Source organism: Kluyvera huaxiensis (genome assembly GCF_040149365.1).
Taxonomy (GTDB): Bacteria; Pseudomonadota; Gammaproteobacteria; order Enterobacterales; family Enterobacteriaceae; genus Kluyvera; species Kluyvera intermedia_A.
Window position 1 is genome coordinate 1 of record NZ_JBEFLV010000008.1, and the last position, 115,343, is coordinate 115,343.

101 protein-coding genes, 3 tRNA genes and 1 pseudogene (1 of these 105 running past the window's edge) are annotated in these 115,343 nt (G+C 55.0%); 46 read left to right on the top strand and 59 right to left on the bottom strand.

The features are described from left to right. Window positions 1–17 precede the first annotated feature (17 nt). From ABOC97_RS10030 to pncC, 8 genes are all read right to left on the bottom strand, one after another. A tRNA-Arg gene (locus ABOC97_RS10030) sits at window positions 18–94 on the bottom strand. Between the two features lie 61 nt (window positions 95–155). Beyond that, window positions 156–232: transfer RNA gene (locus ABOC97_RS10035), tRNA-Arg, on the bottom strand. Between the two features lie 3 nt (window positions 233–235). Continuing rightward, window positions 236–328 (bottom strand) — tRNA-Ser (locus ABOC97_RS10040). Window positions 329–667: 339 nt separating this feature from the next. Continuing rightward, window positions 668–853 (bottom strand): carbon storage regulator CsrA, encoded by a 186-nt coding sequence (gene csrA, locus ABOC97_RS10045; protein WP_000906486.1) that lies wholly within the window; start codon window positions 851–853, stop codon window positions 668–670. 241 nt (window positions 854–1,094) lie between these two features. Next, entirely contained in the window at window positions 1,095–3,722 is a 2,628-nt protein-coding gene (gene alaS / locus ABOC97_RS10050) for an alanine--tRNA ligase (protein WP_349596986.1), read from the bottom strand. 129 nt (window positions 3,723–3,851) lie between these two features. Continuing rightward, a complete protein-coding gene (gene recX, locus ABOC97_RS10055; RefSeq protein ID WP_349596989.1) occupies window positions 3,852–4,352 on the bottom strand; it encodes a recombination regulator RecX in 501 nt (166 codons plus the stop codon). 70 nt (window positions 4,353–4,422) lie between these two features. Next, window positions 4,423–5,481 (bottom strand): recombinase RecA, encoded by a 1,059-nt coding sequence (recA, locus tag ABOC97_RS10060; protein ID WP_234503046.1) that lies wholly within the window; start codon window positions 5,479–5,481, stop codon window positions 4,423–4,425. 80 nt (window positions 5,482–5,561) lie between these two features. Further along, complete coding sequence (gene pncC / locus ABOC97_RS10065; protein WP_349596992.1) at window positions 5,562–6,059, bottom strand: nicotinamide-nucleotide amidase; 498 nt, start codon at window positions 6,057–6,059, stop codon at window positions 5,562–5,564. Between the two features lie 200 nt (window positions 6,060–6,259). On the opposite strand from pncC, the gene ABOC97_RS10070 reads away from it, so the two are divergent. Continuing rightward, window positions 6,260–6,490: a hypothetical protein gene (locus ABOC97_RS10070; protein ID WP_349596995.1), complete on the top strand. Its 231-nt coding sequence runs from the start codon at window positions 6,260–6,262 to the stop codon at window positions 6,488–6,490. A gap of 32 nt (window positions 6,491–6,522) precedes the next feature. Here the strand turns inward: ABOC97_RS10070 and ABOC97_RS10075 are convergent. The 4 genes and pseudogenes from ABOC97_RS10075 to mltB form a co-directional block, all read right to left on the bottom strand. Continuing rightward, window positions 6,523–7,402, bottom strand: a pseudogene (locus ABOC97_RS10075) (metal ABC transporter substrate-binding protein). A 10-nt stretch (window positions 7,403–7,412) separates the two neighbouring features. After that, window positions 7,413–8,276: a metal ABC transporter permease gene (locus ABOC97_RS10080; protein ID WP_349596998.1), complete on the bottom strand. Its 864-nt coding sequence runs from the start codon at window positions 8,274–8,276 to the stop codon at window positions 7,413–7,415. Next, window positions 8,273–8,983: a metal ABC transporter ATP-binding protein gene (locus tag ABOC97_RS10085; RefSeq protein ID WP_349597001.1), complete on the bottom strand. Its 711-nt coding sequence runs from the start codon at window positions 8,981–8,983 to the stop codon at window positions 8,273–8,275. The genes ABOC97_RS10080 and ABOC97_RS10085 overlap by 4 nt, the downstream gene beginning before the upstream one ends. Before the next feature lie 194 nt (window positions 8,984–9,177). Then, window positions 9,178–10,248 carry a lytic murein transglycosylase B gene (gene mltB, locus ABOC97_RS10090; RefSeq protein ID WP_349597004.1) on the bottom strand — a complete coding sequence of 357 codons (1,071 nt, stop codon included), beginning with the start codon at window positions 10,246–10,248 and terminating at the stop codon, window positions 9,178–9,180. A gap of 265 nt (window positions 10,249–10,513) precedes the next feature. Between mltB and srlA the strand changes: the two genes are divergently transcribed. From srlA to gutQ, 7 genes are all read left to right on the top strand, one after another. Further along, window positions 10,514–11,077 (top strand): PTS glucitol/sorbitol transporter subunit IIC, encoded by a 564-nt coding sequence (gene srlA, locus ABOC97_RS10095; RefSeq protein WP_349597007.1) that lies wholly within the window; start codon window positions 10,514–10,516, stop codon window positions 11,075–11,077. Beyond that, entirely contained in the window at window positions 11,074–12,045 is a 972-nt protein-coding gene (gene srlE, locus ABOC97_RS10100; RefSeq protein WP_349597010.1) for a PTS glucitol/sorbitol transporter subunit IIB, read from the top strand. Before srlA ends, srlE begins: the two co-directional genes overlap by 4 nt. 11 nt (window positions 12,046–12,056) lie before the next feature. Further along, window positions 12,057–12,419 carry a PTS glucitol/sorbitol transporter subunit IIA gene (gene srlB, locus ABOC97_RS10105; RefSeq protein WP_349597013.1) on the top strand — a complete coding sequence of 121 codons (363 nt, stop codon included), beginning with the start codon at window positions 12,057–12,059 and terminating at the stop codon, window positions 12,417–12,419. Between the two features lie 16 nt (window positions 12,420–12,435). Beyond that, window positions 12,436–13,215 (top strand): sorbitol-6-phosphate dehydrogenase, encoded by a 780-nt coding sequence (gene srlD / locus ABOC97_RS10110; protein WP_349597016.1) that lies wholly within the window; start codon window positions 12,436–12,438, stop codon window positions 13,213–13,215. Between the two features lie 101 nt (window positions 13,216–13,316). After that, entirely contained in the window at window positions 13,317–13,676 is a 360-nt protein-coding gene (gutM, locus tag ABOC97_RS10115) for a transcriptional regulator GutM (protein WP_349597018.1), read from the top strand. A 68-nt stretch (window positions 13,677–13,744) separates the two neighbouring features. Then, the gene (gene srlR / locus ABOC97_RS10120) at window positions 13,745–14,518 is read left to right on the top strand and encodes a glucitol operon DNA-binding transcriptional repressor SrlR (protein WP_349597020.1); all 774 of its coding nucleotides are present in this window, start codon (window positions 13,745–13,747) and stop codon (window positions 14,516–14,518) included. Beyond that, a complete protein-coding gene (gutQ, locus tag ABOC97_RS10125) occupies window positions 14,511–15,476 on the top strand; it encodes an arabinose-5-phosphate isomerase GutQ (protein WP_349597023.1) in 966 nt (321 codons plus the stop codon). The genes srlR and gutQ overlap by 8 nt, the downstream gene beginning before the upstream one ends. Here gutQ and norR read toward each other — a convergent pair. Then, window positions 15,473–16,999, bottom strand: coding sequence for a nitric oxide reductase transcriptional regulator NorR (norR, locus tag ABOC97_RS10130; protein ID WP_349597026.1), 1,527 nt, complete (start codon window positions 16,997–16,999; stop codon window positions 15,473–15,475). The genes gutQ and norR overlap by 4 nt on opposite strands. A gap of 190 nt (window positions 17,000–17,189) precedes the next feature. Here norR and norV point away from each other — a divergent pair, with 190 nt between their 5' ends. Beyond that, complete coding sequence (gene norV / locus ABOC97_RS10135; protein ID WP_349597029.1) at window positions 17,190–18,638, top strand: anaerobic nitric oxide reductase flavorubredoxin; 1,449 nt, start codon at window positions 17,190–17,192, stop codon at window positions 18,636–18,638. Then, window positions 18,635–19,768, top strand: coding sequence for an NADH:flavorubredoxin reductase NorW (gene norW, locus ABOC97_RS10140; protein WP_349597032.1), 1,134 nt, complete (start codon window positions 18,635–18,637; stop codon window positions 19,766–19,768). Before norV ends, norW begins: the two co-directional genes overlap by 4 nt. 204 nt (window positions 19,769–19,972) lie before the next feature. Here the strand turns inward: norW and ABOC97_RS10145 are convergent, their stop codons facing one another. The 5 genes from ABOC97_RS10145 to ABOC97_RS10165 form a co-directional block, all read right to left on the bottom strand. Then, on the bottom strand, window positions 19,973–20,989 hold the full coding sequence (locus ABOC97_RS10145; RefSeq protein ID WP_349597035.1) for a HoxN/HupN/NixA family nickel/cobalt transporter: 1,017 nt from the start codon (window positions 20,987–20,989) through the stop codon (window positions 19,973–19,975). A 9-nt stretch (window positions 20,990–20,998) separates the two neighbouring features. Then, a complete protein-coding gene (gene hypF, locus ABOC97_RS10150; protein WP_349597038.1) occupies window positions 20,999–23,224 on the bottom strand; it encodes a carbamoyltransferase HypF in 2,226 nt (741 codons plus the stop codon). Between the two features lie 5 nt (window positions 23,225–23,229). Then, on the bottom strand, window positions 23,230–25,380 hold the full coding sequence (gene fdhF, locus ABOC97_RS10155) for a formate dehydrogenase subunit alpha (protein WP_349597041.1): 2,151 nt from the start codon (window positions 25,378–25,380) through the stop codon (window positions 23,230–23,232). 36 nt (window positions 25,381–25,416) lie between these two features. Beyond that, window positions 25,417–25,962 (bottom strand): electron transport protein HydN, encoded by a 546-nt coding sequence (gene hydN, locus ABOC97_RS10160; protein WP_349597044.1) that lies wholly within the window; start codon window positions 25,960–25,962, stop codon window positions 25,417–25,419. Between the two features lie 145 nt (window positions 25,963–26,107). Further along, window positions 26,108–27,121, bottom strand: a complete 1,014-nt coding sequence (locus ABOC97_RS10165; RefSeq protein ID WP_349597047.1) for a LacI family DNA-binding transcriptional regulator — start codon at window positions 27,119–27,121, stop codon at window positions 26,108–26,110. A gap of 265 nt (window positions 27,122–27,386) precedes the next feature. Between ABOC97_RS10165 and ascF the strand changes: the two genes are divergently transcribed. Continuing rightward, the gene (ascF, locus tag ABOC97_RS10170; RefSeq protein WP_349597051.1) at window positions 27,387–28,844 is read left to right on the top strand and encodes a PTS cellobiose/arbutin/salicin transporter subunit IIBC; all 1,458 of its coding nucleotides are present in this window, start codon (window positions 27,387–27,389) and stop codon (window positions 28,842–28,844) included. A gap of 19 nt (window positions 28,845–28,863) precedes the next feature. Beyond that, window positions 28,864–30,288, top strand: a complete 1,425-nt coding sequence (locus tag ABOC97_RS10175) for a 6-phospho-beta-glucosidase (protein WP_349597054.1) — start codon at window positions 28,864–28,866, stop codon at window positions 30,286–30,288. A gap of 294 nt (window positions 30,289–30,582) precedes the next feature. On the opposite strand, the gene hycI is transcribed toward ABOC97_RS10175, so the two are convergent. The 9 genes from hycI to hycA all read right to left on the bottom strand — a co-directional run bounded on the left by hycI (window position 30,583) and on the right by hycA (window position 38,602). After that, window positions 30,583–31,062 carry a hydrogenase maturation peptidase HycI gene (gene hycI, locus ABOC97_RS10180; RefSeq protein WP_349597057.1) on the bottom strand — a complete coding sequence of 160 codons (480 nt, stop codon included), beginning with the start codon at window positions 31,060–31,062 and terminating at the stop codon, window positions 30,583–30,585. Between the two features lie 24 nt (window positions 31,063–31,086). Continuing rightward, complete coding sequence (locus ABOC97_RS10185; protein WP_349597060.1) at window positions 31,087–31,497, bottom strand: formate hydrogenlyase maturation HycH family protein; 411 nt, start codon at window positions 31,495–31,497, stop codon at window positions 31,087–31,089. Then, the gene (locus tag ABOC97_RS10190; RefSeq protein WP_349597063.1) at window positions 31,494–32,261 is read right to left on the bottom strand and encodes an NADH-quinone oxidoreductase subunit B family protein; all 768 of its coding nucleotides are present in this window, start codon (window positions 32,259–32,261) and stop codon (window positions 31,494–31,496) included. Before ABOC97_RS10190 ends, ABOC97_RS10185 begins: the two co-directional genes overlap by 4 nt. Continuing rightward, window positions 32,261–32,803, bottom strand: coding sequence for a formate hydrogenlyase complex iron-sulfur subunit (locus tag ABOC97_RS10195; RefSeq protein ID WP_052282189.1), 543 nt, complete (start codon window positions 32,801–32,803; stop codon window positions 32,261–32,263). The genes ABOC97_RS10190 and ABOC97_RS10195 overlap by 1 nt, the downstream gene beginning before the upstream one ends. A 164-nt stretch (window positions 32,804–32,967) precedes the next feature. After that, a complete protein-coding gene (gene hycE, locus ABOC97_RS10200; protein WP_349597066.1) occupies window positions 32,968–34,677 on the bottom strand; it encodes a formate hydrogenlyase subunit HycE in 1,710 nt (569 codons plus the stop codon). A gap of 16 nt (window positions 34,678–34,693) precedes the next feature. Next, complete coding sequence (locus ABOC97_RS10205) at window positions 34,694–35,617, bottom strand: respiratory chain complex I subunit 1 family protein (RefSeq protein ID WP_061284729.1); 924 nt, start codon at window positions 35,615–35,617, stop codon at window positions 34,694–34,696. 2 nt (window positions 35,618–35,619) lie between these two features. Beyond that, complete coding sequence (gene hycC, locus ABOC97_RS10210; RefSeq protein ID WP_349597069.1) at window positions 35,620–37,446, bottom strand: formate hydrogenlyase subunit 3; 1,827 nt, start codon at window positions 37,444–37,446, stop codon at window positions 35,620–35,622. Continuing rightward, a complete protein-coding gene (locus ABOC97_RS10215) occupies window positions 37,443–38,051 on the bottom strand; it encodes a 4Fe-4S dicluster domain-containing protein (RefSeq protein ID WP_061284731.1) in 609 nt (202 codons plus the stop codon). Before ABOC97_RS10215 ends, hycC begins: the two co-directional genes overlap by 4 nt. A gap of 83 nt (window positions 38,052–38,134) precedes the next feature. Further along, a complete protein-coding gene (gene hycA, locus ABOC97_RS10220) occupies window positions 38,135–38,602 on the bottom strand; it encodes a formate hydrogenlyase regulator HycA (RefSeq protein ID WP_234506762.1) in 468 nt (155 codons plus the stop codon). Window positions 38,603–38,816: 214 nt separating this feature from the next. Between hycA and hypA the strand changes: the two genes are divergently transcribed. The 10 genes from hypA (at window position 38,817) to ABOC97_RS10270 (ending at window position 49,675) form a co-directional block, all read left to right on the top strand. Continuing rightward, window positions 38,817–39,167, top strand: coding sequence for a hydrogenase maturation nickel metallochaperone HypA (hypA, locus tag ABOC97_RS10225; RefSeq protein ID WP_349597074.1), 351 nt, complete (start codon window positions 38,817–38,819; stop codon window positions 39,165–39,167). A 3-nt stretch (window positions 39,168–39,170) separates the two neighbouring features. Beyond that, the gene (hypB, locus tag ABOC97_RS10230; protein ID WP_349597077.1) at window positions 39,171–40,043 is read left to right on the top strand and encodes a hydrogenase nickel incorporation protein HypB; all 873 of its coding nucleotides are present in this window, start codon (window positions 39,171–39,173) and stop codon (window positions 40,041–40,043) included. Beyond that, window positions 40,034–40,306: a HypC/HybG/HupF family hydrogenase formation chaperone gene (locus ABOC97_RS10235; protein ID WP_349597082.1), complete on the top strand. Its 273-nt coding sequence runs from the start codon at window positions 40,034–40,036 to the stop codon at window positions 40,304–40,306. The genes hypB and ABOC97_RS10235 overlap by 10 nt, the downstream gene beginning before the upstream one ends. Next, window positions 40,306–41,427 (top strand): hydrogenase formation protein HypD, encoded by a 1,122-nt coding sequence (hypD, locus tag ABOC97_RS10240; RefSeq protein WP_349597084.1) that lies wholly within the window; start codon window positions 40,306–40,308, stop codon window positions 41,425–41,427. The genes ABOC97_RS10235 and hypD overlap by 1 nt, the downstream gene beginning before the upstream one ends. After that, window positions 41,424–42,434: a hydrogenase expression/formation protein HypE gene (gene hypE, locus ABOC97_RS10245; RefSeq protein ID WP_349597088.1), complete on the top strand. Its 1,011-nt coding sequence runs from the start codon at window positions 41,424–41,426 to the stop codon at window positions 42,432–42,434. Before hypD ends, hypE begins: the two co-directional genes overlap by 4 nt. Before the next feature lie 201 nt (window positions 42,435–42,635). Then, window positions 42,636–44,717 carry a formate hydrogenlyase transcriptional activator FlhA gene (gene flhA / locus ABOC97_RS10250; protein ID WP_349597091.1) on the top strand — a complete coding sequence of 694 codons (2,082 nt, stop codon included), beginning with the start codon at window positions 42,636–42,638 and terminating at the stop codon, window positions 44,715–44,717. Window positions 44,718–44,773: 56 nt separating this feature from the next. Beyond that, window positions 44,774–45,202, top strand: a complete 429-nt coding sequence (locus ABOC97_RS10255; protein ID WP_349597094.1) for a TOBE domain-containing protein — start codon at window positions 44,774–44,776, stop codon at window positions 45,200–45,202. A 205-nt stretch (window positions 45,203–45,407) separates the two neighbouring features. Continuing rightward, entirely contained in the window at window positions 45,408–46,343 is a 936-nt protein-coding gene (locus ABOC97_RS10260) for an alpha/beta hydrolase (protein WP_349597097.1), read from the top strand. 193 nt (window positions 46,344–46,536) lie between these two features. Further along, window positions 46,537–48,834 (top strand): formate C-acetyltransferase, encoded by a 2,298-nt coding sequence (locus tag ABOC97_RS10265; RefSeq protein ID WP_349597100.1) that lies wholly within the window; start codon window positions 46,537–46,539, stop codon window positions 48,832–48,834. After that, on the top strand, window positions 48,800–49,675 hold the full coding sequence (locus ABOC97_RS10270; protein ID WP_349597103.1) for a [formate-C-acetyltransferase]-activating enzyme: 876 nt from the start codon (window positions 48,800–48,802) through the stop codon (window positions 49,673–49,675). Before ABOC97_RS10265 ends, ABOC97_RS10270 begins: the two co-directional genes overlap by 35 nt. 160 nt (window positions 49,676–49,835) lie before the next feature. On the opposite strand, the gene ABOC97_RS10275 is transcribed toward ABOC97_RS10270, so the two are convergent. After that, entirely contained in the window at window positions 49,836–50,603 is a 768-nt protein-coding gene (locus tag ABOC97_RS10275; RefSeq protein WP_349597106.1) for a phytanoyl-CoA dioxygenase family protein, read from the bottom strand. A 160-nt stretch (window positions 50,604–50,763) separates the two neighbouring features. On the opposite strand from ABOC97_RS10275, the gene ABOC97_RS10280 reads away from it, so the two are divergent. Continuing rightward, window positions 50,764–51,585, top strand: coding sequence for a helix-turn-helix transcriptional regulator (locus tag ABOC97_RS10280; RefSeq protein ID WP_349597109.1), 822 nt, complete (start codon window positions 50,764–50,766; stop codon window positions 51,583–51,585). 3 nt (window positions 51,586–51,588) lie between these two features. On the opposite strand, the gene ABOC97_RS10285 is transcribed toward ABOC97_RS10280, so the two are convergent. Together ABOC97_RS10285 and ABOC97_RS10290 are read right to left on the bottom strand one after the other, a co-directional pair. Next, entirely contained in the window at window positions 51,589–51,933 is a 345-nt protein-coding gene (locus tag ABOC97_RS10285) for a nitrous oxide-stimulated promoter family protein (protein WP_349597111.1), read from the bottom strand. Between the two features lie 64 nt (window positions 51,934–51,997). After that, entirely contained in the window at window positions 51,998–52,285 is a 288-nt protein-coding gene (locus tag ABOC97_RS10290) for an Rdx family protein (RefSeq protein WP_349597114.1), read from the bottom strand. Between the two features lie 205 nt (window positions 52,286–52,490). Here ABOC97_RS10290 and ABOC97_RS10295 point away from each other — a divergent pair, with 205 nt between their 5' ends. The 8 genes from ABOC97_RS10295 (at window position 52,491) to tnaB (ending at window position 61,844) form a co-directional block, all read left to right on the top strand. Beyond that, on the top strand, window positions 52,491–54,848 hold the full coding sequence (locus ABOC97_RS10295) for a TonB-dependent receptor domain-containing protein (RefSeq protein ID WP_349597117.1): 2,358 nt from the start codon (window positions 52,491–52,493) through the stop codon (window positions 54,846–54,848). 61 nt (window positions 54,849–54,909) lie between these two features. Next, complete coding sequence (locus tag ABOC97_RS10300; protein WP_349597120.1) at window positions 54,910–55,953, top strand: hemin-degrading factor; 1,044 nt, start codon at window positions 54,910–54,912, stop codon at window positions 55,951–55,953. Continuing rightward, entirely contained in the window at window positions 55,950–56,771 is an 822-nt protein-coding gene (locus tag ABOC97_RS10305) for a heme/hemin ABC transporter substrate-binding protein (protein ID WP_349597123.1), read from the top strand. The genes ABOC97_RS10300 and ABOC97_RS10305 overlap by 4 nt, the downstream gene beginning before the upstream one ends. Then, the gene (locus ABOC97_RS10310) at window positions 56,771–57,766 is read left to right on the top strand and encodes a FecCD family ABC transporter permease (protein ID WP_349597125.1); all 996 of its coding nucleotides are present in this window, start codon (window positions 56,771–56,773) and stop codon (window positions 57,764–57,766) included. The genes ABOC97_RS10305 and ABOC97_RS10310 overlap by 1 nt, the downstream gene beginning before the upstream one ends. Continuing rightward, window positions 57,759–58,538: a heme ABC transporter ATP-binding protein gene (locus ABOC97_RS10315; RefSeq protein WP_349597128.1), complete on the top strand. Its 780-nt coding sequence runs from the start codon at window positions 57,759–57,761 to the stop codon at window positions 58,536–58,538. Before ABOC97_RS10310 ends, ABOC97_RS10315 begins: the two co-directional genes overlap by 8 nt. Window positions 58,539–58,735: 197 nt before the next feature. Beyond that, window positions 58,736–58,813 carry a tryptophanase leader peptide gene (gene tnaC / locus ABOC97_RS24040; RefSeq protein WP_072277192.1) on the top strand — a complete coding sequence of 26 codons (78 nt, stop codon included), beginning with the start codon at window positions 58,736–58,738 and terminating at the stop codon, window positions 58,811–58,813. Between the two features lie 253 nt (window positions 58,814–59,066). Next, complete coding sequence (tnaA, locus tag ABOC97_RS10320; protein WP_349597131.1) at window positions 59,067–60,482, top strand: tryptophanase; 1,416 nt, start codon at window positions 59,067–59,069, stop codon at window positions 60,480–60,482. A 114-nt stretch (window positions 60,483–60,596) separates the two neighbouring features. Then, window positions 60,597–61,844, top strand: a complete 1,248-nt coding sequence (gene tnaB / locus ABOC97_RS10325) for a low affinity tryptophan permease TnaB (protein WP_349597133.1) — start codon at window positions 60,597–60,599, stop codon at window positions 61,842–61,844. A gap of 36 nt (window positions 61,845–61,880) precedes the next feature. Here the strand turns inward: tnaB and yedF are convergent, their stop codons facing one another. Together yedF and yedE are read right to left on the bottom strand one after the other, a co-directional pair. Further along, window positions 61,881–62,114: a sulfurtransferase-like selenium metabolism protein YedF gene (yedF, locus tag ABOC97_RS10330; protein WP_234506802.1), complete on the bottom strand. Its 234-nt coding sequence runs from the start codon at window positions 62,112–62,114 to the stop codon at window positions 61,881–61,883. Next, a complete protein-coding gene (yedE, locus tag ABOC97_RS10335) occupies window positions 62,111–63,322 on the bottom strand; it encodes a selenium metabolism membrane protein YedE/FdhT (RefSeq protein ID WP_349597137.1) in 1,212 nt (403 codons plus the stop codon). The genes yedF and yedE overlap by 4 nt, the downstream gene beginning before the upstream one ends. A 309-nt stretch (window positions 63,323–63,631) precedes the next feature. Between yedE and mutS the strand changes: the two genes are divergently transcribed. The 9 genes from mutS (at window position 63,632) to ABOC97_RS10380 (ending at window position 78,567) form a co-directional block, all read left to right on the top strand. Further along, on the top strand, window positions 63,632–66,193 hold the full coding sequence (gene mutS, locus ABOC97_RS10340; protein ID WP_349597138.1) for a DNA mismatch repair protein MutS: 2,562 nt from the start codon (window positions 63,632–63,634) through the stop codon (window positions 66,191–66,193). Window positions 66,194–66,583: 390 nt separating this feature from the next. Further along, entirely contained in the window at window positions 66,584–68,881 is a 2,298-nt protein-coding gene (gene xdhA / locus ABOC97_RS10345; RefSeq protein WP_349597141.1) for a xanthine dehydrogenase molybdenum-binding subunit XdhA, read from the top strand. Between the two features lie 10 nt (window positions 68,882–68,891). Then, window positions 68,892–69,770, top strand: a complete 879-nt coding sequence (xdhB, locus tag ABOC97_RS10350) for a xanthine dehydrogenase FAD-binding subunit XdhB (protein ID WP_349597145.1) — start codon at window positions 68,892–68,894, stop codon at window positions 69,768–69,770. Further along, window positions 69,767–70,246, top strand: a complete 480-nt coding sequence (xdhC, locus tag ABOC97_RS10355) for a xanthine dehydrogenase iron sulfur-binding subunit XdhC (RefSeq protein ID WP_349597148.1) — start codon at window positions 69,767–69,769, stop codon at window positions 70,244–70,246. Before xdhB ends, xdhC begins: the two co-directional genes overlap by 4 nt. 365 nt (window positions 70,247–70,611) lie before the next feature. Further along, entirely contained in the window at window positions 70,612–71,391 is a 780-nt protein-coding gene (ygfM, locus tag ABOC97_RS10360; RefSeq protein WP_349597151.1) for a molybdopterin-dependent oxidoreductase FAD-binding subunit, read from the top strand. Continuing rightward, window positions 71,388–74,258 (top strand): molybdopterin-dependent oxidoreductase Mo/Fe-S-binding subunit, encoded by a 2,871-nt coding sequence (locus tag ABOC97_RS10365; RefSeq protein ID WP_349597154.1) that lies wholly within the window; start codon window positions 71,388–71,390, stop codon window positions 74,256–74,258. Before ygfM ends, ABOC97_RS10365 begins: the two co-directional genes overlap by 4 nt. Window positions 74,259–74,421: 163 nt before the next feature. After that, window positions 74,422–75,822 carry a nucleobase:cation symporter-2 family protein gene (locus tag ABOC97_RS10370; RefSeq protein ID WP_349597157.1) on the top strand — a complete coding sequence of 467 codons (1,401 nt, stop codon included), beginning with the start codon at window positions 74,422–74,424 and terminating at the stop codon, window positions 75,820–75,822. 18 nt (window positions 75,823–75,840) lie between these two features. Continuing rightward, entirely contained in the window at window positions 75,841–77,157 is a 1,317-nt protein-coding gene (gene guaD / locus ABOC97_RS10375; RefSeq protein ID WP_349597160.1) for a guanine deaminase, read from the top strand. A gap of 42 nt (window positions 77,158–77,199) precedes the next feature. Continuing rightward, the gene (locus ABOC97_RS10380) at window positions 77,200–78,567 is read left to right on the top strand and encodes an NCS2 family permease (RefSeq protein ID WP_234506820.1); all 1,368 of its coding nucleotides are present in this window, start codon (window positions 77,200–77,202) and stop codon (window positions 78,565–78,567) included. Window positions 78,568–78,613: 46 nt separating this feature from the next. Here ABOC97_RS10380 and ABOC97_RS10385 read toward each other — a convergent pair whose 3' ends face one another. The 3 genes from ABOC97_RS10385 to ABOC97_RS10395 are packed head-to-tail and all read right to left on the bottom strand — an operon-like array spanning window position 78,614 to window position 80,878. Next, window positions 78,614–78,850 carry a non-oxidative hydroxyarylic acid decarboxylases subunit D gene (locus ABOC97_RS10385; protein WP_349597164.1) on the bottom strand — a complete coding sequence of 79 codons (237 nt, stop codon included), beginning with the start codon at window positions 78,848–78,850 and terminating at the stop codon, window positions 78,614–78,616. Between the two features lie 10 nt (window positions 78,851–78,860). Beyond that, window positions 78,861–80,288, bottom strand: a complete 1,428-nt coding sequence (locus ABOC97_RS10390; protein WP_349597167.1) for a non-oxidative hydroxyarylic acid decarboxylases subunit C — start codon at window positions 80,286–80,288, stop codon at window positions 78,861–78,863. Further along, window positions 80,288–80,878: a non-oxidative hydroxyarylic acid decarboxylases subunit B gene (locus tag ABOC97_RS10395; protein ID WP_349597170.1), complete on the bottom strand. Its 591-nt coding sequence runs from the start codon at window positions 80,876–80,878 to the stop codon at window positions 80,288–80,290. The genes ABOC97_RS10390 and ABOC97_RS10395 overlap by 1 nt, the downstream gene beginning before the upstream one ends. Window positions 80,879–81,052: 174 nt before the next feature. Between ABOC97_RS10395 and ABOC97_RS10400 the strand changes: the two genes are divergently transcribed. Next, window positions 81,053–81,457, top strand: coding sequence for a MarR family winged helix-turn-helix transcriptional regulator (locus tag ABOC97_RS10400; protein WP_349597173.1), 405 nt, complete (start codon window positions 81,053–81,055; stop codon window positions 81,455–81,457). 104 nt (window positions 81,458–81,561) lie between these two features. Here ABOC97_RS10400 and rpoS read toward each other — a convergent pair whose 3' ends face one another. From rpoS to cysD, 12 genes are all read right to left on the bottom strand, one after another. After that, window positions 81,562–82,554 (bottom strand): RNA polymerase sigma factor RpoS, encoded by a 993-nt coding sequence (gene rpoS / locus ABOC97_RS10405; RefSeq protein ID WP_052282148.1) that lies wholly within the window; start codon window positions 82,552–82,554, stop codon window positions 81,562–81,564. Window positions 82,555–82,669: 115 nt separating this feature from the next. Further along, window positions 82,670–83,767 (bottom strand): murein hydrolase activator NlpD, encoded by a 1,098-nt coding sequence (nlpD, locus tag ABOC97_RS10410; protein ID WP_349597432.1) that lies wholly within the window; start codon window positions 83,765–83,767, stop codon window positions 82,670–82,672. Between the two features lie 173 nt (window positions 83,768–83,940). Next, window positions 83,941–84,570, bottom strand: a complete 630-nt coding sequence (locus tag ABOC97_RS10415; RefSeq protein WP_349597177.1) for a protein-L-isoaspartate(D-aspartate) O-methyltransferase — start codon at window positions 84,568–84,570, stop codon at window positions 83,941–83,943. Continuing rightward, window positions 84,564–85,325 (bottom strand): 5'/3'-nucleotidase SurE, encoded by a 762-nt coding sequence (gene surE / locus ABOC97_RS10420; protein WP_349597180.1) that lies wholly within the window; start codon window positions 85,323–85,325, stop codon window positions 84,564–84,566. The genes ABOC97_RS10415 and surE overlap by 7 nt, the downstream gene beginning before the upstream one ends. Continuing rightward, window positions 85,306–86,355, bottom strand: a complete 1,050-nt coding sequence (gene truD, locus ABOC97_RS10425; protein ID WP_349597182.1) for a tRNA pseudouridine(13) synthase TruD — start codon at window positions 86,353–86,355, stop codon at window positions 85,306–85,308. Before truD ends, surE begins: the two co-directional genes overlap by 20 nt. After that, window positions 86,352–86,831, bottom strand: coding sequence for a 2-C-methyl-D-erythritol 2,4-cyclodiphosphate synthase (gene ispF, locus ABOC97_RS10430; protein WP_349597185.1), 480 nt, complete (start codon window positions 86,829–86,831; stop codon window positions 86,352–86,354). Before ispF ends, truD begins: the two co-directional genes overlap by 4 nt. Next, window positions 86,831–87,541: a 2-C-methyl-D-erythritol 4-phosphate cytidylyltransferase gene (gene ispD, locus ABOC97_RS10435; protein ID WP_349597188.1), complete on the bottom strand. Its 711-nt coding sequence runs from the start codon at window positions 87,539–87,541 to the stop codon at window positions 86,831–86,833. Before ispD ends, ispF begins: the two co-directional genes overlap by 1 nt. A gap of 19 nt (window positions 87,542–87,560) precedes the next feature. Continuing rightward, window positions 87,561–87,878: a cell division protein FtsB gene (gene ftsB / locus ABOC97_RS10440; RefSeq protein ID WP_234506837.1), complete on the bottom strand. Its 318-nt coding sequence runs from the start codon at window positions 87,876–87,878 to the stop codon at window positions 87,561–87,563. Between the two features lie 161 nt (window positions 87,879–88,039). Further along, window positions 88,040–88,366 (bottom strand): DUF3561 family protein, encoded by a 327-nt coding sequence (locus ABOC97_RS10445; protein WP_349597192.1) that lies wholly within the window; start codon window positions 88,364–88,366, stop codon window positions 88,040–88,042. Window positions 88,367–88,409: 43 nt separating this feature from the next. Further along, on the bottom strand, window positions 88,410–89,015 hold the full coding sequence (gene cysC, locus ABOC97_RS10450) for an adenylyl-sulfate kinase (RefSeq protein WP_349597195.1): 606 nt from the start codon (window positions 89,013–89,015) through the stop codon (window positions 88,410–88,412). Continuing rightward, entirely contained in the window at window positions 89,015–90,442 is a 1,428-nt protein-coding gene (cysN, locus tag ABOC97_RS10455) for a sulfate adenylyltransferase subunit CysN (protein ID WP_349597198.1), read from the bottom strand. The genes cysC and cysN overlap by 1 nt, the downstream gene beginning before the upstream one ends. Before the next feature lie 9 nt (window positions 90,443–90,451). Next, window positions 90,452–91,360 carry a sulfate adenylyltransferase subunit CysD gene (cysD, locus tag ABOC97_RS10460; protein WP_349597200.1) on the bottom strand — a complete coding sequence of 303 codons (909 nt, stop codon included), beginning with the start codon at window positions 91,358–91,360 and terminating at the stop codon, window positions 90,452–90,454. A 327-nt stretch (window positions 91,361–91,687) separates the two neighbouring features. On the opposite strand from cysD, the gene ABOC97_RS10465 reads away from it, so the two are divergent. Further along, window positions 91,688–92,734, top strand: coding sequence for an aminopeptidase (locus ABOC97_RS10465; RefSeq protein ID WP_349597202.1), 1,047 nt, complete (start codon window positions 91,688–91,690; stop codon window positions 92,732–92,734). Between the two features lie 64 nt (window positions 92,735–92,798). Here ABOC97_RS10465 and ABOC97_RS10470 read toward each other — a convergent pair whose 3' ends face one another. The 4 genes from ABOC97_RS10470 to cysJ all read right to left on the bottom strand — a co-directional run bounded on the left by ABOC97_RS10470 (window position 92,799) and on the right by cysJ (window position 97,572). Further along, window positions 92,799–92,951: a Hok/Gef family protein gene (locus ABOC97_RS10470; protein ID WP_106926090.1), complete on the bottom strand. Its 153-nt coding sequence runs from the start codon at window positions 92,949–92,951 to the stop codon at window positions 92,799–92,801. 270 nt (window positions 92,952–93,221) lie between these two features. Next, complete coding sequence (gene cysH, locus ABOC97_RS10475; RefSeq protein ID WP_349597206.1) at window positions 93,222–93,956, bottom strand: phosphoadenosine phosphosulfate reductase; 735 nt, start codon at window positions 93,954–93,956, stop codon at window positions 93,222–93,224. 101 nt (window positions 93,957–94,057) lie between these two features. Then, window positions 94,058–95,770 (bottom strand): assimilatory sulfite reductase (NADPH) hemoprotein subunit, encoded by a 1,713-nt coding sequence (cysI, locus tag ABOC97_RS10480; protein WP_349597209.1) that lies wholly within the window; start codon window positions 95,768–95,770, stop codon window positions 94,058–94,060. Continuing rightward, on the bottom strand, window positions 95,770–97,572 hold the full coding sequence (gene cysJ / locus ABOC97_RS10485; RefSeq protein WP_349597212.1) for an NADPH-dependent assimilatory sulfite reductase flavoprotein subunit: 1,803 nt from the start codon (window positions 97,570–97,572) through the stop codon (window positions 95,770–95,772). Before cysJ ends, cysI begins: the two co-directional genes overlap by 1 nt. A 428-nt stretch (window positions 97,573–98,000) precedes the next feature. Here cysJ and queD point away from each other — a divergent pair, with 428 nt between their 5' ends. Then, window positions 98,001–98,366, top strand: a complete 366-nt coding sequence (gene queD / locus ABOC97_RS10490; RefSeq protein WP_163446301.1) for a 6-carboxytetrahydropterin synthase QueD — start codon at window positions 98,001–98,003, stop codon at window positions 98,364–98,366. 164 nt (window positions 98,367–98,530) lie between these two features. Further along, the gene (gene agp / locus ABOC97_RS10495; protein ID WP_349597216.1) at window positions 98,531–99,778 is read left to right on the top strand and encodes a bifunctional glucose-1-phosphatase/inositol phosphatase; all 1,248 of its coding nucleotides are present in this window, start codon (window positions 98,531–98,533) and stop codon (window positions 99,776–99,778) included. Between the two features lie 58 nt (window positions 99,779–99,836). Here the strand turns inward: agp and queE are convergent, their stop codons facing one another. Continuing rightward, a complete protein-coding gene (gene queE, locus ABOC97_RS10500) occupies window positions 99,837–100,508 on the bottom strand; it encodes a 7-carboxy-7-deazaguanine synthase QueE (protein ID WP_349597434.1) in 672 nt (223 codons plus the stop codon). A 550-nt stretch (window positions 100,509–101,058) separates the two neighbouring features. Here queE and ABOC97_RS10505 point away from each other — a divergent pair. Further along, window positions 101,059–102,168 (top strand): SDR family oxidoreductase, encoded by a 1,110-nt coding sequence (locus ABOC97_RS10505; protein ID WP_349597219.1) that lies wholly within the window; start codon window positions 101,059–101,061, stop codon window positions 102,166–102,168. 51 nt (window positions 102,169–102,219) lie between these two features. Here the strand turns inward: ABOC97_RS10505 and eno are convergent, their stop codons facing one another. From eno to rlmD, 5 genes are all read right to left on the bottom strand, one after another. After that, entirely contained in the window at window positions 102,220–103,518 is a 1,299-nt protein-coding gene (gene eno, locus ABOC97_RS10510; protein WP_052282129.1) for a phosphopyruvate hydratase, read from the bottom strand. A 79-nt stretch (window positions 103,519–103,597) separates the two neighbouring features. Beyond that, window positions 103,598–105,235, bottom strand: a complete 1,638-nt coding sequence (gene pyrG / locus ABOC97_RS10515) for a glutamine hydrolyzing CTP synthase (protein WP_234505341.1) — start codon at window positions 105,233–105,235, stop codon at window positions 103,598–103,600. A gap of 223 nt (window positions 105,236–105,458) precedes the next feature. Continuing rightward, entirely contained in the window at window positions 105,459–106,250 is a 792-nt protein-coding gene (gene mazG / locus ABOC97_RS10520; protein ID WP_349597222.1) for a nucleoside triphosphate pyrophosphohydrolase, read from the bottom strand. Window positions 106,251–106,352: 102 nt separating this feature from the next. Further along, entirely contained in the window at window positions 106,353–108,587 is a 2,235-nt protein-coding gene (gene relA / locus ABOC97_RS10525; RefSeq protein ID WP_234505344.1) for a GTP diphosphokinase, read from the bottom strand. Between the two features lie 49 nt (window positions 108,588–108,636). Further along, window positions 108,637–109,935 carry a 23S rRNA (uracil(1939)-C(5))-methyltransferase RlmD gene (gene rlmD, locus ABOC97_RS10530; RefSeq protein WP_349597226.1) on the bottom strand — a complete coding sequence of 433 codons (1,299 nt, stop codon included), beginning with the start codon at window positions 109,933–109,935 and terminating at the stop codon, window positions 108,637–108,639. A 56-nt stretch (window positions 109,936–109,991) separates the two neighbouring features. On the opposite strand from rlmD, the gene barA reads away from it, so the two are divergent. After that, the gene (gene barA / locus ABOC97_RS10535; RefSeq protein WP_349597229.1) at window positions 109,992–112,745 is read left to right on the top strand and encodes a two-component sensor histidine kinase BarA; all 2,754 of its coding nucleotides are present in this window, start codon (window positions 109,992–109,994) and stop codon (window positions 112,743–112,745) included. A 63-nt stretch (window positions 112,746–112,808) separates the two neighbouring features. Here the strand turns inward: barA and ABOC97_RS10540 are convergent, their stop codons facing one another. Beyond that, the gene (locus ABOC97_RS10540; RefSeq protein WP_349597232.1) at window positions 112,809–113,948 is read right to left on the bottom strand and encodes a glycerate kinase; all 1,140 of its coding nucleotides are present in this window, start codon (window positions 113,946–113,948) and stop codon (window positions 112,809–112,811) included. 87 nt (window positions 113,949–114,035) lie between these two features. Next, window positions 114,036–115,343: the 3' portion of a glucarate dehydratase gene (gene gudD, locus ABOC97_RS10545; RefSeq protein WP_349597235.1), read on the bottom strand. Its footprint extends 33 nt past the window's final position; 1,308 of the gene's 1,341 nt are visible here — the last part of the coding sequence; the start codon falls outside the window, past its right edge — the gene reads right to left on this strand; the stop codon is at window positions 114,036–114,038.

Genomic DNA, 115,343 nt, shown 5'->3' on the forward strand with positions numbered 1-115,343 from the left:
CCGTACAAAGTAAAAGATGGTGCATCCAGGAGGATTCGAACCTCCGACCGCTCGGTTCGTAGCCGAGTACTCTATCCAGCTGAGCTATGGATGCATCAGGATTTACTGCTTTACTACTGATACTCTATACCGCTAATGCCGTACAAAGTAAAAGATGGTGCATCCAGGAGGATTCGAACCTCCGACCGCTCGGTTCGTAGCCGAGTACTCTATCCAGCTGAGCTATGGATGCAAATGGCGGTGAGGCGGGGATTCGAACCCCGGATGCAGCTTTTGACCGCATACTCCCTTAGCAGGGGAGCGCCTTCAGCCTCTCGGCCACCTCACCAACACGCCTCTTGCGAGTGCTTCGAGTTTCTCGTTAAGAGCTTCTCGTCGCTGCGTGGCGCACATATTACTTTCTGGGACTTATAAGTCAAACAATTTTCCGCAGATTTTTATCGATTGCACATTTCACACGCAATAAGGCGTTTAAAAAGGCAAAATGGGCGTTTTATCAACAGATAAATTGCGAATACCGTCGTAAAACGAGATGAAGAAAAAGCGGTACAAAGAGAGATTTGCGTGACAGAAATGGCGAATAGAGAGAAAGAAGAGGAAAGAAGAGAGAGATTAACGCGAAAAATCTGGAGAGTTGCGTCTCACCCGCTGGGTGAGACGCGAGAACTTAGTAACTGGACTGCTGGGATTTTTCAGCCTGGATACGCTGGTAGATCTCTTCACGGTGAACGGAGACCTCTTTCGGGGCGTTTACGCCGATGCGTACCTGGTTACCCTTTACCCCTAAAACTGTCACAGTGACCTCATCTCCGATCATGAGGGTTTCACCAACTCGACGAGTCAGAATCAGCATTCTTTGCTCCTTGAAAGATTAAATGAGTCGGGTCTCTCTGTATCCCGGCATTCTCCATCATATAACGCCAAAAGGTCAGCGATGACAAACACCTTACGTGTAAGCAGTCACGGCATCACATTCTGTTAAATGTAAGTCTAGCCGATTTACATGACTTCAACCTGACTTTATCGTTATCAGTACCGCATATGCAAGGCGCCGTAACATATAACGTTAAGGCGCCCGCATGCGATTATCATTATTACAATTTAGCGCTTACCCAGCCTTTCACGCTGGCCAATGCAGCAGGGAGAGCAGACGCGTCGGTACCGCCAGCTTGCGCCATATCCGGACGACCGCCCCCTTTACCGCCCACCTGCTGGGCGACCATACCAATCAGTTCCCCTGCTTTCACACGGTCGGTCACATCCTTAGACACGCCTGCAATCAGAGAAACCTTACCTTCATCAACCGTCGCCAGGACGATAATCGCAGAACCTAGCTGGTTCTTCAGATCGTCGACCATGGTACGCAGCATTTTAGGCTCAACGCCTTCAAGCGCACTCACCAGCAGATTTACGCCATTGATCGTCTCAGCTTTGCTGGAAAGATTCGCGCTTTCCTGTGCTGCCGCTTGCTCTTTAAGCTGCTGCAGCTCTTTTTCCAGCTGACGGGTACGTTCAATTACGGTACGCACTTTTTCAGTAACGTTATGGCTATCGCCCTTCAGCAGCTGAGCAATATCGCTTAAACGGTCACTCTGCGCATGCAGAGTCGCAATCGCGCCTTCACCCGTTACCGCTTCAATACGACGCACACCAGCTGCCGTACCGGATTCAGAAACGATGCGGAACAGACCGATATCACCGGTACGTGAAGCATGGGTTCCGCCGCACAGTTCGGTAGAGAAGTCGCCCATGCTCAGTACGCGCACGTGGTCATCGTATTTCTCGCCGAACAGCGCCATTGCGCCCTTCGCTTTTGCCGCTTCGAGATCCATGATGTTGGTTTCGATTGGCAGGTTGCGACGAATCTGGGCATTGACCAGATCTTCAACCTCGCGAATTTCTTCCGGTTTCATGGCTTCGTTATGAGAGAAGTCGAAGCGCAGGATTTTGTCGTTAACCAGCGAGCCTTTCTGCGCAACGTGCGTACCCAGAACCTGGCGCAGCGCTGCGTGCATCAGGTGCGTTGCAGAGTGGTTCAGACGGATGCGAGCACGGCGTGCATCATCAACGTCTGCCTGTACCGCATCGCCGACTTTCAGCGCGCCGGTAGACAACTTACCGAGATGACCGATAGCCTGGCCGTATTTCTGGGTATCGCTGACCGCAAAGCTAAAGCCCGCGCCTTTCAGTTCACCCTTATCGCCCACCTGGCCGCCGGATTCCGCATAGAATGGCGTCTGGTCAAGGATTACAACCGCTTCCTGGCCCGCTGCGATAGACTCTACCGCTTTACCATCAACAAACAGCGCGGTCACTTTACCGTTCAGTTCCAGATGGTCGTAGCCTTTAAATTCAGATGTACCGTCAACGCGAATCATTGCGTTGTAGTCAGCACCGAAACCGCTGGATTCACGCGCACGACGGCGCTGTTCTTCCATTGCCGCTTCAAAGCCAGCTTCATCAACCTTGATGTTACGCTCACGGCAAACGTCTGCCGTCAGGTCAACCGGGAAGCCGTAGGTGTCGTACAGGCGGAAGGCCGTTTCACCGCCCAGCGTATCACCAGAAAGTTTAGACAGCTCTTCATCAAGCAGAGCCAGACCGCGCTCAAGCGTACGAGCAAACTGCTCTTCTTCCGTTTTCAGCACCTGCTCAACCTGAGCCTGCTGACGTTTCAGTTCTTCACCGGCAGTCCCCATCACTTCAATTAGCGGGCCAACCAGCTTATAGAAGAAGGTATCTTTCGCGCCCAGCATGTTGCCGTGACGGATTGCGCGACGAATGATGCGGCGCAGCACGTAGCCACGGCTTTCGTTTGACGGCATAACGCCATCGGCAATCAGGAACGCACAGGAACGAATATGGTCCGCAATGACGCGCAGGGATTTATTACCCAGATCGGTAGCGCCCGTTACTTTGGCGACCGCGTCAATCAGCTTGCGGAACAGGTCGATTTCATAGTTAGAGTTAACGTGCTGCAGAACCGCGGCAATACGCTCCAGGCCCATACCGGTATCCACGGACGGCTTCGGCAGCGGTTCCATGGTGCCGTCAGCCTGACGGTTAAACTGCATGAAGACGATGTTCCAGATCTCAATATAGCGATCGCCATCTTCTTCCGCGGTTCCTGGAGGGCCACCCCAGATGTGATCGCCATGATCGAAGAAAATCTCGGTGCACGGGCCGCATGGACCGGTGTCACCCATCTGCCAGAAGTTATCCGATGCGAACGGCGCGCCTTTATTGTCGCCGATACGGATAATGCGCTCACGCGGGATACCAACTTCTTTTTCCCAGATTTCGTAAGCTTCGTCATCGGTTTCATACACGGTGACCCACAGACGCTCTTTCGGCAGGGCAAACCAGTTTTCACCGGTCAGCAGTTCCCATGCGTACTGGATTGCATCGTGTTTGAAGTAGTCGCCGAAGCTGAAGTTACCCAGCATTTCGAAGAAAGTGTGGTGGCGTGCGGTATAACCAACGTTTTCCAGGTCATTGTGTTTACCGCCCGCACGTACGCAACGCTGCGACGTGGTCGCGCGCGAATAGTTACGTTTGTCGAGACCGAGGAACACGTCCTTGAACTGGTTCATCCCGGCATTGGTAAACAGCAGAGTAGGGTCGTTATGCGGCACCAGGGAGCTGCTATCGACTACCTGATGGCCTTTACTATGGAAAAAGTCGAGAAACGCCTGACGGATCTCAGCGGTGCTCTTGCTCATAATTATCCTGAAATCAAGCTAAGGGATATTCGTCGCAGACGCGAGTGGCTGAAAAAACCACCTGCGCCGGACGGAAAAAGTGGGAATAAGATAAGTTTTCTTTAGAGGGAAGTAAAATCCCCAGTGCGGTCAATCAGCAAAATTTCGCCATATTTCCTGGATATCTTCCATCAGATAGCCGCGATAGAGTAAAAAGCGCTGGATTTTGACCTTTTCCGTAAAGGCGGTCGGTAGCGGGTCGCCGTATTTTCGTAATGCCTGGTCGCGCGCCAGCTGCATCCAGTCAATCTCGCACTCGCGCATCGCCTGCTCAATGGCCTCACGGGCAATGCCCTTTTGCCCCAGCTCCTGGCGAATTCGTGCGGGCCCGTAGCCTTTACGGCTGCGTCCGGCCATAAACTGCTGCACAAATCGATTATCGTCGAGATAGCGATTTTCAAAGCACCAGGCGACGACTTTTTCGACCTCTTCCGGCGGCGCATCAATCGGCTCAGGTCCGTTCTTCCCCATCACCGGGGCGGTCAGTTTGCGCCGCAGTTCCTGTTCACTATGGTCACGCATCGCCAGAATGCGGATAGCGCGATCTAACAGGCGAGCATAGGCAGAACGGCGCGGGATAGTTTCAGTCATTCTCTTCCAGCCAATAAATGCAAAAGGGCTGCATAAGCAGCCCTTTGTTTAATTCTGATTTCTGAGATTATCAGAAGTCTTCTTTGGTTTCTTCAACGCTGTTGTTATCAACAACGAAGTCTGGCGTAGAGTCCTGGTTATTGAGCAGCAGTTCACGCACTTTCTTCTCAATTTCTTTCGCCGCAGCCGGGTTCTCTTTGAGCCAGGAGATAGCGTTCGCTTTACCCTGACCAATTTTGTCGCCGTTGTAGCTGTACCAGGCGCCTGCTTTTTCAATCAACTTCTCTTTCACGCCCAGGTCTACCAGCTCGCCGAAGAAGTTGATGCCTTCGCCATAAAGAATCTGGAATTCAGCCTGTTTGAACGGTGCTGCAATTTTGTTCTTCACAACCTTCACGCGGGTTTCGCTGCCGACGACGTTGTCGCCTTCTTTCACCGCACCAATACGACGGATATCCAGACGCACAGAGGCGTAGAATTTCAGCGCATTACCACCGGTGGTGGTTTCCGGGTTCCCGAACATTACACCGATTTTCATACGGATCTGGTTGATGAAGATCAGCAGCGTGTTGGACTGCTTCAGGTTCCCGGCCAGCTTACGCATTGCCTGGCTCATCATACGTGCCGCAAGGCCCATGTGAGAGTCGCCGATTTCGCCTTCGATTTCCGCTTTTGGCGTCAGCGCCGCTACGGAGTCGACCACGATAACGTCTACTGCACCTGAACGCGCCAGAGCGTCACAGATTTCCAGAGCCTGCTCGCCGGTATCTGGCTGAGAACACAGCAGGTTGTCGATATCAACGCCCAGCTTGCGAGCATAAACCGGGTCCAGCGCGTGCTCAGCATCGATGAACGCACAGGTTTTACCTTCGCGCTGCGCTGCAGCGATAACCTGCAGCGTCAGGGTGGTTTTACCGGAGGATTCTGGCCCGTAAATTTCGACGATACGACCCATTGGCAGGCCGCCTGCGCCCAGCGCGATATCCAGTGAAAGCGAACCGGTAGAGATTGTTTCCACATCCATGGAGCGGTCTTCACCCAGACGCATGATGGAGCCTTTACCGAATTGCTTTTCGATCTGGCCCAGCGCTGCCGCCAACGCTTTCTGTTTGTTTTCGTCGATAGCCATTATTACTCCTGTCATACCGGGTGTTACCGGATAGTGAATTCTGTTCTGTTGAGGCAATTATACTGTATGGTCATACAGTATCAAGTGTTTTGTAGAAATTGTTGCCAGAGAAGATTTAGCGCATAAGCCGTTGCCTGTCGGCGCACCGATTCCCGGTCGCCAGAGAAGCATTCGCACTGAGTAACGCCCTGCCCATTAGCGCTGGCGACGCCAAACCACACGGTTCCCACCGGCTTTTCTGCGCTGCCGCCATCTGGCCCGGCGATACCGCTTACGGATACCGCATAGTCGGCGCGGGCTGCACGCAGCGCACCAATTGCCATTTCAACCACCACCGGCTCGCTGACCGCGCCGTGCTGCAAAAGCGTCACCTCTCGCACGCCAATCATCTGCGATTTGGCTTCATTACTGTAGGTCACAAAGCCGCGTTCAAACCACGCGGAGCTACCGGCAATATCGGTGATCGTTTTGGCAATCCAGCCGCCGGTGCAGGACTCTGCGGTGGTCATCGTCGCCCCGCGCGCTTTAAGCGCCAGGCCAACCTGCTCGCTCAGCTGCATTAATTCAGAATCTGTCATTATCGCTCCGCTTTCGCCAGATAAAGAGGCCATCAAAGATAGCACTTTCAGGGGAGATATGGGGACGGGATAACAATTTTACGAGGGGGATTCAGAAAATGGCAACGGTGTGCTAATTCGACGTTTTCAGATAGCAACCCGCTAGCACGAGTGACACAATCAGGCGACACAAGGAAGGCTCCGCCACGAGGTTATCAGGAATGATTAACACAGCTCTCAACACCACTAAACTCAATAAGGCCGTACGGCTACGCAACATTTTAATTGCCTGCGGTATCTGCATATTGCTGACCGTTGTCATGCATCTTTTCACCCGACCATTCAATCTATTGTATGAAGGGATAGAAACTCTGCTCGGCATGAGCAGCCTGGTGATGGGTTTTAAGCAAAACAAAATCATCCATGCGCTACGCAATGAACCACGCGGGTAGTAGAAAACCGGCCCATTTCGGGCCGGTTGTGCTTAACGCATGCTCGCCGCGATCAGCTCAACGTGTATGACGCAGCATTTTTACATAGCTATCCGCCACGCCGCCCGGTTTCGACAACGCTTCCGGATACAGTTCACCGCCTGGCCGGGCACCCGTCGCCGTGGCAATTTGCTTCACCAGGCGCGGATCGAGCTGGTTCTCCATAAACCAGGTGTGCACGCCGTCGGCTTTAATCTGCGAGATTAGCGCGGCCACCTGTGCGGCGCTGGCTTCGCTTTCCGATGACAGCCCCTGTGGAGCCAGGAAGGTCACACCGTAAGCACGAGAGAAATAGCCAAACGCATCGTGGCTGGTCAACACTTTACGCTTAGCCTGTGGGATGCCATCAAACTGTTTTTTTGCCCAGCCATCCACCTCATTAAGCTGGCCGATATAGCGTTCACCGGAGGCTTTCAGCGCCGCGCTGTCCTGCGGGTCAGCTTTCACCAGCCCATTAAGGATATTCTGTGCATACAGCGCGCCGTTTGCCGCGCTATTCCATGCATGCGGGTCGGTCACTGCTTTACCGTCTTCATCCAGCATATGAGTCTTCACACCGGTTGAAGCGACAACCAGCTCACCTTTAAATCCAGAAGCTTTGATCAACCGGTCCAGCCATCCCTCCAGACCCAGGCCATTCACCACCACTACATCCGCCTTGCTGAGTAACGCGCTATCTTTAGGAGAGGGTTCAAACGTGTGCGGGTCGCCGTCCGGGCCGACCAGCGTATCCACATGTACGTGCTCCCCACCCACCTGCTGCACCATATCGCCTAACACCGAAAAACTGCTGACGACGTTGAGCGTTTTTGCCATCGCCCCTTGTGCCACAAGGCCTAACGCCAGCGCCAGAATTATTCCACTACGTTTCATCACTTTCCCCTCATCCCATTAATTTTCGCCAGCCAACGGTCAGGCGGCTATGCGTGCCAAAAAATACCGAAACAAAAAAGACGCCGCTGGCGGTGAGGACGATAGATGGCCCGGCGGGCAGATTCGCCGCCCATGACAGGCTCAATCCCAGCCATGCACATACGCTGCCAATCCCCGCCGCCAGCAGTAAAATAGTGGGCAACGTTCGCGCCCAGCAGCGCGCCGCGATGGCCGGCAGCATCATCACTCCCACCGCCATCAGCGTGCCCAACACCTGAAATCCGGCCACCAGATTCAATACCAGCAACGCCAAAAACAGGCCGTGCAGCGCCACCGGCAACCAGCGAGCGTTGACCTGCAGCCAGTCGCTGTCGAACGCCTCACTCACCAGCCCGCGGTAAAACAGCGCAATGCAGATAAGCGTCAGGCTGGCGACTCCCGACACGAACAGCGCCGCGTCGTTATCCACCGCCAGAATCGAACCGAACAGCAGATGCAGGAGATCGACGCTGGAACCGCGCAGTGAAACCAGCGTGACGCCCAGCGCCAGCGATCCAAGATAGAAACCGGCAAAGCTGGCGTCCTCTTTGAGCGGGGTACGTCGGCTCACCCACCCTGCCACTAACGCGACAACGATACCGGCGATAAACCCGCCAACGGTCATCGCTAGTAGCGACATCCCGTTCACCAGATAGCCCACCGCCACGCCGGGCAAAATTGCATGTGACAGCGCATCGCCCATCAGACTCATCCGCCGCAGCAGCAAAAAGACGCCGAGGATCGTGGTACTTAAAGAAAGCGCCAGGCAAACCACCAGCGCCCGGCGCATGAAACCGAACTCAATAAACGGTTGAAAGAAGGTATGCCAGATCATGCCAGCCTCGCGGATTGAAAGGCCGGGAGAACTTCAGCCGTATGTCCCCAACAGGCATGGTTCGGCGTCAGCAGCAGCGTCTCCGGGAAATACTCGGCCACGCGCTGGTTGTCATGCAGAACCGCCAGGACGGTTTGCCCTTGTTGATGCATTTCCTGTATCACGCCCATCAGGTCGCGGCTGGTCGCTTCGTCGATACCGGTAAAAGGCTCATCGAGCATCACCAGTGGCGCTTGTTGCACCAGCACGCGGGCAAAGAGCATGCGTTGAAACTGGCCGCCGGAAAGCGCTTCAATTGGCGCTTTCGCAAGCTCAGCCAGCCCCACTCTCACCAGCGCTGCACGAATACGCTCACGGACATCACCGCGCAGACCGCGCAACAGCGAGACCTGCGGCCACGCCCCCTGGCTCACCACATCCAGCACCGTCAGCGGAAACTGCGACTCCAGCGAGTGGCGCTGCGCCAGCCAGCCGATGACCGGCCGCGACGGCATCCAGCGGACAACGCCGCTGACCGGAGGAATAAAACCGGCGAGCGTTTTTAATAAAGTGGATTTACCGCAGCCATTCAGGCCAACAATCGCTGTCATACTGCCTTTGGGGATCACGCCGCTCAGGGATGGCGTAATCGCCATGCCCTCATAGCCCGCCACCAGATTGTCCAGTTCGATCATGGCAGCGCTACCGCCCACCAGACCGCTAACCACAACAGCAACAGCAGTGCGCAGGCCAGCGCCAGCCGGGTCACAGCAGACGCCATAAAAACAGGAGTGAACATCTTCGCCTCTGAATTAAATGTTATAACATAACAATATGAGATTAACGCGAAGATGTAAACGGCAGGAAATGATGCAAAATGTAACTGGCATCTCTCAAGGCGGAGAGATGCCGAAGGAAGGATTTACTGTCCGCGAGCCTGAGACACTGACAGCCCCAGCTGCCAGACGGCCATCGCGTAATGGGTACTGTGGTTATAGCGGGTGATGGTGTAGAAGTTTGGCAGACCGTACCAGTACTGGTAGCCGGTACCAACATCCAACCGCAGCAGGCTCGCCTGCTGGTGATTCCCCAGCGGCTGCATCGGCGTTAGACCGGCCGCAGCCAACTGCGAAACGCTGTATTTGGTTTTAAAGCCGTTATCCAGCCCCGGCGCCTGGCCCATCGCCTGCACCGCAACCGCATCGCCACTCACCCAACCGTGCTGTTTGAAATAGTTGGCTACGCTACCGATAGCGTCTTCCGGATCCCACAGGTTGATGTGACCATCGCCGTTGAAATCCACCGCGTACTGCTTATAAGACGACGGCATAAATTGGCCGTAGCCCATCGCTCCCGCGAAAGAACCTTTCAGATCCAGCGGGTCATCTTTTTCATCACGCGCCATCAGCAGGAACGTTTCCAGTTCACCGGAGAAGTACTCAGCGCGGCGCGGATAGTTGAAGGAGAGCGTCGCCAGCGCGTCGAGAATGCGCGTTTTACCCATCACGCGGCCCCAGCGCGTTTCGACACCGATAATCCCGACGATAATTTCCGGCGGTACGCCATAAACCTGCTGAGCACGCTGCAATGCAGCCTGATACTGGTTCCAGAACGCCACGCCGTTCTGCACGTTATCCGGGGTAATAAACTGTTTACGATAGCGCAGCCAGGCGCCATTTGGGCCAGTCGGCGGCAGGCCGGTCGGCGCCTGTTTGTCCATCAGACGCAAAACGTAATCCAGACGTTTGGCCTGCGAGAGGATTTCGTGCAGCTGCTGCCGGTCAAATCCGTGCTTGCTCACCATCTTATCGATGAACTGCTCTGCCGCCGGGTTATTGGCAAAATCACCGGTCGGAATCAACGCATTATGCTGGGGTTCAAGGAGAAAACCGCCGGAGGTAGTTGCCGGTGATTCAGCCGTTTTCGGCTTGCTGCTACAGGCAGCGAGCAGGACACACAGAGGGAGTAAAGCCAGAACACGACGCTTCAACATGAGACTTCCATTTAACAATATCAGCAAGAGTTAAATATGGTAAAGCATCCGCTGCCACACAAGGAAGCGGTTGTCGTTCCTCCTCGCAGAATTTCTCATTCCCCCTCTTCTTTTTCTCATGTAAGTGCGGTGCGCATCGTAAAAACTTTCACAATAAAATATTTATCTTTCAAATTGAGATCAAAATAACACTTTAAAACCTTTCGATCTGATTAAAATGATTCGCGTCTGGAAAGATAACGATAATTCACTACAGGAGAAAACAATGATCGAAACCATTACACATGGTGCGGAGTGGTTCATCGGGCTATTCCAAAAAGGCGGAGAGGTGTTCACCGGGATGGTGACCGGCATTATTCCGCTATTGATTAGTCTGCTGGTCATCATGAATGCGCTGATTCATTTTATCGGCCAGCAACGTATCGAATATTTTGCTCAGCGCTGCGCTGGTAATCCCGTGTCCCGCTACCTGCTGCTGCCTTGCATTGGTACGTTCGTGTTTTGTAACCCAATGACCCTAAGCCTGGGCCGCTTTATGCCGGAGAAATACAAGCCGAGCTACTACGCTGCTGCATCCTACAGCTGTCATTCGATGAACGGTTTATTCCCCCACATCAACCCTGGCGAACTTTTTGTTTATCTAGGAATTGCCAGCGGCCTGACAACGCTGGGACTTCCTCTTGGCCCGCTAGCCGTGAGCTATCTGCTACTCGGTCTGGTAACTAACTTCTTCCGCGGCTGGGTGACCGATCTCACAACCTCTATTTTTGAGAAAAAAATGGGTATCCAACTTGAGCAGAAAGTCCGTCTGGCGGGAGCTACATCATGACACGCATTCGAATTGAAAAAGGCGCAGGCGGCTGGGGTGGCCCACTCGAGCTGGAGGTCAAAGAGGAGAAGAAAATTGTCTACATCACCGCGGGCACTCGCCCCGCTATCGTCGACAAACTGGCGCAGTTAACGGGCTGGCAAGCGGTGGATGGTTTTAAGGAAGGCGAACCGCCGGAGTCGGAGATCGGTATCGCCATCATCGACTGTGGCGGTACGCTGCGCTGCGGAATCTATCCCAAGCGACGTATTCCGACCATCAATATTCACTCAACCGGGAAATCTGGACCGCTGGCGCAGTACATCGTGGAGGACATTTATGTCTCCGGGGTGAGAGAACAAAACATCAGCGTCGTTAGCGGGTCCTCAGAAACCCCACCCATCGCAGAAACTAAGGCCGGGCGCGAATACGACGCCAGCAAAAAGATAACCGAACAAAGCGATGGCCTATTGGCAAAGGTTGGTATGGGCATGGGCTCCGCCGTTGCGGTGTTCTTTCAGGCCGGACGCGACACCATCGACACGGTGCTAAAAACCATTCTGCCATTCATGGCATTTGTCTCAGCGCTTATCGGCATCATTATGGCCTCTGGCCTTGGCGACTGGATTGCCCATGGCCTGGCGCCACTTGCCAGCCATCCTCTGGGATTAGTCACGCTAGCACTCATCTGTTCCTTCCCGCTGCTATCACCATTCCTCGGCCCTGGCGCGGTCATCGCTCAGGTTATCGGCGTACTAATTGGCGTACAGATTGGTATGGGCAACATTCCACCCCATCTGGCACTTCCGGCGCTGTTTGCGATTAACGCCCAGGCCGCCTGCGATTTTATTCCTGTCGGCTTATCGCTGGCGGAAGCCCGTCAGGACACCGTCCGCGTCGGCGTCCCATCGGTGCTGGTGAGCCGCTTCCTGACCGGCGCGCCAACCGTGCTCATCGCCTGGTTTGTTTCCGGCTTTATTTATCAATAAGAGATCCCGATATGACCGTGATTTATCAGACAACCATTACCCGCATTGGCCAAAACGCACCGGATGCATTGGATGACCAAATGCTGATTACCTTTCGTGAAGGAGCACCAGCGGATATCGAAGATTTTTGCTTTCTCCACTGTCACGGAGAACTCAACGGTCATCTGCAACCCGGTGCACAGTTTGAACTCGGCGAACAACGCTATCCGGTCACTGCGGTAGGCAGCGTGGTAGAGGAAAATCTGCGAGAACTGGGGCATATCACCGTGTGCTTTGACGGAATTACCGAAGCGAAATTTCCCGGCACCGTACACGTTGCGGGGCCGGTACCGAGCACCATCGTGCCGGGCTGTATTTTGAAGTTTATGGCTTAAATTTAAGGAGAGAAAAATGAATCAGGTTGCCGTTGTCATTGGTGGAGGCCAAACCCTCGGGGCATTCCTCTGCCGTGGGCTTGCCGCAGAGGGATACCGCGTGGCGATCGTCGATATCCAGAGCGATAAAGCCGCAAACGTCGCGCAGGAAATTAACAGTGAATTTGGCGAGGGTAAGGCATACGGCTTTGGCGCTGATGCCACCAGTGAACAGAGCGTTCTGGCGTTGTCACGCGGAGTCGATGAGATTTTTGGCCGCGTCGATCTGCTGGTCTACAGCGCGGGCATTGCCAAAGCGGCGTTCATCAGCGATTTCCAACTCGGCGATTTCGACCGTTCACTACAGGTTAATTTGGTGGGCTACTTCCTATGCGCTCGTGAGTTCTCCCGGCTGATGATCCGCGACGGTATTGAGGGACGCATTATCCAGATCAACTCAAAATCCGGCAAAGTGGGTAGCAAACACAACTCCGGCTACAGTGCCGCAAAATTTGGCGGTGTGGGCTTAACGCAATCGCTGGCATTAGACCTGGCTGAGTATGGGATTACCGTCCATTCTCTGATGCTCGGGAATCTCCTTAAATCCCCTATGTTCCAGTCTTTACTACCGCAGTATGCGACCAAGCTCGGCCTTAAGACTGACGAAGTGGAGCAGTATTACATTGATAAAGTGCCGCTTAAGCGCGGCTGCGACTATCAGGATGTACTGAATATGCTGCTGTTCTACGCCAGCCACAAAGCTTCCTACTGCACCGGACAGTCGATCAACGTCACCGGCGGTCAGGTTATGTTCTAAGAAAAGTTATGTTCGATGACGCTGCGCCAGAAAACCTGCCGATACCGCATCCTGTACCGGCCAGAAAGGCGCAGCGGTCATCTGACAACAAGGAGTTCGATATGATCTCAGCACTGATTACCGTCGCCATTATTGCCTGGTGCGCGCAGCTGGCTCTGGGAGGTTGGCAAATTTATCGCTTTAATCGTGCATTCGATAAGCTCTGCCAGTTTGGGCGAGTCGGCGTAGGACGCTCCGGTGGCCGTTTTAAACCGCGCGTTATCGTCGCCATTGCACTCGATGAGCAACTGCATGTCGCAGACACGTTCTTTATGAAAGGGCTTACCGTGTTTGCCAAACCGACTAAAATTTCCACCATATTGGGCAAACATATTGATGAATTACAGCCTGATGTGATCTTTCCCCATGATCCGCTATTGCAGAATGCTCTATCATTAGCGCTTAAACTGAAACATAGATAATTTCGTTGTGAATGCTATTAGCTTGCGAAGTTATCATTTCGATAATTTAATTCAGGGTAATCGCATCTATGAAACCTCGTCAGCGCCAGGCCGCCATCTTAGAGCACCTGCAAAAACAGGGGAAATGCTCGGTCGAAGAACTTGCCCTGCACTTCGACACCACTGGCACCACCATCCGCAAGGACCTGGTCATTCTGGAAGATGCCGGAACCGTCATTCGTACCTACGGGGGCGTGGTGTTGAATAAAGATGAATCCGACCCGCCAATCGATCATAAAACGCTGATTAATACCCGTAAAAAAGAGCTGATTGCCGAGGCCGCCATCGACTTTATTCATGATGGCGACTCGCTTATTCTTGATGCCGGAAGCACCGTTTTGCAGATGGTGCCAATGCTGGCCCGCTTTCGTAACATCACCGTGATGACCAACAGCCTGCATATTGTTAACGCGCTTGCAGAGCTGGATAACGAACAAACAATCCTGATGCCCGGCGGTACTTTCCGAAAAAAATCGGCGTCATTTCACGGACAGCTGGCAGAAAATGCCTTCGCGCAGTTCAGCTTTGATAAACTCTTTATGGGCACCGATGGTATCGATCTTAACGCCGGAGTGACCACTTTTAACGAGGTCTATACCGTCAGTAAAGCGATGTGCAACGCCGCTCGCGAAGTGATTCTGATGGCAGACTCATCAAAATTCGGACGTAAAAGCCCTAATGTGGTGTGCAGTCTGGAAAGCGTCGATAAATTAATTACCGACGCGGGTATCGATCCAGCGTTTCGTCAGGCGCTGGAAGAAAAAGGGATTGAAGTAATCATAACCGGAGAAAGCAATGAGTGATGCACTACTAAATGCGGGCCGTCAGACATTGATGCTGGAACTACAAGAAGCCAGCCGTCTGCCGGAGCGTTTGGGCGATGATTTTGTTCGCGCAGCCAAAACCATTATCCACTGTGATGGCAAAGTGATTGTCTCCGGTATGGGTAAATCAGGTCATATCGGCAAGAAAATTGCCGCCACGCTCGCCAGCACCGGCACCCCAGCCTTTTTTGTTCACCCGGCAGAAGCGCTGCACGGTGACTTAGGGATGGTAGAAAGCCGCGACGTGATGCTGTTTATCTCTTACTCCGGCGGCGCGAAAGAACTTGATCACATCATTCCTCGCCTGAAAGAAAAATCCGTCGTGCTGCTGGCGATGACCGGCAAAGCCAACTCTCCGCTGGCGCTGGCGGCTGACGCCGTGCTGGATATCGCCGTCGAACGTGAAGCCTGCCCAATGCACCTTGCCCCAACGTCCAGCACCGTCAATACGCTGATGATGGGTGACGCGCTGGCTATCGCCGTAATGCAGGCTCGTGGCTTCAACGAAGAAGATTTTGCCCGCTCGCATCCCGCCGGGGCGCTTGGCGCACGCCTGCTAAACCGCGTGCATCATCTGATGCGTCAGGATGTCGATACTCCACAGGTGAGCATCCACGCCAGCGTTATGGATGCCATGCTTGAGCTCAGCCGTACCGGAATGGGGATGGTCGCGGTCTGCGATGACCAGTCTCAGGTGCAAGGCGTCTTTACCGACGGCGACCTGCGTCGCTGGCTAGTCGGCGGCGGCACACTGGCTGATATTGTGACTGATGCGATGACCAAAGGCGGCGTGACGCTTAACGATCAGGCTCGTGCTATTGATGCCAAAGAGCAGTTGATGAAGCTGAAAATCAGCGCCGCTCCGGTGGTCGACGAGCATCACCGTCTGGTCGGCGCCATCAATTTACACAACTTCTACCAGGCCGGAATTATTTAATCCTTCAGCCCCAGACGTTTCGCCAGCCGGTGCAGGTTGGCGACGTCTGTCTCTAGCGCCCGCGCGCTCGCCGCCCAATTATGCTGATGCGTTTCCAGCGCATTGCGGATCATCTCCCGCTGAAAATGTTCAGTAGCTTCACGCAGATTGTTGACCGCCGCGATAGGCGTTGACGCAGGCATTTCGGCAACCGCCGTACTCATCGCCCCTTCCTGGAACGCAAAGTGCTGCACCTCCAGCACCACTTCACCACTGCTGCGGGCCGCCCGCGCCAGAACCACCGCCCGATGTACCGCATGTTCCAGCTCGCGCACATTTCCCGGCCAACCGTAGTTTTGCAGATGCGCCCGTGCCGCCGTGCTCAGCACCACCCGCGATAGCCCCAGACGTAGACGGCACTGCTCGCAGAAATAGCCCGCCAGCAGCACCACGTCTTCGCCACGCTCGCGCAGCGGCGGCACAAACAGCGGGAATACGCTCAGACGATGGAACAGGTCGGCGCGGAAATTACCCGCCAGCACTTCATCACGCAGGTCGCGGTTGGTGGCGGCCAGCACCCGCACGTCCACGCGCAGGCTGCGATCGTCACCCACGCGCTGAATATCGCCATACTGCAAAACGCGCAGCAGCTTGGCCTGCAGAGCCAGCGACAATTCGCCGATTTCATCAAGGAACAGCGTGCCGTTATCCGCCATTTCAAACTTGCCGCTACGGTTACTGATAGCGCCGGTAAATGCGCCCTTCACGTGGCCAAACAGCTCGCTTTCGGCGACGCTTTCCGGCAGTGCGGCGCAGTTCAGGTACACCAGCGGGTTAACCGCGCGCGGCGAACCTTCGTGAATGGCTTTCGCCACCAGCTCTTTGCCGGTGCCGGTTTCACCGCTAATCAGCACGTTCAGGTCTGAGGCCGCGACAATCTCAATCTCTTTTTTCAACTGCATCATGCCCGGCGACAGGCCAATCATCTGCGTCTCTTTCACCTGTTCAAAGTCGCTCGCCGAACCGGGCAGCATGTTCTGACTTTCCAGCTGTTCTATCAGCAATGCATTGCTGAGCGCTCCCGCCGCCAGCGCGGCAATCAGCCGCAGCTCTTCATCGCTGAAAACGTCGAACTGGTCCGGCGACATGCCGTCGAGGGTCAACGCGCCAATTAAATTTTGTCCGGCAAACAGCGGCAGGCCGATACAGGCGTGGACTTTTAAGCTCTCCTGGCCGGGGATCAGGCCATCGTAGGGGTCGGGCAAATCGCTATCCGCCGGGAAGCGAACCACATCGCCCGCGCGGGCGATAGCCTCCAGACGCGGGTGCCCTTCCAGCGTGAACCGTCTGCCGAGCACATCTTTGGCCAGCCCATCAATCGCCAGCGGAATAAACTGCCGCGCGTCATAGCGCAGCAGCGCCGATGCATCGCACTCCAGCACCTGGCGCAGTGTGGTAATCAGCCGCTGAAAGCGGTCCTGATGACCGACACCGCGTTGTAATTCAATGGCGATGCCTGCCAGCACGTCTACGGAAAAGCTCATGGCAACCTCACAGTCATTTTGACAATGCATGATGTCATATTGACAATATTCATCATAGTCATTTTGACTAAAAATAAAGAGGTATAAATTATTAATTACATGTAAATCAATGAATTAAAAAGTTGGCACGCAGCCTGCAACAAGCAAAACATCTTTTTTGAAAAACGCTGAATTAATTATTGAGGTTGCTATGTCTATTCTGGTTAAAAATAACATTCATTGGGTTGGCCAACGTGACTGGGAAGTGCGTGATTTCCACGGCACCGAATATAAAACGCTGCGCGGCAGCAGCTACAACAGCTACCTCATCCGTGAAGAGAAAAATGTCCTGATCGATACCGTCGACCATAAATTCAGCCGCGAATTCGTACAGAACCTGCGCGGCGAAATCGACCTGGCCGATATCGACTACATCATCATTAACCACGCGGAAGAAGACCATGCGGGCGCGCTGACTGAACTGATGGCGCAGATCCCTGACACCCCAATCTACTGCACCGCCAACGCCATTGACTCCATCAACGGCCACCACCATCACCCGGAATGGAATTTCCACGTGGTGAAAACCGGCGACGCGCTGGATATCGGCAACGGCAAACAGCTTATTTTCGTTGAAACGCCAATGCTGCACTGGCCAGACAGCATGATGACCTACATGACCGGCGATGCGGTTCTGTTCAGTAACGACGCCTTCGGTCAGCACTACTGCGACGAACGCCTGTTCAACGACGAAGTTGACCAGACCGAACTGTTTGAACAGTGCCAGCGCTACTACGCCAATATTCTGACGCCGTTCAGCCGTCTGGTGACGCCAAAAATCACCGAAATCCTCGGCTTTAACCTGCCGGTCGATATGATTGCCACCTCTCACGGCGTGGTATGGCGTGAGAACCCAACGCAGATCGTTGAGCTGTACCTGAAATGGGCCGCCGACTATCAGGAAGACCGCATCACCGTCTTCTACGACACCATGTCCAACAACACCCGCATGATGGCGGATGCGATTGCTCAGGGCATCAACGAAGTAGACCCAAACGTGGCGGTGAAAATCTTCAACGTCGCCCGCAGCGATAAAAATGAAATTCTGACCAACGTGTTCCGCTCGAAAGGCGTTCTGGTGGGCACCTCAACCATGAACAACGTGATGATGCCGAAAATTGCCGGTCTGGTGGAAGAGATGACCGGCCTGCGTTTTCGTAACAAACGTGCCAGCGCCTTTGGCTCCCACGGCTGGAGCGGCGGCGCGGTAGACCGTCTGTCCACCCGTCTGCAGGATGCCGGTTTTGAAATGTCGCTGAGCCTGAAAGCCAAATGGCGTCCGGACCTCGACGCGCTGGAAGTTTGCCGCCAGCACGGCCGCGAAATTGCCCGCCAGTGGGCGCTGGCACCGCTGCCGGAAGCAACGCCAAAGGCAGACTCAGCAAAAGACGACTGCGCCTGTGCCGCAGCGGCAGCCGCCGACCTCGGCCCAAGCATGCAGTGCAGCGTTTGCCAGTGGGTATACGACCCAGCAAAAGGTGAACCAAACCAGGACGTACAGCCAGGTACACCGTGGAGCGAAGTCCCGGACAACTTCCTGTGCCCGGAATGTTCATTAGGCAAAGATGTCTTCGACGTGATGGCAACGGAGGCAAAATGAATCATGGCATCGTGATCGTTGGCTCGGGCTTCGCCGCCCGCCAACTGGTGAAAAATATCCGTAAGCAGGATATGAGCGTCAAGCTGACGCTCATCGCCGCCGACAGTATCGACGAATACAACAAACCGGACTTAAGCCATGTGGTCAGCCGGGGGCAAACCGCGGCCGACCTCACTTTGCAAACCGCCGGTGAGTTCGCCGAACAGTACAACCTGAATCTGTTCCCGCAGACCTGGGTGAGCGGCATCAATGCCGAGGCCCACGTGGTGAAAAGCCAGGACCACGAATGGCACTACGACAAACTGGTGCTGGCCACCGGGGCCTCAGCCATCGTGCCACCCGTGCCGGGCAAAGAGCTGATGCTGACCCTCAACAGCCAGCAGGAGTTTGGCGCGGCGCAAAGTACACTGCGCGATGCCAAACGGGTGCTGATTATCGGCGGCGGTTTGATTGGTAGCGAGCTGGCGATGGACTTCTGCCGCGCCGGCAAAGCGGTCACCGTGGTGGATAACTCGGCCAGCGTGCTGGCTTCGCTCATGCCGCCAGAGGTGAGCAGCCGCCTGCAGCATTGTCTGACCGATATGGGCATTCACCTGCTGCTGAAAAGCCAACTGCAAGGGCTGGAGCAGACGACGACCGGTATTCGCGCCAGCTTTGACCGCGACCGCCACGTAGAAGTCGATGCGGTGGTTGCCGCCACCGGTCTGCGTCCGGAAACGGCGCTGGCGCGGATGGCTGGACTGGAAATAAACCGTGGCGTGAAGGTGGATAGTACGCTGCAAACCAGCAATCCGGATATCTATGCGCTGGGCGACTGCGCGGAGATCAACGGCGCGGTGATGCCATTTCTGCAGCCTATTTTGATGAGCGCCATGTGCCTGGCGAAAAATCTGCTCGGCCAGTCCGGTGAACTGAAGCTGCCGAATATGCTGGTGAAGGTGAAAACGCCGGATCTACCGCTGCACCTGGCGGGTGAAACCCGTCGTCAGGATCTGCACTGGATCATTGAAACCCGCGTCGACGGTATGCTGGCGCAAGGCTACGACCAAAGCCAGCAGCTGCGGGCTTTCGTGGTCAGCGAAGAACGGATGAAAGAAGCTTTTGTCTTATTGAAATCGATTGTCAGTTGAGAAGGACTTCCCGGCGGCGCTTCGCTTGGCCGGGCTACAGGACTGTTTGACTTAACCTCATGCGCAAGGATGCGCGAAAGTCTGATTTTTGCCCCGCTGCCCCGGGGCTTTTTTAGCTTTACGTTCGGCGCTGCGCCTGTGTAGGCCAGATAAGGCAACGCCGCATCCGGTAATTTGCACCATGCCACCCGGCAGCGTAAGACCCTAACGCACCACCAGCGAGTCATAGTTGCGCCAACGGTAGTTGACCATCGATACCAGCCAGCACAACGCAAACAGGCCAATCACCACAAAACCTGCGTTACCGAGATTATCGCTCAGCAGCGCCACGTCGCTCCACAGCCCGCCGGTTAAGGCGAATTTATCCATAATCAGCCCCAGCGCTTCCAGCCCACCGATAAACAGCGCCACCACCACCGAGGCTCCGGTGATGGTCATATTGTAATAGAGCTTACGCTGCGGCTTATTGAACGCCCAACCGTAGGCACCAACCATCAGAATATTATCGAGGGTATCCACCAGCGCCATACCGCTGGCAAACAGCGCAGGAAAAACCATAATCGACCACATCGACATCCCGCTGGACGCGCTGGCCGCCGAGATCCCCAGCACGCCGATTTCGGTGGCGGTATCAAAACCCAGACCAAACAGAAAACCCACCAGGTACATATGCCAGCTTTTGCCAATCAGGCGGAAGGTGCGGCTAAACAGCGCGCTCATCAGTCCACCGGCAACCGGTGCATCCGTCTCGATTCGCTGCCCTTTTTTCAGCGCCTGGAAGCTGCGCCACACGCTGCGCAGGATAATCAGGTTCACCAGCGCCATCGCCAGCAGAAATATCGCCGACACCGCGGTGCCAATAATGCTGCCAGTGTCGTGAAACCAGCTCATCTTATGCTGGAAAGCAGTCGCCGTAGCGGCAATCGCCACCGACGCCAGCACCACAATCGACGAGTGCCCCAGCGAGAACCAGGCACCGACGCCGAACGGGCGCTTGCCCTGCTGCATCATTTTGCGGGTGACGTTATCAATCGCCGCAATGTGGTCAGCATCCACCGCATGGCGCAGGCCGTAGCCCCACGCCAGCAGGCTGGCGGCCATCAGCGCGCCGTTATGACCAAATGCCTGCCACGCCCAGCCCCAGGCCAATAAATTCGCCAGCAGCAAAACCAGCACCAGCAGCGATGCACGCGGCTGCTGGCGAAGCGCATTCAATAACATGAGAACTCCTTACGCCTGACCACGAGCGGCGGCAACCACCGCCTGCCCGTATGAAATCGCCCCATCACCAGCGGGTAAACGCTTGGGAAAGAGCAACGTGAAATCGGATAAATAGTGCGAGAGGCGGGCGCGCAGCAGCGCGTTGTGCAGCACGCCGCCGCCAAAGGCTAGCGTAGAAATACCGGCCTGCTGCGCATGAGTCCGCATCATATCGGCCACACCGCACGCCAGCGCATCGTGAAACGCCCACGCTTTTTCGGCGGGCGCGGCCTGCCAGCTTAGCCAGCGTTGCCAGAAGGTCGCCAGATCCAACTGCTTGCCCACAACCGGCATCGTCACCGGATGAGCCACGCCCTGGCAGGTGGCGGCTAGCGCTTCAAGACGACAGGCCGCCTCCCCTTCATAGCTCAACGTTTCCGTCGTGCAGCCCAGCGCGCAGGCCACCGCATCAAACAGACGGCCACAGGAAGAGGCGCGCGAGCTGTTTATTCCGCGCGAAATCGCCTGCGCCAGCAGTGGCCAATTCTTTTGCTGCAGGCTTTGGGTTTCGGCGAAGGTCTGCCAGTCCGGCACAAACGCCAGGCACTGCGCAAGCCAGTTGCGCCACGGCTGACGCGCCGCCAGATCGCCGCCCGGCAGCGCCACCGCAGGCAGACCACCGAGATGTTCGCAGTGGCGATAGCTCACGCGCAGGCACTCGCCGCCCCACAATGCGCCGGACTCGCCGATGCCGATGCCGTCGAGCGCCATCGCAATCACTTCGCCACCGTCCAGCGGCCAATCATGTTCAGCCAGACAGGCGGCGATATGCGCGTGGTGATGCAGCACGCGCTGAACCGGCAGACCGCTGGTCAGCGCCCATTGCGATGAGCGATAACTGTCATGAAAATCGGCCACCACCGCCTGCGGGGTAAAATCATATATCGCCTGCATCAGGCGCAGCGCCTGCTGCCATTGGTTTTCCACGCCGTCATCGGTCAGGTCGCCAAAATGCTGGCTGACCACCGCCTGGTCGCCACGCGCCAGGCAGAAGGTATTTTTCATATCCGCACCGATGCACAGCATCGGCGGTACGTTGTGGAAGCCCGGCGGCAGCGGCAGCGCGTCCGGCACATAGCCGCGGGAACGGCGCAGCATTTCACCGCTCTGGCGTACCACCGAATCATCCATGCGCTGGACGATATCGCGATTATGCAGCAGGAAACCGTCGGCAATTTCGACGAGATCGCTTTGCGCTTGCTGATTGGTTAAGGCCGGCGGTTTGCCGCTCAGGTTGCCGGAGGTCATCACCAGCGGGCGCGCCAGCGCCTGCATCAGCAAATGTTGAAGCGGGTTGGCGGGAAGCATCACGCCAACTTCCGCCAGCTCCGGTGCAATCTCATCGCACAGACCGGAAAGGTTATTCTTCGCCACCAGCACAATCGGTGCGGCGGGGGTAATTAACAGCGATGCGGCCTCCAGCGGCAGAGCATCGGCGTTTGGCACCATCACCGCCAGCGGTTTGGCCGGGCGATGTTTACGAGCACGAAGTGTGGCAACCGCCTGTGAATTTCCCGCATCACAGGCCAGATGAAAGCCACCAAGGCCCTTTATCGCCACAATACCGCCCGCTTTCAGCAGGGCGACAGCGGCCTCAAGCGCCGCCTCTTTCTCCGCCCGCAGATCAGGGCTTTGCCATTGCAGCCACGGGCCACATTCGGCGCATGCCACCGGCTGGGCGTGAAAACGTCGGTCGTAAGGATTGCGGTACTCTGCCTCGCAGCTTTTGCACAGCGGGAACGCCGCCATCACCGTCAGAGGCCGGTCGTACGGCATGGCGTTGATGATGGTGAACCGCGGCCCGCAGTGGGTGCAGTTGATAAACGGATAGCGGTAGCGTCGCTCTCCGGGGTCATTCATCTCCGCGAGACAGGCGGGGCAGGTTGCCGCATCGGGGACGATTTGCGTACTCATCGCCCCCGCGCCGCTCTCACGAATCACAAAATCGGTGGGGATCGTCGGCCAATCAAACGGCTCAACGTGGGTACTATCAATGCGCGCAAGCGGCGGGCAGTGCTGATATAGCGCGGTGATAAAGTCCACCTCATCACCATACAATCGCAGCAGCACTCCGGCGCTGTCATTACAGACATCGCCAAGACGCTCGCGCAGCTTGGCCTGCTGCCAGACAAAGGGGCGAAAACCCACCCCCTGAACTTTGCCGCAGATGCGGATCTGCACACCGTTTGCACGCATTTGTTTTACCCGAGCGCCGCGACTTTCAGACGCGTTTTCATCGACTGATAGCTTTGTTGCGCATAGTTTTCGGCCCAGGTCTGATCGTCAATCGCTTCGACCTTCACCGCGCAGTATTTGGTTTCCGGCGTTTTCGAAATCGGATCGAGGTTATCCTGGGTCAGTTCGTTGCAGGCGCCAATCCACCATTGGTAGGTCATGTACACGCTGCCGTGGTTGATACGTTCGCTGACGTTGGCGCGGCTAATCACTTTGCCGCGACGTGAAGAGACCCACACCAACTGCTGATCACGAATATTCAGCAGCTGCGCATCCGTTGGGTTTATTTGCACGAACCCCGGCTCATCGGCCAGCGATTGCAGCGCCGCGCAGTTGCCGGTCATTGAACGGCACGAATAGTGGCCCACTTCACGCACGGTGCAGAGCACCAGCGGGTATTCCGCATCCGGGATTTCAGCCGGGGCGCGCCACTGTGCGGCAAACAGGTGTCCCTTGCCGTCCGGCGTCGCGAACTGATTACCTTCATACAGGTACTGGGTACCCGGATGATCGAGCGTCGGGCACGGCCACTGTACGTGGCCCATATCACCCATTTTCTCGTAGGTAACGCCGTAGAACAGCGGGCACAGCTCGCGCATTTCGTCCCAGATTTGCTGATTATCGTCGTAATGCATTGGGTAGCCCATTTCGCGGGCCAGCAGGCTGATAATTTCCCAATCACGTTTGACGTTGTAGGTCGGTTCGATAGCTTTTTCGAAGCGCTGGAAGCCACGGTCGGCGCAGGTAAAGACGCCACCATGTTCGCCCCACGAGGTGGCTGGCAGCAATACGTCGGCCTGCTCGGCGGTTTTGGTCATAAAGATGTCCTGCACCACCACGAAGTCGAGGGCTTCAAACCCTTTGCGCACCAGCCCTAAATCAGCCTCGGTTTGCAGCGGATCTTCGCCCATGATGTAGTAGGCTTTCACCTTCCCTTCCAGCGCCAGATGCGGCACTTCGGTAATACGCACGCCGACTTTGTCGTCCATCAGGCTGGCATCAATGCCCCACGCGTTGGCGAATTTCTCGCGGACTGCGGGGTCAACCACGTCCTGATAGCCCGGGAACTGGTTTGGCAGCACGCCCATGTCGCATGCGCCCTGGACGTTGTTTTGCCCACGAACCGGGCCAACGCCGACGCTTTCACGACCGAGATTACCGGTCAGCAGCGCCAGGCTTGCCAGCCCTTTCACCACGTCGACCGCCTGACCGAACTGGGTGACGCCCATCCCCCACATGATGGTGGCGGACGGTGCGGCGGCGTAGGTACGCATCGCCTGACGAACCTGCTGCGCCGGGATACCGGTCAGATGTTCTACCGCTTCCGGCGCGTAGTCTTTGACCACTTCGCGCATTTCATCAAGCCCGGTGGTAAAGCGCGCCACGTATTCCTGGTCGTAGAGATTCTCTTCCAGCAGCACGTGGGCAAAAGCGTTCACCAGCGCCATGTTGCTGCCGTTACGCATCTGCAGATGCTGGTCGGCGATACGCGCGGTTTCAATGCGCCGCGGATCGCAGACGATAATTTTGGCCCCTTTGTCTTTAGCCTTAATGACGCGACGCGCCACGATCGGGTGCGAATCCGCACAGTTGTAGCCAAAGACCAGCAGGCAGCGCGAGTTTTCGATATCGCCAATGCTGTTACTCATCGCGCCGTTGCCCAGCACGTCCTGCAACCCTGCCACCGACGGGCCGTGGCACACGCGCGCACAGCAGTCGACGTTGTTGGTATGCAGCACGCCGCGAGCAAATTTTTGCATCACATAGTTGGTTTCATTGCCGGTGCCGCGCGATGACCCGGTAGTCATAATCGCGCGCGGCCCGAATTTGGCTTTAATATCGCCAAGACGCTTCGCGGTGTAGCGAATCGCCTCATCCCAGCTCACGGGAGTGAATTTGCCGCCCTTTTCATAGCGGATCATCGGCTGTGTTAATCGTGGCGTCAGCAGCTTGGTATCGTTGAGGAAGTCCCAGCCGTAGTAGCCTTTCAGACACAGTTCGTTTTGGTTGGTTTTACCGTCAGCGGCTTCGGCACGGATAATTTTACCGTGGTCAACAACCAGTTTCAGCTTACAACCCGCGCCACAGTAAGGGCATACACTCGTGATTTTTTTCATCAATAACAGACCTGTTAAAAGAGAAATTAAGGGATTTTAAAAAGAGATCGACGTGGCGACATCAAGCGCAGTACGGCGGCGCTTTTCTGCACTCAGTTGCTCAAGTTTGTCGCGGTCAACGCAGAACAGCGCGTGGGTCGGGCAGGCTTCCATACAGGCTGGGCCGGCTTCGCGGTGGAAGCACAGGTCGCACTTGTTGGCTTCCGCTTTTTCCGCGCGAATTTTCAGTCCGGACCCCGTGTTACGCACCACAGGACGCACCACCACTTCCATCGCGCCGTACGGGCACGCCACAACGCAGGTTTTACAGCCAATGCAGCGTTCCTGCATGACGTGAATAAAACCTTTGTCGCGGATAATCGCACCGTTCGGGCAGACGTTGGCGCACGGGGCGTCTTCGCACTGGCGACAAGCGGTGGCGGTGGAAACATCCATCCCTTTAATAACGTGGATACGCGGCAGGAAAGATTGTGGTGTCAGGGCTGCGCAGTCCTGATCTTCCTGGTGGGAAACCACACATGCGACTTCGCATGTCCGGCAGCCAATACATTTACTCGCATCAGCAATGATGAAACGGTTCATCAACTTCTCCAGCAATGACAATGAATTGAGCGGGAGAATGCATTAATCGAGCCAACTTTTATCAAGCTGATTATTAACGTTATTTTTTGAAGAAGACGACAAGAAAGGCTGTCATCGTCATTAATGACGATGACAGTTGACGAGATTAGGCGTGAGGCCCAGAAACAATCGAATCGCGTTCAATCAGCTCGCCGGGGAAGGTCTGTTGATACTTAAAGTCACCGCCGTCGAGCATAAAAATAAGCCGGTTGATGGTCTCTTTAATCATCTGTGTGACCGGGATACGCACGCTCGATAGCGCCGGGATCATATAGGGCGCCAGCGCAATATCATCAAAACCAATCACCGACACCTGCTGCGGGACGCTGATGCCATGGGCGTGAAGTCGCTTGATGGCCCCTACCGCCATATCGTCATTGCTGGCGACCAGCGCGCTAAAGCTGACCTGACGTTCGCGCAGCGTATCCACCCCCGCCGCACCGGTCGCCGGGGTCCATTTTCCTTCGACAATCAGCTCGTCACGTACCGCAATGCCGTGCTTTGTCAGCGCATCTTTATAGCCGGAAAGACGCTCAATGCCGGTAGGCGAATCCAGCGAACCGGTGATAAAGGCGATGTCGCGGTGACCGCGGGCAATGAGTTTTTCCACCGCCTGCTGGCTGGCAGATTTCTGATCGCAGTAGACGCAGTGGCTGCTGTTGCGCCGCAGCCGACGGTTAATCACCAGCACCGGCTGTTGCTGCTGTTGAATAATATCGTCAATTTCGTCGACGCTTAAAAAGCGCGGATAAATAATGATGCCGTCGCAGCGCAGATCGAGCAGATACTGGATCGCCTCGCGTTCTTCCTGCGCGCTGTGTTTGCCATCCGCCAGAATCAGCCGCCGCCCCTGCGCTTCGGTCATGCTCGCGGCATGAAACAGCAGTTCGCTAAAGTAAACGCCGTGGTACAGCGTGTTAGTCACCACCAGCCCCAGCGTTTGGGTCTTTTTGGTCGCCAGATTGCGCGCCAGCAAATTCGGCCGATAGCCGCTCTCTTCTATCGCCAGAAACACCCGGTCTTTGGTCTCCTGGCTCACGTAGCCGTTTCCCGACAGCACCCGGGAGACGGTGGCTTTCGAGACGCCCGCCCGTCGCGCCACCTCCAGCATCGTCGTCATGATAGATATCCTTGAAAAATCATTTGCCCGCAGTGTACTTCACCGTTTGGTGTTTTTCAGCAACTGCGGAAGCGGTCGGAATTTAACCACAATCAGTTTGTGTGATCGGTTTCACGAATAAATTAAAAACAAAATTTATATCTTGAGATAACAAAATAAACACAAGATGATTATGTGGAACCGGTTTCCTATACAGCGTTTCATTCCCGCGTCATTCCCGGCGATGGACGAAAAGTACCCTACTGATAAAACAGGATAAAATCCGATGTCTAAAAATTATGCGGCTCTGGCGCAATCCGTCGTCGGCGCGCTGGGCGGCGTGGATAACATCACCGCCGTGACCCACTGTATGACTCGTCTGCGTTTCGTGCTGAAAGACGAAGCGCAGGTGGATAGCGCCACCCTTAAAGGCATCAGCGGCGTGATGGGCGTGGTGCGTAACGACAATCAGTGCCAGGTGATTATCGGCAACACCGTTTCACAGGCTTTCCGCGAAGTGGTAAGCCTGCTGCCGGGCGATATGCAGCCTGCTGCGCCGGTTGGGAAACCGAAGCTCACCTTAAAACGCATCGGCGCCGGGATCCTCGACGCGCTGATCGGCACCATGTCGCCGCTGATCCCCGCCATTATCGGCGGATCGATGGTTAAACTGCTGGCGATGATCCTCGAGATGAGCGGCGTGCTGCCAAAAGGCGCACCGACGCTAACCATTCTGACGGTGATTGGCGATGGCGCGTTCTTCTTCCTGCCGCTGATGGTTGCCGCTTCTGCGGCGGTTAAATTCAAAACCAATATGTCGCTGGCCATCGCTATCGCCGGGGTGCTGGTGCACCCGAGCTTTATTGAGCTGATGGCGAAAGCGGCGCAGGGCGAGCACGTTGAGTTCGCCTTTATTCCGGTAACGGCGGTGAAATACACCTACACGGTGATCCCGGCGCTGGTGATGACCTGGTGTCTGTCCTACATCGAGCGTTGGGTGGATAAAATTACCCCGGCGGTGACCAAAAACTTCCTCAAGCCGATGCTGATTGTGCTGATTGCCGCGCCGCTGGCGATCCTGCTGATCGGCCCTATCGGTATCTGGATCGGTAGCGCTATCTCCGCGCTGGTGTATACCATTCACGGCTATCTCGGCTGGCTGTCCGTCGCCATTATGGGCGCGCTGTGGCCGCTGCTGGTGATGACCGGGATGCACCGCGTCTTTACCCCAACCATCATTCAGACTATTGCCGAAACCGGCAAAGAAGGGATGGTGATGCCGTCAGAAATCGGCGCCAACCTGTCGCTCGGCGGCTCATCGCTGGCGGTCGCCTGGAAAACCAAAAACCCGGAACTGCGCCAGACCGCGCTGGCCGCAGCCGCGTCCGCCATTCTGGCCGGTATTTCTGAGCCTGCGCTGTACGGCGTCGCCATTCGTCTGAAGCGCCCGCTGATTGCTAGCCTGATTAGCGGCTTTATCTGCGGCGGTATCGCCGGTGCCGTCGGTCTTGCCAGCCATTCAATGGCTGCACCAGGCCTATTCACCAGCGTGCAGTTCTTCGACCCGTCAAATCCAATGACTATCGTCTGGGTCTTCGGCGTGATGGCGCTGGCAGTGGTGCTGTCATTCGTGCTGACGCTGATTCTGGGCTTTGAAGATATCCCGGTTGAGGACGCCGCCGCCGACGCGCGCAAGCGTCAGGCCACTCAGCCCGCAGGCAACACGGCCACACAAATTTCCTGATTTTTAAGCGAGGTAACGCATGTCGACATTTCCGCAAGGCTTTCTCTGGGGCGGCGCGCTAGCCGCCAACCAGGCCGAAGGGGCCTATCTTGAGGGCGGCAAAGGGCTGACCACCGTGGATATGATCCCCCACGGAAGCAACCGCCTGCCGGTTAAACTCGGCCAGGAAAAGCGCTTTGCGCTACGTGACGATGAGTTCTACCCGAGCCATCAGGCGATCGATTTCTATCATCGCTACAAAGAGGATATCGCCCTGATGGCCGAGATGGGGTTTAGCGTATTTCGCACCTCCATCGCCTGGAGCCGCCTGTATCCGAACGGCGATGAGCTGACGCCAAACGAAGAAGGCATTGCCTTCTATCGTGACCTGTTCCGTGAATGCAAAAAGTACGGCATTGAGCCGCTGGTGACCCTCTGTCACTTTGACGTGCCGATGCATCTGGTCACCGAATATGGTTCATGGCGTAACCGCAAAATGGTGGAGTTTTTCACCCGCTATGCGCGTACCTGCTTTGAGGCCTTCGACGGGCTGGTGAAATATTGGCTGACCTTCAACGAAATCAACATCATGCTGCACAGCCCATTCTCCGGTGCCGGGCTGGTGTTTGAAGAGGGCGAGAATCAGGATCAGGTGAAGTACCAGGCAGCGCACCACGAACTGGTGGCGAGCGCGTTGGCGACCCAAATCGCCCATGAGGTGAATCCGCGAAACCAGGTTGGCTGTATGCTGGCGGGCGGCAATTTCTACCCTTATTCCTGCAAGCCGGAAGACGTGTGGACGGCGCTGGAAAAGGACCGCGAGAATCTGTTCTTTATCGACGTGCAGGCGCGCGGCGCTTATCCGGCCTATTCCGCACGAGTGTTCCGCGAAAAAGGCGTGACCATCGCCAAAGAAGCCGGGGATGACGAAGCGCTGAAGCATACCGTCGATTTCGTGTCGTTTAGCTACTACGCCTCGCGCTGTGCGTCGGCGGAGATGAACGCCAACAACACCAACGCGGCGAATATCGTTAAGTCGCTGAAAAACCCTTATATCGAGGCCAGCGAATGGGGCTGGGGTATCGACCCGCTGGGTCTGCGTATCACCATGAACATGATGTACGACCGCTACCAGAAGCCGCTATTCCTGGTGGAAAACGGCCTGGGCGCGAAAGACGTGGTGAATGCCAACGGGCAAATTGACGACGATTATCGCATCAGCTATCTGCGCGAACACATCCGCGCCATGGGTGACGCCATTGAAGACGGTATTCCGGTGATTGGCTACACCACCTGGGGCTGTATTGACCTGGTGGCCGCGTCAACCGGCGAGATGAGTAAACGCTACGGGTTTGTCTACGTCGACCGCGACGACGCCGGGAACGGCACGCTGGCGCGCACGCGCAAGAAATCGTTCTGGTGGTATAAGAAGGTAATTGCCAGCAACGGCGAAGATTTAGCATAGAAGCCGGTTTTCCCCTCACCCTAACCCTCTCACCAAAGGGGCGAGGGGACCGTCAGTGCTTCGGTGTTAATACTGGTTTCAAATGGGAATACTGGCACATTGCGCCCCCTCTCCCTTTTTAAGGGAGAGGGCTGGGGTGAGGGTTCAACTCGGTGCCACAACATCCCCTCACCCTCTCCCCAAAGGGACGAAGGGACAGTCAGTGCTTCGGTGTTAATGCGGATTTCAGACAGGAAGACGGGCACATTGCGCCCCCTCTCCCTTTCAGGGAGAGGGCTGGGGTGAGGGTACAAACTACTCCTCGTCTTCAAACTCTGCTTCTAACTGCGCAAATCCACCGTGCCCTTTCCAGCCTTCCAGACGCTGATAAACCACTTCCACCGCATCTTTAATTGCCTGGGTCATCGGGTAATAAAAACCAACGATATCCGGCTGGATGCCAAGGAAAATCACCTCCCCCACATCTTCTTTCAGCTGATCGACCAGGTAGTTCAGCGGCATGTTATGGGTGGTCATCATAAACATTTCGGCGATGTCATCCGGGTCGATAATGCGCATCTCTCCGGGATTGAGCCCCATATCGGTAGCATCAACAATCAGCAGCCGCGACGGGTTCAGTTCGCGAATGGCTACGATATCATTTTCCGGCGCACTGCCGCCGTCTATCACAACCCACGCCCCTTTCGGCTGGGCCGCGCACATTTCTGCCAGCAGCGGGCCCGCGCCGTCGTCGCCCATCATGCTGTTACCGACACAGAGTAAAACGTCAGTCATGTTGATTCCTCAATCTTCAAAAATTCAGTCGCGCAGGCGACGCACCATCAAATAGATGGCGCTCTCCTGGTGGATGGCGTGCAGCATATTGAGCATCGACTGGCTCCACTCCTGCTGCGCCGATGTTTGTGACGCCCGCGCTTTATCAAACGCGTTCGCCAGCATCGACACGTGGTTGCTGTCGATAACGATTTCACCGTATTTCGGCACGCCTTCCATTTTACGCCGCGCCGTACTGCCCGCCTCCAGCGTGCCAATCCACGCCAGATATTCATCCCACGGGCAGGTCAGCGCGGCTTCGAGGCAGTCGATGACCCCGAGGTGGTGGCCAATCGCCAGGCTGTAATAGACAACCTGCTGCGCCTCATCGGGCGTGGCATCGTTCTCATCAATAAATTTACGGCTCAGTTGACTGAACACCACCTGTTCGCTCATCGAATGCGTGCCTCTTCTACTACGTGACTCAGTTGCGTGACGATTTCCGTCAGACGCGGATCGTTTTCCGTGGTCAGCCATTGCTGAACCTGGGCATCACCCTGGTTCAGATGCAGCATATAGTCGTCGGCAATCTGGCGACCATAGCGGTATCCGGCCAGGCGACGTGCGGCACGGTCAATCTGCACGCGCAGCGGCTGGACCATATCCGGATGCAGAATTTCGGCTGGCTGTGCGTCTAATTCACCCGGTGCACGGGCGTGGATTTTTTGCTCCAGCAGGCCTAGCGCCATGGCGAAGCCGTACAGCGTCGCCGCAGGGGTTGGCGGGCAGCCTGGGATATACACGTCGACCGGCACGATTTTGTCAGTGCCGCCCCAGACGCAGTACAGGTCGTGGAAGATCCCGCCGCTGTTACCGCAGGCCCCGTAGGAGATACAGATTTTTGGGTCCGGCGCGGACTGCCAGGCGCGCAGCGCCGGAGAACGCATGGCGCGGGTGACGGCACCAGTGAACAGCAGAATGTCAGCGTGACGCGGCGATGGCACCACTTTGATACCAAAACGCTCGGCATCGAACAGTGGCGACAGGGTGGCGAAAATTTCGATTTCACAGCCGTTACAGCCGCCGCAGTCCACGCGGTAAACGTAGGCAGAACGCTTGATATTTTTTAACAGCGACGCTTTCATGCTGGCGATAGATTCATCTACCGTCATCGGCACCGGCATGCCGTTGTCGTCGCGTGGCCCGATTAGGTTGCTCATCAGATAGCCCCTTTCATGTGGCGAGTCAGGTCAATACGGTCGGAAGGCACCAAACATTTCTGACGCTTACATTCCGGGCAGGTCTCAAAGCTCTCGCGGTGGTTTTCCGCGCGGCTGTCGCCATTGTGTTTTAACAGCGCAATGGCGTAATCAATCTCTTTTTGCACCGCAAACGGACGCTGGCAGACGCGGCAGTTGCAGATATCAAAGCGCGACTGCTGGAGAAAATCCTCTTTCTTCCACACCGCCAGCTCATACTCCTGCGACAGCTTGATGGCCGCCGTCGGGCACACTTCCTCGCAACGACCGCAGAAAATGCAGCGCCCAAGGTTGAACTGCCACGCCAGTTGGTTAGTCACGCGGTCGGTTTCCACCGTCAGCGCATTCGACGGGCAGGCGTTAACGCACGCCGCGCAGCCGATACACTGCTGCGGATTGTGTTCCGGCTTGCCGCGAAAGTTTTTATCAACCGGCATCGGCTCCAGCGGATAGGAGGATGTCGTGACGCCGGTTTTTATGGCTTTTTTAATAAAGGTAAACATAGTTGCTCCCAGCTTGTGTGCGGTGTTTTACCCTCACCCTAGCCCTCTCCCTTAAAGGAAGAGGGGACAGAACGGCGTAGTCGGTTAACCCGAACCCGGTCTGCCCTTCCCCTCGCCCCTAGGGGGAGAGGGTCGCGGTGAGGGGCCCTCACACAAAGGCCCAATTATTTCAGCGGCGAGTTCTTACGCTCGATGCTGTAGCGCTCAAGCTCTTTGTACGGCACGACCTTGCTCTTTTTCTTACGTACATCGACCACGGTCATGCGGTCGGTACAGGAGTAGCAAGGGTCGAGGCTACCGATAATCAGCGGCGCATCGGAGACGGTGTTCCCGCGCAGCATATAGCGCAGGGTCGGCCAGTTGGCGTAGGTCGCCGCGCGGCAGCGCCAGCGGTACAGCTTCTGGTTGTCACCGGTCATGCTCCAGTGGATATCGTCACCGCGCGGCGCTTCGGAGAAGCCCAGCGCAAAGCGGTTTGGAATATAGGTGAAACCTTCCACCGCCAGCGGACCGCCCGGCAGGTTATCGAGGCCGTAATCAATCATGTTCAGCGCGGTGAACACCTCGTTGATACGCACTTTCAGGCGCGAAATAACGTCGCATCCCTGCTCGCTGTGCACTTCCATCGGCAGCAGACCGTAGCCAACAAACGGGTGATCGGCGCGGGTGTCGCGGGCGTGGCCGCTGGCGCGAACCATTGGGCCGACGTTGCTGAAGTCACGGGCAATTTGCGGGTCCAGACGACCGATACCGACGGTGCGCTGTTCCATGTTTGGCGTGCTGAGCAGAATATCCACCAAATCCTGCACGTCACGACGCATCTGTTGCGCCAGTTGACGAGTCTGGATCATGTCATCTTTCAGGAAGTCACGACGGATACCGCCAATCAGGTTCAGACCGTAGGTTTTACGTGCACCGGTCAGGATCTCCGCCATTTTCATGGAGGCTTCACGGACGCGGAAGAACTGCATAAAGCCGGAGTCGAAGCCGGTGAAGTGACAGGCCAGGCCGAGGTTCAATAGGTGCGAGTGCAGGCGTTCAACTTCCAGCAGAATAGCGCGGATCATCTGCGCGCGTTCCGGCACCACGATGCCCATCGCGTTCTCGACGGAGGTGGTGTAGGCGGTGCTGTGGGCAAAGCCACAGATGCCGCACACGCGGTCGGACAGGAAGGTCACTTCGTTGTAACCCATGCGGGTTTCCGCCAGTTTTTCCATGCCACGGTGGACATAGAACAGACGGTAGTCGGCATCGATAATGTTTTCGCCGTCAACGAACAGGCGGAAGTGGCCCGGTTCATCGGAGGTCACGTGCAGCGGACCAATCGGCACCACGTTGTTTTTCTTGGTGCCCAGTTCGTTGATGAACTCGTAGGTCTCGGCATCGGTAGTCGGTGCCGGGCGCTGACGATAGTCCATGCTGTCTTTACGCAGCGGATACAGCTCGTCCGGCCAATCGTCCGGCAGCACCAGACGACGTTCGTCCGGCAGGCCGACCGGGATCAGGCCATACATGTCGCGCACTTCACGCTCGCCCCATACCGCCGCCGGCACGCGCGGCGTGACAGACGGGTATTCGAGGGTGTTAGCGTCAACTTCAACGCGCACGGTGACCCAGCATTTGGTGCCACTTTCCATCGACAGCACGTAGTAGACGGCGTAATGACCGTTCAGCTTACGTTCATCGTTGCCGAATAACACCGACAGCCAGCCGCCCTGCTGGTAGTAAAGAAACTCGACGACTTCCGGCAGGTAGTTGACCTTCACGGTAATCGTTAACTGGTCTTTGGTCTGCCAGGCTTCATCCAGCACTACGCCAGGAAAGGCCTGGTGCAGCGCAGCGAGGTAGTGTTGACCCACTTTTTCTTCAGACATGCTCAAAACTCTCTTATCACGCCACCAGCAAGGAGACGAATGCTAAAAAGGCCAAACCGAACCCGGTCCAGGTGATGCGGCCAGTGATATCCAGACGCAGACGCGCCATGCTGTTTTCGAACAGCGCAATAATCAGCACGCCAACCACCAGCTTGACGATGGCGGCAATCACCGCCAGCACCAGACCGCCAACGCTAAAGCTGGTCATCTGGCCCCACGGGATAAAGACGCCAACAAACATTTGCAGCACCACCAGCTGTTTCAGGCTAATGCCCCACTTCAGCACGCCGAAACCGCTGCCGCTGTATTCAGACAGCGGGCCTTCCTGCAGCTCCTGCTCCGCTTCCGCCAGATCGAACGGCAGCTTGCCCATTTCGATAAAGGTGGCGAAGGCGCAGGCGCAGAACGCCAGCACCAGCGGAATGCTGCGGCTGGCCGGCCAATGGTAGATGGCGTCGGTGATATTGCTGATATGGGTTGAACCGGCGACCAGCGCCGCCACCCACAGACCCAGCAGCAGCATCGGCTCCACCAGCACGCCGAGCATCGCTTCACGGCTGGCGCCGATGGCGGTGAACGGGCTACCGGTATCCAGCCCGGCAATGGCGAAGAAGAAGCGCGCCACGGCAAACAGGTAGATAAGCGTAATCAGATCGCCCAAACCCGGCAGCGGTGAGGCTACGGTCACCACCGGCAGCGCGGTGGCGATAGTCAGCATCACGCCAACCATCACAAACGGCGTCAGGCGGAAGACCCAGCCGGAAGCGTCCGGGCCAATACTCTGACGGCCCAGCAGTTTGATGATGTCGCGATACTCCTGCATCACGCCCGGGCCGCGACGGTTATGCAACCGTGCGCGCAGCACGCGGGTGATGCCGGAAAGCAGCGGCGCGACGGCAAACAGCACCAGCGCCTGCAATAAAGCAAATAAGACCGTCATGTTCAGGCTCCTTGAGAGATGACAATCACGACCAGCACCGCCAGTTCAACCAGCGCCAGACGTTGCAGCAGCGGTGCCGCCGCCGCGTTCTGCCAGCCCGGAACCAGGGAAACCGGGTTGAGCCACTTACGCAATTTCAGTACCGGGGCAAAGGCCTGTTTCACCGGCATGGCAAAACCGTGCGCGGTAATCACCATCGATTGTTCGTGGTCGTAACCACAAACCCAGGCGGCGCCACGAGAACGGCTCGGCAGGCGATTGCCTTTGAGCAGCGCGAGGATAATGAACGGCAGCAGCGGGCAGGCAATCAGCAGCAGCGTGATCATCGGCTGAGAAACGACGGTATGCGCGGTTTCGATTGGCAGCGGAACGGCAGTGCCCAGCAACGGCAGCAGCCACGGCGCAGCAACACCACCGATAATGCACAGCAGCGCCATCACCACGGTACTTGCCGCCATCAGCAGCGGCGCGCAGCAGGCGTTTTCCGCCTCTTTAGTGCGCGGTGCGCCAAGGAAGGTCACGCCGTACACTTTCGCCATACACATCACCGCCAGTGCGCCGGTAATCGCCAGGCCAACGGCCAGCAGAGGCCCCAGCAGGCGGCCGACAAATGCGCCGCTATTGCTTAGTTTGAAGAAGGATTGATAGATAACCCACTCACCGGCAAAACCGTTCAGCGGTGGCAGTGCCGCCATCGCCATCAGGCCAACCAGCATCGCCAGTGAAATCACCGGCATGCGTTTACCGATCCCACCCAGCTTCTCGATGTCGCGGTGGCCGGTACGGAACCAGACCGCACCCGCGCCGAGGAACAGGGTAGTTTTAAACAGGCTGTGGTTGAGCAGATGATACAGACCACCGACCAGACCCAGCGCCACCATCACCGGCTGTTGTAATGCCAGACCGGTAACGCCCACGCCTAAACCGAGCAGGATGATGCCGATATTTTCGAGGGTGTGATACGCCAGCAAACGCTGGATATTGTGTTCCATCAGCGCGTACAGGCCGCCGACGAAAGCGGTTATCATGCCGAGAACCAGCAACGCAATGCCCCACCACAGCGGCTGCGAGTTGCCCAGCAGTGAAATGATCAGAATGCCGAGCAGACCGACTTTCATCACCACCGCCGAGAACAGTGCCGCCGCCGGTGCGCTGGCGTTGGCGTGCGCCTGAGGCACCCAGCCGTGCAGCGGGATAATCCCGGCCAGCAGGCCAAAACCGAGCACGCACAGCACCCAGATATCGGAACCGATTGGCAGAATCTGCGCGCGTTCAGCCAGCAGCGCCAGATCCAGCGTGTCGTAGCGTTGCCACAGCAGCAGGCAGGCAATCGCCAGCAAAATAGTGCCCAGGCGACCGAGCGCAAACCACAGCTTGCCGGAGGTGACGCAGCCGGTCAGGAAGGCACCGCACAGAGCCATGATTTCGGCCATCACCACCATGGAGCCGAAGCTTTCAGCCACAATCGCGCAAACGGCAGCCGCCAGCAGGACGTTGACCAGCAGACCGTTATTTTTGACGTTCGGGTGACGATGCCAGTCGATGTTGTACAGACTGACGAACAGGCCGCACAGCCCCAGCGCAATCAACCAAACCGCGTTCAGCGGCGTGACCACCACGCTGTAATGCACCAGCGACAGTTGGCCGATGACCGGAAAGGCGTGAATCAACACCTGAATCCCGGCCAGTGCGGCACACAGGCTACCCAGCGCGCCGCCGATCCCGGCGACAAAGCCGCTGAGAGATTTCTTGAACGACAGTAAAAAGGAGAGCACCGCAGCAAAAGCGAACCACGCTACTGCGCTATTGATTAAGGTCATCACGCTCATTTCACCTCTCCTTGTTGCGTCTGGAACAGCGACAGATCGCCTAAATCGGTGTGGAAGGTCAGCTCACGTTTACGGCGGCTGGCGCGGGCGATGTCGGTGTTATTGACCAGGTGCAGCGCTTTGGTTGGGCAGGTCCGAACACAGGCCGGTCCTTGCTCATCGAAATGGCACAGGTCGCATTTCACCGCGATAGCGCGTACGCCTGGCACCCAGTCGAGCAGCGTACTGACGCGTGCCGGAGCCGGTGGCGCTGGCAGCGCTTTCGGGGAGTTGGCATTCGCCGGGATATCCAGCGGGCGACTGCCGGAAAATTCAATGGCGCCAAACGGACAGGCAATGCCGCAAAGTTTGCAGCTCACGCACAGGCTTTCATTAAGCTGTACGGCCCCATCAACGCGGGTAATGGCATTTACCGGGCAAACCCCGGCACACGGCGCGTCTTCGCAGTGGTGGCACATCTGCGGCGCGGATTCTTTTTCATTGAGCATTACTCTAAGCCGCGGCATTGATTGCAGGCCGTGATGGCGATGCGTTTCCGCGCAGGCCGCTTCACAGGTACGGCAACCAATACAGACGGTAGAGTCAGCAATTACAAAACGATTCACCAGGTCTTCCTCAGGTGATAGTCATTTTTGACGAAATCATGCAGAGCAGGTGTCATTTCGACACCCGTCGACACACCGATACTTCAGGCGAGATTTGCCCGTTGAGGTTCACGTGCCAACTGGCCGAAATTGACCGGGCTGTCGCTCTCAAGCGCTGCATACAAGGTGTTGTATACCGGAGAAATTTTATCCAGGTAATGTTCCAGCACCTGCTCGCGGTCGCGGATATTGACGGTCCCGTCGATAAAGCCGCTGGTGTTAAGCTCGGCGCGTGCTACGCACTCTTTATTCAGGCCATCACGCGTTTCTACGTAGTACTCCACGGTGTGGCTGTTAAAGCCTTCGGACAGGCTCACGGACACCACAAAGTGTTCGAACAGCACGAAGCTCAGCTCTTTCTCCGGCGCGCAGTTCATGGCGTGATGCAGACGCGCTTTTGACAACGTGATCCCCTGAACCAGAGAGTTACAGTACACGCGCCATTGATCCTGATGGCGGCGGTGACGATCGGCGATAAAGTCGGCCTTTTCGCTAATTTCCCAAATAGTCATGTCGGTTACCCGGTTAATAGAAACAAGCCTTCTAAGCACTTTTCATGCCACATTTTTAACACTATGATTTTTATAGTTTTTATACTTATGACATGTCTGTAGTGACATGTCATTTCGTCAAAGTGACATCGTCATCGACAGTCTTTGAAGCCGCTTTTCTATCTCTGGCATCGTTATTGCATTACGTCTGCGAGTAATGAAAACAGGAGGCGTCATGCACGAAATTACGCTCTGCCAGCGCGCGCTGGAAATTGTCGAACAGCAGGCAATACAGAACGGCGCAAAGCGCGTCACCGGCGTCTGGATGAAGGTTGGCGCGTTTTCTTGCGTCGAGACCAGCGCGATGACCTTTTGTTTTGACCTAGTGTGCCGCGGCACGCTGGCTGAAGGCTGCGAACTGCACGTTGAAGAGCAAGAAGCGGAGTGCTGGTGTGAAGCCTGCCAGCAGTATGTCCAGCTGGTGTCGGTACACGTGCGGCGCTGCCCGCAGTGCAATAGCGACAACCTGCGCATCGTCGCCGACGACGGTTTACAGATTCAGCGAATTGAAATTGATCAGGAGTAAAGTATGTGTAGCACCTGTGGTTGTGCCGAAGGCAACCTCTATATAGAGGGCGATGAACGAAACCCGCATTCGCTGTTCCGCAGCGCCCCCTTCGCACCGGCAGGCCGTCCGGCCCTGTCGATTACCGGCGTTCGAACCCAGGAATTCCAGCCGCAGGCGGCCGATAACGGCGACCTGCACTATGGTCACGGCGAAGCCGGGACCCACGCGCCGGGCATGAGCCAACGGCGGATGCTGGAAGTGGAAATCGACGTGCTGGATAAAAACAACCAGATTGCCGCCCGCAACCGCGCGCGCTTTGCCGCCCGCGAACAGCTGGTGTTAAACCTGGTCTCCAGCCCCGGCTCCGGTAAAACCACCCTGCTCACCGAAACCCTGATGCGCCTTAAGGAACGCGTTTCCTGCGCGGTCATCGAAGGCGATCAGCAGACAGTCAACGACGCCGCGCGTATTCGCGCCACCGGCACGCCAGCGATTCAGGTCAACACCGGTAAGGGCTGCCACCTTGACGCGCAAATGATTGCCGATGCCGCGCCGCGACTGCCGCTTGAGAGCAACGGTATTCTGTTTATCGAAAACGTCGGCAACCTGGTGTGCCCGGCAAGTTTCGATCTCGGCGAACGCCATAAAGTGGCGGTACTTTCGGTAACAGAAGGTGAAGACAAGCCGCTGAAATATCCGCATATGTTTGCCGCCGCCTCGGTGATGCTGCTGAATAAGATCGACCTGCTGCCATACCTCAACTTCGACGTTGAGCAATGTATTGCCAGCGCCCGCGAAGTGAACCCGAATATTGAAATCATCCTTATCTCCGCCACCAGCGGTGAAGGGATGGATAACTGGCTAAACTGGCTGGAGACGCAGCGATGTGCATAGGCATTCCGGGACAAATCTCCGCCATTGACGGCGTACAGGCGAAAGTTGATGTCTGCGGGATTAAGCGTGACGTCGACCTGACGCTGGTAGGTGCGGTGGATGAAAACGGCCAATCGCGCATCGGCCAATGGGTGCTGGTTCACGTGGGTTTTGCCATGAGCATCATTGATGAAGAAGAAGCGCGCGATACCCTTGCGGCGCTGGAAAATATGTTTGAAGTCGAGCCGGACGTCGGCGCGCTGCTGTACGGTGAGGAACGGTAATGCGTTTTGTTGATGAGTACCGGGCACCAGAGCAGGTAATGCAGCTTATCGCCCACCTGAAATCCCGCGCGCAGCAGCTGTCCTATACCGCCGAGCGCCCGCTGCGCATTATGGAAGTGTGCGGCGGCCACACCCACGCGATTTTCAAGTTTGGCCTCGACCAGCTGCTGCCGGAAAATATCGAGTTTATCCACGGCCCTGGCTGCCCGGTATGCGTGCTGCCGATGGGACGTATCGACACCTGTATTGAAATCGCCAGCCATCCCGAGGTGATTTTCTGCACCTTTGGCGACGCCATGCGCGTGCCGGGGAAAAACGGTTCGCTGATGCAGGCCAAAGCGCGCGGCGCGGATATTCGTATCGTCTATTCGCCGATGGATGCGTTAAAACTGGCGCAGCAAAACCCGGATCGCAAAGTGGTATTCTTCGGTTTAGGCTTCGAAACCACCATGCCGACCACCGCCATCACGCTGCAACAGGCAAAAGCGCACAACGTCAGCAACTTCTTCTTTTTCTGCCAGCACATTACGCTTATCCCAACGCTGCGTAGCCTGCTCGATCAGCCGGATAACGGCATCGACGCGTTTCTCGCGCCGGGGCACGTCAGCATGGTTATCGGCACCCACGCCTACGGATTTATCGCCAGCGACTATCATCGTCCGCTGGTGGTGGCAGGCTTTGAGCCGGTCGATCTGCTGCAAGGGGTGAACATGCTGGTGGAACAAAAAATTGCCGACCACAGCTGCGTGGAAAACCAGTATCGCCGCGTGGTGCCGGACGATGGCAATCTGCTGGCGCAAAAAGCGATTGCCGAGGTCTTTGCGGTCAAAGGCGACAGCGAATGGCGCGGCCTGGGGTTAATTAATGATTCCGGCGTTCAGCTGACGCCAGCCTATCAATCTTTTGATGCCGAAGCGCATTTTAAACCACAGCCGCAGCGCGTTTGCGATGACCCGCGCGCCCGCTGCGGCGACGTGCTCACCGGACGCTGTAAACCGCATCAGTGCCCGCTGTTTGGCGCGACCTGCAATCCGCAGAGCGCATTCGGCGCGCTGATGGTCTCCTCTGAAGGAGCCTGCGCCGCCTGGTATCAATATCGCAGTCAGGAGGCAGAAGTATGAACAGCATTCAGTTAGCCCACGGCAGCGGCGGCCTGGCCATGCAGCAGTTGATCGACGGCCTGTTTATGAAGGCCTTTAACAACCCGTGGCTCGCGGAGCAAGAAGATCAGGCGCGGATTTCGCTGGCCACCCTTACCGCCCATGGCGACCGGCTGGCCTTCTCCACCGACAGTTACGTTATCGACCCGCTGTTCTTCCCCGGCGGCAATATCGGCAAGCTGGCCGTGTGCGGCACCGCCAACGATGTCGCGGTCAGCGGTGCCGTTCCGCGCTATCTCTCCTGTGGCTTTATCATTGAGGAAGGGCTGGAGATAGAAACACTGGAAGCGGTGGTCAACAGCATGGCCGCTACCGCCAAAGCCGCGGATATTGCTATCGTCACCGGCGACACCAAAGTAGTGGGCCGAGGCGCGGCGGATAAGCTATTCATCAATACCGCCGGGATGGGAGCCATTCCTACGGATATCCGTTGGGGAGCGGCAACATTAACACCCGGCGATGTTCTGATTGCCAGCGGCACGCTGGGCGATCACGGCGCGACGATTCTCAACCTCCGCGAGCACCTTGGGCTGGATGGCGAACTGCAAAGCGACTGCGCAGTGTTAACCCCGCTGATTCAATGCCTACGCCCGATTGCTGGCGTCAAAGCGCTGCGCGACGCCACTCGCGGCGGCGTCAACGCCGTTGCTCACGAGTTTGCCGCCACCAGCGGATATGGAATTGAAATTACGGAACAAAAGATTCCAGTTAAGGATTCTGTACGCGGTGTGTGCGAATTATTAGGACTCGACGCGCTTAACTTCGCTAATGAGGGTAAACTGGTTATCGGCGTCAGCCGGGAAGCGGCCGATGAAGTTCTGGCAGCCCTACGAGCTCATCCTTTGGGCTGCGATGCCGCTATCATTGGCGAAATGACCGAACGTCGTGGAGTACGCGTTGCCGGACTGTACGGCGTGAAACGGACGTTAGACCTCCCTCACGCGGAGCCGCTTCCCCGAATTTGTTAACAGATCTCTCAAGGTCTGAATTTTATTATTATTATTATACCCAATGGATTTCGGGTTGCAGACGGGCTAAGAAAGGCGAAGCGCGATGAGCTTACATTCGTAAGCAATCGCGATATGCAAAAGCCAGCACGTATGCAGCTTGAAAGACGGCGGGTTTTATTATTTATTGCACCCCATGTGGCGCATTTATAGGCAAGCAACATGTCGTATACACCGATGGGCGATCTCGGGCAGCAAGGGCTGTTTGATGTTACCCGGACGCTTCTCCAACAACCCGATCTCGCCGCGCTCAGCGAAACGCTGGCGCGACTGGCGAAACAATCTGCGCTGGCGGACAGTGCGGCTATCATTCTGCTACAGCCGGGCAACCTGCGTGCAGGTTATCACGCCACGCGTGAAGCAGGAAAACCGCTGGCCTACGAAGACGACAACCTGCTGGCAAACGGCCCGGTCAGACGCCTTTTGTCGCGTCCCGACGCGCTGCACTGTAGCTACAGCGAATTCAGCGAAGCCTGGCCACAGCTGGCCAAAAGCGAGCTGTATCCTCCGTTTGGTCACTATTGCCTGCTGCCGCTGGCCGCCGAAGGGCGCATTTTTGGCGGCTGTGAATTTATTCGCCACAACGACCAACCGTGGACGGAAAAAGAATATCAACGTCTGCATACCTTTACGCAGATTGTTGCCGTCGTCACCGAGCAGATTCAAAGCCGGGTAAGCAATAACGTCGACTACGATCTGCTGTGCCGCGAGCGCGATAACTTCCGCATCCTGGTGGCTATCACCAACGCGGTGCTGTCACGTCTGGATATGGACGAACTGGTCAGCGCGGTGGCCAAAGAGATCCACTACTACTTCAATATCGACGCCATCAGCGTGGTGCTGCACAGCAACCGTAAAGGCAAACTGAACATTTACTCGACGCACTACATTGACGTCAACGATCCGGTCCACGATCAGAGCGAAGTCAACGAGTCGGGTACCCTGACCGAGCGGGTGTTCAAGAGTCAGGAAATGCTGATGCTCAATCTCAACGAGCGGGATAAACTCGCCCCGTACGAGCGTCAGTTGTTTGAGATGTGGGACGATAAAATCCAGACGCTGTGCCTGTTGCCGCTGATGTCCGGCGATAAAATGCTGGGCGTGTTGAAACTTGCCCAATGCGATGAAAAAGTCTTTTGTGCCGCCAACCTCAAGCTGCTGAAACAGATTGCCGAACGCGTGTCGATTGCTGTCGATAATGCCCTCGCCTATCAGGAAATTCACCGTCTTAAAGAACGTCTGGTGGACGAAAACCTGGCGCTCACCGAACAGCTGAACAACGTGGACGGCGAGTTTGGTGAAATCATCGGCCGCAGCGAAGCGATGTTCAACGTCCTCAAGCAGGTTGAGATGGTGGCGCCAAGCGACAGTACGGTGCTGATCCTCGGAGAAACCGGCACCGGGAAAGAGCTGATTGCCCGCGCAATTCATAATCTGAGCGGACGTAACGGCCGCCGAATGGTCAAAATGAACTGTGCCGCCATGCCGGCCGGCCTGCTGGAAAGTGACCTGTTCGGCCACGAACGCGGCGCGTTTACCGGTGCCAGCACCCAGCGCATTGGCCGCTTTGAACTGGCGGATAAAAGCTCGATGTTCCTCGATGAAGTCGGTGATATGCCGCTTGAGCTACAACCGAAGCTGCTACGCGTGTTGCAAGAACAGGAGTTTGAACGCCTGGGCAGCAACAAGCTGATCCAGACCGACGTACGGTTGATCGCCGCCACCAACCGCGATCTCAAGCAGATGGTATTGGATCGCGAGTTCCGCAGCGATCTTTACTATCGTTTGAACGTCTTCCCGATCCATCTACCGCCGCTGCGCGAACGTCCGGAAGATATTCCGCTGCTGGTGAAAGCGTTCACCTTTAAAATTGCGCGTCGTCTGGGGCGTAATATCGACAGTATTCCTGCCGAAACCCTACGCACCCTCTGCCAGATGGAGTGGCCGGGTAACGTGCGCGAACTGGAAAACGTGATTGAGCGGGCGGTACTGCTTACCCGTGGCAGCGTCTTGCAGCTGTCGCTACCCGAACTGGCCTTTGCTAACGAGGAGCCAGAGCCCGCGCCGATCGCCGAAGCGGCGAAAGAGGGTGAGGACGAATATCAGCTGATCGTTCGCGTGCTGAAAGAGACCAACGGTGTGGTCGCCGGTGCAAAAGGCGCCGCGCAACGCCTGGGGCTTAAACGCACAACTTTGCTTTCCAGAATGAAGCGCCTGGGTATTGATAAAGATGCGCTAATGTAACTGCTGTGACTATACTGGCTTCTGATTCGAAAAACAGTGAATGGAGGCAGTATCGTATGGCAGTTTCAGCACGTAACCAATTAACCGGTATCATCAGTGCAGTCGCCACCGGCGCGGTCAACGACGAAGTCGAACTTACCCTGCCGGGTGGTGCAAAGCTGGTCGCAATCGTCACTCATAGCAGTAAAGAAGCGCTGGGTTTGGTCAATGGTAAGGAAGCCATTGCCCTGATTAAAGCGCCATGGGTCACGCTGGCGACCGAAGATTGCGGCCTGAAGTTCTCCGCCCGCAACCAGTTTGCAGGCCAGGTCACCCAGGTGACCGAAGGCGCAGTCAACGCAACGGTACATATCAAAGCCGATGCCGGTTTTGATATCGTAGCGGTGATCACCAACGAAAGTCAGCACGAGATGAAGCTGGCTGCCGGCAGCCGCGCCATTGCCTTAGTTAAGGCGTCGGCCATTCTGCTGGCGACCCGCTCGTAATCAGCTCTCCGCCGGATAAAGCATTTTCTCTGCCTCCGGCACGGTGTAGCGCCACCTTAATGGCGCTGCGCCTATCTCCCCTCACCGTTATCTGCTCAGCCGCACAGCGTTTCGTTTCTCTATTTATGAAACACCGTTTTGTGAATCATTTCGCGTTCTCCCCGATTAATGAATGATAAATAAGCGTTTTCCCTGGGAGATGCTTATGATTCGCTTACCGCTGGCCGCCACCATGGCGCTACTCTTTTCCGCCCAGACGGCCTTCGCCGCCCTGCCCACATTCACTTTCTGGCCCGATGGCGAAGCGCCGGGCGCGAAAAACAGCCCGGTCAGCTTCTCGTTGGTAGAACGCAGCAAAGACCCCATGCTGCCCGACCGTGCCGTCACCGGTATTCGCGCCCCGGAAATTACCGTTTACGCCCCTGAACGCCCTAACGGCGTGGCGCTGCTGGTTACCCCCGGCGGCTCATACCAGCGAGTGGTACTCGATAAAGAGGGCAGCGATCTAGCCGCCCCCTTTAATGTCCAGGGTTACACCCTGTTTGTAATGACCTACCGCATGCCGGCCGATGGTCACGCCGAGGGCGCAAACGCCCCGCTGGCGGATGCCCAGCGCGCACTGCGCACCCTGCGTGCTCGCGCCGGGGAGTGGAAAATCAATCCGCAGAAAATTGGCGTCATGGGTTTTTCTGCGGGCGGGCACGTGGCGGCAAGTCTTGAAACGCGCTACGACGAGCCGGTGTACGCCCCGCTGGATGCCATCGACAAGCAAAGCGCCCGGCCTGATTTCGTGGTGCTCGGCTACCCGGTGATTTCCATGGATAAGGCCATCGCCCATCCTGGCTCACGCAAGGCATTGATTGGCGACGCGCCGAACGCCGAGCAGATTAAGCGCTATTCGCCGGAGCAGAACATAACCCCACAAACGCCGCCAACCTTCATTATGCACGCGGTTGATGACCCGTCGGTGCCGGTGGAAAACTCGCTGGTGATGTTCAACGCCCTGCGCGCTCACAAAATTCCCACCGAGCTGCATCTGTTTGCCGAAGGCAAGCACGGCTTCGGTATTCGTGGAGCGAAGGGATTACCCGCCGCCGAATGGCCGCAGCTGGCGATGAACTGGATTGCCTCACTGCCATAGTTAATGCCTCAAGTCATACCCGGCGAAGCGCAGCGGCGCCGGGTTTTACCCAGACAAAACTTAGATCCCACTTTTCAATTTTGATCACAATAATCCAGTAAATCGCCCCATTCTCTTCTGTCTCCCGCCGCTGCATTTGCCTACCGTAGAAGCCATAGTAAACGTCAGGTTAATCTCCCGAGGAGCCAGCACCATGAGCCATAGAATCCAGCGACTGAAAGACGCCCTGTTTGCCAATCCACGTGAAATTTCGCTTGAGCGCGCCGTGTTGTATACCGAAAGCCATCGCCAGACCGAAGGCGAGCCGGTGATTATCCGCCGCGCCAAAGCCACCGCGCATATTCTCGATAACGTCGCCATTAGCATTCGTGACGACGAACTGATTGCCGGCAACCGCACTATCAACCCGCGCGCCGGGATCATGTCGCCGGAGATGGACCCGTACTGGCTGCTAAAAGAACTCGACCAGTTCCCGACCCGTCCACAGGACCGCTTTAATATCAGCGATGACGACAAGCGCCTGTACCGCGACGAGCTGTTCCCGTACTGGGAAAAACGCTCAATGAAAGATTTCATCAACGCCCAGATGACCGATGAGGTTAAAGCCGCGGTCAGCACACAAATTTTCAGCGTGAACCAGACCGATAAAGGCCAGGGCCATATCATCATTGATTATCCGCGCCTGCTTAATAATGGGCTTGAGGCGCTGGTCCACGAGATGCAGGCGCATCTGCGTCAGCAGCCGGATAACGTGTTTTATCGCGCGGTGTTGATTCTGCTTGAAGCCTCCCAGCGCCATATCCTGCGCTATGCCGCGCTGGCTGAAGAGATGGCGGCCACGTGTGACGACCCGCAGCGCCGTCAGGAGCTGGAGACCATTGCCCGTATCTCTCATCATAACGCCGGGCAAAAGCCGCAGGATTTCTGGCAGGCCAGCCAGTTGTTCTGGTACATGAACATCATTTTGCAGTATGAATCCAACGCCAGCTCCATTTCTCTGGGTCGCTTTGATCAGTACATGCTGCCGTTCTGGCAGGCCTCGCTGAACCACGGTGAAAACCCGGCGTTTATGCAGGAGCTGCTGGAATCATTGTGGGTGAAATGCAACGACATCGTGCTGCTGCGATCCACCAGCAGCGCGCGTTATTTTGCTGGCTTCCCGACCGGCTACACCGCTCTTTTAGGTGGCCTGACCGAAAACGGGCGCAGCGCGGTTAATATTCTCTCGTTCACCTGCCTTGACGCCTATCAGCACGTCCGCTTGCCGCAGCCCAACCTTGGGGTGCGGGTCAACGAACTTATCGACCGTCCTTTCCTGCGTAAAACCGCCGAGACCGTGCGCTTAGGCACCGGTATTCCGCAGATTTTTAATGATGAAGTGGTGGTGCCGGCGTTTCTCAACCGCGGCGTGTCGCTGGAAGATGCCCGCGATTATGCGGTGGTCGGCTGCGTGGAGCTGTCGATTCCCGGCCGCACCTACGGGCTGCACGACATTGCGATGTTCAACCTGCTGAAGGTGATGGAGATCGTCATGCTGGAACATGAAGATGATGAGGAGATTAGCTACGACAGCCTGCTGGCAAGCATTCGCCATAAAATCCAGCACTACATTAAGCTGATGGTGGAAGGCAGCAACATCTGCGATATCGGCCACCGCGACTGGGCGCCGGTCCCGCTGCTCTCCTCGTTTGTTGAGGACTGTATCGCTAACGGGAAGGACATTACCGAAGGCGGCGCGCGCTACAACTTCTCCGGCGTGCAGGGCATTGGTATCGCCAACCTCAGCGACTCGCTGCACGCGCTAAAAGGCATGGTGTTTGACCAGCAGCGCATGAGCTTCGACGAACTGCTGGCGGTGCTGAAGGCCAACTTCGCAACGCCTGAAGGGGAAAAAGTTCGCGCCCGCTTAATTAACCGCTTCGAGAAGTACGGCAACGACATCGACGATGTCGATAACATCAGCGCCGATCTGCTGCGTTTTTACTGCAAAGAGGTCGAGAAATATCGCAATCCGCGCGGCGGGCAGTTTACGCCGGGTTCATATACCGTGTCGGCGCACGTGCCGCTCGGCTCGGTGGTCGGTGCGACGCCGGACGGGCGTTTTGCGGGAGAACAACTGGCGGACGGCGGGCTGTCGCCGATGGTCGGTCAGGATGGTCAGGGGCCAACGGCGGTGCTGAAATCGGTAAGCAAGCTCGACAACTATCTGCTCTCTAACGGCACGCTGTTGAACGTCAAATTCACCCCGGCAACGCTGGAAGGCGAGAGCGGCCTGAACAAACTGGCGGATTTCCTCCACGCCTTTACCAAACTGAAGCTCCAGCATATTCAGTTCAACGTGGTGAATGCCGAGACGCTGCGTGAAGCCCAGCAGCGGCCGCAGGATTTTGCCGGGCTGGTGGTTCGCGTGGCGGGCTACAGCGCCTTCTTTGTCGAGCTGTCGAAGGAGATTCAGGATGACATTATCCGCCGCACCGCGCATCAGCTGTGAGGTGATTGAAACGCGCGCCGATACGGCGCGCATTTTCAACATCCAGCGCTATTCATTAAACGACGGCCACGGTATTCGTACGGTGGTCTTTTTTAAAGGCTGCCCGCATCGCTGCCCGTGGTGCGCCAACCCGGAATCCATCTCACCTAAAATCGAGACCGTGCGGCGGGAAAGCAAGTGCCTGCACTGCGCCACCTGCCAGCAGGACGCCGAAGAGTGCCCCTCCGGGGCGTGGGAAAACATTGGCCGCGATGTGACGCTGGCTTCCCTTGAGCGGGAAGTGCTAAAAGACGAGGTCTTTTTCCGCGCCTCCGGCGGCGGCGTCACGCTCTCCGGCGGCGAGGTACTGATGCAGGCCGAGTTCGCTACCCGTTTCTTACTGCGCCTGAAGCAATGGGGGATTCGCACCGCCATCGAAACGGCAGGCGATACCTCCCCTCATCGCCTGCTGCCGCTGGCACAAGCCTGTGATGAAGTGCTGTTCGATTTGAAAATTATGGATAGCGAAACGGCACGACGCGTCCTGAACATCAACCAGCCGCGCGTGCTGGAGAACTTTCGCCTGCTGGCTAGCGAGGGGATCAACGTGATCCCAAGACTGCCGTTGATCCCCGGTTTTACCTTGGATGAAGACAATGTCGCGCAGATTCTGGCGTTTCTGGCACCGCTGCCGGTGAATGAGGTTCACCTGCTGCCGTTCCATCAATACGGCGAGCCGAAGTATTCGCTGCTGGGCAGCGAGTGGGCAATGGCGGGGGTTAAGGCCCCCGAAGCCGAGGAGATTGCGCCAATTCAGGCGATGGTTGAACGCGCGGGTTATCGAGTGGTGTTGGGGGGATAAAGTCCGTTTTGCTGGCCGGAGCCGGCGCTTAGGCCGTCATCCGGCACAGTGTGATTTCATGTCTGATGGCGCTACGCTTATCAGACCTACAACACCAACACCATTTTCCCACCGTAGCCCGTCCAGGCGAAGCGCCGCCGGGGAGCGGTTATGCGGTGTGTTAGTCCACATCCAATAGCCATTTCTGCGCTGGAGTTAACCGGCTGGCGGTTTCCGGCGTTAGCCAACGGCGCTGATCCTGCTGGGCGGTATCGGCGCGGTCAATGTACAAACCATGCAGCACGCGGCGGCGTGAACCTTCGCGATTGGTGGTTCCTCCGTGCCAGGCATGCGCGTTATAAATCATCACGCTGCCCGCCGGCGCTTCAAAAATCACCTCATCCGGATGCGGCAATCCGACATCCTCCAGCACATCTTCCGGCAGCTCCGGGCGTAAATGGGTGGCAGGAATGATTCTCGGCGCGCCGTTGGCGGCGGAGAGATCGTCAATCGCCCAGATGGTATTAACCAGGTGAACTTTAGGGAAATCCGGACGCGGCTTTTTCCAGTCGGCATGCAGCGGCTGATGACCGCCGTTGTATAACGCTTCGCGGGCGTTGAGGCTGGATATTTTAAACTCGCCCTCAAAGATATAGCGACACGCCGAGAGGATCAGCGGATGTGACCACACCTTTTCCCATACCACGCCTTTGTTCACCAGGTTGGCGACGCGGGTGGCGGTCTCCTCCTGATGGTGTTCAACCGCCAGGTTCTCCCCTTCTTTCTCTACCAGCAAGTCGATGCGTTCACGCATCGCCGCCAGCCAGTCGGCATCGGCGATGCCATGTACAATTGTGTAGCCCTGGGTATCCAGTTCATGTTTCATCGTCGCCGACAGTTCGCCGTTGGCGCCCAGTGCATCCAGCCAGAATGCTGCTTGCTTGTCCATATCGCCTCTCTTTTGTTAACCATTTCACAACATGTATGAAAAGTTACTGCACGCAGCGGCGGCATTCTGTATGAGATAGCTACACAACACTGGATTTTTGTGTACAGCAAAATAAAGTGTGATGAGATTCAAAATCCAGAATAATAACCAGGACATGAGCATGTCAGAGCAATCCCTCGTCCCCGTGCTGGAGCAGCTATTGCAACAGCAAGGAGACCTTGTCGTGCGTTTTCCACAAACCGCCCAGCCTGCGCCAGAGCTGGCAATGAGCCTGTCGTTTCCCCGTCTGGAAATTGTGCTGGAAGGTGAGTTAGCCGATGGTTGCCTTACCGCCCCACTCGGCCCGCTTCAGGCGCTATATATTCCCGGCGGCCGATGGAATGCTCCGCAGTGGCAGGGGCCAGCCACGACGCTAAGCATTTTATTCAGCAAGCAGAAGCTGGGGTTCAGCCTGCAGCGCTATGACGGCCAGAAATTTGTCGAGATCCGCAAGCAGCACGTCGCGCGCTTAGGTCCCCGCGTGGGGTCATATCTTTTGCTGGCGCTCAATGAGCTGGCGATTCGCCCGGTAATACCGACGGCACAGATTGTCCTGAGCGGACTGCTCAGCCACTGCATCGATCAGCTCACTCACCAGGCCGACACGGTGAGTAAAAGCAAAGAGCTATTTCTGGCGATTCAAGAGTATATCGACGAGCACGCCGCCGAAGCGCTCAGTCGGGAGACGGTGGCGAAGAAATTCCACATCACCCCGAACTATCTGTCGCACCTGTTTCAGAAATCCAGCACCGTGGGATTCAACGAATATCTGACCGCCGTACGCCTGGAGCTGGCGAAGAAATTACTGCGCGGGTATGAGATGAAGATTAAAGAGATTGCCCATCACTGCGGCTTTGAGGACAGCAACTACTTCTGCCGGATTTTCCGTAAGCACACGGCGCGGTCGCCGTCGGAGTACCGACGTCATTGCCGCACCATGTGAGGACTATTTTTTTGGCCGATATTTTTCCGGCAGTTCAGGGACCGGACGTCGGTCGTCAATCAGATGGCGAATGGTGAGAATCGGGTGACGCCAGAGCATTCGCGGCCCAGACCAGCGCATAATCTGCTTCATCTCTTCACGCTTCGCCGACTGGTAGCAGTGCACCGGACACTGTTTGCAGGCTGGTTTGTCTTCACCAAAGACACATTTATCCAGGCGTTTATCGGCGTAGTCGTTAAGCATTTGATAGTGCGCGGCATCGTTTTGCGCATCCGGACAGCGACGCTGATACAGCGCAATCATGCTGCGGATTGTCAGTTTTTCACGGTCGATGCGTTTGCCTGCCATAGCCTGTTCCTCACCAATAAAGATGCATTAATAATACACTTTTACTGATGTTTTCGCAGCCGCTTTATCCGGCGCTCTTATCCACATGCCCTAATGGTTTTTCCGGGAAGCAGATATCACGTACCCGACGCTTTAGCTCGGCGGCGTCGGGAAAACCGTCGTCACGCTTGCGATCCCAAATCAGCTCATCGCCAACGGTTATGGTGAAAATCCCCCCGGTGCCCGGTATCAAGGTTACCGACGCAATATCGGTACTGAAGGTGTGCAGCAGCTCCTGCGCCATCCAGCTGGCGCGCAGCATCCAGTTACATTGGGAACAGTAGGTGAGCGTAATTGCGGCTTTCTGCGTCATATCGTTCTCGCAAAGGATGAAAAGCATTAGTGTAAACAAATTGTTTCATATGCCGAGATTAATTTGCAAACTTTGTTGCAAATGATAATACCTATCATTACTATTCGCATAATCAAAAACGGAAGCCGTCGAATCGCTTAAGGAAAAGCGGATTTCTGGAAGTAACGAGTGAGCCAATACTAATAACGATGAAGGCATGGCAACTATGTACAAATCCATTCAATCAGAGGCGTGGTGCAAGAAAAGCCTACTGGTAACCTCTTTGCTCGCAGCGATTTATCAAACTTCCGCGGGCGCGGCTGACACACAAGACAAAACTGCCGCCGTTGACAGCGCAGAACAGATGACCGTCACAGCACCGGCACCGGTACTGAAACCGGGCAGCCAGCACGCCGTCAGCGCGCAGGAACTACAGGACAAGGGAGCCAACGATTTTGGTTCTATCATGCGTTATGAACCGCTGATCGGTGCTACCGGCGCCAGCGGCGGATCCGGAAATGGCAAAAGCGGCTTTGACCGCGGTGGCTACACTGGCTATAACATCCGCGGTCTGGAAAGTAACCGCGTCGGCATCGACGTTGACGGCATTGCCCAACCGAACGCCACTGGACGTAGCTACGTCAGCCGCGCCGGGCTGAACTCCTTCGGCATTGGCCGCGACTACATCGACCCGTACATGTACGGCAGCATCGATATTCAGTCCGGGGCGACCGATACCGAAACCGCCAACACCTCTATCGGCGGTAATGTCTCCTTCCAGCCTAAATCGGCTGATGACTATCTGCATCCGGGTAAAACCACCGCCTTTAGCTATCGCAGCGGCTATGACTCTGCCGATCGCAGCTGGCATAACGGCCTGACGGCTGCGGGTGGCGATGAAACGCTGCGCGGTATTTTTGTCTACAGCCGTCGTGACGGCCAGGAAACGACCACCAACAGCGCCAACATTGATGCTTACCCAGCCAACTGGCACTCCGATGCGTTTATGACTTCCGGCATTTGGCAGCCAAACGATCAACACAAACTGACCAGTACCCTCGACTACTACCATAAAACCAACCATACGCACTACGATGTCTGGGACAACGCCGGCGACAGCACCATCGGTAACGCACAGCAGACCAGCCAGACGCGCCGTTGGGGACTAAGCCTGAAGGACGACTGGACGCCGATGAACGACTTCATCGACAGCATGTCGACCAAGGTTTACTACCAGCATACCGAAGCGCACGACCGTACCTACATGCCGGACAGTACCAGCGGCAAGATGGAAACGGTATATTCCAATTACGATACCGACACCTGGGGCATGCAAACCGCGCTGGCCAAAAGCGTGGGCCGCCACGATCTGAGCGCCGGTTTTAATGCTAGTACCACCAAGACCCAGCGTCCGTTTAGCCAGTCGCCGATCCCAAGCGTTTACAGCGAAATCATGCAGCCTGAAGCGGATAGCCGCGACTACACGATAGCCGGCTTCCTGCAAGATCAGATCAACTTCGATCTCGACGGACACAACTTTGCGGTGATCCCTGGCGTTCGCGTTGTCCATCAGTCAACTAAGCCGGAGAATCTCTCTAGCCTGACAACCAACAGCACCGTGCTGACCGAATCCTCAGTCTCGACACTGTACGGTAAAAACTCAGACACCCAGGCGCTGCCGTCACTGACTTTCCAGTACGACATCACGCCGCGCATGATGACCTACCTGCAATACAAACGCGGCGCTGAGTTCCCGAACACCAGCCAGCTGTACGGTTCATGGAACCTCGGTTCAAGCTATGCGGGACGCGGCCAGTACGCTCTTATCGGCAATACCGATCTGAAAACCGAGACCAGCGATAACTTCGAGTGGGGTATGAAGGGCGAGGTAACGGAAGGGATCACCATGCGTACCGCGCTGTTCTACAACAGCTATAAAAACTTTATCGCCTACACCCGCTACACCCGGTCGAACAACCCAAGCCAGTTCACCAACGTGCCGTCCAACATCTACACCATTTATCAGGCAGAAAACCGCGATAAAGCCTATATCTACGGCGGTGAAGTCAGCGCGAAGTTCAACTTCGGCACCTGGTTTGAACAGGTGGACGGCCTGAGCGCCACGCTTGCCTACGGTTACAGTGAAGGACAGTCGAAATCCAGCTACTACGGCGATAAATACGTTGACCTTGATAGCGTAGCGCCAATGAAAGCCATTGTTGGCGTGGCATGGGATGACCCAGCTAAACGCTACGGTACTGCGCTGACCGCGACCTTCGTTAAAGGCAAACGCGCCACCGCCACGAACCGTGAAAGCTATACCAACACCGGTAGCGCGCTGACGGATTCCACCAGCGAATACATGCGCGTACCGGGCTACGGTATGCTCGACTGGACAGCTTACTGGCGTGTGACCAAAAACGTCCGCCTCAACGGCGGCGTGTATAACCTGACTGACCGTAAGTACTGGGACTACCTGAGCAGCCGCAACATTGAAACGTCCACCAATCAGGACGCCAATGATAAATCGCTGGCGGTGATGCCGGGCCGTACCTGGCAGTTGGGTGTCAACGTCGACTTCTGATAACAACGTCAACAAAACCTGCCCCCGGCCATTGGCCGGGGAAATAATAAGGAAGAGAGCTATGCAAAATGCACCAACCGAACTGTGGCAGCGCTATCAGACCGTCAAGACGAGCGGAACCGCCAAATACGCCCGCGATATCGCGGCGGCAATGGGGATTAGCGAAGCCGAGCTAACCTCCGCACGCGTTGACCACGATGCCCAACGTCTGCAGGGCGAAATCCGCGACATTTTAGGCGCGCTGAAAAGCGTGGGCGAAACCAAGTGCATCTGCCGCAATGAATATGCGGTGCATGAACAGGTTGGTGCCTTTACTAACCAGCAACTGAGCGGCCATGCCGGGCTAGTGCTAAACCCGCGCGCGCTTGATTTGCGTCTGTTCCTGCATCAGTGGGCCAGCGTTTTCTACATCAAAGAAGCCACCGCTCACGGTGAACGTCAGAGCATTCAGTTCTTCGACCACCATGGCGATGCGCTGCTGAAAGTCTATGCCACCGACAATACCGATATGGCCGCATGGGCCGAGGTTATTCAGCGTTTCATTAGCGAAGAAAACGCACCGCTGGTGCTGAAAGCCAAAGAAACGCCTGACGCTGTCGCTAATGCAGATGCGCAGACCGTCGATCAAGAGTGGCGCGCCATGACCGACGTGCACCAGTTCTTCATGCTGATGAAACGCCATAACCTCACTCGCCAACAGGCCTTCAAACTGGTGGGCGACGACCTCGCCTGCAAAGTGCCGAACGACGCGCTGGCTCAGGTACTGAACGCCGCGCATCAGGAAGGCAACGAGATTATGGTCTTCGTCGGCAACACCGGCTGCGTGCAGATCTTCACCGGTAACATTGAAAAAGTGGTGCCAATGAAAGGCTGGCTGAATATCTTCAACCCGAATTTCACTCTGCATTTGATGGAAGAACACATTGCGGAAACCTGGGTAACGCGTAAGCCAACCGTTGACGGCCATGTCACCAGCCTGGAACTGTTTGCCAAAGACGGCACCCAAATTGCTCAGCTGTTTGGTCAACGTACCGAAGGCCAGCCGGAGCAGACCAAGTGGCGGGCGCAGGTTGACGCCCTGACAGCAGAAGGACAGCCAGCATGAGACGCCTGCTTGCCCTGATTGCCGCGCTTCCTCTGATGGCCTTTGCCACCGCGCAGGAGAGAATTATCACCCTCGGCGGCGACGTCACCGAGATTGTCTACGCACTTGGGGCAAAGTCGGCGCTTGTCGCACGCGACAGCACCAGCCAGTGGCCGTCTGAAGCGGCCGCTCTGCCGGATGTCGGTTATTTGCGCCAACTCAATACGGAAGGCATCCTTTCCCTGCGCCCCACGCTGGTGCTCGCCAGCAGCCAGGCGCAGCCGTCGCTGGTCCTGCAAAAGGTCGAGGACAGTAAGGTTAAAGTGGTGAACGTGCCGGGTGGCTACGATGCCGCCGCGATAGAGGGCAAAATCAGCGTGATTGCCAATGCGCTTGGCAAACAGCCGCAGGGGGAAACGCTTCGCCAGTTGCTGCAAGCAGAATTTGCGAAAATCCCAACCCAGCCGCTGAACAAGCGGGTGCTGTTTATCCTCAGCCACGGCGGCTCCGGTGCGCTGGTTGCCGGTCAGCAAACGGCGGCGGACGGCGCTATCAAACTGGCCGGGTTGCAAAACGCCATGCAGGGTTTTGACCACTATCGCACCATGTCGCAGGAGGGGGTGATTGCCAGCCAGCCGGACCTGGTGGTTATCTCTACCGATGGTCTACAAGGCATGGGCGGCGAAGCCTCCCTGTGGAAACTGCCGGGTCTGGCGCAGACGCCTGCCGGTCGTCATAAACAGGTTCTGGTGGTGGACGATATGGCGCTGCTTGGCTTTGGCCCGCGCACGCCGCAGGCGCTGCTGCAGTTACGGCAAAAAGCGGAGCAGCTACCCTGATGTTTGGTCCCGTCTCCCGCCAACTGTGGCTGATGACTATTTTGTTGCTCGGCCTGACGCTGTTTGCCACCACGCTCGGTGCTATGCGCCTGCCGCTCGCCAATCTGTGGAGCACCGGTGATGAAGTGTTGCGCCATATCTGGCTCACCATTCGCCTGCCGCGCGTCCTGCTGGCGCTGCTGGTGGGCAGCGCGCTGGCGCTCTCTGGCTGCGTGATGCAGGGGCTGTTCCGTAACCCGCTTGCTGACCCCGGACTTTTGGGGATCAGCAGCGGCGCGGCGCTGGCGGTTGCTCTCTGGCTAGTGTTGCCGATATCCGTCCCGGCGATTGTGGCGCTGTATGCCCCGATGCTGGCGGCATTTATCGGCAGCCTGGCGGTAATGGCGGTCATTTTTGTGCTTAGCAAGTCGGGAGACAGTTCGCTCTCTCGACTGCTGTTGGTTGGAATCGCCATAAACGCCCTGTGCAGCGCGCTGGTGGGCATGCTGTCGTGGATAAGCAACGACGCGCAGCTACGTCAGCTGTCGCTTTGGGGCATGGGCAGCCTCGGGCAGGCCGAGTGGTCAACGTTGCTGGTTGCCGCCACGCTGATTATTCCCGCGTCTCTGGTGGTGTGGTGGCTTGCCACTCGTCTCAACCTGCTGCAACTGGGGGATGAAGAAGCCCATTACCTTGGTGTGAACGTGCGTCTGATGCAGCGGATTTTACTGCTGTGCAGCGCCGTACTGGTCGCAGCGGCGGTCGCCATCAGCGGCGTGATTGGTTTTATTGGGCTGGTGGTGCCGCACCTGATGCGCATGTGGCTGGGGCCGGATCACCATGGGTTGGTGCCTGGTTCACTGCTGGCAGGGGCGATTTTATTGCTGATTGCCGACACCCTCGCCCGCACCGTTGCCGCTCCGGCGGAAATGCCGGTGGGTCTCTTGACCAGCGTGCTCGGCGCGCCGTGGTTCCTGTGGCTTATTTTCCGCCAGCAGAGGTCTGTTCATGGATAATCATTACAGCGCGCACTCGCTAGCGTTGCGCCTGGGTAAACGCCGGGTCATCGACGATGTCTCGGTAGAACTACGTCGTGGCGAAGTCACCGCGCTGATTGGCCCCAACGGTGCGGGTAAATCAACGTTGCTGCGCCTGCTGACCGGCTTTTTATCTCCCGACAGCGGCGAACGACGCATTGAAGGACGGCTGCTTGATGAGTGGTCGGCCAACGCCCTTTCTCGCCGCCGCGCGGTGATGCTGCAACGTACGCAGCTTAACGCCAGCTGGCCTGTGGAAACAGTTATCGCCATGGGGCGTGCCCCGTGGGGAAATGAGGTGGATAGCGCGTTAATCCAACGGGTGATGGCCGAAACCGGCTGTAGCCACCTGGCGGGACGTCTTTACCCTGCTCTTTCCGGCGGTGAACAGCAGCGGGTGCAGCTAGCGCGCAGCCTGGCACAGCTGTGGCACGACGATGGCCCGCAGGGCTGGCTGTTTCTGGATGAACCGACCTCGGCGTTGGATCTGTTCTATCAACAGCACCTGCTGCGACTACTGAAAAAACTCAGCCGCCGTAATGAGCTGCACGTTTGCATCGTTCTACACGACCTTAACCTCGCCGCGCTGTGGGCTGATACCATCTTACTGCTGCATCAAGGAAAACTGGTTGCCCAGGGCACACCGCAGGATGTTATTCAGCAATCCGTCATTCATCGCTGGTACGGCGCGGATATCAGCATGGGCCAACATCCGGAAGCGACTGTCCCACAGGTCTATCTCGCCCCTTAATCGTCCGGGCGTCTGGCTGCGCCCGATAATTAGTACCGTCAGTCATTATTTCTTTTTTTATTAAGTGCAGTCTATACAGCATTTTATAAGTGCGTAGAAATAAGCAATCGTGACCAATTTCACAATTGAATACATAGCTAATAGACAAATAAAATAATTACCATAATGTATGGTCTGTCTAATGGAGAACGTACATTATGAACAGCCTAAATAAAACGTATAAGATTTCAAAATGGTTTAATATTGACAATGTCATTGTCAATCACCGTCCTTAACTCCTCGAACGCCTCCGCCTTAATATCACGCCAGGCAGATTAACCGTCTGTTTGTGATACCCCATACGAATTTTATGATTCTGAGCTCGCTACAGAGATTTTCTTGCGCGTGTATTTTACATGCCTGAGCAAATTATTTCTGTGGTACGCCAGGAGTCAGGAATTAGCATTCGTATTACGCGAAATTAATGGTTTTCATTATCGATGAATACCTGCGGGACGACTGCGTCTAAAAAAGATTAAGGATTAAGCCATGAACAATTTTAAACATCTGCCAGAACCTTTCCGTATTCGCGTTATTGAACCGGTAAAGCGCACCACTCGCGAACACCGCGATAACGCGATTATTGAAGCCGGGATGAACCCCTTCCTGCTCGACAGTGAAGATGTTTTTATTGACCTGCTGACCGACTCCGGTACCGGCGCGGTAACGCAAAATATGCAGGCAGCGATGCTGCGCGGTGACGAGGCCTATAGCGGCAGCCGCAGCTATTATGCGCTATGTAATGCAGTAAAAGATATTTTTGGCTACCAATATACTATTCCGACTCACCAGGGGCGCGGGGCCGAACAGATTTATATTCCGGTATTAATTAAAAAACGCGAGCAAGAAAAAGGCCTCGATCGTAGCAAAATGGTAGCTTTCTCCAACTATTTCTTTGATACCACTCAGGGCCATAGCCAAATCAATGGCTGTACCGTGCGTAACGTTTATATTAAAGAGGCCTTCGATACTTCGGCACGCAATGATTTTAAAGGCGATTTTGATCTCCAGGGTTTGGAAAATGGTATCGAAGAAGTCGGACCAAATAATGTCCCTTATATTGTCGCGACAATTACCTGTAACTCGGCGGGTGGCCAACCGGTTTCATTGGCTAACCTGAAGGCGATGTATAACATTGCGAAGAAATACGATATTCCGGTGGTAATGGACTCCGCACGCTTTGCCGAAAACGCTTATTTCATTCAGCAAAGAGAGCCGGGATATCAGGACTGGACGATTGAACAAATCACCCGTGAAACCTACAAATACGCCGATATGCTGGCCATGTCAGCGAAGAAAGATGCGATGGTGCCGATGGGTGGTCTGCTGTGTATGAAGGATGACGGCTTCTTTGACGTCTATACCGAGTGCCGCACCATTTGCGTAGTTCAGGAAGGTTTCCCAACCTACGGTGGTTTGGAAGGTGGGGCAATGGAGCGCCTGGCCGTAGGCTTATACGATGGGATGGGCCAGGACTGGTTATCCTACCGTATTACGCAGATTCAATATCTGGTTGATGGCCTGGAAGCCATTGGCGTGACCTGTCAACAGGCGGGCGGACATGCGGCGTTTGTCGATGCGGGCAAACTGTTGCCACACATTCCAGCCGAGCAGTTCCCGGCCCAGGCGCTGGCCTGCGAGCTGTATAAGGTTGCCGGGATCCGCGCCGTAGAAATTGGTTCATTCCTGCTCGGCCGCGACCCGAAAACCGGTAAACAGCTTCCGTGCCCGGCTGAATTACTGCGTTTAACCATTCCGCGCGCCACCTACACCCAAACGCATATGGACTTTATTATCGAAGCGTTCGAGCATGTGAAAGAGAATGCCGCCAACATTAAAGGCCTGACCTTCACCTATGAGCCGAAAGTATTGCGTCATTTCACCGCAAAATTAAAAGAAATTTAACCTTCAATAACTCCAATGGCTATATCTCTGATATAGCCATTTTGGATTCTGGCACCTGGCATTATTTCATTCCTGACACAACATCAACTTAACCGTTATTATTAAGGGAAGGCCATGGACGAAGATTCGAATACAAAACATTCCTCCTTCTGGGGAATTATGGTCATTGCCGGCACCGTCATTGGTGGCGGGATGTTTGCTTTACCGGTTGACCTTGCCGGAGCCTGGTTTTTTTGGGGCGCATTTATTCTAATAATATCCTGGTTCTCAATGCTTCACTCCGGACTACTCTTATTAGAAGCCAACCTCAACTATCCGGTCGGTTCCAGTTTTAATACCATCACTAAAGATCTCATCGGCAATAAATGGAACGTTGTCAGCGGTATCACAGTTGCCTTCGTGCTGTATATCCTCACTTATGCCTACATCTCAGCCAATGGCGCCATTATCAGTGAAACTATCGCCATCAATGCGGGAACACACGTTAACCCACGCATTGTCGGCATAGGCAGCGCCATCTTTGTCGCTAGCGTGCTGTGGGTCAGCTCACTGGCTGCAAGCCGCATTACTTCCTTATTTCTTGGCATTAAAATCATCGCTTTTATCGTTGTCTTTGGTTCCTTCTTCTTCCAGGTCGATTATTCAATTCTCCGCGATATCGCCGCACCGGAAAGCAACAGCCGCTATTTCCCTTATATTCTGATGGCCGTTCCGGTATGTCTGGCTTCATTCGGTTTTCATGGCAATATTCCCAGCCTGATTATTTGTTACGGCAAAAGAAAAGATAAACTGATTAAAAGCATTATATTCGGTTCAACGCTGGCACTGGTTATTTACCTGTTCTGGCTTTATTGCACCATGGGGAATATTCATCGCAGTAACTTTAAAGAGATTATCGCCTCTGGCGGCAACGTGGATTCGCTGGTGAAATCCTTCCTCGGAACCAATCAGCACGGCGTGATTGAGTTCTTCCTGCTGATTTTTTCTAACCTGGCGGTGGCCAGTTCATTTTTTGGCGTCACGCTCGGGCTGTTCGATTATCTCGCCGATCTGTTCAAAATGGGCAATACGCCGTGGGGCAGATTTAAGACGCTGTTATTGACCTTCTTACCGCCAGCAGCGTTGTATCTCATTTTCCCGAACGGCTTTATCTACGCCATCGGCGGCGCCGGGTTGTGCGCCACCATCTGGGCGGTCATTGTTCCCGCTTTCCTGGCGCTGAAATCACGCGAGCGATTCCCGGATAAAACCTTCACCGTCTGGGGCGGCAAAGCCATTCCTGCGGTGGTCATTGGGTTTGGAGTGATGGTGATTCTTTGCTGGTTTGGCAGCACGTTGAACCTGCTGCCGCGATTTGGTTAACAAGATGCGCTCTCGCCGGGAGGCGAGAGCGGCTGATTACTTCTGAATCAGATAGCGAATGGTTGGCCCATCCTGCTGAATATCCAGCACCGTGTAGCCATGGTTTTTGGCATCCAGCGGGATGTTGTTAATCGACTGCGGGCAGTCGCTCACCACTTCCAGTATTTCGCCTTTTTTTAGCTGCGGCATCGCCTCAAGGGTAGCCACTGCGGGATACGGGCAAGGCTCTCCGACCATATCCAGACGGTAATCAGGAACTATCGTGCTCATACGCTCTCCTTCGCGGTAACGTTAGCGGTGGCTGCCCGGCGGAAGAAGCGTTTTTCCCAACCGATAATCAGCAGCAGCGCAATCAATAACAGACCGTAGGTGACCAACAGGCCACCCAGTGGGCCAAAGGTGGTTAGCAGGTTTACTTTATCCCAGCTTGTCGCCAAAGAGGGGGCGATGTCGTCCCAGTAGTAGGCCAGAATAGTTGAGCCAATCACGTTGCCAAGCCCGACCCACCAGTAGTGCACCTGCCCTTCTACAGCACGATACATCCAGCCGGTTTCACAACCGCCCGCCAATACGATACCGAAGCCAAACAGCAATCCACCGATGACCGCATTCGGACCGGCCCACATAATTTTCGGCGCCACGCCAAGCTGGACATAGCTGAAGATACCGATGGCGCTGACCGCCATACCAAAGATAATCGCTTTCGCCATTTGCGTGCGTCCGGTGATCCACAGGTCGCGAAACGCCGAGGTAAAGCAGATTTGCGCGCGTTCGATAAGCAGACCGAAGCCGACGCCGAACAGCATCGCCAGACCCAGTTTTGGGCTACCGACCGCCGTTAATAGCGCCCAGCCAATCATGCCAACGAAAATCAGCATTCCCAAACGGAAGCGGCGACGCGCCTGATCGGGGCGTTGGGTCAACGGAGAAGCCGCGGACACTTTGACCATTTTTACCGGAATACGGAACATTGGCAGCAGCGTAAAACGCGCGCCAAACCACGAGCCAATCGCCGTCGCCAGCGCAAAGAACCAGGCGTGAAGCGAAAACTGAGGAATGCCGGTAAAGAACGCGGCGAGGTTACAGCCCATCGCCAAACGCGCGCCAAAACCGGCAATCATCCCGCCGATAATCGCCTGAAAAATGCGGATACGGCTTTTAGGCAAACGCAGCTTCACGTTGTTTGCCCACAGCGCCGCGGCAAAGCAGCCGCCGAACATACCGATAATCATCATGCCGTCGATACGCGTCAGCGGTGAACCCTCAAGGCCAATCAGTTTGTAATAGCCCCAGGTTTCAGCGTGCACACCGGTCAGTTGCAGCAGTTGCCCGCCCCAGCGGGTGAACTCGCCGGTCACTGCCCAGAAAGTACCGGTGATGCCAAAGTAATAGGTCGCGAGAATACCGGCGGCGATCACAGCCGGCACCGGGGACCAGAATTTGATCAAGAAGGTGTGTTTGAATTGTTGCCAGGTCATAGAGATGTACCTCTGAACTCAGAAGGATGGTAGTGCGGAAAGTCGGGGATTATAGCGGTAATATCATGCGTATTAATGACAACCTCAGTAAAAGATCGGTTAGATCAATTTATCGCGGGCACGGACCGACTGCAGACAGACCGCTTTTCATCGCGATACCGCCTCTGCTGTTTTCCTGACATTCAGACTCCGTTATCATGCAGCCTACGTACTCATGAAAAACGATTTGGATCGAATACGATCCCGCGACATCAAATGAGTCATCAAGAGAACCTTCAAGATTTCTAAGAAAATGGACATCGTAAACGGATGAGTACAATCGACAATCTCGACGCCCACACGCCGATGATGCAGCAGTACCTGAAGCTGAAAGCGCAGCATCCTGAAATTCTGCTGTTTTACCGGATGGGTGACTTTTACGAGCTGTTTTATGACGATGCCAAACGCGCATCGCAGCTGCTGGACATCTCCCTGACCAAACGCGGTGCCTCAGCCGGTGAACCTATCCCGATGGCAGGCATCCCGTATCACGCGGTAGAAAACTACCTTGCCAAGCTGGTAAACCAGGGCGAGTCCGTCGCCATTTGCGAACAAATCGGCGACCCGGCGACCAGCAAAGGGCCGGTGGAACGTAAAGTCGTGCGTATCGTGACACCAGGCACCATCAGCGATGAAGCGTTGCTGCAGGAGCGTCAGGACAATCTGCTGGCGGCTATCTGGCAGGACAGTAAAGGTTTCGGCTACGCAACGCTGGATATCAGCTCCGGACGTTTTCGCCTGAGCGAACCGGCGGACCGCGAAACCATGGCTGCCGAACTGCAGCGCACTAACCCTGCCGAGCTGCTGTATGCCGAAGATTTTGCCGAAACTTCGCTGATTGAAGGGCGTCGCGGCCTGCGCCGTCGTCCGCTGTGGGAGTTTGAAATCGACACCGCGCGTCAGCAGCTGAATATGCAGTTTGGCACCCGCGATCTGATTGGTTTTGGCGTTGAAGGCGCACCGCGCGGTCTGTGCGCCGCTGGCTGCCTGTTGCAGTACGTGAAAGATACCCAGCGCACTTCCCTGCCACACATTCGCTCCATCACCATGGATCGTCAGCAGGACAGCATCATTATGGATGCTGCCACCCGCCGCAATCTGGAGATCACCCAGAACCTGGCCGGTGGACTGGAAAACACTCTCGCGTCAGTGCTCGATTGCACCGTCACGCCGATGGGCAGCCGTATGCTCAAGCGCTGGCTGCACATGCCGGTGCGCGATACCAAAGTACTGACCGAGCGCCAGCAAACCATTGGTGCCTTGCAGGATGCCACGGCGGATTTGCAGCCAATACTGCGTCAGGTTGGCGATCTGGAACGTATTCTGGCGCGTTTAGCGCTGCGCACCGCCCGTCCACGCGATCTGGCGCGTATGCGTCATGCCTTCCAGCAGCTGCCGGAACTGCGCGCGCAGCTGGAGAACGTCGACAGCACGCCAGTGCAGGTGCTGCGTGAGAAAATGGGCGAGTTTGCAGAGCTGCGTGAACTGCTGGAGCGCGCAATCATCGATGCACCGCCAGTGCTGGTGCGTGACGGCGGCGTTATCGCCCCCGGCTATCATGAAGAGCTGGATGAATGGCGGGCGCTGGCCGACGGCGCAACCGACTATCTCGATCGTCTGGAGATCCGCGAACGCGAGCGTACCGGGCTTGATACCTTAAAAGTGGGCTTTAACGCGGTACACGGCTACTACATCCAAATCAGCCGTGGCCAGAGCCACATGGCACCAATCAACTACGTACGCCGCCAGACGTTGAAAAACGCCGAGCGCTACATTATTCCGGAACTTAAAGAGTACGAAGACAAAGTTCTGACCTCGAAAGGCAAAGCCCTGGCGCTGGAAAAACAGCTGTACGATGAGCTGTTTGACCTGCTGCTGCCGCATCTGGCCGAGCTGCAACAAAGTGCCAGCGCGCTGGCTGAACTGGATGTGCTGATTAACCTGGCAGAACGGGCCTATGCGTTGAACTACAGCTGCCCGACATTCAGCGACAAACCCGGTATTCGTATTGTCGAAGGCCGTCATCCGGTGGTCGAACAGGTACTGAACGAGCCGTTTATTGCCAACCCGCTAACGCTATCGCCGCAGCGCCGTATGCTGATCATTACGGGTCCTAACATGGGCGGTAAAAGTACCTATATGCGCCAGACCGCGCTGATTGCGCTACTGGCCTATATCGGTAGCTATGTGCCAGCCCAGAGCGTAGAGATCGGCCCTATCGACCGGATCTTTACCCGCGTTGGCGCAGCGGATGACCTGGCGTCCGGGCGCTCAACTTTTATGGTGGAGATGACCGAAACCGCCAATATTCTGCACAACGCCACCGAACACAGCCTGGTATTGATGGATGAGATTGGGCGCGGCACATCAACCTACGATGGCCTGTCGCTGGCATGGTCCTGCGCGGAAAATCTGGCGAATAAGATTAAAGCGCTGACCCTGTTCGCAACCCACTACTTCGAGCTGACCCAATTGCCGGAGAAAATGGAAGGCGTGGCCAACGTGCATCTCGATGCGCTGGAGCACGGCGAGACCATCGCCTTTATGCACAGCGTGCAGGATGGCGCGGCCAGCAAGAGCTACGGCCTGGCCGTGGCCGCGCTGGCAGGTGTGCCGAAAGAGGTGATTAAGCGTGCGCGTCAGAAACTGCGCGAGCTGGAGAGCCTGTCACCTAATGCCGCGGCGACACAGGTCGACGGGACGCAGATGTCACTACTGTCCGTTCAGGAAGAGGTTTCACCCGCTGTTGAAGCGCTGGAGAATCTGGATCCGGACTCATTAACGCCGCGTCAGGCGCTGGAGTGGATTTATCGTTTGAAAGGCATGGTGTAATAACATCCTGCTCATAGCCGGGTTACTGCCAGTAACCCGGCAAAACGGCACTTGCTCACCCCAATCACCGACTTGATGGCAGAATAACGGCAAGCAAAGATAAAACCGGCGCCATTTTCTATACCAAATAACAACAGATACCCCAACCCGCAATAATCATTGAAAATCAGTGAGTCAGCACGTTATTAAGTTTACCATTATCATAATGAGTTAGAATTTATCAAATTGACACCCTTCTTGAAATATCCACTAACACATTCTGAAGTCAGCAAAAAATATTTTATATAAAGCTCACAATTCTTCACTGCCAAATATCCCATTCCTATTAATGGCGTAATTATTGCCTGTTCATCATATTGACCAGAGGATTCTCATCTTAAGGGGAGTGAAATGGAAGCAGGAGATATGACCGTGATTGGCGACAGGTGTATGCGTGTCGATGCCATTGCTAAGGTCACAGGACGAGCACGCTACACCGATGACTATATGATGGCCGGTATGTGCTACGCAAAGTACGTCCGCAGCCCTATCGCACACGGCTACGCCGACAATATTGATTGTGATGAGGCCAGAAGCCTACCGGGCGTACTGGCTATTTTTACCTGGGAAGATATCCCCGATATTACCTTTGCCACAGCGGGCCACGCGTGGATGCTGGATGAAAGCAAACAAGATGTTGCCGATCGCCAACTGCTCACCCGCCATGTCCGCCACCACGGCGATGCCGTGGCTATTGTCGTTGCAAGAGATGAGTTGACGGCGGAAAAAGCCGCGCAGCGAGTCCACGTAGATTGGCAACCACTGCCGGTTATTACCACCCCTGAAGCGGCCCTCGCCCCGGATGCCGTCAACATTCATCCCGGCGGTAATTTGCTCAAGCAAAGCGAAATGTCCACTGGCGACGTCCAACAGACCATCGATGAGGCTGACTACCAGATACAGGGGCGATATCAAACGCCGGTCATTCAGCATTGCCATATGGAGGGCGTCACCTGCTTTGCCTGGATGGAAGAAAATGCCCGTATCACCATTGTTTCGAGTACGCAGATTCCGCATATCGTCCGCCGCGTCGTGGCGCAATCGCTCGGTATTTCCTGGTCAATGGTTCGCATCATTAAGCCCTATGTCGGCGGTGGCTTCGGGAATAAACAAGATGTTCTCGAAGAACCCATGGCGGCGTTCCTCACCACCAAACTTGGCGGCATCCCCATCAAAGTCTCCCTGAGTCGTGAGGAGTGTTTTCTGGCCTCCCGTACCCGGCATGCCTTTACGCTTGATGGCAAGCTAGGGTTGAACCGTGATGGCACCTTAAAAGGTTTTAGCCTGGATGTTCTATCCAATACCGGGGCCTACGCCTCGCACGGCCACTCCATCGCCTCCGCCGGCGGCAATAAAGTGGCCTATCTCTATCCGCGTAGCGCCTACGCTTATCGGGCTAAGACCTGCTATACCAACCTACCGTCCGCAGGAGCCATGCGCGGATATGGCGCACCGCAGGTCGTTTTTGCCGTTGAGGCGATGCTGGATGACGCGGCGGCGGCATTAGGTCTAGACCCGGTGGATGTGCGTCTGCGCAATGCCGCATGCGAAGGTGATACCAATCCGCTTACCGGGAAAACCATCTATAGCGCCGGGCTGCCCGAGTGCCTGCGAAAAGGCCGCGAGCTGTTCGAATGGGATAAGCGACGCGAGGAGAGTCTCAATCAGCAGGGTCGTATTCGTCGAGGCGTTGGCGTCGCGTGCTTCAGCTATACCTCCAATACCTGGCCCGTTGGCGTGGAAATCTCCGGCGCTCGTCTGTTGATGAACCAGGATGGGTGCATTCATGTACAGACCGGCGCAACCGAATTAGGCCAGGGCGCGGATACCGTATTTTCGCAAATGGTCGCCGAAACCGTCGGCGTCCCCATAAACTACATTCACGTTATTTCAACGCAAGATACCGACGTTACGCCGTTCGATCCCGGCGCATTCGCTTCGCGCCAAAGCTATGTTGCCGCTCCGGCACTGCGCAAAGCCGCCCAGATGTTGAAAGAAAAAATCATCGACTATGCGGCCGTTATGCTCCACCAATCCGCCATGAATCTGACGCTGAGCAACGGTAATATCATTCTTATCGACGCCCCGCAGACGCCGCTCCTTTCTCTGACAGACCTGGCGATGGATAGTTTTTATCACCCAGAGCGCGGCGGCCAGCTCTCGGCGGAAAGTTCGGTGAAAACCACCACCAACCCGCCGGCTTACGGCTGCACATTTGTCGATCTGAGCGTTGATATTGACCTGTGTAAAGTCACTATCAACCGCATTCTCAACGTCCATGATTCGGGCCGAATACTCAACCCATTGCTGGCTGAAGGACAGGTTCATGGTGGGATGGGCATGGGTATCGGCTGGGCATTATTTGAAGAGATGATCATTGACGCTGAAAGCGGCATCGTGCGTAACCCCAATTTGCTGGATTACAAAATGCCGACAATGCCCGATATTCCGGCCCTGGAGAGCGCCTTTGTTGAGACGCTGGAGCCGCAGTCCGCTTACGGGCATAAATCGCTGGGGGAACCGCCCATTATTCCCGTCGCTGCCGCTATCCGTAACGCCGTCCGCATGGCGACAGGTGTTGCCATTAATACGCTGCCGTTGACGCCGAAACGGTTGTTTGAGTCGTTCCAGCAGGCCGGTCTGGTTTAAGGATAACACCATGTTTGATATTACAACTTATCATCGCGCCGCCACGATTTCCGAAGCTATCAACCTGCTTTCTAACAACCCGCAGGCTAAATTGCTCGCAGGGGGAACCGATGTGCTGATTCAACTCCATCATCACAACGCCCGCTACCGCCATATTGTCGATATCCATGGGTTGAGCGAACTTCGCGGCATCGCGTTCACCCCGGAAGGAACGTTGCGCATTGGCTCGGCCACCACTTTCACCGAACTTATCGAGCATCCGTTAACCCGGCAACACCTCCCTGCCCTGTGCGCTGCCGCGGCATCCATCGCTGGCCCGCAGATTCGTAACGTCGCCACCTACGGCGGCAATATTTGTAATGGTGCCACCAGCGCAGACTCCGCGACGCCAACGCTGATTTACGATGCCTCATTGGAAATCCACACCCCCGAGGGCATGAGGTTTGCCCCTATACAGGGTTTTCATACCGGCCCCGGCAAGGTTGCGCTTGAGCAACACGAAATTGTCGCTGCGTTCCATTTTCCCGTGGCCTCAGACGCCCATACCGGCAGCGCGCATTTTAAATACGCCATGCGCGATGCGATGGATATCTCGACAATTGGCTGTGCGGCGCGCTGCCGTCTGCAGGGCGACAGCATTGATGAATTACGTCTGGCTTTCGGCGTGGCGGCCCCAACGCCTATCCGCTGTCAGCACGCCGAGCAAACCGCTCATCATGCACCTTTAACGCAGATGACGTTGAACGCTATCTGCGAAGCCGTTCTTCAGGACGTCGCACCGCGTTCATCCTGGCGCGCGAGTAAAGAGTTTCGTCTACACCTCATCCAGACCATGACCCGAAAGGTCATTAGCGAAGCCGTCATTGCGGCGGGAGGAAAGCTGCTATGAAGCGCACTGACAGAATCGTGCTGGAATGCACCATCAACGGAATGGCTTTTGAAGCCGATATTGTTCCGGGCATGCCGTTGGCAGATCTGCTCCGGGAGCAGGGATATCTGAGTGTCAAACAGGGCTGTTGCGTGGGGGAATGCGGAGCCTGCACCGTGCTGATTGACGGTATTGCCGTGGATAGCTGTCTCTATCTGGCCGTCTGGGCCGCGGGGAAACAGATCCGGACGCTGGAAGGCGAATCTCGCGGCGAACAGCTTTCACCGATTCAACAAGCCTATGCCGAATCGGGCGCCATCCAGTGCGGCTTCTGTACGCCGGGGTTTATCATGGCCACCACGGCAATGCTGGCTAAACCGCATAATTCACCGCTCACCATTCTTGAAATTCGCCGCGGCCTGGCTGGAAACCTGTGCCGCTGTACCGGCTATCAGACCATTGTGAATACCGTGCAGGCCTGTGAGCAAGAGCAGTAATACCGCCAAAGAGACAAGGACGTCTCTTATTCATCATATTCTCAGGAGTCACCCTTCATTTATCATTATCATAATGAGAGATTCCCATCATTAGCGGGAATTCGATAAAAATAATAAAAGACAATGCCTAACGTAACGAACAAATAGATCCCCCGCGCAATAAAAGCGATGTATTTCACAAAGTCGATTCAGAATTAGAAGTCACTCACATAATTCTCTTTTTATTCCATCATCCAGTAAGTGTGGTATGGACGTTGCTGCATATATCCCAATTCTAAATACGTTTCGATTTACTCACGGCCAGAAAGGCCGCTACCGATACAGGCTCTCAGTCATTTCTAAAGAGAGGAGCATAAGGACAGTTTATGATCGAACAATTTTTCAGGCCCGATTCTGTCGAACAGGCTCTTGAGCTTAAACGCCGCTATCAGGATGAAGCCACTTGGTTTGCTGGCGGCAGCAAACTCAACGCAACGCCAACGCGCACCAATAAGCGGATTGCTATCTCGCTTCACGATTTAGAACTATCGTGGGTCGATTGGGATAACGGCACATTGCGTATTGGCGCTATGACATCCCTACAGATGCTGCGCGATACCCATTTCATTTCTTCCGCCCTTTACGACGCGCTGGGGTTTGTCTATTCCCGACACCTTCGTAATCAATCCACCCTTGGTGGAGAAATCGCCGCTCGCCAGGAAGAGTCTGTATTACTTCCCGTACTCCTGGCGCTGGATACCTTGCTGCTGTTTGGTAATGGCGAAACGCTGGCGCTGGAAGATTATCTGGCCAGCCCGGATGACCGTTTGATAACCGAAATCGTGATTAAAGATCCCTATCGTTTCTGCGCGACGCGCAAAATCAGCCGCTCACAGGCGGGGTTAACGGTTGTCACTGCGGCGGTCGCACTCACTGAACATGACGGTGTGCGAATTGCCCTTAACGGCGTCACGCCGCACACGCAGCGCCTGCACGATGTTGAAGCGCAAAGGCTAGAAGGCAGCGCGCTGGAACAGGCTGTCGCTGCCGCAATTTTCCCACAGGCAGATCTGCGCGGCAGCATTGCCTATAAACGCTATATCACCGGCGTTGTCGTGGCAGATCTCTATGCCGACTGCCAGCAAATGGGGGAGGAAATAGCATGATGGTTCATTTTACGCTAAACGGTATCGCCCAGGAAATACGAGTCAACGCGGGTGAAAACGTGCAGAAACTCCTGTTTAAACTCGGCATGCATTCAGTACGTAACAGCGATGACGGTTTTGGATTTGCCGGTTCTGACGCCATTATTTTTAACGGTCATATCGTCAATGCCTCCTTGCTGATTGCCGCGCAATTAGAGCAGGCGACCATTTTAACCGCAGAATCATTGGGAAAATGGAACGAACCCAGCCTTGTCCAACAGGCGATGATTGATGTTGGTGTCGTTCAGTCTGGCTATAACGATCCCGCGGCGGCACTCATTATTACCGATCTTATCAACCGAATTACGGCCCCGACCCGCGAAGAGATCGATGACGCACTTTCCGGTTTGTTCAGTCGGGACGCTGGCTGGCAGCAATATTACCAGGTCATCGAACTCGCTATTGCCCGTAAAGCCAATCCTGACGCCACCTCAACTATCGCCCCAACCTTCCGTCCCGATCTTAACGTGGTTGGTAAACTGCATCCTAAATCTGATGCTGCCATCATGGTGCAGGCCAAACCTTGCTATGTTGAGGATCGCGTAACCGCCAATGCCTGCGTCATCAAAATGTTACGCAGCCCGCACGCACATGCGCTGATTACGCATCTCGACGTCAGTCAGGCGGAGGCCCTGCCTGGCGTTGTTCATATCATTACCCATCGCAACTGCCCGGATATTTACTACACGCCCGGCGGCCAAAGTGCGCCAGAGCCATCGCCATTAGACCGGCGAATGTTTGGCAAGAAACTGCGCCACGTCGGCGACCGCGTGGCTGCCGTGGTGGCTGAAAGCGAAGAGATTGCGCTGGCCGCGCTCGCCCTCATCAATGTTGAGTACCATGTGCTTAAACCCGTTATGTCGATTGACGAAGCGATGGCAGACAATGCGCCGATAGTGCACGATGAGCCGGTCATTTACGGTGTCGGAGCCCCGGACACGCTGGAGGAAGATAATCAGCACGCCACCCAACGCGGCGAGCATATGATCGTTAATTTCCCCATTGGCTCGCGCCCGCGTAAGAATATCGCCGCCAGCATCCACGGCCATATTGGCGATATGGAAAAAGGCTTTGCCGATGCCGACGTCATTATTGAACGAACCTATCGTTCAACTCAGGCGCAGCAGTGTCCGGCAGAACCTCACGTGTGCTTTACGCGAATGGATGGCGATCGCTTAGTCATCCACGCGTCTACCCAGGTACCGTGGCACGTTCGTCGCCAGGTCGCACGCCTTGTCGGCATGAAGCAGCATAAGGTTCACGTTATCAAGGAACGCGTTGGTGGCGGATTCGGTTCGAAACAGGACATTTTGTTAGAAGAGGTTTGCGCCTGGGCGACCTGCGTGACGGGGCGTCCGGTCTATTTCCGCTATACCCGTGAGGAAGAATTTATTGCCAATACCTCGCGCCACGTCGCCAAGGTGACGGTTAAACTCGGGGCGAAAAAAGATGGTCGGCTGACCGCCGTAAAAATGGATTTCTGCGCCAACACCGGGCCTTATGGTAATCACGCACTGACCGTTCCCTGCAATGGTCCTGCGCTGTCGCTGCCGCTGTATCCCTGTGATAACGTCGATTTTCAGGTAACGACCTACTACAGCAATATTTGCCCGACCGGCGCTTATCAAGGCTATGGCGCCCCAAAAGGCAACTTCGCCATGACGATGGCTTTAGCTGAGCTGGCTGAACAGCTGCAAATCGATCAACTGGAAATCATCGAACGCAATCGCGTGCATGAAGGCCAGGAGCTCAAAATCCTTGGCGCAATCGGTGAAGGTAAAGCTCCGACGTCCGTTCCTTCTGCCGCCAGCTGTGCGCTGGAAGAGATCCTGCGACAAGGCCGGGAGATGATCCAATGGTCATCACCAAAACCGCACCATGGCGATTGGCGAATCGGCCGCGGGGTGGCGATTATTATGCAGAAATCAGGCATCCCGGATATCGACCAGGCGAACTGCTTAATCAAGCTGGAGTCTGACGGGACCTTTATCGTGCAGTCCGGCGGCGCGGATATCGGTACCGGGCTGGATACGGTTGTCGCCAAGCTGACCGCCGAAGTGCTGCATTGCCCGTTGTCTGACGTACAGGTCATTTCCGGTGATACGGATAGCGCACTGTTCGATAAAGGCGCTTATGCCTCTTCAGGAACCTGTTTCTCTGGCAACGCGGCGCGCAAAGCGGCGGAAAACCTGCGCGATAAAATCCTGTTCCATGGCGCAGAAATGCTCAAGGAACCGTTAGCCGACGTCATCATTGCGGCACCAGGTGTCGTTCGTGGTAAGAGAGGTGAAGTGAGCTTTGGTGATATTGCTCATCTGGGGGAAACCGGTACGGGCTTCGGCGCTCTGTCTGCCACTGCCTGCTACATCACGCCTGACTTTGCCTTCCCCTATGGCGCAAACTTTGTCGAACTCGGAGTGAATACCCGTACCGGTGAAATTCGCCTTGATAAGTTTTATGCCTTACTCGACTGCGGCACCCCGGTTAACCCGGAACTGGCGCTGGGGCAAATCTACGGCGCCACCATGCGCGCCATCGGCCACAGCATGAGTGAAGAGATTATCTATGATGCCCACGGCCATCCCCTCACCCGCGACCTGCGGACCTACGGCGCACCGAAAATCGGCGATATCCCTCGCGATTTCCGTGCGGTATTGGTACCCAGCGATGATAAGGTCGGTCCCTTCGGCGCGAAATCAATTTCCGAAATTGGCGTTAACGGCGCAGCACCGGCTATCGCCACCGCAATTCACGATGCCTGCGGCGTTTGGTTGCGCGAGTGGCACTTCAGCGCAGAAAAAATACTGCGTGCTTTAGGAAATATATAACGACAATGGGCCGTTTCGACGGCCCGTTTACACCCCACCGGTTTAGCAGGATGACGTGTATAGCGAATTGAGATAACGCATTCTCAGGGTCTTCTACGCCCAAAATTCGCCAATGCTTTCCTCAAAATCAGATGATCAAATTTGCTTTAGAAGGAGTAAAGGGATGTCTGATATAACTCGCACGAATGCCGACCTGATATATGAACTGGAGGATAAGCCACCATTTTACCAGGCTATTATTGGCGCGATTACACATTTATTAGCGATATTTGTGCCGATGGTAACACCAGCCTTAATCGTTAGCGCGGCATTACAACTCTCTACCGAGACCACTGCGTATCTGGTCTCAATGGCGATGATAGCCTCGGGTGTCGGTACCTGGCTCCAGGTAAACCGATACGGAATCGTGGGCTCCGGCCTGCTATCAATTCAGTCGGTTAATTTTTCTTTCGTGACCGTGATGATTGCGTTGGGTAGCAGCATGAAGAGCGACGGTTTTCATGAAGAACTTATCATGTCGTCACTGCTCGGGATTTCGTTTGTGGGCGCATTTTTGGTCGTCGGCGCTTCATTTATTCTGCCTTATTTACGCCGGGTCATTACGCCTACCGTCAGCGGCATTGTGGTTCTGATGATTGGCCTGAGCTTAATCAAAGTCGGCATTATTGATTTTGGCGGCGGTTTTGCGGCGAAAAGCAGCGGCACCTTCGGCAGCTATCAGCATATTGGCGTGGGCCTGCTGGTCTTAATTGTGGTTATTGCCTTCAACTGTTGCCGTAGCCCTCTGTTACGTATGGGCGGTATCGCGATTGGATTATTTGTTGGCTATATTGTTTCATTATGTCTGGGTATGGTCGACTTCAGTGGTTTGCAAAACTTACCGCTCATCACCATTCCTGTACCGTTCAAATACGGTTTTCATTTCAGCTTTCATCATTTTCTGGTCGTCGGTACCATTTATTTACTCAGCGTGCTGGAAGCCGTCGGGGATATTACGGCTACCGCCATGGTCTCTAACCGCCCGATTCAGGGGGAAGAATATCAGTCACGCCTAAAAGGCGGTGTGCTGGCCGATGGTATCGTTTCGGTCATTGCTTCAGCCGTTGGTTCATTACCACTCACTACTTTTGCCCAAAACAATGGCGTCATTCAGATGACCGGCGTGGCCTCCCGTCATATCGGCCGGATGATTGCCGTTATGCTGGTCATTCTTGGGCTATTCCCAGCCATCGGCGGTTTCTTCACCACCATTCCATCGGCTGTTCTGGGCGGTGCCATGACGCTGATGTTCTCCATGATAGCGATAGCCGGAATACGCATCATTATTACCAACGGTTTAAAACGTCGCGACACCTTAATTGTTGCCACTTCCTTAGGCTTAGGGCTGGGTGTTTCTTACGACCCTGAGATTTTCAAAATATTGCCAGCATCGATTTATGTCTTAGTGGAAAACCCTATTTGCGCGGGTGGATTAACGGCTATCGTTCTGAATTTAATTCTCCCGGGCGGTTATCGACCAGAAGAAATTTTGCCAGCCACCGCATCCGCAAAGGATACGCATTAAATAAGAAAGGAATTTATCATGCCCGAAGAAAAGAAGTTCAAAGCGGTTCGCGGAAGCTTTATTGACATCACGCGAACGATTACGCATCCGGAAGAGATAGAGTCGGCGCTGCGTTTCATTGAAGATGGTTTACTGTTAATTCGTAACGGTAAAGTTGAATGGTTTGGTCAATGGGAAGAGGGAAAACACCTGATTCCAGACTCAATCCGTATTCGCGATTACCGCGGCAAATTAATTGTTCCAGGGTTTGTCGATACGCATATTCACTATCCGCAAAGTGAAATGGTGGGGGCCTATGGCGAGCAGCTGTTGGAATGGCTAAATAAACACACCTTTCCCACAGAGCGGCGCTATCAGGATCTCGATTACGCCCGGGAAATGTCGGCCTTTTTCATTAAACAACTGCTGCGTAACGGTACCACTACGGCATTAGTTTTTGGTACCGTTCATCCGCAATCGGTCGATGCCCTGTTCGAAGCGGCAAGCCATATTAATATGCGTATGATCGCCGGTAAGGTGATGATGGATCGCAACGCCCCTGAATATCTCCTTGATAATGCGCAAAGCAGCTATCAGCAAAGCAAAGAGCTGATCGAGCGCTGGCATAAAAATGGCCGTCTTTTATATGCCATCACCCCTCGCTTCGCCCCAACGTCATCACCTGAACAACTGGCAATGGCGCAGCGGCTGCGCGAAGAATATCCCGACACCTGGGTACATACTCACCTTTGCGAAAATAAGGATGAAATCGCATGGGTCAAAGAACTTTACCCTAATCACGATGGTTACCTCGATGTCTATCACCAGTTCGGTTTGACGGGTAAAAACTGCGTCTTTGCCCACTGCGTGCATCTTGAAGACAAAGAATGGGATCGCCTGAGCGAAACGCATTCCAGCATCGCTTTTTGCCCAACCTCCAACCTGTATCTCGGCAGCGGGTTATTTAACCTGCAAAAAGCATGGCACAAAAAAGTTAACGTTGGCATGGGCACCGATATTGGCGCCGGCACGACATTCAACATGCTGCAGACCCTGAATGAAGCCTACAAAGTCGTGCAACTCCAGGGCTATCGACTTTCCGCATTTGAAGCCTTTTATCTCGCCACGCTAGGCGGCGCGAAGGCATTGGGGCTGGATAATTTGATTGGCAATTTCAATCTGGGTAAAGAAGCCGATTTCGTGGTGCTCGAACCCACCGCTACGCCATTGCAGCAACTTCGCTATGACAACTCCATTTCTCTGGCTGACAAGCTGTTTGTGATGATGACGCTGGGGGATGACCGCTCCATCTACCGTACCTATATCGATGGCCGGTTGGTATATGAACGTAGCTAATTCATTTTAAACACAAAACTCACACTCTTTGAGGGCACCATTATGTCTGGAGAAATGCAACAAACTCCCGCTTCCTCATCCTTGCACGGTGCGTTGGATAATTATTTCCACATTTCAGCGCGCGGCAGCAGCGTTCGCCGGGAGATCCTCGCCGGGCTCACCACGTTTTTAGCCATGGTGTATTCGGTCATTGTGGTACCGGGAATGTTAGGCAAAGCCGGTTTCCCACCCGGGGCGGTATTCGTCGCCACCTGTCTGGTCGCGGGCTTCGGCTCGTTGCTGATGGGGCTGTGGGCAAATCTGCCGATGGCTATCGGCTGCGCCATTTCGCTAACTGCATTTACCGCTTTTAGTCTGGTTCTCGGGCAACATATCAGCGTGCCTGTCGCTCTGGGCGCTGTTTTCCTGATGGGGGTCATCTTCACGGCCATTTCCGTTACCGGCATACGCACCTGGATTCTACGCAATTTGCCGATGGGCATTGCGCATGGTACCGGTATCGGCATTGGGTTATTTCTGCTGTTGATCGCGGCTAACGGCGTGGGAATGGTGATTAAAAACCCGCTGGAAGGCCTACCTGTTGCCCTCGGTGCCTTTGATTCCTTTCCCGTCATCATGAGTTTGCTCGGCCTGGCCGTCATTTTTGGCCTGGAGAAGTGCCGGGTTCCCGGTGGGATCCTGCTGGTCATTATCGTTATCTCGATTATCGGCCTCATTTTTGACCCTGAAGTGCAATATCATGGCCTGGTCGCGATACCCAGCCTCAGCGGGCCAGACGGTAAATCATTGATCTTTAGCCTGGATATTATGGGGGCACTCAAACCTACGGTGTTACCCAGCGTATTGGCTCTGGTGATGACGGCGGTATTTGACGCAACCGGCACCATTCGCGCCGTTGCGGGCCAGGCGAACCTTCTGGATAAAGACAACCAGATAATTAATGGCGGTAAAGCACTGACCAGTGACTCCATCAGTTCCGTCTTCTCGGGCCTGGTAGGCGCGGCACCAGCGGCCGTTTATATTGAATCGGCCGCTGGGACCGCCGCAGGCGGAAAAACCGGCCTGACCGCTGCCGTGGTCGGCTGCCTGTTCCTGGTTATTCTCTTCCTCTCGCCGCTCTCATTCCTGATCCCTGGCTATGCCACTGCACCTGCATTGATGTACGTCGGCCTATTAATGCTGAGCAACGTATCAAAACTTGATTTCAATGATTTCATCGATGCGATGTCGGGGTTGGTTTGCGCAGTCTTTATTGTTCTGACCTGTAATATCGTTACCGGCATCATGCTCGGTTTTGTCACTCTGGTTATTGGTCGGCTGGCGGCGCGTGAGTGGCAAAAACTCAATATTGGCACGGTGATTATCGCGGTTGCGCTGGTGGCATTCTACGCGGGAGGGTGGGCAATCTAACGTCTATTCCACTCCACGCTTTATGGCGTGGAGTGGATGGAGTTTGTTAGCGCTTATCTTGCGCCAGCAGCGGCGGAATACTCGGTACCATTGGCGCATTATCGATATCTTTCTGCGTCATGCGGAAGGCCTCCGGATAATGCTCGCGGCTGGTACGGCGTAGCGGTTCGGTATCGCGCCAGGTGTACAGGCAGTGCTGGCACTGATAAACCGTCCAGATATCTTTTACGGGTGACTTCGCCATCACTTCAATACGTTCATCAGCGCAACGTGGACAAATCATCTTTTCCTCCTTACTTACGGTTAGCCAACATAGCGGTCAGTTTTTCAGCCCAGGCTTTGGTTTCAGGCAGGTCCTGTACCGGCTGGCTGTAGTGGCCACGATTGTCCGGCGCAACCGGCGTGGTCGCATCGATAATCATCTTATCGGTGATCCCCGCCGGGCTTGAGCCAGGGTCGAGTTCCAGTACCGACATGTTCGGCAACTGGACCAAATCGCCCGCTGGGTTAACCTTCGACGACAGCGCCCACATCACCTGCGGCAGGTTGAACGGGTCAACGTCTTCATCAACCATAATCACCATTTTCACGTAGCCCAGGCCGTGCGGCGTGGTCATGGCACGCAGCCCTACCGCGCGGGCAAAGCCGCCATAGCGTTTTTTGGTCGAGATAATGGCCAGCAGGCCGTGGGTATACATCGCATTGACCGCCTGCACTTCGGGGAATTCAGCTTTCAACTGCTGGTACAGCGGCACGCAGGTGGCCGGGCCCATCAGATAATCAATTTCGGTCCACGGCATGCCAAGGTAGAGAGATTCAAAAATGGGTTTGGTGCGGTAAGAAACTTTGTCGATGCGCACCACCGTCATGTTACGACCGCCGGAATAGTGCCCGGTGAATTCGCCGAATGGCCCCTCAATCTCACGCTTACGGCTTTCAATCACCCCTTCGAGGATCACTTCAGAGCCCCACGGCACATCAAAACCAGTCAGCGGCGCGGTAGCGATTGGGTATGGGCTTTCGCGCAGCGCTCCGGCCATCTCATATTCTGATTGGTCATATTTCAGCGGGGTGGCGCCCATCAGAGTGATGATAGGGTCGTTACCAAGGGTAATAGCGATCGGCAGATCTTCCCCGCGCTCTTCGGCTTTATGCAAATGCAGCGCGATATCGTGCATCGGGATAGGCTGTAGACCAAGCTTACGCTTGCCCTTCACTTCCATTCGGTAGATACCGACGTTTTGCTTACCGAAGTTATCAGGATCAAGCGGATCGCGTGACACCACACAGGCTTTATCGAGATAAAAACCGCCATCGCCGTCGTTCAGACGAAACAGCGGCAAAATATCGAACAGGTTAATTTCTTCGCCATCGACGGTATTTTCAGCCCAAGCGGGATTCGCACGGCGTTCAGGTGACACGGGAAATTTATCCCAGCGGCGGATAAATTCATCAATCTGCTTTCTGACTGGCGTATTGATCGGCAGCCCCATGGATATCGCATGGTTTTGCCACGAGCCGATAGTATTGAGCGCCACGCGCGCGTCGGTAAAGCCGCGAATATTATCAAACCACAGCGCTGGCGCACCGTCGCCAATACGGCCTGTCGCGTTGGCAGCAGCCGCCAAATCCGGCTCGGCATTTACCTCTTCACTAATTTTTAGCAGTTGCCCCTGGTCTTCCAGCGCCTGCAAAAAACTGCGTAAATCATCAAAAGCCATTATGCATTCTCCTGTGAAAAATTCTCTGCCCGTAACCCGCCCCAGCGGCGTGCTTGACGATGTTCAAGGCCAAACTGATCCAGCACCCGCGTCACGACATGATGGGTAACATCATCAATGGTTTGCGGATGGTTGTAGTACGCTGGCATAGGCGGCACCATCGCCACGCCCATGCGCGACAGCGCCAGCATGTTTTCTAAGTGAATGGTGCTGAGCGGCATTTCACGCGGCACCAGTACCAGCTTGCGCCCCTCTTTGAGCACCACATCGGCGGCGCGACCAACCAGACCATCGGCATAACCAGCACGGATCCCCGCCAGCGTTTTCATACTGCAAGGGATGACAATCATGCCGTCGGTACGAAAAGAGCCTGATGAGATAACGGCGGCTTGATCGGCGGGACTATGGGCGAAGTCGGCCAGTTCAGCCACGTCACGCGCACTGTACGGTGTCTCGAGTTCAATAGTGGTTTTGGCCCATTTCGACATCACCAGATGGGTTTCCACATCAGGCATGTCGCGCAATGCCTGGAGCAGAGCAATACCAAGAGGGGCCCCGGTGGCGCCAGTCATTCCAACAATCAGTCTCATTCATTACCTCAATATTTTGTTCGTACACGAACATTTTTCATAAAATTACTCCAGAAAAAACGGAGTGGCAATATTGTTCGTACACGATCGCACTTACAGCTTAAAGATAGAGGATTAAAAAAGCCCACAGGAGCGGCTATCATGGAGGATACGCATTTTTAAGATGGGGTTTTCATGGAGTTAAGAAACGAAGCATTTCACCTGCTACGCCAGCTTTTCCAACAGCACACGGCACGCTGGCAGCACGAATTGCCGGAGCTGACCAAGCCCCAGTACGCGGTCATGCGTTCGATTGCCGAGCATCCTGGTATCGAACAGGTCGAACTCACCGAGGTCGCCGTCAGTACGAAAGCCACGCTGGCAGAAATGCTGAGCCGGATGGAAAGCCGCAATCTGGTGAAACGCGAGCCCGATCCTGCCGATAAACGCCGGCGATTTGTGTTCCTCACACCGGAAGGCGAAGCATTGTTAAACGCCAGAAAACCAATCGGCAACGGCGTTGATGAGGAATTTTTGGGTAGGCTGAGCGATGAAGAGCGCGCGATGTTTACCAAACTGGTGCGAAAAATGATGGGCTAAAAGATGCTTTTTTTGTCGGCTGCCAAAGCCATATGGCACTCAGCAATCTCTCGCTACAAAAGAAAAAGGCCAGTCACAGACTGGCCTTTTTGACGAATGTTCACTTACTCGCGGAACAGTGCTTCGATGTTAAGCCCCTGACCCTGCAGGATTTCCCGCAGACGGCGCAGACCTTCAACCTGAATCTGACGTACGCGTTCGCGGGTCAGACCGATTTCACGGCCCACATCTTCAAGCGTTGCCGCTTCATAGCCCAGCAGGCCAAAACGACGAGCCAGCACTTCACGCTGCTTGGCGTTCAGTTCGAACAGCCATTTGACGATGCTTTGTTTCATATCATCGTCCTGCGTGGTGTCTTCCGGGCCGTTTTCATTTTCATCGGCCAGGATATCCAGCAGCGCTTTTTCAGAATCCCCACCCAGTGGCGTATCAACTGAAGTGATGCGTTCATTGAGACGCAGCATCCGGCTAACGTCATCAACGGGCTTATCCAACTGTTCTGCTATCTCTTCGGCGCTCGGCTCGTGATCCAGTTTATGTGACAGTTCACGCGCGGTACGCAGATAGACGTTCAGTTCTTTAACGATATGGATTGGCAGACGGATTGTTCGGGTTTGGTTCATGATAGCCCGTTCAATAGTCTGACGGATCCACCACGTGGCATAGGTCGAAAAGCGGAACCCACGCTCCGGGTCGAACTTCTCTACGGCACGAATCAGCCCCAGATTGCCCTCTTCGATAAGATCCAGCAGCGCCAGACCACGATTGCCATAACGGCGAGCAATTTTCACTACCAGACGGAGGTTGCTTTCAATCATCCGGCGGCGTGAGGCGACATCGCCACGCAGAGCACGGCGAGCAAAGTAGACTTCTTCTTCTGCGGTTAATAATGGAGAATAACCGATCTCTCCCAGATAGAGCTGAGTCGCATCGAGTACACGTTGAGTGGCACCCTGCGATAAAAGCTCCTCTTCGGCGAGTTCGCTGTCACTGGGTTCCTCTTCATTCAGGACTTTTTCATCAAAAGTCTCTGCTCCATTCTCATCAAACTCCGCATCTTCATTTAAATCATGAACTTTCAGCGTATTCTGACTCATTAAGGTGGCTCCTACCCGTGATCCCCAGGCAATGCACCTTATCATGTCACTTTTCAGGTAGCCCCTGCGGCTGCCGACGCCACCTGAAAGCGTTCATGTGAAGTACTTTGCCGAATTATCGCTGCGGTAAATACTGCAGCGGGTTGACGGATTTCCCCTTGTAACGAATTTCAAAATGCAAACGTGTCGAACTTGTGCCTGTGCTACCCATGGTAGCGATTTTCTGCCCCGCCTTGATATCTTGTTGCTCTTTTACCAGCATCGTATCGTTATGAGCGTAAGCACTCAGGTAATCATCGTTGTGTTTGATGATAATAAGATTACCGTAACCGCGCAGTGCGTTACCGGCATAGACGACGCGCCCATCGGCGGTTGCGACGATTGCCTGTCCTTTACTGCCCGCAATATCGATACCTTTGTTGCCACCGTCGGTGCCGCTAAAGTTTTCGATAATCTTGCCGTCAGTTGGCCAGCGCCAGGAAGAGATTGGCGAACTGGTTGATGTACTGCTGGCAGTCGCTACGGTTGTGCTCGTAGTAGGTGCTGTTACAGGCGTTGTGACGGTAGTCGTCGCAGGCTTGTTATTAGGCAACATTTTATTAGCACTTTGTTCACCTGAATCCTCAGAATACGTAATTGTGGTAGTCGACGCAACAGCTCCGGTTGAATTTTGTGCAGGTTTTGAGACTAATCCGGTATTTCCGCTACTGTTCTGCGCACTCGCTATCGCTACCGGGTTATTACCGGTAATAGGCTGACCGGACGCATTGCCTACCTGCAGTACCTGGCCTACGTTCAACGCATAAGGTGCGGCAACATTGTTACGCTGCGCAAGATCGCGGAAGTCGTTGCCGGTCACCCAGGCAATATAGAACAGCGTGTCGCCGTGCTTCACCGTATAGGTGCTGCCACCTGCGTAGCTGCCTTTTGGAATATCACCGTACTTACGGTTGTAGACGATATGACCATTTTCCATCTGTACCGGCTGCTGCGCGACGGGTTGCGTAACGCGCTGCTGGGTTTGAACGGGCTGTGTCTGAATCGGCTTTATTGGTTGGATCTGAGGTGTGGACTGCGCCGTGCTGCCCATTTTTGGCGGCGGTGTAATCAGCATGCCGGAGCTCGTGCTGCCAGAGCCGTTGCTGTTGACGGTGCTAACGGGCGCTGGCGCATTATTCGATGAAGAACAACCGGCCAGCCAAAGTGAAATCAGTGACAATGCCACTACACGATTAACGGTAAATTTAGGGCTTCCCGCGCTCATTTATCCCCCAGGAATAGGTTAACTGCCAGTGACTTAATACCGCGCAACGCACGTCATGAACACTGGAAAACGTGTTCACCATACGCTGAATTAGGCTGAAAACCCTCAGAAAAATCCGGGTCTCAGGCCAGTTCCCCCTTCACCAGAGGAACAAAGCGAACGGCCTCTACGGTATCAATAATAAATTCGCCTCCCCGCCGATGAACGCGTTTCAAATACTGCTGATCATCGCCCACGGGTAACACGAGAATGCCGTCGTCATCCAGCTGCGACATTAACGCAACCGGAATTTCCGGCGGAGCCGCCGTCACGATGATGGCGTCAAACGGGGCACGCGCCTGCCACCCCAGCCAGCCATCGCCATGACGGGTAGATACATTGTGTAAATCAAGTTGCTTAAGGCGACGCCGGGCGTGCCACTGCAAACTTTTTATCCGCTCAACGGAGCAAACATGATGAACCAGATGCGCCAGAATCGCCGTCTGATAGCCCGAGCCGGTGCCGATTTCCAACACTCGGGACTCAGGCGTCAGCTCCAGCAACTCGGTCATTCGCGCCACCATATACGGTTGAGAAATGGTTTGCCCCATACCAATCGGCAGCGCCACGTTATCCCACGCACTGTGTTCAAATGCTTCATCGATAAATTTTTCACGTGGTACCTGCGCCAGCGCATCAAGCACCCGCTCATCGCGGATGCCAAGCTGATGAAGCTGGTTCAACAGACTCTGAATGCGTTTGCTGACTACCATTGCGCGTCGACCCTCGCCTGATCCAGCCAATCGGCTACCACGTCCTGCGCACCGTAGGCCGTGAGATCCACATGCAGCGGGGTCACAGAAACGTAGCCGGCGTCAACGGCGGCAAAATCAGTATCCGGGCCCGCATCACATTGAGCCCCAGGAGGGCCAATCCAGTAAAGCGTGTTACCGCGCGGATCCTGCTGCGGAATGACTTTATCCGCTGGATGACGACTACCGCAGCGGGTCACACGAATACCTTTGATTTGGTCGAGCGGCAGATCGGGAACGTTGACGTTCAAAATGCGCCCGGTGCGTAGCGGCTCGCGAGCAAGCGCACGCAATAGCGAACAGGTGACCGCAGCCGCGGTCTCATAATGCTGATGACCGTTTAGCGATACGGCAAGTGCGGGAAAACCTAAATGACGGCCTTCCATTGCAGCCGCCACCGTGCCGGAATAGATAACATCATCGCCCAAATTTGGCCCGGCGTTAATCCCAGAAACCACGATGTCCGGACGCGGACGCATCAGCGCATTGACGCCAAGATAGACGCAATCCGTCGGAGTGCCCATCTGCACGGCAATGTCGCCATTATCAAAATTGAAGGTGCGAAGCGAGGACTCCAGGGTCAGCGAGTTGGATGCGCCACTGCGGTTACGATCGGGTGCAACTACCTGAACCTCGGCAAACTCCCGTAAGGCTCTGGCCAGCGTCTGAATGCCTGGCGCATGGATCCCGTCATCGTTACTCAGCAATATTCGCATAATCACCTGTTGTATTGATAAGTTCCCTTACCACGCTGGTTGCAAAGCTGCCGGCGGGAAGCCAGAAACGCAGTTCGACGGTGACGTCGTCCCACCAGTTCCAGCTCATCTGCTGCGGATACAGCAGCATGGCACGGCGAGCGGCCTCGACTTTTTCACGCTCCAGCAGCGACTGCAGCGCGGTCTCTTCAGCCAGCACGGTGTGTTCAAATGCCAGAGCGTCGCGCTGGGTTCCCCAATCGCCGCTACCCGGCAGCGCTGCGGTAATCATCAATTCACGCGCATCAACGCGAGCCTGCAAGGTTGCCTGCTCTTCAACGCTGGCAACAAACCAGCTGCCACGCCCGGATAATTGTAGCGCATCGCCGTCAACAACTTGATTAAAGTCCGGTTTTTTTAGGCGTTCACTCACAATCTGATTAAACAACGCACTACGGGCCGCCGACAACCAAAAACTGCGTTTATTACGATCGCGTACCGGAGCCCCGCTTTCTGCCCAGCGCAGTGCACCCTGCAGGTTGCTACCGCCAATCCCGAAGCGCTGAGAGCCAAAGTAGTTAGGCACGCCGCGGTCAACAATCGCCTGCAAACGGGCTTCAACTTCGTCGCGCCCTTTGACTTCGCGCAGCACCAGCGTGAACTGGTTGCCTTTCAGCGCCCCTAAACGCAGCTTACGCTTATGGCGCGCATATTCCAGTACCTGGCAGCCTTCCAGCTGAAACTGGGTTAAATCGGGCATCTCTTTGCCCGGCACGCGCGCGCACAGCCACTGTTCGGTGACTGCATGTTTATCTTTTTGCCCGGCAAAGCTCACTTCCCGAGCGTGTATTTTAAGGAATTTAGCGAGCGCATCGGCAACAAAGCGGGTATTGCAGCCATTTTTCAGAATGCGGACCAGAATATGCTCGCCTTCACCATCCGGCTCAAAGCCCAAGTCTTCAACCACCAGAAAATCTTCCGGATTGGCCTTCAGAAGCCCCGAACTCTGCGGCTTATCGTGCAACCAGGTCAATTCATCAAACGCTATCATGACTTCGCCTTATTCAGCAGAGCAACCGCTTCGCAGGCAATGCCTTCCCCACGCCCAGTGAAGCCGAGCTTCTCGGTAGTGGTTGCTTTGACGTTGACATCATCCATATGGCAGCCGAGGTCTTCGGCAATAAACACGCGCATTTGCGGGATATGCGGCAGCATTTTCGGCGCCTGAGCGATGATCGTCACGTCGACGTTGCCCAGGGTGTAGCCTTTTGCCTGCACGCGTTTCCATGCCTCGCGCAGCAATGCGCGGCTGTCGGCACCTTTGAAGGCCGGATCGGTATCCGGGAACAACTTGCCGATATCACCCAGCGCCGCAGCGCCAAGCAGTGCATCGGTCAGGGCGTGCAGCGCGACGTCACCGTCGGAGTGCGCCAGCAGGCCTTTTTCATACGGGATACGCACGCCGCCAATGATAATCGGGCCAACGCCTCCAAAGGCGTGTACGTCAAAACCGTGTCCAATTCGCATTATGCTTTCTCCGGGTTATCCGAGCGGGTGAGGTAAAATTCAGCGAGCGCCAGGTCTTCCGGGCGAGTTACTTTAATGTTATCAGCGCGTCCGGCAATCAATTCGGGGTGAAAGCCGCAATACTCTATGGCTGACGCTTCATCGGTAATCGTCGCCCCTTCGTTCAATGCACGAGTCAGGCAATCAAGCAGCAGTTCGCGTGGGAAAAACTGTGGCGTCAGCGCGTGCCACAAATCGTTACGATCGACCGTGTGGGCAATCGCTGTTTTTCCTGGTTCAGCACGTTTCATCGTGTCACGAACCGGTGCGGCGAGAATTCCACCAACGCGGCTGGTTTCACTCAGGCTAAGCAAGCGCGCTAAATCATCCTGATGCAGGCACGGGCGCGCGGCGTCATGTACCAGCACCCATTGCGCATCTCCGGCGGCACGCAGGCCAGCCAGAACGGAGTCAGCACGTTCGGCACCGCCATCAACGACGGTAATCTGTGGGTGTTGAGCAAGAGGGAGCTGCTGGAAGCGTTCGTCTCCGGGAGAGACGGCGATAATCACCCGCTGGACGCGGGCATTAGCCAGCAGCGCGTCTACCGAGTGTTCAAGAATCGTTTTGTTACCGATTGAGAGATATTGTTTTGGGCAATCCGTTTGCATGCGGCGGCCAAATCCGGCTGCCGGCACCACGGCGCATACGCCCGGAAAAGTTACGGCCATGTCGTCATCCTGGGACTGATTATCGATTAGTTTGCGTTTGCCCCGCGCTCTGGTTGCGCCTGGACGCATCCGGCACCAGACGATAAAACGTTTCGCCCGGACGGGTCATGCTCAGTTCGTTACGTGCACGTTCTTCGATAGCTTCTTGCCCACCATTAAGGTCATCAATTTCGGCGAAAAGCTGATCGTTGCGCGCTTTTAATTTTGCGTTGGTATCTTGTTGTACAGATACATCGTCGTTGACCCGGCTAAAGTCATGAAGACCATTTTTACCGAACCATAAGGAATATTGTAGCCAGACCAGCAAAGCCAGTAATAGCAGCGTTAATTTACCCATCCTGCCCCCTGAAAAACGGCACTATCATCCCATAACTTGCCGTCGGACTCCACTCCGGCCGCAGGTGATACTGCATATCGCCGGAAATGTACCACATTTCACGCGCGCAAAGGCATGTCTTGTCCCGGTCAATCAGGCGCCTGACGTCTAATGCAAACGCTTTAACTCATAATCCACATGAATAACAAACCACACAGTAAGGCAACCGTTGCCAGGGTTGTCACAATGGTATAACGCAGCCTGCCCTTCACCAGGGAGTGAAAAGCCACACCGATAACTACCGCTACGGGCATCAGTGCCAGGAAAAAAGGCCATGTGTACAGAAAGAAGAATAGCGTGTTATTGCCATAGTGCAGATAGGGGATCCCCAGCGCCATCAACCACGCGACGAAGCCGACAAACGCCCCTGACAGAGACCAGGTGGTTTCATCATAGGTGGGGGCGAGTGGCTCTGTTTGGGCCACGTTGAGGTTCTGAGTATTACGCATAATTAATCCTGTTAGGCCGGAGTCAGCAAACTCCGGTACCTTTTCAGGATCTGATAATATCGCTCTGCCTCAGTAGATCTAATAATTGCGCAACCAAATTTGTTACTAATTGTTCACCATCAAGATGAATAGCAGGCTGCTCTGGAGATTCATATGCTGAATCAATCCCGGTGAAATTCCGCAGTTCACCGGCACGCGCTTTTTTGTACAATCCTTTAGGATCGCGCGCCTCACAGGTCGCCAGTGAGGTATCGACAAAGACTTCAAAGAAACGGTCGTCCCCTACCCGCTCGCGTACCATCTGACGCTCAGCACGGTGCGGCGAAATAAAGGCGGTTAGAACCACTAGTCCCGCATCCACCATCAGTTTCGCCACTTCACCAACGCGGCGAATATTCTCTTTACGACAGCTGTCGGTAAACCCGAGATCGCTGCACAGGCCATGGCGTACGTTATCACCATCCAGCAGGTAGGTACTCACGCCAAGCTGATGCAGCGCTTCCTCCAGCGCTCCGGCGACGGTCGATTTCCCCGAGCCCGAAAGCCCGGTGAACCACAGCACAACCCCACGATGACCGTGGAGTTGTTCACGCTGCTGCGCGGTGACGGGATGGGCGTGCCAGACGACGTTTTCGTCATGCTGAGCCATTATTTCCCTCCCAGCAAATCGCGCGCGCCCCAGTGTGGGAAGTGCTTGCGAACCAGCGCGTTAAGTTCCAGCTCAAAAGCGCTGAACTCAGACGCCACGCCAGTTACCTCGGTATTTGGCTCACGAACCATACCGGCACCGACGGTAACATTAGTTAAGCGGTCGATAAAGATCAGACCACCGGTCACCGGATTCTCCTGATATTTGTCGAGCACCAGCGGCTCATCAAAAGTGAGATCGACCAGGCCAATGCCGTTCAGCGGCAGCGCGTCAACGTCACGCTGAGTCAGGTTGTTGATATCCACCTGATATTGAATACCGTCCACGCGAGCGCGGGTTTTCTTGCCAGCAACTTTAATGTCGTAGCTTTGCCCGGCGGCCAGCGGCTGTTCAGCCATCCACACCACATCGACGGAGGCGCGTTGTACCGATGGCAGCGTGTCCTGCGCATCGAGCAGCAGGTCGCCGCGGCTAATATCGATTTCATCTTTGAGCACTAGCGTTACAGCTTCACCCGCCCCAGCCTCTTGCAGGTCGCCGTCAAAGGTAACAATGCGCGCAATGCTGGACTCAACGCCCGATGGCAGCACTTTAATACGTTGCCCCACCTTCACGCAGCCGGAAGCAATGGTGCCGGAGAATCCACGGAAATCGAGGTTTGGACGGTTGACGTACTGCACCGGGAAACGCATTGGTTGAGTATCTACCGTGCGGCGAATCGCCACGGTTTCCAGCACTTCCAGCAGCGTTGGGCCGCTGTACCATGGGATATTCGCGCTTTGGCTCGCCACGTTATCGCCTTCCAGTGCAGAAAGCGGTACGAAGCGGATATCCAGATTCCCCGGCAGCTGTTCTGCAAAGGTTAAATACTCTTCGCGAATGCGGTTAAAGGTCTCTTCGCTATAACCGACGAGGTCCATTTTGTTAATCGCCACCACCAGGTGTTTGATACCCAGCAGCGTCGAAATAAAGCTGTGGCGACGAGTCTGGTCAAGCACGCCTTTGCGCGCATCAATCAGCAGGATTGCCAGGTCACAGGTGGATGCACCGGTCGCCATGTTACGGGTGTACTGCTCATGCCCCGGGGTATCGGCGATGATAAATTTGCGTTTTTCGGTGGAGAAATAGCGATAAGCCACGTCAATGGTAATACCCTGCTCGCGCTCGGCCTGGAGACCATCCACCAGCAGCGCCAGGTCGAGTTTCTCACCCTGAGTCCCGTGACGCTTGCTGTCGTTGTGCAGCGATGACAGCTGATCTTCATAAATCTGTCGAGTGTCGTGCAGCAGGCGGCCAATCAGCGTACTTTTACCGTCATCCACGCTGCCGCAGGTCAGAAAGCGCAGCAGGCTTTTGTGCTGCTGGGCATGCAGATACGCTTCAACCCCGCCTTCATCGGCAATTTGTTGTGCAATAGTGGTGTTCATGGCGGCTCCTTAGAAATAACCCTGACGTTTTTTAAGCTCCATGGAGCCAGCCTGGTCGCGGTCAATCATGCGCCCCTGACGTTCACTGGTGGTCGAGACCAGCATCTCTTCGATGATTTCCGGCAGCGTCTGCGCGTCAGACTCTACCGCGCCGGTCAGCGGCCAGCAGCCCAGGGTACGGAAACGCACCATCTGTTTTTTGATAACTTCACCCGGCTGCAGATCGATCCGGTCGTCATCGATCATCATCAGCATGCCGTCACGTTCCAGTACCGGGCGCTCGGCGGCCAGATACAGTGGAACGATCTCAATATTTTCCAGGTAGATGTACTGCCAAATATCCAGCTCGGTCCAGTTAGAAAGCGGGAAGACGCGGATACTTTCCCCTTTGTTAATCTGGCCGTTGTAGTTATGCCACAGCTCCGGGCGCTGGTTTTTTGGGTCCCAGCGGTGGAAACGGTCGCGGAATGAGTAAATACGTTCTTTGGCTCGTGATTTTTCTTCATCACGGCGTGCGCCGCCGAAGGCTGCGTCAAAACCGTATTTATTCAGCGCCTGCTTCAGCCCTTCGGTTTTCATGATATCGGTATGTTTGGCGCTACCGTGGACAAACGGGTTGATCCCCATCGCCACCCCTTCCGGGTTTTTGTGCACCAGTAACTCACAGCCGTAGGCTTTGGCGGTGCGGTCACGGAATTCGTACATCTCGCGGAATTTCCAGCCGGTATCCACGTGCAGCAGCGGGAACGGCAACGAGCCTGGGTAAAACGCCTTGCGCGCCAGATGCAGCATTACGCTGGAATCTTTACCGATGGAGTACATCATCACCGGATTAGAGAATTCGGCGGCCACCTCACGGATGATATGGATGCTTTCCGCCTCCAGTTGCCGCAGGTGAGTAAGTCGTTTTTGGTCCATAACCATTCCTTAAGCCTGATTCATCGCATGTCTGTTGTGTGTTGGGGCTTGCTAGCGTCGTTCGCACGGTTTGTTTGTTATTGCGGGTGGGTGCTACAACTCGCTAACAATCAGCAATAGAGGGACTATAGGGGGAGGCTAAGACCAAATGAAATTACGAAAAGGAATGAGTTGTTACTGAAAGGAATAACGGGATAGAAAAGCAAATGTCAAAAAGTGCTTAACACGCTATTTTTCCGGCATTTAAGAGCATTTGAAATTGTGTAATGAAAACCACGGTTTCATACTAGGCGCGTCTATCTTTTTGCTCTGTTGTAAGGATTACCTATGTTCTCCGCACTGCGCCACTGCATGGCAGCCCTGGCGCTCGGCGTATGTATTACTCTCCCGGCGCACGCGGCAACCGCCCCGCTGGGCACCATCGCCAATACTCAGGCTCGTTATATCGCCACCTATTTCCCTGGCCGAATCACCGGTACACCCGCTGAGATGCTCTCTGCGGACTACATTCGCCAGCAGTTCGCCCAAATGGGCTACCAGAGCGATATCCGCACCTTCAGCAGCCGCTACATCTATACCAGCAAAGACAACCGTAAAAACTGGCATAACATAACGGGGAGTACCGTTATCGCGGCGCATGAAGGCAAATCCAGCCAGCAAATTATCGTGATGGCACATCTCGACACCTATGCACCCCACAGCGACAGCGACGTAGAGAAAAATCTCGGCGGCCTAACGCTTCAGGGTATCGACGACAATGCGATGGGCCTTGGCGTGATGCTGGAACTGGCTGAACGCTTTAAAAACATTCCCACGCAATATGGGATCCGCTTTATCGCTACCAGCGGTGAAGAGGAAGGAAAACTCGGTGCCGAGAATCTGTTAAAGCGCATGAGCAGCGGCGAGAAGAAAAATACGCTGCTGGTGATTAACCTCGATAACCTCGTCGTGGGCGACAAAATCTATTTTAACAGCGGCGTAAAAACCCCGGCCTCGGTACGTAAACTGACCCGCGACCGCGCGCTGACGATTGCTCACAGCCGCGGTATTGCCGCAGCAACGAACCCCGGGCTAAATCCCCAGTATCCACAAGGAACTGGCTGCTGTAATGATGCCGACGTGTTTGATAAAGCGGGGATCCCGGTGCTTTCCGTTGAGGCCACCAACTGGTCGCTGGGCAAAAAAGACGGCTTCCAGCAGCGGGCAAAAAGCGCCAGTTTCCCGGATGGCACCAGCTGGCATAACGCCCATCTCGATAACCAGCAATATCTTGATAAAGCGCTACCGGGACGAATTGAACGCCGTAGCCGCGAGGTGGTACGGGTAATGATGCCGCTAATGCGCGAACTGGCAAAGGCGGAGAAACGCAGCTAGTACGGATGGGTGCTGAGGATAAAGCTCAACAGTCAATACGCGGGGATTTCTCCCCGCGTGATTGCTACTTCTTCGGTTCGTAAGCGAGAATAGCCTTAAACTCCATACCCCGCTCCCGGATACTCAATTCGCACAGCGAATCGCGCACCATCAGCGTGAATCCTAATGCCGTTGCGCACAGCACAATGATTGCCACCAGGGCGTACTTTGTCAGCATATCTTGCCTCCCTGCAAAGAAGAGGCTAACATTTGAACTGTCTGGGTTCATACGCTGGCCTCAGGTTGATAGAAATATCGCCTGGGGCTTTCGTCTTTCTGGAACCCTGAAAAATGCCCAAAGCCCAAAAAGCCTCAAGCACCCGGTGAGATTCTATAACCATCCCGCAGGGCCTCATGTAGCCTGACGTCGAAACTGGAAGCATGCTCGCACAGTAAAAAAAACGCCCCCGGCGATAAAGCAGGAGGCGCTGAATTTTTACAGTTTGGCTTAACCTTCGTGTAGACCACACTCGCGTTTTAAGCCAAAGAAGCGTGTTTCTTCCTCAGCCATCCCCGGCTCCCATTTACGGGTAGTATGGGTATCGCCTACCGACAGGTAGCCCTGATCCCACAGCGGGTGATATTTCAGGCCGTGTTTTTGCAGGTACTGGTAGACCGTCCGGTTATCCCAGTCGATGATCGGCAGCACCTTAAACACCCCACGCTGGATAGCCAGCACCGGCAGCGTCGCACGGCTGCCGGACTGTTCGCGGCGAAGACCGGCAAACCAGGTTTGCCCATTCAGCTGTTCCAGCGCCCGATTCATCGGCTCAACTTTGTTGATGTCATTGTATTTCTCAATGCCTTCAACGCCCTGCTCCCACAGCTTGCCGTAGCGCGCCTCTTGCCAGGCGGCGCTCTCTTTCGCGCGGAAGACCTGCAGGTTGAGTTTGAGTTTGTCCGTTAACTCATCGATAAACTGATAGGTCTCCGGGAACAAATAGCCGGTATCGGTAAGGATAACCGGGATATCCGGGCGAATCTGATTCACCAGATGCAGACTCACCGCAGCCTGAATCCCAAAGCTGGAAGAGAGTACATATTCGCCGGGCAGGTTTTCCAGCGCCCAGGCCACACGCTCTTCGGCACTCAGCTTTTCCAGCTGCGCGTTGGTTTCCGCCAGCGCCAAAACGCGGTCGACTTTAGGCATTTCGTTTAGCGCGTGTAGATCGAGTTTGGACATAGCTTCCTCACTGTTTGCCTTGCCTGATGGCGCTTCGCTTATCCGGCCTACGCAGAGAGTAGTCCGGATAAGAAATTCATGCCGCCATCCGGCAATTCAGGTTATTCCCAGAAATCTCGCGCTGGATCGAGCACCGGGCGAATGATGCCCGCACGCACCGTAAAGTCGCCGAAGCCTTCACCCGCTTCGCGCTCTTTCGCCCAGCGCCCAACCAGTTCGTCAATCGAACCAAGGATTTCTGGCTCGGTAATATTTTCCCGATACATACGCGGAATTCGTGACCCGCTGCGGTTGCCACCAAGATGCAGGTTGTAGCGACCCGGCGCTTTCCCCACCAGACCAATTTCCGCCAACATCGCACGGCCACAGCCGTTCGGGCAGCCGGTCACGCGCATCACGATATGCTCGTCAGGAATGCCGTGTTTTTCCAGCACCGCTTCCACTTTGTCGGTGAATGACGGCAGGAAACGTTCAGCTTCCGCCATCGCCAAAGGACAGGTCGGGAAGGACACGCAGGCCATCGAGTTTTCACGCTGCGGTTTCACCGCATCCATCAGCCCGTGGTCACGCGCCAGCTTCTCGATTGCCGCCTTCTGGCTTTCCGGTACGCTGGCGATAATTAGGTTCTGGTTGGCGGTAATACGGAAATCGCCTTTGTGGATTTTGGCAATCTCAAGCAGCCCGGTTTTCAGCGGGCGGCCTGGGTAATCCAGAATACGGCCGTTTTCAATGAACAGCGTCAGGTGCCAGTTTTTGTCGATCCCTTTAACCCAGCCGATTCTGTCGCCACGGCTGGTGAATTCGTACGGGCGAATCGGCTCAAACTTGATCCCCGCACGGCGCTCCACTTCCTCTTTGAAGGTGTCGACGCCAACGCGCTCAAGGGTATATTTGGTTTTGGCGTTTTTACGATCGGTACGATTACCCCAATCGCGCTGAGTGGTCACCACCGCTTCCGCCACCGCCAGGGTGTGCTCCAGCGGCAGGAAGCCAAACTCACTCGCCGTCCGGGCGTAGGTTTTCTTGTTACCGTGCTCGATAGATAAACCGCCGCCCACCAGCAGGTTAAAGCCTATCAGCTTGCCGTTTTCCGCGATTGCCACGAAGTTCATGTCGTTGGCATGCAGATCGATATCGTTCTGCGGCGGGATCACCACGGTAGTTTTAAACTTACGCGGCAAATAGGTCGCACCAAGGATAGGCTCTTCGTCGGTAGTTGCCACTTTCTTCTGATCGAGCCAGATCTCCGCATAAGCGCGGGTACGCGGCAACAGGTGTTCAGAGATCTTCTTCGCCCAGTCGTAGGCTTCAGCGTGCAGCTGAGACTCGTACGGGTTGGAGGTACAGAGCACGTTACGGTTCATGTCGTTCGCGGTCGCCAACGCATCAAGACCGACCGAGTGCAGCATTTGGTGCACCGGCTTAACGTTCTTTTTCAGAATACCGTGGAACTGGAACGTCTGACGGTTAGTCAGGCGGATGCTACCGTAGATGGTGTTATCGGCAGCAAATTTATCAATCGCCTTCCATTGGGTCGGCGTAATAACCCCGCCCGGCAGGCGGCAGCGCAGCAGCATCGCGTGGCGCGGCTCCAGCTTCTGTGCGGCACGTTCAGCGCGGATATCACGATCATCCTGTTGGTACATGCCGTGGAAACGGATCAGCAGGAAGTTGTCGCCGTGGAAGCCGCCGGTCAGACCATCGTTAAGATCTTCCGCGATGGTGCCGCGCAGGAAGTTACTCTCACGCTTCATGCGCTCGGCGTCAGTCAATTTGCCTTCGACCACTAAAGGCCCTGGGTATTTTTCGCTCATTAGTAGACATCTCGCTGATAACGGCGCTCAACGCGCAGCTCACTTAAAAATTCATCTGCCGTTTCGATGTCCATTGCACCGAATTCAGCAATCACTTCCAGCAATACCTGCTCAACGTCTTTCGCCATGCGATTGGCGTCGCCGCAGACATAAATGTGGGCACCATCATTAATCCAGCGCCACAGCTCTGCACCCTGTTCGCGCAGTTTGTCTTGTACGTAGACTTTTTCTTTTTGATCGCGAGACCAGGCCATATCAATACGGCTCAGTACGCCTTCTTTCACGTAACGCTGCCACTCAACCTGATAAAGGAAATCTTCGGTGAAGTGAGGGTTGCCAAAGAACAGCCAGTTTTTACCTTCCGCGCCATCGGCAGCACGCTGCTGCATAAAGGCACGGAACGGTGCGATGCCGGTACCTGGGCCAATCATAATCACCGGCGTTTGTGGGTTGGCGGGCAGACGGAAGTTGTCGTTGTGCTCGATAAACACGCGCACTTCGCCCTCTTCTTCCACACGGTCGGCGAGGAAGCTGGAAGCGCCACCTGCACGGGTGCGTCCTTCGATATCATAGCGAACCACGCCAACGGTGACGTGCACTTCGCTCTCTACTTCCGCCTGTGCAGAAGCAATAGAGTACAGGCGAGGCGTCAATGGACGCAGCAGGCCAATTAACGCTTCGGCATCCAACTGTGCCGGGGAGAAACGCACCATATCGACGATTGGCGTCGTTGCCGCATACTGCTGCAGCTGCGCCTTATCGCCCACTAGCGGCAGCAGCGATTCACTGCGGGTCAGCGTGGCGTAGTTTTCTACGATATTGGCGGTGTTCACCGTCAGTTCGAAGTGCCACTGCAGCGCTTCAGCGAGCGGCAGAGTTTTCCCCTCGACCGTGACGGACTCATCACCCTTCAGCCACAGCAGCTCAACCAGTTCTTTGACCAGCTCAGGATCATTCTGGTACCACACGCCCAGCGCATCGCCCGGCTGATAGCGCAGACCGGAATCACCGAGATCGATTTCAATATGGCGAACGTCTTTTTCTGAATCGCGGCCGGTAATTTTCTGGTTTACCGACAATGACGCGGTCAGCGGCGCTTCTTTGGTATACGGGCTGCTATGAATGTCATTCACTGCGCCGCTTGCCGCGACGGCAACCGACGGCGCTGCCGGAGCGCGAGCTTTCAGTACCTCGACCAGACGCGCGCGCCATTCGGCTGCCGCAGGCTGGAATTCCACATCGGCATCCACACGGTCGAGAAGGCGCTCACCCCCTAACTCGGCCAGCTTGCTGTCGAAGTCCTTACCGGCCTGGCAGAAGAATTCATAAGAGGTATCGCCAAGGCCCAGCACCGCAAAGGCGGTACCGTTGAGCTTCGGCGCTTTTTTCGAGAACAAGAACTTATGCAGTGCAACGGCTTCTTCCGGCGCTTCCCCTTCACCCTGTGTGGAAGCCACGATAACCAGCAGTTTTTCTGACGCGATTTGTTTGAATTTATAATCCCCGGCGTTCACCAGGTTCACGTTCAGTTTTTCTGCCAGCAGGTCATCACGCAGCGCTTCGGCAACCCGGCGGGCGTTGCCCGTTTGCGAGGCGGAGATAAGCGTAATGGCCGGCGCTTCAACAGCGGTCGGCGTCGGGGTTAACGCCGCGGCACCTGGCTGCTGATTAAGCACGCCCCAAAAGTAGCCGGAAACCCAGGCAAGCTGGGTTGGTGATAAATCAGTGGTTGCCGCCTGTAGGCGAGCCAGCTGTTCCGTATTAAGCGGAAGCAAAGCTGAAGGGGGAGACTGTGTTGTCATGCGTTGTTATGTTCCAGTAGCAAAGCGGTTTTCTAAACAAGAAAAACGAAACCCTAAATTATTCGGATTGCAGAAAGGCGGCGAGGGAGAGAATCCCCGGGAGCGTACAAAAGTACGTGACTGGGGTGAACGAACGCGGCCAACGCATCTGCAATCTGAAGAACTACGGATAAACTGAATGTAAGGTTAACGACGACGATAATAACAATTAAAGAAGGGATAGAAATATCAAATAACCAAATGGACTAACCTGTTTTTCTGGTAGTTTATAACGATAAAACAGGTTGAATAACTTATTGATATAGTTAAAAAATAATTGTCATTGCGCGTGAATTTTGTACTCGTTGCCTATTTGGCCGTTTTAGTTAATGCAGAAAAATGTGCTTTCCGGTACTATGCGGCGTTTTTTTCCGCAAGACTGAGAGTTCATGATGTCCACTACACTGTTTAAAGATTTCACCTTCGAAGCCGCCCACCACCTGCCGCACGTACCGGAAGGACATAAGTGCGGGCGTTTGCATGGGCACTCGTTTATGGTGCGTCTTGAGATCACCGGTGAAGTCGATCCGCATACTGGCTGGATCATGGATTTCGCCGAACTGAAGGCGGCATTTAAGCCGACCTACGATCGTCTGGATCACTATTATCTGAACGATATTCCGGGCCTTGAGAATCCGACCAGCGAAGTGCTGTCCCGCTGGATTTGGGAACAGGTAAAACCGGTTGTGCCGTTGCTGAGCGCAGTGATGGTAAAAGAAACCTGCACAGCAGGCTGCGTCTATCGCGGCGAATGATTTCGCCCGCGCGCGGGGAGCCCATTCGCGACTCCCCCGCCCCTTCCTTCCTTTCGCTATCACATTCATTTATCTAATTTTTCATTATGCGGCACGTGACCCGGAAAAAGGGTGAAGTTGTGCCAGACTCATTGGGTTGGTCAATACATAATGAGGAAATAGGGATGAAGAAAACGTTTCTTGCCGCGATAGTGCCCGCTCTGTTATTCGTTTCTGCCGCAGCCCAGGCACAGACACAGACACCACCGGATGGCTACCAACTCCAGCAAGTTCTCATGATGAGTCGCCATAACCTTCGTGCACCGTTGGCGACCAACGGCAGCGTGCTTCAGCAGTCCACGCCAAAAAGCTGGCCAGAATGGGAAGTCCCCGGTGGCCAGTTGACCACCAAAGGCGGCGTGCTGGAGGTCTATATGGGCCATTATATGCGCGAGTGGCTGGCGCAGCAGGGGTTAGTGACTAGCGGTGAATGCCCAGCCCCCGAGACGGTTTACACCTACGCCAATAGTCTGCAACGTACCGTCGCCACCGCCCAATTCTTTATCAATGGCGCTTTCCCTGGCTGTGACATCGTCGTTCATCACCAGGATAAAATGGGTACCATGGACCCGACCTTTAACCCGGTCATCACCGATGAGTCCGCAACCTTCCGCGAAAGCGCGGTCCAGGCGATGGAAAAAGAGCGCCAAAGCCTGAAGCTTGATGAGAGCTACAAGCTGCTGTCGCAGATTACGGATTACCAAAACTCACCGGCCTGCAAAGAAAAACAAGCGTGTTCGTTGAGCGATGCTAAAGATAGCTTTAGCGCCAACTACCAAAAAGAGCCCGGGGTGAAAGGCCCGCTGGCCATCGGCAACTCGCTGGTTGACGCCTTTACATTGCAATATTACGAAGGATTCCCGCTTGATCAGGTAGCGTGGGGTGAAATTAAAACCGACCAACAATGGCGCGTGTTGTCGCAACTGAAAAACGGCTATCAGGATAGCCTGTTTACCTCTGCGGAAGTCGCGCGAAATGTGGCAAAGCCACTGGTGAAATACATTGATAATGCGCTGGTGACCGATGCCGCAAAAACGCCAAAAATCACCGTTCTTGTCGGACATGACTCCAATATCGCGTCATTGTTAACTGCGCTGAATTTCGATACCTATACGCTGCCGGGACAATATGAGCGTACACCTATCGGTGGGAAAATTGTTTTCCAGCGCTGGCATGATACGAAAGATAACCGTGAGCTGATGAAAATTGAGTACGTCTATCAAAGCGCGGATCAGCTACGTAACACCGAGAAACTGACGCTGAAAACCCCACCGCAGCGCGTCACGCTGGCACTGAAAGGCTGCCCGGTTGATGCCAACGGTTTCTGCCCGATGGATACGTTCTCAAAAGTGATGAACGATGCTGCGAAATAGTATGTGAATGATATGGTTCCCGAAGTCGACACAATATGCCGACTTCGGGCAACTATCATCAGGCGATATTCAAATACTTGTGCGTCTGCATCGACAGTCGCCAGTTGCGTGCAATACAGGTTTCAATACACAGACGGGTGGCATCTTCTTTCTGGCTGATAGGCTGCAGCGCAATGATGCGTGGCTTATCGTCGGAGAGCGTTTCCAGCAGTTCGTCCAGCGCTTCAATATCACGCACGCGGCCAACCGGATGCTTGATTTCATCGGCACGGAGCAGCGCCTGCGACAGCACATCATAACCACCGCGCATATTGACCTTCGGCGACACGGTCACCCAGGTATTATGGCTGCAGCGCACTTCATGGGTGCCGCTGGTTTCAATCTGGCAGCTATAGCCGTTTTGCTCGAATAGCTCCGTTAACGGGGTTAAATCGTGGATGCAAGGCTCACCACCGGTGATCACCACGTGGCGCGCGGTCCAGCCCTGACGGCCAATAATCGCCAGCAGATCTTCACTGCTCGCCGCGCCCCATTTATCGCTCTCTTTGGTTTTCGCCAGAATACTGAACAGAGACACTTCCCGATCGCTTAGCTTTTCCCAGGTATGTTTGGTATCACACCAGGCACAGCCCACTGGGCATCCCTGTAGACGAATAAAAATGGCGGGGACGCCGGTAAAATAGCCTTCACCCTGCAGGGTCTGGAACATTTCGTTAATCGGGTACTGCATCATCAACTCTTCAGTAGTAGTAAACCGTTATTATTGCATACTTCGCGCCAACGATCCCTCGCACTTCTTGCGCAACGGGCTGACAATGTTCTATGAGTCGCATTCCGGACTCTTGCTCCCAGCTATATCCATTAAAAATAGCTTTATCACTCTGGGGCTTTCAAAATTAACAACTCCGTTGTCGGTCTGTTGATTGTTTTATTACTCAACTTAATAAATTAAATCAGCATAAACACTTCACATCTTTAATTCATGTTTTTTCAGCCATAAAAAATCCATTTCAAAAACGAAAACCCAATGTCTTTGATGTAACAAAGAATGTTTGTTTTTACACTTTTGAAATAACAATAAAGATTGTAAAAATCAATAAAAACAACGATATAAATTTACATTGAATCTTTTGAGATAATTAACTGTCGAATGTAATCCAGATAACAAGCCAATCTTAAAATAAGCTTAAGACTCCCCTTAAATCTCCCGCTATTTATTTAATCGCCGTTTACTTTTCTCATCCTAGAATCCGCAAACCAACCATGATGAGAAAATACTCATGAATACATTATTAATCACAGGCGTTACCGGTTTTCTGGGTGGAGCGGTGCTGGAAGAAATCATCAATAGCATGGATGGCGTTAACCTGCTGCTATTAGTACGCGCACATGACGGTGACGCTGCGGTTAAGCGGGTTAAGGAGAACATGCGTAAATTCAACGTCGATGAGGCTAAACTGGCGCAATTAGGCACACAGAATATCCTGCTCGGCGATCTGGCCTCTCCAGAAGACTTTCTGACTGACCCACGCCTCGAGCAGGTCACTCATGTACTTAATTGCGCAGCCGTGGCCTCATTTGGCAATAATCCACTGATCTGGAAAGTGAATGTCGAAGGCACGCTGCTGTTTGCCCAGCGAATGGCGAAGGTAGATGGGCTACAGCGCTTTTTACACGTCGGTACGGCAATGTCCTGCTCGCCACAGCCAGATACTCTGGTGGCAGAAAATGCGGTACTTCGCGAACGCGCAGAGCATCTTGTCGAGTACACCCACTCCAAATCCACCATTGAGCAGTTGATGCGACAACGCTGCCCGACGCTGCCGCTGGTGATTGCTCGGCCATCGATTGTGGTGGGTCATACTCACCACGGTTGCCAGCCCTCCAGCAGTATTTTTTGGGTTTTCAGCATGGGGCTGATGCTGCAAAAATTCATGTGCTCCATGGAAGACCGGATCGATGTCATTCCAGTGGATTACTGTGCCAGCGCGCTGTTGATGCTGCTTAACGCCCCCATCGCTCGGGGGGAAGTGGTGCATATTTCCGCCGGGGAAGAAAACAGCGTCAGGTTTGGTGATATCGACAATGCCATGGCCGCTGCGCTGGAGCAGGCGCCGGTTGGTGATAAATATGCGCAGGTGAGCTATGAAACGCTGGTAAAAATGCGCCGCGAGCTGAAAACCATTTTTGGCCCCTGCAACGAGCGGTTGATGCTCAAAGCCATGCGCCTGTACGGCGCGTTTGCCACGCTCAACGTCCGCTTTAGCAATGATAAGCTACTGAGCATGGGAATGCCCAAGCCGCCTCGCTTTACCGACTACATTGGTCGCTGCGTGCAGACCACTCGTGGGCTGTCGATTCCACAGCAGATGGCCGTCGATTTTAAATAAAAAAAATGCCAGCCCGAGGGCTGGCATTTTCACATCAGAGAAAGAGCAGGCTTATGCCTGACCTTTGATCTCTTTGCGACCGTTGTACGGAGCGTGTTCACCCAGAGCTTCTTCGATACGAATCAGCTGGTTGTATTTAGCAACGCGGTCAGAACGGCTCATAGAACCAGTTTTGATCTGGCCTGCAGCGGTACCAACAGCCAGGTCAGCGATGGTAGCGTCTTCAGTTTCGCCAGAACGGTGAGAGATGACAGCGGTGTAGCCAGCGTCTTTCGCCATTTTGATCGCAGCCAGAGTTTCGGTCAGGGAACCGATCTGGTTGAATTTGATCAGGATGGAGTTAACGATGCCTTTTTCGATGCCTTCTTTCAGGATCTTGGTGTTGGTTACGAACAGATCGTCACCAACCAGCTGGATTTTGTCGCCCAGTACTTTGGTCTGGTATGCGAAACCATCCCAGTCAGATTCGTCCAGGCCATCTTCGATGGAGACGATTGGGTACTGTTTGGTCAGGTCTTCCAGGAAGTGAGTGAATTCTTCGGAGGTGAAAGCTTTGTTGCCTTCGCCAGCCAGAACGTATTTACCGTCTTTGTAGAATTCAGATGCTGCACAGTCCATCGCCAGAGTGATGTCCGTGCCCAGGGTGTAACCAGCAGCTTTAACAGCTTCAGCGATAACAGCCAGAGCTTCAGCGTTGGAACCCAGGTTTGGCGCATAGCCACCTTCGTCACCAACTGCAGTGTTCATACCTTTAGCTTTCAGAACTTTAGCCAGGTTGTGGAACACTTCGGAACCCATACGTACGGCTTCTTTCAGGGATTTAGCGCCAACTGGCTGAATCATAAATTCCTGGATGTCGACGTTGTTGTCAGCGTGCTCACCGCCGTTGATGATGTTCATCATCGGAACCGGCATGGAGTATTTGCCCGGAGTACCGTTCAGTTCAGCGATGTGTGCGTACAGTGGCAGGCCTTTGGCAGCTGCTGCTGCTTTGGCGTTAGCCAGGGACACAGCCAGAATGGCGTTAGCACCGAAGTTGGATTTGTTTTCAGTACCGTCCAGGTCGATCATGATCTTGTCGATGCCGGCCTGGTCTTTCGCGTCTTTACCCAGCAGAGCCTGAGCAATTGGGCCGTTTACCGCGCCAACTGCTTTCAGTACGCCTTTACCCATGAAACGGGATTTGTCACCATCGCGCAGTTCCAGTGCTTCACGGGAACCAGTAGAAGCACCTGACGGGGCTGCTGCCATACCGACGAAACCACCTTCCAGGTGAACTTCTGCTTCAACAGTCGGGTTACCACGGGAGTCGATGATTTCACGACCGATGATTTTAACGATTTTGGACATTAGGTTTTCCTCAGTACAAGTTAAACTAAAACTCCAGACAAACAACGCCCCTCATGGGGCGCTGCCGTTCTAACTTTTCTTACTTCGCTTGACGCTTCTGGTACTCGCCAGCGGCTTTCACAAAGCCAGCAAACAGCGGGTGCCCATCACGCGGCGTGGAAGTAAACTCCGGATGGAACTGACAAGCAACGAACCACGGGTGATTCGGTACTTCGATGATCTCGACCAACTGATCATCACCGGAACGGCCCGCAACGCGCAGACCTGCAGCTTCAATAGGTTTCAACAACATGTTGTTGACTTCATAGCGGTGACGGTGACGTTCAACAATGGTTGGTTCGCCGTACAGCTGGCGTACCAGGCTGTCATCGCCAAGCTGGCACTGCTGCGCGCCGAGGCGCATTGTGCCGCCGAGGTCGCTTTTATCAGTACGAACTTCGACATTGCCTTCTTCATCACGCCATTCAGTAATGAGCGCCACAACCGGGTACTTACAGTCTGGCACAAATTCCGTCGAGTTGGCGTTGTCCATCCCCGCAACGTTGCGCGCAAACTCAATCAGCGCAACCTGCATACCCAGGCAGATGCCCAGATAAGGAATTTTGTTTTCACGCGCATAGCGTGCGGTAGCGATTTTACCTTCAACACCACGGTAGCCGAAGCCGCCAGGGATCAGGATAGCATCCAAATCTTTCAGAATTTCGACACCACGCGTTTCCACATCCTGCGAGTCAATCAGCTTGATGTTTACGGTTACGCGGTTTTTCAGGCCACCGTGTTTCAGCGCTTCAATCACCGATTTGTAGGCATCTGGCAGTTCAATGTACTTGCCGACCATACCAATGGTGACTTCACCTGCCGGGTTTGCTTCTTCGTAGATAACCTGTTCCCATTCGGCCAGGTTTGCTTCCGGGCAGTTCAAGCTGAATCGTTTACAAATATAATCGTCCAGACCCTGAGATTTCAACAGGCCTGGAATTTTATAAATGGAATCGACATCTTTCATCGAAATAACGGCTTTTTCTGGCACGTTACAGAACAATGCAATTTTTGCACGTTCGTTGGCCGGAATCGCACGGTCGGAGCGGCAAACCAGGATGTCAGGCTGAATACCGATAGACAGCAGCTCTTTTACAGAGTGCTGAGTCGGTTTAGTTTTGACTTCACCAGCCGCTGCCAGATAAGGCACCAGGGTCAGGTGCATGAACAGCGCGTGTTCACGACCGATATCTACCGCCAGTTGGCGAATAGCTTCAAGGAATGGTAAGGATTCGATATCACCGACGGTGCCGCCGATTTCAACCAGCACCACGTCGTGACCTTCGCCACCGGCCAGTACGCGCTCTTTAATCGCGTTAGTGATGTGCGGAATAACCTGTACCGTCGCGCCCAGATAGTCGCCACGGCGCTCTTTGCGTAGGACTTCCGAGTAAATACGACCGGTAGTGAAGTTATTGCGGCGAGTCATTTTGGTGCGGATGAAGCGCTCATAGTGACCCAGGTCCAGGTCGGTTTCAGCGCCGTCTTCAGTAACGAACACTTCCCCGTGTTGGATCGGGCTCATGGTGCCAGGATCGACGTTAATATACGGATCCAGTTTCATCATGGTCACGTTGAGGCCACGGGCTTCAAGAATGGCTGCCAGGGATGCTGCGGCAATGCCTTTACCCAGAGAGGATACGACCCCGCCGGTCACAAAAATATAGTTCGTTGTCATGCTGGACCTGAGAAGTTAGGGTGAAACGATGGAATAACCAAGACGGGAAAGTAGTATACCCGAACATGGCGAGCGCCACAAACTTTCATTCTCGCTCCTCAATCGCCGCAGAAACAAACATGGGGAGTGAGAAAATAGCCCCTTTTGGGTAAATGTTTTTGACGTAAATCAAGCGCTTGTCATTTAAGATTTCGCACTTTTCGCCCTTCCCCACAAAAATTCTTTAGAGATCAGATTCCTGCCGTTTTACCTGCTGCCAAACTTCTTCCATGACATCCAGGTCTACACCGGTCATTTCCAGGCCCCGCGCGGCGACAATCCGTTCAACTTCGCGGAAACGACGCTCAAATTTTTCATTGGCCTTTTGTAATGCGGTCTCGGCTTTTACCCCTAAATGACGCGATAAATTGACCGTCGCGAACAGCAGGTCACCAACCTCCTCCTCCAGTTTAGCTTCATCAATCACTGCCTGCCTGGCTTCGTCCATAACTTCATCAATTTCTTCGTACACTTTGTCGAGTACCGGCCCCAGCGTTGTCCAGTCAAAGCCAACGGCCGAGCAGCGCTTCTGGATTTTGTGCGCCCGCATTAGCGCAGGGAAAGCACGGGGAATGTCATCCAGCGCCGAATGCTGCGCTTTTTCCGCGCGCTCGACGGTTTTAATCTGCTCCCAGCGCGTCAGGACTTCCTGACTATTCCTGGCGCTGGCATCACCAAAGATATGCGGATGACGGCGTTCCAGCTTGTCGCTGATGGCGGCACAGATATCGTTAAAATCGAAGCGCCCTTCTTCCTGGGCCATCTGCGCGTAAAACACCACCTGGAACAGCAGGTCGCCAAGCTCACCGCGCAGATCGTCAAAATCCTCACGCGCAATGGCATCGAGCACTTCGTAAGTTTCTTCGAGGGTGTAAGGCGCGATGGAGCTAAACGTCTGCTCTTTGTCCCACGGGCAGCCGTTTTCCGGGTCACGCAGGCGCTGCATAATCCCGAGCAGTCGGTCGATTTGATTCATGGTTACATCCTGTTGAAATGGAGGCGTAGTCCCGGCAAGCAGCGCGCTGCCGGGGAAATTGTCGGGTGACGGCTACGCCTTACCCGACCTACGATATTGAGATTAACCGCCGTGCAGACGACGAGCGTCGATAACGTCAGGCACCTGATTCAGCTTGCCAAGCACACGGCCCAGCACCTGTAGGTTGTAGATTTCGATAGTCATATCGATTGTCGCCATCTGCTGCCGGGTATCGCTGCGGCTGGCCACGCCCAGCACGTTCACCTTCTCGTTGGCGAGGATAGTGGTGATGTCGCGCAACAGCCCGCTGCGATCGTTCGCCTGGACACGAACCACCAGCGAGTAGCCCGCCGAGTAGCTTTCACCCCAGACCGCATCCACGATACGTTCCGGCGCATGTGATTGCAGCTCCGCAAGCTGGTCGCAGTCCGCCCGGTGCACCGAAATACCGCGTCCCTGGGTGATAAAACCGACAATTTCATCACCCGGAATAGGCTGGCAGCAGCGCGCGATATGGTGCATCAGGTTACCGACCCCTTCGACCACCACGCGGCCGTTATCTTTGCTGCGATTGTTCTGCGGCGTGTAACTTTTCTGCTGCAGCTGTTTGAGCGCTGCGGCATCCTGTTCGGCGGCGCTTGGCTTGTTAAACTGTGCCTGCAGGAAGTTAACCATCTGGTTGAGACGAATATCGCCGCCGCCGATGGCCGCCAGCAGCTCCTCAACTTCATTGAAGTTGTAACGTGGCAGCAGGTGTTTTTCCGCTTCCTTGAGACTGATGCCCAGGTGCTCCAGCTCATCGTCGAGAATTTGACGCCCAGCCAGCACGTTCTTGTCTTTGTCCTGCTTGCGGAACCAGGCATGAATTTTCGAGCGCCCACGGCTGGTCGTGACATAACCCAGGTTCGGGTTTAACCAATCGCGGCTAGGGTTCGGCTGTTTCTGGGTGATGATTTCAATCTGATCGCCCATCTGCAGCTGGTAGGTGAACGGTACGATACGCCCGCCAATCTTCGCCCCAATGCAACGATGCCCAACGTCGCTGTGAATGTGGTAGGCAAAATCCAGCGGCGTGGAGCCCGCTGGCAAATCAACCACATCGCCTTTTGGCGTAAACACATACACCCGGTCGTCGAAGACCTGGCTACGTACTTCATCCAGCATTTCGCCAGAGTCCGCCATCTCTTCCTGCCACGCGATAAGCTTACGCAGCCAGGCGATACGGTCTTCATAGCCTGAACGCAGCCCCGTGGCGGTGCCTTCTTTGTATTTCCAGTGCGCGGCAACGCCCAGTTCGGCGTCCTCATGCATCTGTTTGGTGCGGATCTGGATTTCAATCGTTTTGCCGTTCGGCCCCAGCACCACGGTGTGGATAGACTGGTAGCCGTTTGGTTTAGGGTTCGCAACGTAGTCGTCGAACTCATCCGGCAGGTGGCGATAGTGAGTATGTACTATCCCAAGCGCGGCGTAGCAGTCCTGTAAACGCTCGGCCACAATGCGCACTGCTCGCACATCAAACAGCTCATCAAAAGCGAGGTGCTTTTTCTGCATTTTGCGCCAGATGCTGTAGATGTGTTTTGGTCGACCGTAAACTTCGGCTTTCACCCCTTCGGTTTTCATTTCACTGCGCAGATGGCCAACAAAATCGTTGATGTAGGATTCGCGGTCAATTCGGCGTTCGTGCAGCAGTTTGGCAATACGCTTGTACTCTGCCGGATGCAGATAGCGGAAGCAGTAATCTTCCAGCTCCCATTTGAGCTGGCCGATGCCCAGACGGTTGGCGAGCGGCGCATAGATGTTGGTACATTCTTTGGCCGCCAGTACGCGTTCATCTTCCGGCGCATCTTTCACTTCGCGCAGATGGGCGATACGTTCGGCAAGTTTGATAACCACGCAGCGGAAGTCGTCGACCATGGCCAGCAGCATCCGCCGTACGTTGTCCACCTGCTCAGAAGAGACGGCATCGGTATGCGTAGCTTTAAGCTGACGAATAGCAGCCATGTCACGCACGCCGTGAATAAGGGTGACGACCGACTGCCCGGCGCTTTCACTCAGCACCTCTTCGCTCACCACGTTAGCATCGACTAACGGAAACAGCAGCGCCGCGCGCAGCGTATCGTTATCCATGCTCAGCGTTGACAGGATTTCGACCATCTCCACGCCGCGCCACAGCATCAATTCGGCATCAGCACGCCCCACGGTCTGGCGACGACAATAATCCCAGGTTTCGGCTAAGCGCTCACACGACTGCTGGCTGGAAATTCCCAGACTGGTGATCCATTTCTGTGGGTCAAATTCGCCAGCTTTATTTAAATGTGCACTTCTTACCGCAACCATTGTCCTCTCCTTTCAGGGACAGGCCTGCCGAAGTCGGCAAGCCAAGTTATTACTTACGCTCAAACAGCACCATCGATTCCTGGTGCCCAGTGTGCGGGAACATATCAAGCATTGCCAGACGCTGAATTTGGTACCCTGCACTCAGCAATGCTTCGCTGTCACGCGCCAGTGTTGCCGGGTTACAGGACACATACACCACCCGCGTCGGCGCTAATTTTATAACATGCTGCATCACGCCCGGCGCGCCAGCACGGGCAGGATCGAGTAAAACTTTGTCAAAACCGTGCTTCGCCCAATCCTGCAGCGTGACGTCCTCTTCCAGATTCTCGTGGAAGAAAGTGACATTCTGGAGATGGTTCTGCACGGCGTTTTCACGGCCTTTCGCCACCAGCGCCGGCACACCTTCAACACCCACAACGCTGGCAGCCCGTTTCGCGAGCGGCAGCGTGAAGTTACCCATCCCACAAAACAGATCGAGCACCCGGTCAGTTGGCTGGACATCCAGCCACGCCAGCGCGGTAGTCACCATCTGCTGATTGACGCCGTCATTGACCTGAATAAAATCGCGCGGACTGAAGGTTAAGCGTAGCCCGTCTGAGGAATACCAGGGGGATTCACCCGTAACGCGTTCAAGTATCTCGCTTTCCGGCGCCAGATAAAGCGCAACGCCCGAAGAATGCGAAAAGCGTTCCAGTTTTTCTTTATCCTCGACGGTTAATGCCGCAGTGTGGCGCAACACCATCAACGGACCGTTGTCGGCGCTCACTAACTCCACGTGGCCCAACTGACGCTTGCCTTTCAGGCTGGTCAAACATTCGCGTATCGCCGGCAAAAGCGCCTCAAGATCGGGCACCAAAATGGGGCACTGCACCACATCGATGATTTCGTTCGAATTGGCTTTGCGAAAACCCATCTGCAATTGTTGGGTTTTTGGCTGATAATTCAAGCTCAGCCGCGCACGACGACGGTATCCCCAGGGTTCACCGGCAATCACCGCGTCAACTTCATGCTTCATTAAACGATTCAGCGCCGAACGTTTACTGCGCTGTTGCAGTGCAACCGAGGCATGCTGTTGCTGGCAGCCGCCGCAAACGCCAAAATGCGGGCAACGCGGGGTTTCGCGCTCTGAACTGCTGCTCAAACGGCGTTTAACCTGCCCGCGCGCGTACTGTTTTTTATCTTCCGTGATGGTGATTTCCGCGCTTTCTTCCGGAAGTAACCCATTGATGAATAATGCTTTACCGTTGTGGCGCGCCACACCTTGCCCGAAGGGATCAAGATCGTTGACTGTCACGGTTATGATCTGACGCGTCGTCACGCGCCGTTTTGCAGAGTAGAATTGCGCCATCGTAGAGATTTTTCTCAATCAAATATATTGCCCTGATTCTCCCACAACGGACCTCCATGACCAACTACAGCCTTCGTGCAAGAATGATGATTTTGATCCTGGCACCCACCGTGTTAATCGGTTTGCTGCTCAGCATCTTCTTCGTCGTACACCGCTACAACGACCTGCAGCGTCAACTGGAAGACGCCGGCGCCAGCATCATTGAGCCGCTTGCCGTCTCCAGCGAATACGGTATGAATTTACAAAATCGTGAATCGATTGGTCAGTTGATAAGCGTATTGCATCGCCGTCACTCCGATATCGTACGGGCGATTTCCGTTTATGATGAACATAACAAACTGTTCGTCACCTCAAACTACCAGTTGGATCCGGGAGAACTTCAGCTACCGCGTGGGATGCCGTTCCCCAGGCGGCTAAGCGTGACGCGTCATGGCGATATTATGATCCTGCGAACGCCGATTATTTCGGAGCATTACTCACCGGATGAATCCCCCCAGTCGGATGCGAAAACGCCGGTGAATATGCTCGGCTACGTGGCACTGGAGCTGGATCTCAAGTCGGTGCGCCTGCAGCAATACAAAGAGATTTTTATTTCCAGCATCATGATGCTGTTCTGTATCGGTATTGCGCTGATCTTCGGCTGGCGACTGATGCGAGATGTCACCGGGCCGATACGCAATATGGTCAACACCGTTGACCGCATTCGACGCGGCCAGCTTGATAGCCGCGTTGAGGGCTTCATGCTCGGCGAACTGGATATGCTGAAAAATGGCATTAACTCGATGGCGATGTCGCTGGCCGCCTACCACGAAGAGATGCAGCACAACGTCGATCAGGCGACGTCAGACTTACGCGAGACGCTCGAACAAATGGAGATCCAAAACGTCGAGTTGGATCTCGCCAAAAAGCGCGCTCAGGAAGCCGCGCGTATCAAATCCGAGTTCCTCGCCAATATGTCGCACGAGTTGCGTACGCCGCTTAATGGGGTAATTGGTTTTACTCGCCTGACGCTGAAAACCGAGCTCAATCCGACCCAGCGTGATCATCTCAGTACCATCGAACGTTCAGCAAACAACCTGCTGGCTATCATCAATGACGTCCTCGATTTCTCGAAGCTGGAAGCCGGTAAACTGTTGCTGGAAAGCATTCCGTTCCCGCTGCGCAATTCCCTTGATGAAGTGGTGACGCTGCTTGCGCACTCGGCCCATGATAAAGGGCTGGAATTAACGCTTAGCATTAAAAACGACGTCCCGGATAACGTCATTGGCGATCCGCTGCGCCTGCAGCAGGTGGTGACCAACCTGGTGGGCAACGCCATTAAGTTCACCGAGAACGGCAACATTGATGTGCTGATTGAACAACGGGCGATCAGTAATAACAAAGTGCAGATAGAGGTACAGATCCGCGATACCGGGATTGGTATTCCTGAGCGCGATCAATCTCGCCTGTTCCAGGCCTTCCGTCAGGCTGATGCCAGCATTTCCCGCCGCCACGGAGGTACCGGGCTGGGGCTGGTTATCACCCAAAAACTGGTGCGCGAAATGGGCGGCGATATCTCCTTCCACAGCCAGCCAAATCGGGGCTCAACCTTCTGGTTTAATATCAATCTCGATCTGAACCCCAACGTGGTGTCCGACGGGCCGGATACCAGTAGCCTGAAAGGCAAGCGCATCGCCTATGTGGAAGCCAACGCAGCGGCGGCTCAGGCCACGCTGGATATGCTGGCTTCTACACCGCTGGATGTCGTTTACGCAGTCAGTATTGCCGCCCTTCCCGTCGAGTTTTACGACATTGTGCTGGTAGCCGTCCCGGTCTCGATGCGCGACCTCAGCATGCACCAGGAAAAGCTAAACGCCGCATTGGGGATGACTGAACTTCTGGTGCTGGCACTGCCGTGCCACGCCCATGTCTATGCTGAATCACTGAAGAAAAACGGCGCAGCGGCCTGTCTGCTGAAACCGCTGACGATCACCCGACTGCTGCCGGTGCTGTTAGAGTTCAGCCGCAGTGCGCCGTCATTAATTACCCTGCCCAACATCGAACATCGCCTGCCGATGACGGTCATGGCGGTTGATGACAACCCTGCTAACCTCAAGCTCATTGGCGCATTGCTGGACGATCAGGTGCAGCACGTTGAACTGTGTGAAAGTGGTCAACAGGCAATTGAATGTGCAAAACAGATGAAGTTTGATCTGATTTTGATGGATATTCAGATGCCGGATATCGACGGCATACGCGCCTGCGAGCTGATTCGTCAGCTTCCGCATCAGCAACAAACGCCGGTAATAGCCGTAACCGCTCACGCTCTCGCTGAACAAAGAGAGAAACTGCTGGCCGCGGGGATGAACGACTATCTGGCCAAGCCGATTGAAGAGAGCCGGTTACACGATTTACTGCTGCGCTATAAACCCGGCGTTAATACTCCGCCACGTCCTTCTGAGCCTGAACCAATAGAACCACCGGTTGATCTTAACGCTACGCTCGACTGGCAGCTGGCGCTGCGCCAGGCCGCCTATAAGCCTGACCTGGCGCGCGAAATGCTGCAAATGCTGGTCGCTTTCTTGCCGGAGATCCGCAACAAAGTGGAAGAGCAACTGGTAGGTGAAGAACCAGAAAATCTGGCCGATGCCATTCATAAACTGCACGGTAGCTGCGGCTACAGCGGCGTACCGCGGTTAAAACATTTGTGTCAGTTGATTGAGGGACAGCTGCGTAGCGGTACCCCGGCGGAGGATCTGGAACCAGAGCTGCTGGAACTGCTGGATGAGATGGATAATGTCACCCGGGAAACCCGCAAGATACTGGGGTAGACAGTATTCCAGGCGACAGAATATAGGCCGGAACGGGCAAAACCTCCGTCCGGCCAGAAAATCCTACAGCGTTTGCCCTATCTTCACCACCGCAGCAATATTGCGTGCTGCCATACGCACGTTGTCCCCCGCCTGGGCTAAGGCGTCATTTAGCGAACAAATGCGATAGAGAACGCTAAACACCGCATCCACCCCATGCTGATGCACTACACCAACATCTGCCGTCAGGCTGCCGGCAATACCGATGACGGGAATGTGATAGCGTTTGGCGACTCGCGCCACGCCCACCGGCACTTTACCGTGAATCGTCTGGCTATCCATCCGACCTTCACCGGTTATTACCAGAGAGGCATCCGCCACCAGCGCATCCAGATGCAGCGCTTCGGTCACGATATCAATACCCGGTCGCAGCGTTGCCCCGCAGAAGGCGTACAGCGCCGCGCCCATTCCGCCTGCCGCGCCGCCGCCTTCCAGCGTCAGCACATTAATCGCTAAATCCTGCTCAATACGCCGGGCATAATGCGCCAGCGCGCCGTCAAGCTGCACGACCATTTCCGCCGTCGCCCCTTTCTGCGGAGCAAACACCGCCGACGCGCCTTCCGCGCCGGTTAGCGGATTTGTCACATCGCAGGCCACATCAATCTGGCAGTGCGCCAGACGGCTATCCAGCTCGCTGATATCAATCTTTGCCAGCGTTTCCAGTCCAGCCCCGCCGTACGGGATTTGCTGATTATCTGCCGTCAGCAGTTTTGCCCCCAGCGCCTGAACCATCCCCGCCCCACCATCATTGGTAGCACTGCCGCCCAAACCGATGATTATGCGCTTCACGCCCAGATCGAGCGCATGATGAATCAGCTCCCCCGTGCCCCATGAGGTGGTTTTTAGAGGGTTACGTTGCTCCGGGGATAAGAGTTCCAGCCCACTTGCCGCCGCCATTTCAATAAACGCACACCGTTCGTCGCCCGACACACCGTAAAACCCAGCCACAGGTTCCCCCAACGGGCCGGTCACATTAACCGAAATCACCCGCCCCTGGGTCGCCGCGACCATTGCATCTACCGTTCCTTCGCCGCCATCGGCTACCGGCAGTTTTACATACTCGGCATCGGGATAAATCTCCCGAAACCCTGATTCAATGGCGCTGGCGACATCAGCCGCGCTCAGGCTTTCCTTGTAAGAATCCGGGGCAATAACAATTTTCATAGGCTGTCCTTAAGCGGGTTGGCGGCAGAGTTCTGCACACCATGATGTGCAGAACTCTGCCGGCTCCTTGCGGAACCGGCATTAATTTTAGCGCACCATGCACGGACGTTTATTGTCAAACGTCCAGTTTGGGATCAGATACTGCATACTCATCGCATCGTCACGCGCACCAAGACCATATTTTTTATACAGTTCATTGGCTAGCATAAGCTGGTCCATATCCAGTTCCACACCCAACCCCGGTTTATTCGGCACCTGCACCATCCCACCTTTAATCTCGAACGGTTCTTTGGTCAGGCGTTGATTACCCTCCTGCCAAATCCAGTGGGTATCGATAGCGGTGATTTTACCCGGTGCGGCGGCCGCAACGTGAGTGAACATCGCCAGCGAAATATCAAAGTGGTTGTTGGAGTGAGAGCCCCAGGTCAGACCAAATTCATGACACATTTGCGCCACGCGAACGGAACCCTGCATCGTCCAGAAGTGCGGATCGGCCAGCGGAATATCCACCGACTGTAGCGCCAGCGTATGTCCCATCTGACGCCAGTCGGTAGCAATCATATTCGTTGCGGTCGGCAGCCCTGTCGCCCGGCGGAATTCCGCCATCACTTCACGCCCGGAGAAGCCTTGCTCTGCGCCGCACGGATCTTCCGCATAGGCCAACGATCCTTTCAGGTATTTGCCGATTTTGATCGCCTCATCCAGCGACCACGCACCGTTTGGATCAAGCGTAACTCGGGCTTGAGGGAAGCGTTTCGCCAACGCCACAATAGACTCGGCCTCTTCATCTCCGGCCAGAACCCCACCTTTGAGTTTGAAATCGTTGAAGCCATATTTTTCATATGCCGCTTCCGCCAGACGTACCACCGCATCCGGCGTCATTGCCTCTTCGTGACGCAGACGATACCAGTCGCAGCTCTCATTAGGTTGACTCTGATATGGCAGCGGCGTCGCCTGGCGATTACCCACGAAGAACAAGTAACCCAACATTTCGACCTCACTGCGCTGCTGGCCTTCGCCCAGCAAAGAAGCCACGTTCACGCCCAGATGCTGCCCCAGCAGATCGAGCATAGCCGCTTCAATACCGGTCACTACGTGAATCGTGGTACGCAGGTCGAACGTTTGCAGCCCGCGACCGCTGGCATCTCTGTCGGCAAACGCCGTGCGTATCGTATTCAGCACGTTTTTATAATGACCGAGCGATTTTCCGACCACAAAGGGAACGGCCTCTTCAAGCGTGGCGCGTATTTTCTCTCCGCCGGGAATTTCCCCCACGCCCGTATGACCCGCATTATCTTTAATAATCACAATATTACGGGTGAAAAAAGGCGCATGGGCTCCGCTTAAGTTCATCAGCATACTGTCACGTCCGGCGACCGGAATAACCTGCATGGC

Coding starts and splice junctions, on each gene's coding strand:
- flhA (WP_349597091.1), top strand. CDS start 42,636: ATGTCGTATACACCGATGGGCGATCTCGGGCAGCAAGGGCTGTTTGAT.
- ABOC97_RS10415 (WP_349597177.1), bottom strand. CDS start 84,570: ATGGTAGTCAGCAAACGCATTCAGAGTCTGTTGAACCAGCTTCATCAG.
- ABOC97_RS10470 (WP_106926090.1), bottom strand. CDS start 92,951: ATGCTGACAAAGTACGCCCTGGTGGCAATCATTGTGCTGTGCGCAACG.
- ABOC97_RS10370 (WP_349597157.1), top strand. CDS start 74,422: ATGTCTGATATAACTCGCACGAATGCCGACCTGATATATGAACTGGAG.
- ABOC97_RS10165 (WP_349597047.1), bottom strand. CDS start 27,121: ATGACGACGATGCTGGAGGTGGCGCGACGGGCGGGCGTCTCGAAAGCC.
- mutS (WP_349597138.1), top strand. CDS start 63,632: ATGAGTACAATCGACAATCTCGACGCCCACACGCCGATGATGCAGCAG.
- cysC (WP_349597195.1), bottom strand. CDS start 89,015: ATGGCTCAGCATGACGAAAACGTCGTCTGGCACGCCCATCCCGTCACC.
- ABOC97_RS10255 (WP_349597094.1), top strand. CDS start 44,774: ATGGCAGTTTCAGCACGTAACCAATTAACCGGTATCATCAGTGCAGTC.
- fdhF (WP_349597041.1), bottom strand. CDS start 25,380: ATGAAAAAAATCACGAGTGTATGCCCTTACTGTGGCGCGGGTTGTAAG.
- hycI (WP_349597057.1), bottom strand. CDS start 31,062: ATGACTGACGTTTTACTCTGTGTCGGTAACAGCATGATGGGCGACGAC.
- ABOC97_RS10205 (WP_061284729.1), bottom strand. CDS start 35,617: ATGACGGTCTTATTTGCTTTATTGCAGGCGCTGGTGCTGTTTGCCGTC.
- rpoS (WP_052282148.1), bottom strand. CDS start 82,554: ATGAGTCAGAATACGCTGAAAGTTCATGATTTAAATGAAGATGCGGAG.
- yedE (WP_349597137.1), bottom strand. CDS start 63,322: ATGACCTGGCAACAATTCAAACACACCTTCTTGATCAAATTCTGGTCC.
- guaD (WP_349597160.1), top strand. CDS start 75,841: ATGCCCGAAGAAAAGAAGTTCAAAGCGGTTCGCGGAAGCTTTATTGAC.
- tnaC (WP_072277192.1), top strand. CDS start 58,736: ATGAACAGCCTAAATAAAACGTATAAGATTTCAAAATGGTTTAATATT.
- ABOC97_RS10080 (WP_349596998.1), bottom strand. CDS start 8,276: ATGATCTGGCATACCTTCTTTCAACCGTTTATTGAGTTCGGTTTCATG.
- ABOC97_RS10235 (WP_349597082.1), top strand. CDS start 40,034: ATGTGCATAGGCATTCCGGGACAAATCTCCGCCATTGACGGCGTACAG.
- ABOC97_RS10390 (WP_349597167.1), bottom strand. CDS start 80,288: ATGGCTTTTGATGATTTACGCAGTTTTTTGCAGGCGCTGGAAGACCAG.
- ABOC97_RS10295 (WP_349597117.1), top strand. CDS start 52,491: ATGTACAAATCCATTCAATCAGAGGCGTGGTGCAAGAAAAGCCTACTG.
- ABOC97_RS10445 (WP_349597192.1), bottom strand. CDS start 88,366: ATGCGTAATACTCAGAACCTCAACGTGGCCCAAACAGAGCCACTCGCC.
- recX (WP_349596989.1), bottom strand. CDS start 4,352: ATGACTGAAACTATCCCGCGCCGTTCTGCCTATGCTCGCCTGTTAGAT.
- ABOC97_RS10190 (WP_349597063.1), bottom strand. CDS start 32,261: ATGAGCAACCTAATCGGGCCACGCGACGACAACGGCATGCCGGTGCCG.
- hypB (WP_349597077.1), top strand. CDS start 39,171: ATGTGTAGCACCTGTGGTTGTGCCGAAGGCAACCTCTATATAGAGGGC.
- pncC (WP_349596992.1), bottom strand. CDS start 6,059: ATGACAGATTCTGAATTAATGCAGCTGAGCGAGCAGGTTGGCCTGGCG.
- hypE (WP_349597088.1), top strand. CDS start 41,424: ATGAACAGCATTCAGTTAGCCCACGGCAGCGGCGGCCTGGCCATGCAG.
- ABOC97_RS10195 (WP_052282189.1), bottom strand. CDS start 32,803: ATGTTTACCTTTATTAAAAAAGCCATAAAAACCGGCGTCACGACATCC.
- ABOC97_RS10465 (WP_349597202.1), top strand. CDS start 91,688: ATGTTCTCCGCACTGCGCCACTGCATGGCAGCCCTGGCGCTCGGCGTA.
- xdhC (WP_349597148.1), top strand. CDS start 69,767: ATGAAGCGCACTGACAGAATCGTGCTGGAATGCACCATCAACGGAATG.
- ABOC97_RS10540 (WP_349597232.1), bottom strand. CDS start 113,948: ATGAAAATTGTTATTGCCCCGGATTCTTACAAGGAAAGCCTGAGCGCG.
- csrA (WP_000906486.1), bottom strand. CDS start 853: ATGCTGATTCTGACTCGTCGAGTTGGTGAAACCCTCATGATCGGAGAT.
- ABOC97_RS10175 (WP_349597054.1), top strand. CDS start 28,864: ATGTCGACATTTCCGCAAGGCTTTCTCTGGGGCGGCGCGCTAGCCGCC.
- ABOC97_RS10400 (WP_349597173.1), top strand. CDS start 81,053: ATGGAGTTAAGAAACGAAGCATTTCACCTGCTACGCCAGCTTTTCCAA.
- cysH (WP_349597206.1), bottom strand. CDS start 93,956: ATGTCCAAACTCGATCTACACGCGCTAAACGAAATGCCTAAAGTCGAC.
- mltB (WP_349597004.1), bottom strand. CDS start 10,248: ATGTTGAAGCGTCGTGTTCTGGCTTTACTCCCTCTGTGTGTCCTGCTC.
- srlA (WP_349597007.1), top strand. CDS start 10,514: ATGATCGAAACCATTACACATGGTGCGGAGTGGTTCATCGGGCTATTC.
- ABOC97_RS10315 (WP_349597128.1), top strand. CDS start 57,759: ATGGATAATCATTACAGCGCGCACTCGCTAGCGTTGCGCCTGGGTAAA.
- cysD (WP_349597200.1), bottom strand. CDS start 91,360: ATGGACCAAAAACGACTTACTCACCTGCGGCAACTGGAGGCGGAAAGC.
- queE (WP_349597434.1), bottom strand. CDS start 100,508: ATGCAGTACCCGATTAACGAAATGTTCCAGACCCTGCAGGGTGAAGGC.
- alaS (WP_349596986.1), bottom strand. CDS start 3,722: ATGAGCAAGAGCACCGCTGAGATCCGTCAGGCGTTTCTCGACTTTTTC.
- norV (WP_349597029.1), top strand. CDS start 17,190: ATGTCTATTCTGGTTAAAAATAACATTCATTGGGTTGGCCAACGTGAC.
- srlR (WP_349597020.1), top strand. CDS start 13,745: ATGAAACCTCGTCAGCGCCAGGCCGCCATCTTAGAGCACCTGCAAAAA.
- ABOC97_RS10365 (WP_349597154.1), top strand. CDS start 71,388: ATGATGGTTCATTTTACGCTAAACGGTATCGCCCAGGAAATACGAGTC.
- truD (WP_349597182.1), bottom strand. CDS start 86,355: ATGATAGCGTTTGATGAATTGACCTGGTTGCACGATAAGCCGCAGAGT.
- ABOC97_RS10280 (WP_349597109.1), top strand. CDS start 50,764: ATGTCAGAGCAATCCCTCGTCCCCGTGCTGGAGCAGCTATTGCAACAG.
- hycA (WP_234506762.1), bottom strand. CDS start 38,602: ATGACTATTTGGGAAATTAGCGAAAAGGCCGACTTTATCGCCGATCGT.
- mazG (WP_349597222.1), bottom strand. CDS start 106,250: ATGAATCAAATCGACCGACTGCTCGGGATTATGCAGCGCCTGCGTGAC.
- hypD (WP_349597084.1), top strand. CDS start 40,306: ATGCGTTTTGTTGATGAGTACCGGGCACCAGAGCAGGTAATGCAGCTT.
- ABOC97_RS10265 (WP_349597100.1), top strand. CDS start 46,537: ATGAGCCATAGAATCCAGCGACTGAAAGACGCCCTGTTTGCCAATCCA.
- ABOC97_RS10505 (WP_349597219.1), top strand. CDS start 101,059: ATGAATACATTATTAATCACAGGCGTTACCGGTTTTCTGGGTGGAGCG.
- xdhB (WP_349597145.1), top strand. CDS start 68,892: ATGTTTGATATTACAACTTATCATCGCGCCGCCACGATTTCCGAAGCT.
- norR (WP_349597026.1), bottom strand. CDS start 16,999: ATGAGCTTTTCCGTAGACGTGCTGGCAGGCATCGCCATTGAATTACAA.
- hypA (WP_349597074.1), top strand. CDS start 38,817: ATGCACGAAATTACGCTCTGCCAGCGCGCGCTGGAAATTGTCGAACAG.
- cysI (WP_349597209.1), bottom strand. CDS start 95,770: ATGAGCGAAAAATACCCAGGGCCTTTAGTGGTCGAAGGCAAATTGACT.
- srlE (WP_349597010.1), top strand. CDS start 11,074: ATGACACGCATTCGAATTGAAAAAGGCGCAGGCGGCTGGGGTGGCCCA.
- eno (WP_052282129.1), bottom strand. CDS start 103,518: ATGTCCAAAATCGTTAAAATCATCGGTCGTGAAATCATCGACTCCCGT.
- hycC (WP_349597069.1), bottom strand. CDS start 37,446: ATGAGCGTGATGACCTTAATCAATAGCGCAGTAGCGTGGTTCGCTTTT.
- ABOC97_RS10310 (WP_349597125.1), top strand. CDS start 56,771: ATGTTTGGTCCCGTCTCCCGCCAACTGTGGCTGATGACTATTTTGTTG.
- agp (WP_349597216.1), top strand. CDS start 98,531: ATGAAGAAAACGTTTCTTGCCGCGATAGTGCCCGCTCTGTTATTCGTT.
- ABOC97_RS10145 (WP_349597035.1), bottom strand. CDS start 20,989: ATGTTATTGAATGCGCTTCGCCAGCAGCCGCGTGCATCGCTGCTGGTG.
- ABOC97_RS10070 (WP_349596995.1), top strand. CDS start 6,260: ATGATTAACACAGCTCTCAACACCACTAAACTCAATAAGGCCGTACGG.
- ABOC97_RS10290 (WP_349597114.1), bottom strand. CDS start 52,285: ATGACGCAGAAAGCCGCAATTACGCTCACCTACTGTTCCCAATGTAAC.
- hycE (WP_349597066.1), bottom strand. CDS start 34,677: ATGTCTGAAGAAAAAGTGGGTCAACACTACCTCGCTGCGCTGCACCAG.
- tnaB (WP_349597133.1), top strand. CDS start 60,597: ATGGACGAAGATTCGAATACAAAACATTCCTCCTTCTGGGGAATTATG.
- ABOC97_RS10395 (WP_349597170.1), bottom strand. CDS start 80,878: ATGAGACTGATTGTTGGAATGACTGGCGCCACCGGGGCCCCTCTTGGT.
- yedF (WP_234506802.1), bottom strand. CDS start 62,114: ATGAGCACGATAGTTCCTGATTACCGTCTGGATATGGTCGGAGAGCCT.
- relA (WP_234505344.1), bottom strand. CDS start 108,587: ATGGTTGCGGTAAGAAGTGCACATTTAAATAAAGCTGGCGAATTTGAC.
- hypF (WP_349597038.1), bottom strand. CDS start 23,224: ATGCGTGCAAACGGTGTGCAGATCCGCATCTGCGGCAAAGTTCAGGGG.
- recA (WP_234503046.1), bottom strand. CDS start 5,481: ATGGCTATCGACGAAAACAAACAGAAAGCGTTGGCGGCAGCGCTGGGC.
- ABOC97_RS10185 (WP_349597060.1), bottom strand. CDS start 31,497: ATGAGCGAACAGGTGGTGTTCAGTCAACTGAGCCGTAAATTTATTGAT.
- ABOC97_RS10385 (WP_349597164.1), bottom strand. CDS start 78,850: ATGATTTGTCCACGTTGCGCTGATGAACGTATTGAAGTGATGGCGAAG.
- norW (WP_349597032.1), top strand. CDS start 18,635: ATGAATCATGGCATCGTGATCGTTGGCTCGGGCTTCGCCGCCCGCCAA.
- tnaA (WP_349597131.1), top strand. CDS start 59,067: ATGAACAATTTTAAACATCTGCCAGAACCTTTCCGTATTCGCGTTATT.
- ispD (WP_349597188.1), bottom strand. CDS start 87,541: ATGGCCGTAACTTTTCCGGGCGTATGCGCCGTGGTGCCGGCAGCCGGA.
- cysJ (WP_349597212.1), bottom strand. CDS start 97,572: ATGACAACACAGTCTCCCCCTTCAGCTTTGCTTCCGCTTAATACGGAA.
- ABOC97_RS10285 (WP_349597111.1), bottom strand. CDS start 51,933: ATGGCAGGCAAACGCATCGACCGTGAAAAACTGACAATCCGCAGCATG.
- ABOC97_RS10270 (WP_349597103.1), top strand. CDS start 48,800: ATGACATTATCCGCCGCACCGCGCATCAGCTGTGAGGTGATTGAAACG.
- cysN (WP_349597198.1), bottom strand. CDS start 90,442: ATGAACACCACTATTGCACAACAAATTGCCGATGAAGGCGGGGTTGAA.
- ispF (WP_349597185.1), bottom strand. CDS start 86,831: ATGCGAATTGGACACGGTTTTGACGTACACGCCTTTGGAGGCGTTGGC.
- ABOC97_RS10260 (WP_349597097.1), top strand. CDS start 45,408: ATGATTCGCTTACCGCTGGCCGCCACCATGGCGCTACTCTTTTCCGCC.
- ABOC97_RS10300 (WP_349597120.1), top strand. CDS start 54,910: ATGCAAAATGCACCAACCGAACTGTGGCAGCGCTATCAGACCGTCAAG.
- ABOC97_RS10275 (WP_349597106.1), bottom strand. CDS start 50,603: ATGGACAAGCAAGCAGCATTCTGGCTGGATGCACTGGGCGCCAACGGC.
- surE (WP_349597180.1), bottom strand. CDS start 85,325: ATGCGAATATTGCTGAGTAACGATGACGGGATCCATGCGCCAGGCATT.
- gutQ (WP_349597023.1), top strand. CDS start 14,511: ATGAGTGATGCACTACTAAATGCGGGCCGTCAGACATTGATGCTGGAA.
- xdhA (WP_349597141.1), top strand. CDS start 66,584: ATGGAAGCAGGAGATATGACCGTGATTGGCGACAGGTGTATGCGTGTC.
- rlmD (WP_349597226.1), bottom strand. CDS start 109,935: ATGGCGCAATTCTACTCTGCAAAACGGCGCGTGACGACGCGTCAGATC.
- gutM (WP_349597018.1), top strand. CDS start 13,317: ATGATCTCAGCACTGATTACCGTCGCCATTATTGCCTGGTGCGCGCAG.
- srlD (WP_349597016.1), top strand. CDS start 12,436: ATGAATCAGGTTGCCGTTGTCATTGGTGGAGGCCAAACCCTCGGGGCA.
- srlB (WP_349597013.1), top strand. CDS start 12,057: ATGACCGTGATTTATCAGACAACCATTACCCGCATTGGCCAAAACGCA.
- pyrG (WP_234505341.1), bottom strand. CDS start 105,235: ATGACAACGAACTATATTTTTGTGACCGGCGGGGTCGTATCCTCTCTG.
- ABOC97_RS10305 (WP_349597123.1), top strand. CDS start 55,950: ATGAGACGCCTGCTTGCCCTGATTGCCGCGCTTCCTCTGATGGCCTTT.
- barA (WP_349597229.1), top strand. CDS start 109,992: ATGACCAACTACAGCCTTCGTGCAAGAATGATGATTTTGATCCTGGCA.
- ascF (WP_349597051.1), top strand. CDS start 27,387: ATGTCTAAAAATTATGCGGCTCTGGCGCAATCCGTCGTCGGCGCGCTG.
- ftsB (WP_234506837.1), bottom strand. CDS start 87,878: ATGGGTAAATTAACGCTGCTATTACTGGCTTTGCTGGTCTGGCTACAA.
- hydN (WP_349597044.1), bottom strand. CDS start 25,962: ATGAACCGTTTCATCATTGCTGATGCGAGTAAATGTATTGGCTGCCGG.
- queD (WP_163446301.1), top strand. CDS start 98,001: ATGATGTCCACTACACTGTTTAAAGATTTCACCTTCGAAGCCGCCCAC.
- ABOC97_RS10380 (WP_234506820.1), top strand. CDS start 77,200: ATGTCTGGAGAAATGCAACAAACTCCCGCTTCCTCATCCTTGCACGGT.
- ygfM (WP_349597151.1), top strand. CDS start 70,612: ATGATCGAACAATTTTTCAGGCCCGATTCTGTCGAACAGGCTCTTGAG.